This is a genomic window from Mesorhizobium sp. WSM4837, from assembly GCF_055811435.1.
On record NZ_JBVVQE010000026.1, the window covers coordinates 1 to 94,484 of the forward strand.

The window sequence follows — 94,484 nt, forward strand, 5'->3', positions numbered from 1 at the left end:
GCATCAAGGGCTGTGGGGGGGGGGGGGGGGGGGGGGGGGGGGGGGGCGCGCGCCCCCCCCCCCCCCGCGGGGGGGGGGGGGGGCCCGCCGGGGGGGGGGGGGGGGCCCCCGCCGCAGAAGGCACTGCCAGAGCGTCGAGCACGGCCGCCCGGACCCCACCCGGCCGGGCTTTGCCCGGCCACCCTCCCCTCAAGGGGGACGGAAACCCGCGCGCGGCCACCATAAACATCTGCTGCGTCGGCGACGACGACCAGTCGATCTATGGCTGGCGCGGGGCCGAAGTCGACAACATCCTGCGCTTCGACAAGGATTTCCCCGGCGCCACGATCATCCGGCTGGAGCGCAACTACCGCTCCACCGCGCACATCCTCGGCACCGCCTCCCACCTCATCGCCCACAATGAAAGCCGCTTCGGCAAGACGCTGTTCACCGAAAAGATCGCCGAGGACGACGAGAAGGTCCATGTTCATGCCGCCTGGGATTCCGAGGAAGAGGCCCGCGCCGTCGGCGAAACCATCGAGGCCTACCAGCGGCAGAAGCACAATCTCAACGACATGGCCATTCTTGTCCGCGCGTCCTTCCAGATGCGCGAGTTCGAGGACCGCTTCGTCACCCTCGGCCTCAACTATCGCGTCATTGGCGGCCCGCGCTTCTACGAGCGTCTCGAAATCCGCGATGCGCTGGCCTTCTTCCGCGTCGTCGCGCAAGGCGCCGACGACCTCGCCTTCGAGCGCATCGTCAACGTGCCGAAGCGCGGGTTGGGCGAAACCACCATCCGCCAGATCCACGACACCGCCAGGGCGCTCCGCATCCCGATGCTGGAGGCTGCGGAAAAACTCGCTGAGAGCGACGAGCTGAAGCCGAAGCCGCGCGCCGCGCTGCGCGAAGTCGCCGCAAATTTCGAGCGCTGGCAGAAGGCGCTGGAGACCACGCCGCATACCGAGCTCGCCGAGACCATCCTGGAGGAGAGCGGCTACACCGACATGTGGAAGAACGACCGCTCGGCGGAAGCTCCCGGCCGGCTGGAAAACCTCAAGGAACTGATCCGCTCCATGGAGGAGTACGAATCGCTGCGCTCGTTCCTCGAACATGTCGCGCTGGTGATGGAGGCAGAGAAAAGCGAGTCCCTCGACGCCGTCAACATCATGACGCTGCATTCGGCCAAGGGCCTCGAATTCGAGACGGTTTTTCTGCCCGGCTGGGAGGAAGGTCTTTTTCCACACCAGCGCGCGCTCGACGAGGGCGGCCGCTCCGGGCTGGAGGAAGAACGGCGGCTGGCCTATGTCGGGCTGACCCGCGCCAAGAAGAACCTGCATTTATGGTTCGTCTCCAACCGCCGCATCCACGGCCTGTGGCAATCGACCATCGCGTCGCGCTTCCTCTATGAATTGCCGGAAGCCCATGTCGAGGTCGCTGAGAGCGGCAACTCCTATGGCGGTTATGGCAATGCCTACGGCGGCGGCTCCTTCGCCTCCGGACGGGGCGGCCAAGGGGCAGGAAGGCAGAACCCCTATGGCGCTTCGCGCTTCGACAATGTTGGCGGCAATACCGGCGGCACCGAGAAATCCGGTGCCTTCTCCAGCACCTATGCGACGCCGGGCTGGCAGCGCGCGCAACAGAACCGCACTGAGGCGACCGACCGCAACTGGGGCTCGCGTTCCGGCCACCAGGTCGAGCGCATCGGCTATGGCGAAACCGACAGTGGCTATGGTGCCGGCCGCACCTCGATCAAGGGCCGCACCATCGACGGCGAGCTGGTCGCCAAATCCGTCGCCGACACGCCATCCCCCTTCAATGTCGGCGACCGCGTCTTCCACCAGAAATTCGGCAACGGCAACATTGCCGCCATCGACGGCAACAAGCTGACCATCGACTTCGACAAGGCCGGCCAGAAACGCGTGCTGGACGGGTTTGTCACCGGGGTGTGAGCGTCCCCCTCACCGATACCGCGCCTGGTTCCATTTGTGGCCGAGCAGCGACAGGATGATGATCAGCCCGTTGAAGAACTGGACATAGAAGCCGCTCAGGCCTGCCGCGACGACGCCGGTCTGGATGAATGACACGGTGACGGCGCCGATGGCGCCGCCGACCACGGTGCCGACGCCGCCCCAGGTCGGCGTGCCGCCAACGAACACCGATGCCAGCACCGGCAGCAAATAGCCGTCGCCAGCCGTCGGCCACCAAGTGAAGTTGATCATCACCGAGAAGGTGCCGGCGATCGCCGCCCCGATGCCGACGAAGACGAATACTTTCACCCGCACGCGCTTGACGTCGATGCCCATCTGCTGGGCGCTGTCGGGATTGTCGCCGACCACCTTCACCTGCGCGCCGAAACGATGCCTGTTGTAGAGCAGCGCCGACAGCACGACAAAGCCGATGGCCCAGAAGATCTGCACCGGGATGCCGTAAAGCTGGCTGGAGAAGATCTTGTAGGCCCAGCTGTCGGCAAGGCTGGTCAGCGCCGTCGACCTGCCTTCGTTGATGATCTGGATCAGGCCGCGCAGCAGGAAGTTCATGCCGAGCGTGGCGATCAGCGACGACAGCCCGCCATAGACGACCAGCGACCCGACAAGGAAGCCGAGCAACGTGCCCGTTGCAATGGCGGCGGCAATACCGAGAAACGGGTCGTAGCCGGCCTGCACGACCAGCGCGAACACCCATGAGGCAAAACCCATCGTCGCCGGAAACGACAGGTCGATCTCGCCGCAGGTGACGACGAAGACCAGCGGCACCACCACGAACAGCGCAACCGGCAGCGTGGTGAGCACGGAACTGTAGAGATACCAGGTGGTGAAGACGGTCGGGTTGGCGATCATGAACACCGTCATCATCACCACGAACACCGCAAGCGTGCCAAGTGCGGCGCGGTTGTCGAGGATGAAGCCGCGCATCCAGTGATCGGATGGGTGTTTCCACTCTTTCCGGGGATTGCCGGGACGGGAGATGCCTGCGGACGGCTCTTGCAGATCGGGCTCCATCGTCTTGCTCATCGTGCTCTCTGCTCCGGGTCGCCGGCGTCGTGCAGTCCCGGCAATCCACCCGGATGCGCGACGTCTTCCATGAAGTTGATGAGGTCTTCGGCCGACTTGACCTGGCTGCGGTCGGCGGTGAGCGCCACCTTGCCGCGGTCCAGCACGACGAAACGATCGGCGATGTCGAAGACGTGGTGGATGTTGTGGCCGATGAACAGGATCGACCGTCCGCTCGCCCGCACCTGGCGCACGAAATGGAAGACCTTGGCGGTCTCGGTCAGCGACAGCGCCGTCGTCGGCTCGTCGAGGATGATCAGGTCGGCCTGCTTGTAGATTGCCCGGGCGATCGCCACGCCCTGGCGTTCGCCGCCGGAAAGCTGGCCGACGATCGATTGCGGCGTGAACACTTTCGAGGTGAAGCCGATCTCGCGCATCAGCCGGCTCGCCTCCTCGATTTCCTTGTTGACCTTCAGCCAGCCGAGAAAGCCGGTGAGTTCGCGGCCCATGAAGATGTTGCGCACGATCGTCTGCTGCACGGCCAGCGCCCGGTCCTGGAATACCGTCTCGATGCCGGCGTCGCGCGAGCGCGCGGCGCTCCAGCCGGTCACCGGCTGGCCGCGGATGAGGATCTCGCCGCTGGTCGGTTTGACCACGCCGGAGAGGATCTTGATCAGCGTCGACTTGCCGGCGCCGTTGTCGCCGATCAGGCCGACCACCTCGCCGCGGTCGACGCTGAGATTGACCCCACCCAGCGCATAGACCTGACCGTAGGACTTGCTGATGTCGCGCAGCTCTATAAGGCGTTCTGCCATGGCGATCCTCACTTGGTTCCGGCTGCGGTCGGAAGACCGGCAGCCGTGTCAAAAGGTCAGCGCAGCGCCTGCTTGGCGAGTTCGGCGACGATCTCGTAATTGTCAGGCGTGACGAAGCCGGCGCCGGTGTCGACATTCGTTGGCGCCAGGCCCAGCACCACCTGCTGGCAGAGGCTGAGGATCGGCAGATAACCCTGCAGGAACGGCTGCTGGTCGGCCGTCAGTTGGACCCAGCCGCCCTTGAAGCCCTCGACGATCTGCGGGCTGGTGTCGAAGCCGAAATTGAAGATATCGCCAGCCTTCCTGCCCGCCGCCTGCATGTAGGTCGGGACGTTGCCCAGCATCTGTCCGCCGGGATAGCCAACCGCCTTGACATCGGGATTGTTTAGGAGTGCTGCGGTAATCACCGGAATGGCCAGATTAGGGTCGGAAGCCCATTCGCCGCTCGGCGGCGAGGAGAGCTGGATGACCTCGACGCCCGCCTCTTTCAGGGCGGCGACCGTGCCGCGCTCGCGCGCGCCGCGGCTCTCGTTCTCGAACGGGCCGATCATGATCGCCTTGTCGCCGGCCTTGAGCCCGGCCAGCTTGAACGCCTCGGCGCCGAGCGCGCGGCCCTGCTCTTCCTGCTGGGCGCCGACATAGCCGCCGCCGAACGCTGCCGTGACCTTCGGCACCGGCACGTTCTGGTACATCATCCTGATGCCGTCCTTGTGCGCCTGTTCGGCCAGCGGCATGATCGAAGCATCGCCCGGGTGGCCCATCATGGCGATGCCGCCGGGCTTGACCGCGACGGCCTCGCGCAATTGCTGCACCATCTTCTCGACATCCCACTGGGAGAAGATGTAGTCGACCTTTGGCCCAAGATCGGCCTCGGCCTGCTTGGCGCCATTGTAGACGATGGTGCCGAAGGCGTCGCCCTCGGCGCCGCCGACGAAGAAGCGGATGTGGACGTCCTTGCACCACTGGGCATCGAGCGCCTGGGCAGGCAAGGTGGAGATTGCGGCGGCGAGCGCCGTGGCGGCCGCCATGACGGTCGAGCGCAGAACTGTCCTTCTCATCGTGATGCTCATGCACTTATCCTCCCTTTGTTCCCTCGCAAGCCGAGGGGTCTTCGACGAATGCTTCGGCTTCTCGCCGCAATGCTTCGCTGGCCGGCTCCCTGTTTGATGCATGTCGTTGTCGCAAAACCGCTGCACACCCTTGGGTCAGGCCCGAGGGCATGCTTTTGCGCGACATGCATTAGCCTCACGCCGGGTTCGGCAGATACGTCGCGCCTCCCCGGCATTGCTTGAGGTAGTCCAGCGCCCGAACTTGCCCTGTAATCTCAAGGTCGCCGCGATAGACCGGGTCGTGCCAGCCTTCGATGTCGATGGCGCCCCTGTATCCGGCCAGCCGCAATTCGCTGATCACCCGCGTCCAGTCGCTGTCGCCGAAGCCAGGCGTGCGCATTTGCACGAACGGCAGCCGGCCGAACACGCCATGCTCGCGGATCACGTCCCAGCGCACCGTCGCGTCCTTGCCGTGGACATGGAAAATGCGCGGCGCCCATTTGCGGATCTGCGGGATCGGATCGATCAGGTAGACGAGCTGGTGGCAGGGCTCCCATTCCAGGCCGAGATTGTCATCGGGCAATTCATTGAACATCAGCTCCCAGGCGTCCGGATTATGGGCGATGTTCCAGTCTCCATCGGCCCAGTTGCCGTCCATCGCGCAATTCTCGAAGGCGATGCGCACGCCCTTGTCGGCGGCGCGCCGGGCCAGTGGTCCCCAGACCTCGCGGAAGCGCGGCAGGCTGTCGGGCAGCGGCTTGCCGCGGAGGCGGCCGGTGAAGCCGCTGACCATCGCGGTGCCGAACAGATGCGCATGGTCGATGGCCGTTTCCCAGGCATCAAGCACGCCGCGATCGACATCGCCGCATTCCAGCGGATTGCCGAAGACGCCGAGCGAGGAGACGACGACGTCGGCGTCGCCGATCGCCTCGCGGATCTGGCCGGCCAGCCGTGGAATATCCTTGCCGCCCAGCGTCTGCCAGAAGAAGGGCTGGATGCTTTCGAAGCCGAGCGGCAGGATCGCCTTGATATAGGCGGCCGGGTCATCGAGATTGGCCCGCACCATGGTGCCGATCCTGATGTCGAGAAGCGGGTTTGGCATCGTCACCCTTCCTGTGCGATCGCGACCCGGCGCCCGGTTTCGGCGCTTTCGATCGCGGCAAAGACCATGGCCAGGCTCTTGATGTTGTCGGCGCCGCGCGTCTCCGGCTCGCTGCCGGTTTCGACGGCGCGAACAAAATCCTGGATGATGCCGAGATGGCCGCCGATGCGGTCATTGGGATCGAGCGGCGGCACGGCGAGCGGCTCTGTGCGATCGAACAGGCCTTCACGGATAGGCCGCGCGACTTCCGCCCTCAGCCCATCCTCACCGTCCCAGACCAGGCTGCCGTGCTCGGCGACGATGCGCCATGTGCTCTCCCAACTGGTGCGGAACCCGTCGGCGCACCAGGAGCCGGCATAGGTGAACAGCTTGCCGCGGCCGAGCTCGAAGATTGCGGTGGCCGACGATCCCTGCCGGTACCAGGAATTGACCGGCTCCCATTCCTGGCAGTAGACGCTGGCCGGCGCGCCGCCGACCATGTAGCGGGCGGCGTCGAAAGTATGGATCGCCATGTCGAGCAGCAGGACATGGCGCATCTCCTCGCGAAACCCGCCGAAATGCGGCGCGACGAAGAATTCGGCGTGGATGCTGGTTGGCGCACCGATGGCGCCGGAATCGAGAAAACGCCTGATGCGCCTGACGTTGGCGACATAGCGGCGGTTCTGGACGACGGCGTGCACGCGCCTGGCGCGTCGGGCTGCCTTGACGATGGCGCGCGCGTTCTCCGGGCTGTCAGCCAGCGGCTTCTCCGTCAGGAGGTGACAGTGATGCGCAAAGGCCGAAAGCGCGACATCGCGCCGAGCCGCCGGAACCACGACGTCGAACACAGCGTCGGGCTTGGTCTGGTCGAGCACGGCGTCAAGATTGGTCCCGGCAATGGCGCCGGCAAGCTCGTATTCGCGCGCCCTTGCCTTCGCCCTGTCGGCGTCGAGGTCGACAAGGCCGACAATAGCCAACCCGTCGATCTGCCTCGCCGCATCGAGCCAGTGCTTGCTCATCGCTCCGCAGCCGACCAGGACGACATTCATCATCCAGCGCTCCTCCTCCGCTCGGCCCCTCCAGACCGATCGTCACGGCATTCACGGCATGACCGTAAACGTTTTTCCGTAAACGTTTACGAGAACACACCGGAAGGCGTAGAATGTCAATTGGCCGCTCGCGAAAATCACCTAGATCACCTTGGCCTGAAGAGCGGCCGATGATAGCCAGGCAAGGGGGAGAACTGTCCTTTGGCGTCCAGCATCCACGACCTTGCGCGTCACCTGAACATTTCGATCGGCACCGTGTCGCGCGCGCTCAACGGCCGTGCCGACGTCAATGCCGACACCCGCCAGCGCGTGCTCGATGCGGCGGCAAAGCTGAACTATTCGCCGAACCAGTCCGGCCGCAGCCTGCGTCGCGGCGCCACCCACTCGATCGCCTTCATGCTGCAGCCGCACCCGGGCGACCAGCAATATGGCGAGCCGTTCTTCATTCCATTCCTGACCGGGCTGCAGGCGAAACTCGCCGAAAGCGGGCTCGATCTGATCGTGGTGATGGGCGCGCCGGGCGACTACCAGCAGGAGCGCCTGCGCCGGGTGGTCGAGACGCGCCGGGCCGACGCCGTGGTGCTGGCCTATACGCGTCGCGAGGACGAGCGCATCGATTACCTGACCAGGGTCGGATTCCCGTTCGCGACGCTCGGCCGCAGCCGCTCCGGCGGCAAGACCTATCCGTCGCTCGACCTCGATTTCGAAAAAGCCGGGGCCGACGCGGTCGACCGCCTGGTGGCGCGCGGCCATCGCCGCATCGCCGCCATTCGCCCGTCCCTCAACCTCAATTTCGGCTATCTGTTCCTGGCCGGCTATCGCAAGGCCTTGCGGCGGCACGGCATCGAGGTCGACCCCGGGCTGATCGCGAAAGGCTTCATCAATGAAGCCGGCGGCGACGCGGTGACGCCGCAGGTCATGCGCTCCAAGGACCCGCCGACCGCCATCATCTTCAACAATGACGCGATGGCACTCGGCGGCTGCAAGGCGCTGGCCGAGATGGGCATCAAGCCGGGCCACGACATTGCGGTGATCGTCATCGTCGACACGCCGCTCTGCCGCTATTTTTCACCGGCACTGACCGCCTTCCGCCCTCGCCTGGAGCCGATGGGACGGCGGCTTGCCGAAATGTTGCTGGCGTCGATCCCGGCCTTCGCCGGCCCCGAAGGCGCGCGGATCATCCGTGAGGTCTGGCCGCTGGAACTGATCGCGCGCGACAGCGATTGATGATGGCCAGCCTTCCCTCCAGCCACGTCGATCGCCTAGGATGAGTCAGGCGCAGCAGGGGAGAATCCATGGGCAAGGGACGGGTCGAGGCATTTTCCGATGGCGTCATGGCCATCATCATTACCATCATGGTGCTGGAATTGAAGGTGCCGCATAGCGCGGATTTTTCCGCGCTGGCACCGCTATGGCCCACCTTTCTCAGCTACGTGCTGTCCTTCATCTATGTCGGCATCTACTGGAACAATCTGCACAACATGTTCCACACCGTGCAGCGGGTCGATGGCCGCGTGCTGTGGGCGAATTTGCATCTGCTGTTCTGGCTGTCGCTGATGCCCGTGACCACGGCCTTCATGGGTGAAAACCATTTCGCGCCGGTGCCTGTGGCCGTTTACGGTGTTGTCCTGGCGCTTTGCGCGGCCGCCTACTTCATTCTGGTCGTCCTCCTGCACCGGCTGCATGGCAACGACACTGCCTTCGCCAGAGCGGCAGGCACCGATCGCAAGGAAAAGATCTCGGTGGTCCTCTACATCGCCGCCATTCCACTGACGTCAGTCAATCAATGGATCAGCGTCGCGCTCTATGTGCTGGTTGCCATGATCTGGTTCGTGCCGGACAAGCGTTTCGAAAGGCAGATCGAAAAATAGGTCCGCCCTATCCCCGCATCGCCTTCAGCTTTTCCGCCACCGAGGCCGCAAGGTCGGCATAGCGCTCCTCCAGCCGCTCGGCCGCCTTGATCACCGAAAAATCATGGCCGAATTTTTCCAGCGCCATGCGCAGCTTCTCGACGAACTCCGCCTGCTTTTCGAGCGCCGAAAACAGCGTTCTCACTTGCGCTTCGCTGATGTCGGGATTGGCAAGCATTTGCGGCACCTCACGGCTCATCTGGTCGCCGGTGGCGGTCTGTTCTTTCAGGATCTCGATCCAGTCGGTCAATCGGTAATCTCCTTCTTACCGCGGACAGCATGCGCAGCGCCTGCCGATGTGGTCAACCCAAGGACGCCCAAACGGGCTTGCGCGAGCCTGTCGCCGCGTTAAGTTCGGCGCAACCTGAACGAGGACACGATCGATGACCACCGACGCCGAAATCCAGAGCGCTTTGCCTGCCCTTGGCTCCGGCAACGTTGCCGTCATCACCGGCGGCGCCAGCGGCATCGGCCTTGCCGCGGCCAGGCGGCTGGCGGCAATGGGCCTGAAAATCGTGCTTGCCGACATCGGCGGCGCGCGGCTCGACGAGGCTGCCGGCGCCGTTGCAACGATTGCCGGCGACAGCGCGGTACTCGCGGTCGCCACCGACGTCTCGAAAGCCGACGAAGTCGACCGGCTGGCCGAAAAGGCATTCGATGCCTTCGGCGGCGTGTCGCTGTTGATGAACAATGCCGGCGTCGGCAACAATCCCGGCAAACCCTGGGAGAACCGCGACGCCTGGAAGCGGCTGCTGGACATCAATTTCTGGGGCGTCGTCCATGGCGTCGAGGCCTTCGTGCCACGCATGCTGGCTGCAGGAAAACCGGGCCTGATCGTCAACACCGGCTCCAAGCAAGGCATCACCACGCCGCCCGGCAACCTTGCCTACAACGTCTCCAAATCGGGCGTGAAGAGCTTTACCGAAGGCTTGGCGCATGCGCTGCGCAACGAGCCCGGCGGAAAGATTGCTGCGCATCTGCTCATTCCGGGGTTCACTTTTACCGGCCTGACCGAGGGTGCAACCGAAAAGCCCGCCGGCGCCTGGACCGGCGAGCAGGTGATCGACTTCATGCTGGCCGCGCTGGTGCGTGGCGACTTCTACATCCTGTGCCCCGACAACGAGGCGACGCGGCCTATGGACGAAAAGCGCATGGCCTGGGCGATCGGCGACATCATCGAAAATCGCCCTGCTCTGTCGCGCTGGCACCCGGACCACAAGGACGCTTTCGCGGCGTTCATGGAAAGCTGACGCTCACGCCGCATGCGTCTTCGAGCCGCGCTTTTGTGCAGTGGCTTTCATGCCCGCCGTATCATGCCGTTTCGCCGCCTGTTCACATTTTTTGCGAATCTCCTCGACCTCGGATTCGGTCAGGTGCTCGATGCCGATAAAGGTATTGTGAGCTTTGCCGACCCGGATCAACTCGTCGAGTTTCGTTTGAATCGCCGTGCCGTCGCGGTTCTGGGTGTTCTGGATGAGGAACACCATCAGGAAGGTGACGATCGTCGTGCCGGTGTTGATGATGAGCTGCCATGTATCGGAAAACCCGAACATCGGTCCGCTTGCCCCCCACGCAACAATGATCAGGAAACAGACGGCGAATGTCGACGGCAGACCGGCTAGATGCGCCACATAATTGGCGATCCTGGTGAAAAGCTTCTCTATCATGGCAGGAGAAACAACCAGCATCCGCTCCTGGTTCCCTCCTTTCACCGACGCAGCCGTTCACAGACCCGCAAGGATCAAGGGATTTCGCGCTCCCAGCGGTCGAGGAAGGCCTCGATGGAAAGCGCCTGCATGTCGGGAATGGCCCTGGCGAGTTTTTCGACCGACCAGTCCCACCAGCCGAGGCTTTCAATCCGCGCAGCGGTTTTCTCGGCAAAACGCTGGCGCAGCGGGTTGGCCGGAACGCCGGCGACGATCGCATAGGCAGGTACATCGCGCGTCACCACCGCATTGGCGCCGATGATCGCGCCATTGCCGATGGTCACATCGGGCATGATCACCGCGCCATGGCCGATCCAGACGTCGTGGCCGATGGTGACGGACGTCGCCCGCCGCCGCTCGCGGAACGCCGCGTCGACGCCGAGCCAGCGAAAATACTCGTTTGGCCGATAGCTGACCTTGTGCTGGGTCAACCGCTCGATCGGGTGCTCGAGCGCGTTGATACGGCTGTTGGCGGCGATCGAGCAGAACTTGCCTGTTGTCGTGTAGATCGCCTCGGCGTGGCGCTCGAAATAGGAGAAGTCACCGACTATGACTTCGCGCAAGATGACCCGCTCGCCGATCGAAGCGTAGCGCCCAAGCTTGCATGCCTTCAATTCCGCGGTCGGATGGATGCGCGGCTTGGGGTCTTTCAGGACAAGATTTTCGGGACGGTCCATGCCGGCGGCTTTACGCCCGAGCGATTGGTCCCGCAAGCGGGAGCAATCGTCCGTCACCTGTTTCCAGAGCCTATTTCGGCTTGCCGTTGGTCCACACCACGTTCTGGCCATAGAGCGGGACCGTGGTGACCGACATTTTCGCAGAACCGTCCTGCACCTGGCGCGAATGCGACAGATAGATCAGGGTCTCGTTGGCTTTATCGTAGATGCGGTTCACCACCTGTTTCTTCCAGATCAGACTGATGCCTTGCTTGAACACCTCCTCGCCGGCATCGCTCATGTCGATGTCGCCGATTGTGATCGGCCCGGTTTGGCGGCAGGCGATCGAGGAATCGGATGGGTCCTCGAACCAGTTGCCCTTTTGCAGGCGATCGATCACGCCACGGTCGAAATAGGAGACGTGGCAGGTCACGCCTTCGACCTTCGGGTCCTTGATCGCCTCGACGATGATGTCGTTGCCTAGCCAGTCGACGCCGACCTTGCCGACCTCCTGGGCGACAGCCGCACCAGCGCCGACGACAAGGCACGCGGCCAAAGCGCCGCCGATCAGTTTTCGCCCAATCAGTCCCTGCCCAATCAGTCGTTGCAACAAAGCCTCCTGCGGTTCGAGTTTTGCCGACCTCAGGTGGGACGGGCGGCGGCACTTTGCAAGCGGATCATTTTTTAAGGGAAAGCCGGTTGCGGCAACGCGACATCTTTGCGCGAGCGAGATCAAACCGTTAAGAGTGTTCGCCCAACAAGCTCCAAAGGCGCCGATACGGCGCCGATGAAAATCGCGACGGACAGCCATTTGATGATGCGTTCAATACTGGTCGGCATTCTCATCCTGATGGCGGCGGGCATCGGCTGGCTCACCTTCGAGTGGTACCGTGGGCATTATGGCGGCGAGCCGTTCGGCGCGCCGTTCACGCTGGTCGACCAGAAGGGCGCTCCGATCACCGAGGCGGCCTTTCGCGGCCACCCCAGCGTCGTCTTCTTCGGCTTCACCCACTGCCCGGAAGTCTGCCCGACCACGCTGTTCGAACTGGCCGGCTGGCTGAAGACGATGGGTGATGATGGCAAGAACCTGCGCGCCTATTTCGTGACGGTCGACCCGGAGCGCGACACGCCCGAAATCATGAACGCCTATATCAGCAACTTCTCCGACCGCATCCTCGGCATCACCGGCGACCCGGACAAGGTCCGCGCCATGGCCAAATCCTTCGGCATCTATTCGAAAAAGGTCGATACCGGCGACGGCGACTACACGATGGACCACACCGCTTCGGTGCTGCTGCTCAACGCCAGGGGCGATTTCGCCGGCACCATCGCTTATGGCGAAAGCCCCGACACCGCCATCGCCAAGCTCAAGCGGCTGGCGGCGGCAGGCTAGTGCATGATCCCGAACCGAAGCTCCGCACCAGCGAACAGTGGGAACCGGATTTCGGATAAGATCATGCGCACAAAGAAAATCGTTTGATGACCCAAACGCGGCTTTATTTCAGCACTGGAAAGATCGAGGCCGACCGTATCTTCGCGGCGTTCGAAGCGGCATTCGAAGATGAGGGCCTGCCGATTGGCTTGGTCGAAGTCGACGAGGACCGCGACATCCACGAAGTGTCACTCTATGCCGACGGCGATGTCGATGCCGTCGAGGCGCGCTTGAAGGAGATCCTTGCCGGGCTGGCCCTGTCGAGGCCGATTGCGCGCGAGCCCGTGCCTGATATCGACTGGGTGACGCGTTCGCTGGAGGGACTGAAGCCGGTGCGCGCCGGCCGTTTCTTCGTCCACGGCGCGCATGACCGCAGGAAGCGCCACAGCGGCGAGCTCGCCATCGAGATCGAAGCGGGCCTCGCCTTTGGAACCGGCCATCACGGCACCACCGCCGGCTGCCTCGAAATTCTGGAACAGGTCGTGCGGCGCGAACGCCCGCGCAACGCGCTCGACCTCGGCACCGGCAGCGCGGTGCTGGCCATCGCGCTGGCCAAGCTCGCCCATATTCCGGTGCTGGCGACCGACATCGATCCGGTCGCCACAAAAGTCGCCGCCGCCAACGCGCGGCTCAATCACGTCAAGGCGCTGGTGGAGACGGTGACGGCGCCGGGCTTCCACCATCCGATTTTTGCCGCGCGCGGCCCTTTTGGCCTCATCGTCGCCAATATACTGGCGCGGCCGCTGATGCGGCTGGCGCCCGAAATGGCCAGGCATGTCGGTTTGGGCGGCTCGATCGTGCTGTCGGGCATCCTCGACCGGCAGCGCGACGCGGTGATCTCCGCCTATGTCGGCCAGCAGTTCCGCCATGTCAGGACGTTGCATCGCGAAGGCTGGGTGACGATCCACCTCAAGCGGTGACGCGCAGCGCCTTCAATTGCACGCCGCAAATTCGCTCAGACATAGCGCGACCTTGCCGCCTTCTTCAGTTCTTCGCGATCGTAGCCGTTCGCTTTCAGCGTTTCGTCGTCAAAGCCAAGCAGAACGCCGCTCACATAGCGGCTCGCTTCGCGCTGGCGCGCTTCGATGAGAGCGTTCACGGCGCTTCTGAAAAATCCGCGTCTGGCTGAAATCGTGGACATGATGGTCTCCTTTGCAGGGCAGTAAGACTCGTTCCTCCACGCCAAAAAAGGTAAGCTCTGCTGACCTTTTTTTAAATCGCTGATTCTGCATGGCGTCCATGCGCAAAAGCGATGCTGGACCGAACAGGGCAATCACTGCAGGCAAAAGAGGGCCTCCCAGCTCACGTAGAATGACCACCGTCGATGTCGGCGCTGCCCCTCATTGCCCTGCCGGGCATTTCTCCCCGTATAGTGACGGGGAGAAAAACGCCTTCGCGAACGATTTCGCCAATCTCCAGGTTGCGGAAAGGATGCCGAGGTTGCGGTCAGCCCCTTCTCCCCGTCACTATACGGGGAGAAGATGCCGGCAGGCAGATGAGGGCAGCGCAGACCTGAAGCGATTGCCCTGCTGGAGCGCCTGGCGTAGCAAAAGTCGATTCCGATTTCCGGGGTCATGCGCTACGGTCGCGCCAAAGCATCGGGCCCAAAAGTGGAAACCGGTTTGGGAAAACCCGATGCTCAAACAAAAGGCTAGATGTGAGCGGCGGCACGGTTCGACTTGAAAGTCCGCCGCTCACATCCAGCATCCGAGGAGAGGCCATGATGTTCCAGACCTTTGATTCCGCAGGCGACCCCGCCGTCGGCAAGCCACGTGTGGCGTTGCTGCGTCAATGGCTGGCGGCCAACGGGCTGGATGGCTTCATCGTGCCTCGTGCCGACGAGCATCAGGGCGAATATGTCGCCGACCGCTCGGCGCGGCTGAAATGGCTGACCGGCTTCAGCGGCTCGGCCGGCGCCGCCATCGTGCTCGGCGACCGTGCCATCATGTTCGTCGACGGCCGCTACACGCTGCAGGTGCGCCACGAGGTCGATCTCGACATCTTTTCGATCGAAAGCCTGGTCGACAATCCGCCCGCCGCCTGGATCAAGGACAATCTCGGCAAGGGCGTGCGGCTTGGCTTCGACCCGTGGCTGCAGACGATCGGCGACGTGAAAGCGCTGAAAGCGTCGGCCGAAAAATCGGGAGCGACATTGGTGCCGCTCGAGAGGAATCCGATCGACGCCATTTGGGAGAACCAGCCCGAACCGCCGCTGGCGCCGGTCGAGCTTCATCCTATCGGCTTTGCCGGCGAATTGGCCAAGGACAAGCTGGCGCGGCTGGCCGAGTCGATCGGCAAGGATGGCGCCACCCATGCCGTGCTGACCGACCCGTCCTCCATCGCCTGGGCCTTCGACATCCGCGGCGGCGATGTGCCGCACACGCCGCTGGCGCTCGGCTTCGCCGTGCTCGCCGCCGATCGATCGCACCTGCTTTTCATGGACCAGCGTAAGTTTTCACGCACCGTCGCGGCCTATCTGACGCAGCTCGCCGAATTGCACGAACCCGGTGAATTCGAAGCTGCTATCGCAGCCCTGGCCAAGGGCGGCGCGAAGATCGCGCTGGATCCGGTGCTGGCGGCGGAGAGACTGAGAATGCTGGTCGAGGACAATGGCGGCACCGTCATCACCGCACCCGACCCTGCCCGCATTCCGCGCGCGACGAAAAACCAGGCCGAGATCAGCGGCGCCCGTGCCGCGCACCGCCGCGATGGCGCCGCCGTTGCCAAGCTGCTTTGCTGGCTCGACCGCCAGGAACCGGGCAAGCTCGACGAGATCGCGGTCGTCACCAAGCTCGAGGAGTGCCGCCGCAGCACCGGCGAGGAAACACAGATGCCGCTGCGCGACGTGTCCTTCGACACCATCGCCGGCGCCGGCCCGAACGGCGCCATCATGCACTACCGCGTTTCCCGCGCCACCAGCCGAAAGCTTCAGTCTGGCGAACTGTTCCTGCTCGATTCGGGCGGGCAGTATCAGGACGGCACCACCGACATCACCCGCACCGTACCGATCGGCACACCGACCGAGGAAATGCGCGAACGCTTCACGCTGGTGCTGAAGGGCATGATCGGCATTTCCATGCTGCGCTTTCCCCCGGGCACGCGCGGCTCCGAGATCGACGCCGTGGCGCGCCTTGCCCTGTGGAAACACGGTTGCGATTTCGCCCATGGCACCGGCCATGGCGTCGGCTCCTATCTGGCCGTGCACGAGGGCCCGCAGCGCATCGCCAGGACCGGCACCGAAAAGCTGCTGGCAGGCATGATCGTCTCCAACGAGCCGGGCTACTACAAGGAGGGTTCTTACGGCATTCGCATCGAGAATCTCATACTGGTGACGCCGGCCGAGCCGATAGAGGGCGGCGACATCGCTGTGCATGGCTTCGAGACGCTGACGCTGGCGCCGATCGACACCAGGCTGGTGCGATCCGACCTGTTGACGCGCGACGAGCTGCATTGGCTCGACACATACCACCAGCGCGTGCTGGCCGAGATCGGACCGATGCTCGATGGCGAGACGCTGGCCTGGCTGGAAAAGGCAACCGCACCGCTGCCGCACGACCAGAAGTCCTGATTTTTCGGAAAGGCGGTGGGTCAGCTAGGGACCCAGGATGCCGGTCCGCAGGCAATGGCCTGCGGCCTTATCGCTGCCTTCTAACCTCCAAGGGTCGCCGACGGATTTCGCCGCGAAACTCGTTGAAGACACATGGCGGGTGCAGGATGACGGTCGTCTCGGCACAAGGTCTGGCGTGGTGGAACGAGAAGGCAGAGCGTGGGCGAAACCGACGAGCGGCTGCTGGCGCTGATCGCTCAGAACAATGCGGCTGCGGTGGAAGCCATGGTCGAGCGCAAGCTGCCGCGGCTGATCCGTCTCGCCACGCGAATGCTGGGCGACCGCGGCGAGGCCGAGGATGTCGCGCAGGAGACGTTCTTGCGCATCTGGCGGGCGGCTCCGGGCTGGCGCGCCGGCGAGGCGAAGTTCGACACCTGGCTGCATCGCGTCGCACTCAATCTCTGCTACGACCGGCTGCGCAGGCGGCGGGAGACGCCGGTGGCGGAACTTCCCGATCGCCCCGACGAACGCCCGGGCGTGGAAGCGGATATGCTCGCGGCCGACGATCAGCACCAGGTGCGGCGCGCGCTGGCCGAGCTGCCGGAGCGCCAGCGCGAGGCGATCGTGCTGCAGTATTATCAGGAGCTTTCGAACGGCGATGCGGCAGAGGTCATGGGCATCAGCATCGAGGCATTGGAAAGCCTGTTGTCGCGGGCGCGGCGGCAGCTCGCCCTATGAGCGCAAGCACGGTTGGCTGAACCGGCTGGTCGGCATGCTGCCGAAGTCTCGCGGCGAAGCAATCGCTTTTGCACCGACCATCCCGCTGGCGCTGCGAGGCCAGGCAGACGTCACCTCCTATGCGCCGTCCGCCCTGCCAGAGGCGCCGGACGACCTGATGACGCGCGTCGGCAAGCTCTATGACGCCGACGAACAGCTGCATGCGCTGTCGAGCAGCGCGATGGAGACACGGGCGTTGGGCGCGGTGAACGCGCAGCGCAAGGACGCAGCGAGCGTCGGCCGCACCGCCGCGGGCTTCCTCGCCAAGGCCGGCGGACCGCGCGTTGCCATGATCGAAACCAGCGGCTGGGACACCCATAGCGGCCAGCAAGCCAGGCTGGCCAACCAGCTCAGAGCGCTCGACGCGCTCATCGATGGGTTGCACGTTGGCCTCAGCGATATCTGGAAGGATACGACCGTGCTGGTCGCCACCGAGTTCGGCCGCACTGTCGCCGTCAACGGCACTGGCGGCACCGACCACGGTACGGCATCGGCTGCGATGATCGCTGGCGGAGCGGTGAATGGCGGGCGGGTGCTGGCCGACTGGCCGGGACTGTCTACCGGTGCACTCTACCAAGGACGCGACCTCGCCCCGACGCTCGACCTCGACGCGCTGATTGCGGTGACATCAGCCGAAACGTTTGATCTCGATCCGCAAGAGACGATGCACAGGCTCTTTGCAGGAGGTCGATTCGATCCCGCGATCTCCAACATCGTGCGGAAATAGGACTGGCGTACTCAGCCGGTCCGGTTACCCGACGAACTGCCGGGCCAGCACCAGCACGACGGCGCCGGCCAAAAACATCGCCATAAGCCCGCTGCGCAGCGAGACCAGCCCGGCGACGATCAATGCCGCCCATTCCGCCGGCCCGCCGCCAAGTGCTGCCGGCGCCACCAGCGTCGTCAGCACTGCGGCAGGCACAGCGTTCAGCCCGGCCTCGACGCGCGGATGGATGTTTTCGAAGCGCGAGATCACCAGATGGCCGCCGATGCGGGTCAGATAGGTCGCGATCGCGCCGGCGGTGATGATCCACAAGGTCGTGCTCATGGCCGCGCCTCCACGCCGCTGTGGCGCGGCGGCAGGATGACCGCGAGCAGCACGCCGGCCACGGCGCCAATCGAGACGTGCCAGGGCGAGCCCACCGTCTTGTAGGCGATGATGGAGGCAGCAGCACTGGCGACGACCACCGGCAGCCACAGTGGCCGTTTGCGAAAGCCCATGACCAGTCCGAGGAAATAGATCGGCAGCAGAAAATCGATGCCCAGCGCATGGGTATCGGGAATAAGCCTGCCGAATACCGCGCCAAGCGCGCTTTCGGTCACCCAGAACACATAGACCGGCAGGCCAAGCCCCATATACCAGGCGAAGCCGACCGTCTCGCCAGCCTCCGCCTTGCGCTCGGCCACGGCGAACTGCGGATCGGTGAGCAGGAAATAGCCGACCGCCTGCTGCACCGGCGGCCAGTGCGCGATGCGCCGGCCGATGCCCGCGGAGTAAAGCACATGGCGGAAATTCACGGCGAAGATCGACAGCACGATCAGCCATGGCGCGACATGCTGCCCGAACAATTCGATGCCGACCATCTGGCTGGCGCCGCCGAAAACCATGGCGCTCATCAGCAAGGCTTCAAGCACCGAAAATCCGTTGTCTACGGCGAGCGCCCCGAACAGCAGTCCAAACGGCGCCGCCGCCACCACGACGGGCATGCTGAGCCGCACGCCTTGCCAGAAATCGCTTTTTGCGCGGTTTTCGGAGATTGCTTCCGCCGACATCAGCCACTCCTCGGAGCACCGCTCGTCCTTTTGGACGATCAAAGGACGCTCTAACACTTTGAATCCACGCGTCGGGCCATCCGAAAATCGATCCCGATTTTCGGGCCGATGCGGGGGAAAGCTGGTATGTAGGGAGCGCTGTCAGCCTTGTCACACCAATTCGCTTGAGCCGACGATCAGCGGAAGTGATCCTCGTCGCAGGTTCAGGCGTGCGCGTTTCGGCCAGTGCTCAGTCCACCGGGACCTTGGCTTCGATCGCCCTGCCCCAGTCGAGCAACGGCTTGGCCCGCAAGGCGAAATCGACCAGCTCGTCGACCAGCGCCGGCCAGTGGATTCCCGCAGGGTCGACTTCGTGCCGGACGGCGAAATGCCGGTTGCGGATGGCCGCCGCGAGATCGGCCGCCGTGACATGCTCGAAGCCGCGTGGCGCGCGCTTCATGCAGCCTTCCGCATCGAGTTCGAGGCGGTTTTGCTTCAGCGCCTCGATCAGCGCCCGGAATTCACCCGGCCGCGCCGCGATGGCCTGGCGCATCGCCAGCAGCAGCGCCGGCCCCGGCTGCCACCAGGCAACGCCGGCAAAGCAGCGCTCAAGCCCGATATGGATGAAGAACACGCCCTGTTCCATCTTGGTGCCATCAGGCGAGAGGATTGCCGACAGATGCCGGTTGTAGGGCCGCTTGTCCTTGGCGAAGCGCACGTCGCGATTGATCCGGAACAGCGACTTCTTGCGATCGCCGCGCAAGCCCAGCCCCGCTGCCGCGAAGCGCTCGGAGAGCGTTTCGACCAGATCGCCGAAGGGGTCGCGCAGCTCGCTTTCGAAGAGGTCGCGGTTTTCCAGAAACCACTCCCGGCTCTGGTGAAAATCGAGCGCCTTGAGGAAGGGAATTGCCTTTTGGCCGAAACCGGTGAACGCGCCTTCCATCACGCCTTGCCGATCCGCGCCAACCAAGCGTCTTCGTCGATCACCTCGATGTCGAGTTCGGTGGCAAGCTTGAGCTTGGAGCCAGCACCTGGGCCGGCAACGACGAGATCGGTCTTCTTCGACACCGAGCCGGCGACCTTGGCGCCGAGCTTTTCGGCCATTGCCTTGGCCTCGTCGCGCGACATCTTTTCCAGCGCGCCGGTGAAGACCACCGTCTTGCCGGAGACCGGCGACGACACGCCACCGACCGGCTCCTCGTCGAGCACTGTTACTTCCGCCAGCAATGCATCGAGCGCCTGCCGGTTATGGTCTTCAGCGAAGAAATCGACCACCGCCTCGGCAACGATCGAGCCGATGCCGTTGATGCCGTTCAACTCCTGCCAGGCAGCGTTGCCAGGGTCACCCTTGCCGGCCGGCATGACGGCGCTTTGCCCGGTTTCGCGGAAAGCGGCAAAGGAAAGGAAATGGCGGGCCAGCCGCTTGGCATTGGTCTCGCCGATGTGGCGGATGCCGAGCGCATAGAGGAATCGCGAGAACTCGACCTGCCGCCGATCGTCGATTGCCGCGAACAGCTTGCGTACCGAGGTCGCGCCGAAACCGTCAACGTTCTCGAGCTTGGTCAGCGATGCTGCCTGCCGCTTCTTCAGCGTAAAAATGTCGGCCGGTGAATAGATGCGTAGTGACGGATCCTCGGCGTGGAAGAAGAATTCGATCTGCTTCTCACCGAGCCCCTCGATATCGAAAGCACCCCGAGAGACGAAATGGCGCAGACGCTCCACCGCCTGCGCGGGGCAGATCAATCCGCCAGTGCAGCGCCTGACTGCTTCCCCCTCCTCGCGCACGGCGTGGCTGCCGCAGGCCGGGCAAAGCACTGGGAAGGCATATTGCACACTGTCGGGCGGCCGCTTTTCCATGACCACGTCGATGACCTGCGGAATGACATCGCCAGCACGCTGGATGCTCACCGTGTCGCCGATGCGAATGTCGCGGCCTTCGCGGATCGGCTGGCCGTTGTTGCCGATGCCCTTGATGTAGTCCTCATTGTGCAGTGTCGCGTTGGTCACCACGACGCCGCCGACCGTCACCGGCACCAGCCGCGCCACCGGCGTCAGCGCGCCGGTGCGGCCGACCTGGATGTCGATGCCGGTCAGGATCGTCGTCGCCTTCTCGGCCGGGAATTTGTGAGCGATCGCCCAGCGCGGCGAACGCGAGACGAAGCCCAGCCGCTGCTGCAGCTCGAGGCTGTTCACCTTGTAGACGACACCGTCGATGTCGTAGCCGAGCGTCGCCCGGTTGGATTCGATCAGCCGGTATTGCTCGAGCAATCCCTCGACGCTGTCGAACAGCTTCATCAGCGGATTGATCCTGAAGCCAAAGCGCTCGAACGCCGCCACCATGCCCATCTGCGTGTCGGCGGGCATGGCGCTCACCTCACCCCAGGTATAGGCGAAAAACCGCAGCGGCCGGCTGGCTGTGATCGAGGTATCGAGTTGGCGCAAGGAGCCTGCCGCCGAGTTGCGCGGATTGGCAAAAACCTGCTTTCCGGCCTCGGCATTGCGGCGATTGAGCTCGGCAAAGTCGGTGAGGCGCATATAGACCTCGCCCCGCACTTCCAGCACATCGGGAAAATCGCCTGAGAGCACGTTGGGAATCTCGGCGATGGTGCGGGCGTTGGCCGTCACATCCTCGCCGACCTGGCCGTTGCCACGCGTTGCCGCCGTCACCAGCCGTCCGGCCTCGTAGCGCAGCGACAGCGACAGGCCGTCGATCTTAGGCTCGGCAGTCATCGCCAGCGGCGCGTCGGCGCTGAGCCTGAGGAAACGGCGGATGCGGCCGACGAAATCGATCACGTCCGCATCGGCGAAAGCGTTGTCGAGCGACAGCATCGGAATGGCATGGACGATCTTGCGGAATTTCTCCGACACCGCCGCGCCGACTTTGCGTGACGGCGAATCCTCGCGCACAAGGGCAGGAAACCGCTGCTCGATGGCAAGGTTGCGCCGCCGCAGCGCATCGTAGGCCGCGTCCGAAATCGTCGGCGCGTCCTCGGCATGGTAACGCTGGTCGTGGGCGGCGAGTTCCTCGGCCAACCGCTTCAGCACGCTGGCTGCTTCACTTTCGCTGAGTGAATCGACTGGTTTTTCGGGCATGCACGGCTCCTCGACGCTGACCCGGAACGATTTCCTGGGCCATGCGCGAAATCAAATTGCTACAGCGTCCTTGCGCGTTCGAAGGACGCGCGGCGCGCCACAATAGATCAGGATTTTGAGAAAATCATTGCTGAACAGCAGGATGGAGCCACATCCTGACTCGATCCACAACGCCGAGCATGAGGTCCGCTAATGCATGTCGCGCAAAAGCATGCCCTCGGGCTTGAACCGAGCGTGCGCAGCGGTTTTGCGATAACGACATGCATAAAAACAAGAACCTAAAGCGCGTCGCATGAATCCGTTCAAATGCGACGCGCTTTAGGCCGCGGTGTTCTCTCGCAGCAGCCGCTCGGCCGCTGCGCGCGCCTCGTCGGTGATGGTCGCCCCGGCAAGCATCCGCGCGATCTCTTCCTGGCGCGCCGCCCAGTCCATCTCGGCGATGCCGGTGGCGACGCGATCGGCGCCGCCGGATTTGGAGATCAGGAAATGCGTCGCCGCGCGTGCCGCCACTTGCGGCGCGTGCGTGACCGAAAGCACCTGCACGCGCTTCGACAGCCGTGCCAGCCTTTGGCCGATGGCGTCCGCCACCGCGCCGCCAACCCCGGTGTCGATTTCATCGAAGACCAAGGTCGGCGCCGAGCCGCGGTCGGCCAGCGCCACCTTCAGCGCCAGCAGGAACCGCGAAAGTTCGCCTCCGGAGGCGACTTTCATCATCGGGCCCGGTCTTGTGCCGGGATTGGTGCGCACCCAGAACTCGACCTGATCGATGCCGTCTTCCATGCGGCTCTCGGCCTCGCTTGCCATCTCGACGATGAAGGCTGCCCGTTCGAGCTTCAGCGCCGGCAGTTCGGCCATCACCGCCCTGGTCAACCCGACCGCCGCCGCATGGCGAAGCGACGAAAGCTGGGCAGCGGAAATGTCATAGGTCTCGCACGCGGCGGCGGCCTGCTTCTGCAGCCCGTGCAGGCGCTCCTCGCCGGCGTCGAGATCGGCGAGATCGGCGGCCATCGTATCGCGCAATTGCGCCAGATCGTCGACCGCCACACTGTGCTTGCGTGAGGCGGCGCGCAGCGAAAACAGCCGCTCCTCGGCCTGTTCCAGCCGCCGCGGATCGTACTCGGTGGCGCGAAGTGCCGCTTCCACGCCCGATTGCGCTGCGTCGAGCGACAGCATCGCCTCATCGAGCGATTTGACCACGTCGTCGAGCAGGCCGGGCGCCTCGGTCACCTTGCGCTGCAGCCGTCGCAACAGGCTGGCGAGTTGCGGCAGGGGCGAAGACGGGCCCGAGAGCACATCTTGCGCATCGTGGATTTCCGAGGCGATCTTTTCCGCCCGCATCATCGAGGCGCGCAACTCGGCGAGGTCGGCTTCCTCGCCTGGCTGGGGATCGAGCTTCGTCAATTCGGCGACCGCGGCGCGCAGATAGTCGGCCTCGCGGGCCGCCGCTTCCACCTTGGCACGATGCCGCGAAAGTTCCAGTTCGCAGGCCCGCCAGTACCGCCATGCCTCGCCGGTCGCCCGCACAGCGCCGAGATGACCGCCAAAACTGTCGAGCAATTCGCGATGGGCACCGGGATCGACCAAGGCACGCTCGTCATGCTGGCCGTGGATCTCGACCAGCGCGTGACCGACATCGCGCATCAGTGTCACGCTGGAAGGCTGGTCGTTGACGAAGACGCGGGTACGGCCATCCGCCGTCTGCACGCGGCGCAGGATGATGTCGCCATCGTCCTCGATAGCGTTGTCGGCAAGCAGCATGCGGGCAGGATGGTTGCGCGGCACGTCGAACACGGCGATGACTTGGCCCTGTGCTGCGCCATGCCGCACCAGCGAGGCGTCACCGCGGGCGCCAAGCGCCAGCGACAGCGCGTCGAGCAGGATGGATTTTCCAGCGCCGGTTTCGCCGGTCAGCACCGAGAGACCGGACGAGAAGTCGATGTCCAGCTTCTCGATCAGAACGATATCGCGGATCGACAGTCTGGAAAGCATGGTGACGCGCCGCTCAGGCGCCGGTGATCAGCTTCCCGGCCTTGGCGATCCACGAGCCCGCATTCTCGCGCGGCTCGAGCCCACCAGTCTGCAGGAGCTTGTAGGAATCCTTGTACCACACGCTGTCGGGATAGTTGGTGCCGAGCACAGCAGCGGCAGTCTGCGCTTCCGATGTCAGCCCCATCGCGTAGTAGGTTTCGGTAAGACGCGCGAGCGCTTCCTCGACATGGCGCGTGTTGGAATAGGTCTCCACCACGACGCGGAACCGCTTGACGGCGGCGATGTATTCACGGCGCTCGAGATAATAGCGGCCGATCTGCATCTCCTTGCCGGCGAGTTGGTCGTTGGCGAAGCGGATCTTTTCCTTGGCGTCGTCGACATATTCGGAATCGGGCCAGCGCGTCACCAGATCCTGCATCGTTTGCACGGTCTGACGCGCTTCCTTCTGATCCTGGGTGACATCCCTGATTTGCCGGTAATAGCTCAGCCCGATGATATACTGGGCATAGGCAGCGTCGTCGGTCGACGGATAGAGCGTGAGATAGCGCTTGGCCGAACCGATCGCCTCGGTATAGTTGCCTTGGCGATAGTCGGCAAAGGCGCCCATCACCATCGATTTGCGGGCGTATTCGGAATAGGGATGCTGGCGGTCGACCGCACCGAATTTGCGGCTCGCCTCCTGCAGGCGCCCGGCATTCAGATTGGCGAGGCCCTGATTGTAGAGAACGTCTGCCGGCTCGGTCTGCTCGACATAGGTCGACAGGTCGACATCCTTTTCGGACGACATGCAGGCCGACAGGAACAGCGATGGAACAACCACCGAAAGCGCCAGGAAAACAGCCCGATGCGGCGCTTTCGATTGACCAATTCGCTTGAAGAACATGATTGGATTCCGCCCTTTCGGCGTCATTTCAGTCGACATCTCGCCCTGGGGCAGCAGGCATAACCATAATCGCCGTGCCCGGCAACGCTATCTCCGGCCATTCGCACATTTTTGTGGCAGCTTGGCGCAACCCGCACACTTGCGTGATTTCGCCGGCCGATGGTGCATTCATGCAACACAGGCCGGCGGCCATAAAACCCGAAAAACGTTAAGAATCAGATCATCCAGGGCGCGTAGACAGGTGCATAGACGGCGCTCTTTTCGACGGTGCGACCGCGCTCGCGGCGTGTCGTCTCGACGATCTCGAACGCCGAACGGTCCGACAAAAGGCGGCGCAGCGCTGCCGCATTCAGCCTGTGGCCGCCGCGATAGGAACGGAAGCAGCCAATGAACCGGGCGCCGGCCAGCGCCAGATCGCCCATGGCATCCATCGTCTTGTGGCGCACGAATTCGTTGGGATAGCGCAAGCCTCCGATGTTGATCACGCGGTTGTCGTCACCGATCACCAGGGAGTTTTCCAGCGAGGAGCCGAGCGCATAGCCGGCTGCCCACAGCCGCTCGACGTCCTTCATGAAACCAAAGGTGCGCGCCCGCGCGATATCGCGGCGAAAAATGTCGGCGTTCATGTCGGATGCAAACAGCTGACGGCCGATCGCCGGGCTTTCGAAATCGATCTCGATTTCGAAGCGCGTGCCGTCATAGGGCCTGAACTCCGCCCAGGAGGCACCGTTCTCGATGCGAACCGGCTTCACCACCCTGATGTAGCGGCGCTTGACCGGCAGCGTATCGATACCCGCCTGGTCGATGGCCTCGACGAACGCCATGGCGCTGCCGTCGAGGATCGGAACCTCACGGCCGTCGATCTCGATGACGACATTGTCGATGCCGAGCCCGAAAACCGTGGCCATCAGATGTTCGACTGTGGCGATGTGCTCGCCTGCCGGATCGCCGAGCATGGTGCACAGATCGGTGGCGCCGACCTCGGAAACCAGCGCGCGGAACTCCCGGACTTCGCTTCCATTCGAAAGCTGGAACACGACACCCGTATCAGCGTCTGCCGGCAGGAAATGAACGGTAACGGAATTGCCGCTGTGAACACCGGTGCCGGTCAGCGTCGCACGCGATCTAAGTGTCGTCTGATAGTCGTGCAAAACAAACCCCATAGCCCATACTGCCTACGTCCGCTTCATAAGCCCAAGGGCGCGGCTCTTTGATCGGCAGGCAGGGCCACTTCCCCGAATCCCAGCAAACCGAAATTGATTGCGGCGAAGATAGTGGTCCGGCAGGAAGTCTCCAAATCACGGTTTCTTACTTTCTGTAACCGCGATCCGAACCGGATACGGTCTCATAACTCCTTGTTTTACAGGCGCTTTTAGCGTTAACAGGCAAACAATTTCTTGTCTGCCTGTTAATAACTGTTACGGTCCGTTAACAGGTTAGTTGGCCTGGCGGCGCAGGAATGCCGGAATCTCCAGCTGATCGTCTTCCTGGACGGCCCTGCTCTGCGGCGTCAGCCGGCCCTGGTCGTCCAACTGGCCGCGGCGTGGCGCGTAAAGCTGCGGATCCTGGCTGGCAAGGCGGCGCACTTCGGGTGCCGCCTGGCGCAGTTTCGGCTCGCGCGGCTGCGCCGGCTGCAGCCGTGCAGGCTCTTCTTCGCGACGGGTAAGGCCGTTGGTCAGGCGCTTGAGCAGTCCCATCGGTCCGCTGTTCTCGTGGTCGGCCGGACGGCTTTTGGCTTCCACCTCGGCTTTCACCACCGGCGGAAAGTCCTCGACGCGCGGCATGCGCTGGGGCGCTGCCGGCTGAAGCACTTCACGCTGCGGCGCGGGCTGCATCGTTTGCTGAACCATTGGCTGCAGCATCGGCTGCGGCTGGGCCGGCGGCGCCTGGAAGATCTTGCTCTGCGGGCGGAAATCTTCTGCCTGGGAGGCCGGCGCGGGACGCGCCATCGCCGCCGCATTCGCCTCGGCGAGCTGGATTGCCTCGGCGACCGGATCGGCGGCGCGCGGCTCGTAGCCTCCCTGCTGGACAGGCGCCGGACGGCTTTCCGTGACCGGAGCGGCCGGACGGCTGACCGGCTTTGGCGGAGCCGTGCGGATGGCGATCGGCGCGGCAGCGATTTCTGCCGCCGATTTGTCGATGCCGGTAGCAACCACCGAGACGCGGATGACGCCTTCGAGATCCTCGTCGAAGGTCGCACCCAGGATGATGTTGGCTTCCTGGTCGACCTCCTCGCGAATTCGGGTCGCCGCCTCGTCGACTTCGAACAGGGTCAGGTCGCGGCCGCCGGTGATCGAGATCAACAACCCCTTGGCGCCCTTCATCGAGGTCTCGTCGAGCAGCGGATTGGCGATCGCGGCTTCGGCGGCGGCCATGGCGCGCCCCTCGCCGGAAGCTTCGCCCGTCCCCATCATCGCCTTGCCCATCTCGCGCATGACCGAGCGGACGTCGGCGAAGTCGAGGTTGATCAGCCCTTCCTTGACCATCAGGTCGGTGATGCAGGCGACGCCGGAATAGAGCACCTGGTCGGCCATGGCGAAAGCGTCGGCAAAGGTCGTCTTGTCATTGGCCAGCCGGAACAAGTTCTGGTTGGGGATGACGATGAGGGTATCGACGCATTTCTGCAATTCCTCGATGCCCAGATCCGCCGTCTTCATGCGGCGCTGGCCTTCGAAATGGAACGGCTTGGTGACGACGCCGACGGTGAGAATCCCCTTCTCGCGCGCCGCACGTGCAACGACCGGCGCGGCCCCCGTGCCGGTGCCGCCGCCCATGCCGGCAGTGACGAAGCACATATGGGTGTTGGAGAGATGATCGACGATCTCGTCGATGCATTCCTCCGCCGCGGCGCGTCCGACTTCCGGCTGCGACCCCGCACCCAGGCCCTCGGTGACATGCGCGCCGAGCTGGATCAGGCGATCCGCCTTGGACATGGTCAGCGCCTGCGCATCGGTATTGGCCACCACGAACTCGACGCCGCGCAAGCCGGCGGTGATCATGTTGTTGACGGCATTGCCGCCGCCGCCGCCGACACCGAACACGGTGATACGCGGCTTCAGCTCGGTGATGTCCGGCTTTTGCAGATTGATGGTCATTGTCTCCGTCCTTTGCCTTTCCCGCCGCTTCGCCGCTGCGGCCGCCTATGGGGCTGTCCCCGTCAATTTAAAAACTGTCTCTCAACCACTGACTCATTCGATGCAGTTTTCCGCCTGTTCCGGTCATCCTGAGACCAGAAATTCCTTTCGCCGGATGGCTCTCGAAATTCGCCATCTGCGGGTAGATCAGAAGCCCGACTGGCGTCGAGAAAGCCGGCCCCTTGGCCGCCTCCGGCAGGCCCGCTACACCGAGCGGACGGCCGATGCGCACATTGCGTCCGAGAATGCGGCGCGCTGCCTCGGGCAGGCCGGAAAGCTGGCTGGCGCCGCCGGTCAGCACGACGCGCTTGCCGGCCGCGTTGCCGTAGCCGGACCTGTTCAGCCGGTCGCGCAACAGTTCGAGCGTTTCGTCGATGCGCGCCCGGATGATGCGCGTCATCACCGAACGCGGGATCTGAAGCGGCACCTCGCCGTCCTCGCCGATCGGCTGTATCGAGACCAGGTCGCGGTCGTCGGCACTGCCGGGCAGCGCCGAGCCATGCATCACTTTCAGCCTCTCGGCGGCATCGAGCGAGGTTGACAGGCCCTTGGCCATGTCCAGCGTAACGTGGTTGCCGCCGATGGCGATGGCGTCGCCATGAACGAACTTGCCTTCCGAAAACATCGAGATCGTCGTGGTGCCGCCGCCCATGTCGATGCAGGCTGCGCCCATCTCGAGTTCGTCGTCGACCAGTGCGGCAAGACCGCTGGCATAGGGCGTCGCCACCATGCGCTCGACCGACAGGTGCGAACGGTTGATGCAAAGCTCCAGATTGCGCAACGGTGCCGCGTCACCCGTCAGCACGTGCATGTCGACGCCGAGCTGGTCGCCGACCATGCCGCGCGGATCACGCACGCCGCGCTCGGCGTCCAGCGAAAAGCCGACGGGAAGCGAATGGATCACTTCTCGCTCGGCCCGCAGCGCCTGCTTGGCGCCGGCGGCAAGCACGCGCTTGATGTCGGCCTCGTCCGCCTCATGGCCGCCAAGGTTGATGGTTGCCGAGAAGCTTTCGCTCTTCAGCCGGCCGGCCGTCATGTTGACGATCAGCGAATCGACGGTCAGCCCGGCCATGCGCTCGGCGGCATCGACGGCAAGGCGGATGGCGTGCTCGGCCCTGTCGAGATCGATGACGACACCCGATTTCACGCCTTGCGATTTCTGGTGGCCGATGCCGATAACCTGTATGCGATGCGAGCGCCCGCGCAGCAGCATGCCGTCCTCGCGCGGCTTGAGCTTGGCCACCACGCAGCAGACCTTGCTCGAGCCGACATCCAGCACCGTCATGATGCCGGACCGGCGCGACGAGGTATCGCTGTTGCCGCCAAGCCAGCTCATATCTTCGTCTCCGGCTTGCGCTTCGGCATTTTCGGCTTTTCATTGAGCGCGGCCTGACGCTGCGTCGCCGCCTCCGGCGTCAACTGGACGACGAGGCGATCGGAAAGGCGCATGTCGACGGCGGCGATATCGCGCGTCAAAAGCCCGTTCTCTCGGTCCATCCTGAGCAGATCGGCGATCGCCTGGTCCTCGCCATCCTCGGGGAGCTTGACCGTGATGCCGTTTTCCAGCTTCAGATCCCAACGTCGTTCGCCGATGCGGATGTAGCCTTTGATCCGTGCGGCAAGCTCTGGGTATTTCTTGATCCTGGCCAGGAAATCCGGCGCCTTGGCCGGGGCGCCGGTGCCGACGATCAGCGGCAGCAGCGACTGCTTGCCGCCGGAGAATGGCGCGATCACGGCGCCGGAGCGCTCGATGACCGAAAGCTCGCTGCCCTGCTGCCAGAGCGCGAAGGGCTCACGCTCCTCGATGCGCACCTCCAGCGTGTGCGGATAGACCTTGCGCACCGCCGCAACCTCGACCCAGGGCAGCGTGGCGATGCGTTCCCGCGCGGCTTCGGCATCGAAGCCGATCAGCGACGTCCAGCCATCGAGCTGCATCCTGTCGAGAATATCGATCTCGGAGGTTGCGCGGTTGCCGACGACCTTGATCTGGTCGACGGCAAAGCCCGTGCGCGCGGTGATGCCCTGGACGATAGCGTCGACATGCCCGCCGAGATAGGCGCCATAGGCACTGCCCGATACGAGCAGCGCCGCCGACAGCACGGCTGCGGAAAACGGCGGCACCTCGAAGTCGTCCTCGCCCAGACGCGCCAGCATGCGCGCCGGCCGGCGAAGCAGGCGCGGCAGCACGAAATGGTCGAACGACAACGCCACGCCGAACAGCGTCGGCCCGGTCGCGCCCTTCCCCTTGCCCTGTCCCCACCTCAACGCAGACACGAAGCGTCCTCCACCATCCAACTCAACAAATCGCCGAACGAGTGTCCCGCCTGCGCGGCGATCTCAGGCACCAAGGATGTCGGCGTCATGCCGGGCTGAGTGTTGACCTCGAGCCAGACAATTTCGCCGTTCTCGGAGTGTCGATCATCATAACGGAAGTCCGACCGGGAAACGCCCCGGCAGCCGATGGCTTGGTGAGCCCTGAGCGTCAGTGTCTGTATTTTTTGGTAAATATTCGGTGAAATTTTTGCAGGGCATTCGTGTTTTGATCCGCCCGCGACGTATTTTGAATCATAGTCGTAGAAGGAATGGCCGGTCGGGATGATCTCGCAGACGCCGAGCGCCACATCGCTCATCACCGCGCAGGTCAACTCCCGCCCGTGCACATAGCGCTCCGCCATGACGGTATCGCCATACTTCCAGTCGGACGAACCGATGACCTGCGGCGGATGCGACTGCCCTTCGTGCACGATGACGACACCGAAGCTCGACCCCTCATTGACCGGCTTGACGACGTAAGGCGGCTTCATCGGGTGCTTGTTCTGGATGGCGAAGCGATTGACCACCTTCGATTCGGCGACCGGAATGCCGACAGACTTGGCGATCTTCTTGGCTTGCTCCTTGTTCATGGCAAGCGCCGAGGCGAGCACGCCGGAATGGGTGTAGGGGATGGCAAGATATTCGAGGATGCCCTGGATGGTGCCGTCCTCGCCGAAAGGACCATGCAGCGCATTGAAGGCAACATCAGGCTTGAGCTCGGCCAGCACCGATCCAACATCGCGCGAGACGTCGACGCGAGTGACCTGGTAGCCTTCCGTCTCGAGCGCATCGGCACAGGCTTTCCCCGAAGACAAGGACACGGGCCGCTCGGACGAGAATCCACCCAGAAGGACGGCCACGTGCTTGCTTTTCATTTCCCGTCATTCCCTATCACGGCGGGCCCTTTCACTGCGGGTCTGCATCTCACACGCCCCGGAAAGGGCCATACACTCAAACGCTCGGAGCACTCCCTGCTCTGACGATTTCTGCAACATCGAGTCCCCAAGCCTCCCGGCAGGCAGCCCCTGACGGAAAAACGCTGGTGACGCGTCGAAACGACTCAAATCAGGAAACGCTTCAGGGCAGAGAATCAGAGAGTTGAATCGCTGGCAAGTCCTTACGATTCCGCGAGATTCACTTTCCGCAAAAACGGCCGCGAAAACTGTGTTGTTGAGTCCTTACAGCAACTGTCCGAGGAATTCCTGGACCTCGTGCCCTGGCCGGAATTTGCCGATGCGCTTGATTTCCCAATGCAGCCGGATGCCCGACCGTTCGAGCACGCGCGCGCGCACTGTCTCGCCAAGATATTCAAGGTCGTAGCCGGTGGCGGTTCCCGTGTTGATCATGAAGTTGCAATGCATCGGCGACATCTGCGCACCGCCGATCATCAGCCCCCGACAGCCCGCTCTGTCAATCTCCTTCCAGGCCGAGGTGCCCTCCGGATTCTTGAAGGTCGAGCCGCCGGTCTTTTCGCGGATCGGCTGCACGGTCTCGCGATGATGCTGGACGGCGTCCATTGCCGCCTTGATCGCGGCCTTGTCTGCCAAAACGCCTTCGAACACCGCTGATGTGAAGATCAGCCCGGCAGGTGCTGCCGAATGGCGATAGGCGTAGCCCATATCGGCGTTGCTCAGCGTATGCACATTGCCCTTGCGGTCGAGCGCCCGCACCTCGACAACACGCTCGCGCGTCTCGACGCCATTGGCGCCGGCATTCATCCTCAGCGCACCGCCGATGGCGCCCGGAATGCCGTGGTAGAACTCAAAGCCGCCTATGCCAGCCTGATAGGCGACAGCGGCAAGGCGTTTGTCGGGCGTCGCCGCACCCGCCTTGATTGTGGTTGGCGCAGTCACTTCGGCTTCGCCAAAGCCCTTGGCCGAAAGCCGGATGACGAAGCCCGCAATACCGCCGTCACGCACAAGCAGGTTCGAGCCGATACCGACGGTGGTCAGCGGTATCTCTTCGGGCACTGCCCCCAGGAACGCAGCGAGATCGTCTTCGTCGGCCGGCTGGAACAGCGCGTCGGCCAGCCCGCCGGCGCGGAACCAGGTGATCTTGTCCATCTCGGCATTGGGCGTGATGCGGCCGCGCAGGCCGGCAAGCCGGCCGCCAAGCTTGTCGATCAATGCCTGGCCACGCATCATGAGGCAGTACCGCCGAGGTCCCTGGGCAGCGCGTAGGCCCATTGCGTGATGTTGCCGGCACCGAGGAAGACGATGAAATCGCCTGGTTTGGCCAGGTCGCGGATAACCGGCGCAATCGCCGTGGGGCCTTCGATGTAGCGCGCGTCGCGATGGCCGCCGGAGCGGATGCGCGACACCAATGCCTCGGACGTCACCCCGTCGATCGGCTCTTCGCCTGCCGCATAGACCGGCGCCACCATCACCGTGTCGGCATCGTTGAAGCAGACGGAAAACTCGTCGAACAGGTCGTGAAGCCGGGTGAAGCGGTGTGGCTGGGCAATCGCGATGACGCGGCCCTTGGTGGCATCGCGCGCCGCCTTGAGAACCGCCGTGATCTCGACCGGATGGTGGCCGTAATCATCGAACACATCGACGCCGTTCCACGAACCGGTACGGGTGAAGCGCCGCTTGACGCCGGCGAAGGACGACAGGCCCTTCCTGATCGCCTCGGCCGAAAGGCCGAGCTCATGCGCGACGGCGATCGCCGCCGTCGCATTGGCGACGTTGTGACGGCCGGGCATCGGCAGGCGCAGGCCTGATATCGTCGACTGGCCGCCGGTCTTGCGGTCGCGGATCACCACGTCGAATTCCGAGGTCGGGCCATCCATGCGGTGATTGATGAAACGCACGTCGGCCTGTGCGTTCTCGCCATAGGTGATGACGCGCCGGTCCTCGATGCGGCTGACCAGCGCCTGCACCTCCGGATGGTCGGTGCACATGACGCCGAAGCCGTAGAACGGCACGTTTTCGACGAACTGGCGAAAGGCCTCGCGCACCTTGTCGAAGGAGCCGTAATGGTCGAGATGTTCGGGATCGATGTTGGTGACGACGGCAATCTCGGCCGGCAGCTTCAGGAACGTGCCGTCGCTCTCATCGGCCTCCACCACCATCCATTCGCCATCGCCCATGCGGGCGTTGGTGCCGTAGGCATTGATGATGCCGCCATTGATCACGGTCGGATCGAGCCCGCCGGCCTCGAGCAGCGTCGCCACCATCGAGGTCGTCGTCGTCTTGCCATGCGTGCCGCCGATGGCCACCGCCTGCCGGAAGCGCATCAGTTCCGCCAGCATCTCGGCGCGACGGACGATGGGAAGCAGTTTCTCGCGTGCCGCCTTCAGCTCCGGATTGGATTTCTTGATCGCCGTCGAGACGACGACCACTTCGGCATCGCCGATATTGTCGGCATGGTGACCGACGAAGCACTCGATGCCCTTGTCGCGCAGCCGCTGCACATTGGCGCTGTCGGCCTGGTCGGACCCTTGCACCTGGTAGCCGAGATTATGCAGCACCTCGGCGATGCCGCTCATGCCGATACCGCCGATGCCGATGAAATGCACGAGGCCGATCGTCTGCGGCATCTTCATACGTGCGTCTCCTTCCTGAATTCCGATACGCTTTTCTTCGACGCAATAGCCTCTGTCAGATCGGCGAGCAACCGTGCCGCGTCCGGTTTTCCGGCCGATTTCGCCGCCGCTGCCATCGTGGTCAGCCGCTCCGGATCGTCCATCAGCGCTCCGACGAGCGCGGCTATGCGCTCGGACGAAAGCGTCGATTGCGGATGCACTTCGGCGCCGCCTGCCGCGGCCAATGCCGCGGCATTGGCCGCCTGGTCGTGGTCGAGCGCATGCGGATAGGGCACCAGCAGCGCCGGCCGGCCGATCACCGCGATTTCCGATACGGTCGATGCGCCGGACCGCGACATCACCAGATGCGCCGCAGCCATGCGCGCCGCCATGTCGGTGAAGAAGGGCGACACCTCAGCCTCGACGCCAAGGGCGGCATAGGCCGCCTTCACCCGCTCGACATCGTCGGCACGCGCCTGCTGGGTGATATCAAGCCGCCCGCGTTGTGCATCGGAAAGCTGTCGAACCGCCGCCGGCACCGCATCGGAAAAGAACTGTGCGCCCTGGCTGCCGCCGAACACCAGGAAGCGGAACCGCTGCTCCCCGGTCGACGCCGCATAGGGCGTCTTTGCCGCCTCCAGCACTTGCGGCCTGACCGGATTGCCGGTCGTCACCGTCTTGGCGCCTGCAGCGGTTGAATCTTCTGGCAAAAACCCGCCGGCGATGGCATCGACACGGCCGGCGAGCGCCCGGTTGGCGCGCCCCATCACCGCGTTCTGCTCGTGGATCAGCGTCGGCACCTTGCGCCGCGTCGCCGCATAGAGCGGCGGTAGCGTCGGATAGCCGCCGAAACCGACCACCACGGCTGGCTTGACCCGACCGATCACGGCCGATGCCTGCCGCACGCCGCCCCAGATCTTCCAGAAGGCGGCGAGCACGGCGAAAGGATTTTTCGAGCCGATGGTCGCCGACTGGATCGGATGGATACCCGCGGCCGGGAACTGGCCGGCAAAACGCTCGGCACGATCATCGGCGGCCAGATGCACCGTCCAGCCGCGCCTGATCAGCTCGTGCGCCAGCGCCTCGGCCGGGAAGAGATGCCCGCCCGTGCCGCCGGCCGCCAAAAGGATCGCGCCCCTCGACATTTCACTCCGCCGGCATGGCGCGCTGCGACGGCGCGAAGCCCAACTGCTTGCGCTTTTCCGGCCGCTTGCGCGTCAGCGCCAGCACCATGCCCATCGAGATGGCGATGGCGATCTGCGAAGAGCCGCCATAGGAGATGAACGGCAAGGTCATGCCCTTGGCCGGCATCAGCTGCAGATTGACGGCCATGTTGATGACCGACTGCAGACCGAAGACCGTGACCAGGCCGCCGACCGCATAGCGTGTGAAATCGTCCTGCTCCTTGAGCGCGGTGCCGAGGCCGCGCAGCACGATGAAGGCGAAGATGATCATGATGAAGAAGCACATGATCAGTCCGAACTCCTCGCCGGCCACCGAGTAGACGAAATCGGCATGGCTGTCGGGTATCACCCGCTTGACGGTGCCCTCGCCCGGACCGACGCCGAACCAGCCGCCATTGATCAGCGCATCGCGGCCCATGTCCACCTGGAACGTGTCGCCCTCGCCGGTCATGAAGCGATCGATGCGGCCGGCGACATGCGGGAACACGGTATAGGCGGCAAACACGCCGCCGATGCCGACAGCGCCCAGCGCGATGATCCACAGCCATGGCAGTCCGGCCATGAAGAACATCACCCCCCAGGTGCCGAGCACCAGCATGGTCTGGCCGAAATCGGGCTGCGCCACCAGCAGCGAGATGACGAGGGCCAGCAGCAGCATGGCGAACAGATTGCCTGGAATGTCGGGCTGGCGCTTGTGTTCGGCAAACAGCCAGGCGCAGATGACGACGAAGGCAGGCTTCAGGAATTCCGACGGCTGCAGCGACACCCCGGCGAGCGACACCCAGCGACGCGCGCCCTTCACCTCGACGCCGATGTAGAGCACCGCCAACATCAGCACCAGCGTGATGCACAGCATCGCCAGGGCCATGCGCCTGATCTGCCGCGATTCCAGGAAGGAGACGGCCAGCATCACGCCAAGTGCGGGAATGGTGAAGATGATCTGCCTCGTGGCGAAGTGGAAACTGTCCAGGCCGATGCGCTGGGCCACCGCCGGGCTTGCCGCGAAGGACAGCACGATGCCGAGCCCCATCAGCGACAGGAACGCAGCCAGGAACCAGCGATCGATCGTCCACCACCAAGTGGCAACCGGGCTTTTGTCGAGACGGCTTTGCATTATCGTGCCCCTCCGATGAGCTTCACGCCATCAATAGTGCTCGCAGCTTGCCTGAAGGCTTCGCCGCGCACTTCGAAATTCTTGAACTGGTCGAAACTGGCGCAGGCCGGTGAAAGCAGCACCACCACCTCGCCGTTGCAGTCGTCCCTGGCCGCGTCGCTTGCCGCATGCTCGACAGCTGCCGCCAGAGTGCCGGAGATCTCGTAGGGCACCGCCTCGCCAAGCGTCGCCGAGAAGGCTGGTGCGGCCTCGCCGATCAGATAGGCCTTGGCGATGCGCGGAAAGAGGCCGCGCAACGGCTCGATGCCACCCTCTTTCGGCAACCCGCCGGCGATCCAGTAGATGCGCGAAAAGGAGGACAATGCGGGCGCAGCCGCATCGGCATTGGTCGCCTTGGAATCGTTGATGAACAGCACATGGCCCTTGCGGCCGACCTGCTCCATACGGTGCGCCAGCCCGGGAAAGCTCTCCAGCCCCGACTGGATCTCGCCCAGATCGAGCCCGACCTTGAGGCAGGCGGCGAGAGCGGCCAGCGCATTCTGCGCATTGTGCTGGCCGCGCAGCGAGCCGATGCCTTCGAGAAAGGCGACCCGGCTGTAACGGCCGTGCACCGCCTCCATCAGATCGGTGCCCTCGGCGAAATAGCCGTCGGTCAGCGGCAGGCGCTTCGAAATGCGAATGACGTGCCGGCCTGCCCGCTCCAGCCGGTCGGCGAGCTGGGCGCACCAGGAATCGTCGACGCCGACGATGGCCGTTTCGCTGCCGGCCGTCAGCCGCTCCTTGATCGCGGCGTAGTGCTGCATCGTCCCATGACGGTCGAGATGATCGGGCGTCAGGTTGAGCAGGACGCCGGCAGTCGGATTGATCGAGGGCGCCAGGTCTATCTGGTAGGACGAGCATTCCACGACATAATGCCGCCCCGGCTCCGGCGGATCGAGCGTCATCACCGCGCGGCCGATATTGCCGCCCATCTGCGTGTCGCATCCGGCCGATTTCAGGATATGCGCCGTCAGCGCCGTGGTCGTCGATTTGCCGTTGGTGCCGGTTATGGCGACGAAGGGTGCAGCCGGCGCCAGCAAGGTCCGCTGCCGGCAGAACAGCTCGATGTCGCCAATGATCTCGACGCCTGAAGCGCGCGCCAGTTCCACTGTCCAGTGCGGCTTCGGATGCGTCAGCGGCACGCCGGGCGACAGCACGAAGGCCGAGAATTTCGCCCAGTCGGCGCCACGCAGGTCGCCGGTCGCGATACCGACGGCCGCGGCATTGGCGACACTGCCGGGATTGTCGTCCCAGGCGAGCACCTCCGCCCCGCCCTCGATCAACGCGCGCGCAGTGGCGATCCCCGAGCCGCCGAGCCCGAAGAGTGAAACGCGCTTGCCTGCGAAGGATGCGGCGGGGATCAAGCGGCCTCCTATCGCAGCTTGAGGGTCGACAGGCCGACCAGCGCCAGGATGACGGCGATGATCCAGAAGCGGATCACCACCTGGCTTTCGGTCCAGCCGAGCTTTTCGAAATGATGGTGGATCGGCGCCATCAGGAATACCCGCTTGCCGGTCATCTTGAAGTAGCCGACCTGGATGATGACCGACAGGATCTCGACAACGAACAGGCCGCCGACGATGACCAGCACGATCTCGTGCTTGGTGGCAACCGCAACCGTGCCGATCAGGCCGCCAAGCGCCAGCGAGCCGGTATCGCCCATGAAGATCGCCGCCGGCGGTGCGTTGAACCACAGGAAGCCGAGGCCGGCGCCGATCACTGCGCCGAGGACCACCGCCAATTCACCGGTGCCGGGCACGAAATGGATCTGCAAATACTCGGCGAACACCGCATTGCCGGACAGGTAGGCGATGACGCCGAAGGACGCCGCCGCGATCATGATCGGCACGATCGCAAGGCCGTCGAGGCCATCGGTCAGGTTCACCGCGTTGCCGGCGCCGACGATGACGAAGCACGAGAACGGGATGAAGAACCAGCCGAGATTGATGAGGAACTCCTTGGCGAAGGGGAAGGTCAGAGACGACGAGAACGGCGCCTGGCCGTTGTGCATGATCACCCAGGCGGCGATGCCGGCGATGACGAATTCAAGCCCCAGCCGCGCCTTGCCGGAAAAGCCGAGATGCGATTGCTTCGTCACCTTGAGATAATCGTCGTAGAACCCGATCGAGCCGAAACCCAGGGTCACCAGCAGCACCACCCAGACATAGATGCTGGACAGGTTCGCCCATAGCAGCGACGAGCCGATGATGCCGCACAGGATCATCAGCCCGCCCATGGTCGGCGTGCCGGCTTTCTTGAAATGCGTCTGCGGCCCGTCGGCACGGATCGGCTGGCCCTTGCCCTGCCGCAGCCTCAGCGAATTGATGATGGCCGGGCCGAAGATGAAGACGATCAGCGCCGCGGTGATCAGCGCGCCGCCGGTGCGGAAGGTTATGTAGCGGAAGACGTTGAAGACGGAGATCTTGTCCGCGAATTCGACGAGCAGTGTGAACATGCGATTCGGTCCCCGGACCTGGCTCTAGGTCTGTTTGGCGGTTGCGGCTGCCGCCGGAAATTTGCTGAGCAGTGCGTCGACCAGTTTGGAAAATCCGATGCCTTTCGACGATTTGATCATCACCACGTCGCCCGGCTTCAGCGCCGACAGAAGCACCAGTTTCAGATCCTCTGCGCCGGCGCGATATTCTGTCTCGATCTCATCAGGCAGGATATCGGCCAGCGCCCGCATTTGCGGGCCGGCAAGAAACACCGTGCGCGTGTCGGTGCCGACGATGAGATCGGCAAGGGCAGCGTGCAGCTTCGCCGAATGGTCGCCGAGCTCGAGCATGTCGCCGAGCACCGCGATACGCCTGCCTTCGCCCGACACCGGCGTCGCGTTGAGCAGCGCCATCGCTGCGCTCATCGACGCCGGATTGGCGTTGTAGCTCTCGTCGATCAGCGTGATCGGACCTTTCGGGTGGCGCAGCACATGGCGCTTGCCGCGTCCGCGTTCGGCCGAAAGATCGGCCAGCGCCAGCGCCACCCTGGCTATTTCGGCGCCGACCAGGTGCGCGGCGCCCAGCACGGCCAGCACATTCTGCACCATGTGTCGGCCCGGCGCGCCGACCCTGGCGGTGATCTCCTGACCGCCGATCTTGGCAGTGATGACGGAATGATCGGCATGCAGCGCGCATGCCAGCAGCTTGAAGGTCGCACGGGCATTCTCGCCAAAGCCGTAGATGTGCTCGACGCCGGCGGCTCTCGCCATCTTGTCCAGAAGCTTCCAGCGCGGGTCGTCGCGGTTGAGAAGGACGGCGCCGTCCGGTTCCAGTCCTTCGAAAATCTCGGCCTTGGCCCTGGCGATCTCGTCCAGGTTGCGGAAGAAGCCGAGATGTGCCGCGGCGATCAGCGTGACGATGGCGACATGCGGCCGGACCATCCTGGCCAGTGGCCGGACCTCGTCAGGATGGTTCATGCCGATCTCGAACACGGCATAGTCGCAATCCACAGGCAGCCGCGCCAGCGTCAGCGGCACACCCCAGTGGTTGTTGAAAGACTGCGCCGATGCGTGCACCTTGCCGACTACGGACAGCACATGGCGCAGCGCTTCCTTGGTGGTGGTCTTGCCCGCCGAACCGGTCACCGCGATGATCTTGGCATTGGAGCGCGCGCGCGCGGCCAGCCCCAGCTTTTCCAGCGCGGCCAAGACGTCCTGCACGACGATCATCGGCGCCGTCAGCCGCCCGAGCGACGGCAACTTGCCCTCAGCGACGACCAGCACGCCGGCGCCGGCCTTGATGGCGGCGGTCGCGAAATCATGGCCGTCCATCGCCTCGCCCTTGATCGCGAAGAAAGCATCGCCCGGCTCAAGGCTGCGGCTGTCGATCGAGATGCCGCCGATACCCTCCGGCATCGGACCGAGCGGTCGTCCGCCCATGGCGGCGACGAGATCCTCTGACGTCCACAGGAAGCTCATGCGGCGTGCTCCTGGAGCGCGGCGCGGACTTCCTCATGGTCGGAAAAATGCAGCGTCTCGGCGCCGACGGTCTGGCCTTCCTCATGCCCCTTGCCGGCCACGATCAGCGTATCGCCGGCATGGAGCATGGCGACTGCCTCGTGGATCGCCTTGCGCCGGTCACCGATCTCGATGCCGCCGGGTGCAGCGGCAAGAATCGCGGCACGGATCGTTTCGGGCACTTCCGAGCGCGGATTGTCGTCGGTGACGATTACGACATCGGCGAGCCGCGTGGCGATCTCGCCCATGATCGGACGCTTGCCACGGTCGCGGTCGCCGCCGCAGCCGAACACGACGATGACGCGGCCGGTGGTGAACGGCCGCACCGAAGCCAACACGTTTTCCAGCGCGTCCGGCTTGTGCGCGTAATCGACATAGACCGGCGCACCGTTGGCAGCGGTGCCAACAAGGTCCAGCCGGCCCGGGGCGCCCTTCAATTTCTCCAACGCCATCAGGGCTTTGGCGGCAGGTGTTCCAGTAGAAATGGCGAGGCCCGCCGAAACCAGGGCATTGGCGATCTGGAAATCGCCGGCCAGCGGCAGGTCGATCTCGTGGAGAACGCCATCGACTTCCACCTCGGCACGCTGGCGGTGGCGCTCGTGCTCGACCCGCTTCAGTGTCAGGAACTCGCCGTGGCGGCCGACCGTCAGCACATCCAGTCCCGCGGCCCTTGCCGCCTGGATCGTCGGCTCCGACCAGGGATCGTCGGCAAAGATGACGGCCGGCGCGCCCTTCGGCAGCAGCGCGTCGAACAGGCGCAGCTTGGCGCGATGATAGTCCTCGACTGTCGGATGATAGTCCATATGATCGCGGCCGAGATTGGTGAACCCGCCGGCTGCGAGTTTCACGCCGTCAAGCCGGCGCTGATCGAGACCATGGCTGGAGGCCTCCATCGATGCGTGGGTGACGCCGGCATCCGCCAGTTCGCGCAGCAGCCTGTGCAGGTCGACCGGGTCGGGGGTGGTCAGCGAGCCGTACTCGTTGCGGCCCGGCGCCACCACGCCGGTCGTGCCGATCGAAGCAGCGGCAAAGCCTGACTGCTCCCAGATCTGCCTGGTGAAAGCCGCAACCGATGTCTTGCCGCTGGTGCCGGTCACCGCGACCATGGTTTGCGGCTGCCTGCCGAAGTAGCGGGCCGCACTCAGCGCCAGCGCCAGGCGCGGATCGTCGACGGCGAAAACCGGCACCGGCAGTCCGGTGACGGCGCCGCTGCCCTTGCCGGTCACGATCGCTGCGGCGCCGCGCTTGGCGGCATCGGCGGAATAGGCCGCGCCATCGGTCTTGGTGCCAGCGAGCGCGAAGAAGACCACGCCCGGTCCTACCTGGCGGGAATCCGAAGAAATCCCGGTAACCTCCGTATCGAAGGAAGCTGTCCCCTCGACAGGCAGGATACCGGCTAGGTCTTTCAGCTTCATCGAACCCCGTTCATAGCAACAAAATAGCGCGCAGTTGCCGGCGCGCCCTCAGAATCACTGATAGGAAACCAGCGTTGCGCCATTTTCATGGCTGAAATCTGGCTTCACGCCAAGCATGGAAGCCGAACGTCGGATAATGTTTGCAGCCATGACGCCAGCATTCGAGGCGGCCGTCGCACCCATGCCGGGTTTTTCCGGCTTCGGTTCGTCGGCGATGGTAAGCACGATGTATTGCGGATCATCCATCGGGAAAGCCGCGACGAAGGCGTTGAAGTTCTTGTCCTTTGAGTAGCGGCCGTTGACAACCTTCTCGGCCGTTCCCGTCTTGCCGCCGACGCGATAACCCGGAACCCTGGCGTTCCTGCCTGAGCCTTTCTCGGCGTTGAGTGCATAGAGATAGCGCATGTTCTCGGATGTCTTGTCGCTGACGACTTTCTTGGCCACCGACATCGCCTGTTCCTGCGCCCGTCTCAGGAATGTCGGCTGGATCAGATAGCCGCCGTTCATCAGCGCGGCACAGCCGACCGCCGTCTGCAGGGGCGTCGTCGACACACCGTGACCAAAGGCGATGGTGATCGAATGGACCTGTTTCCAGACTTTTGGCTCGGTCGGGCGGGCGACCTCAGGCAGTTCCGTCTGCATTCTCTCGAGGATACCCAGGCGATGCAGGAATTCGCGGTGCCCCTCGATGCCGACCGCTTCAGCTTCCTTGGCCGAACCGATGTTGGACGAATAGATGAACACTTCGGGCACCGACAGCACCCGGGACTTGCCATGAAAATCATGGATGGTCTGGCGGCCGATCCTGATCGGGCGCGTAGCGTCGAAACGGCTTTCCAGCGTCACTTTGCCGGAATCGAGCGCCATGGCGGTGGTAAAGCTCTTCAAGGTCGAGCCCATCTCGTAGAGCCCGGCCGACATGCGGTTCAAGCGGTCCTTGTCGTGCGCATTATAGGGGTTGTTCGGATCGAAATCCGGAACCGAGGCCATCGCGACCACTTCGCCGGTCTTGACGTTGAGAACGACGGCGCCCGCCGCGATTGCGCGGTATTTTTCCATGCCGGTGGCGACCTCATCACGCACGATATGCTGGACGCGCAGGTCGATCGAGAGCTGCACCGGCTTCAGATCCTTGGCCACCGCCAGGCCGGACGCCTGAAGATCGCTCAGCCCCTGTTCGTCGATGTATTTCTCCATGCCGGAGATGCCCTGGTTGTCGATGTTGGTGAGGCCGACAATGTAGGACGAGGTTTCGCCGGCCGGGTAGAAGCGGCGCTTTTCGGTGCGGAAGCCGATGCCCGGAATGCCGAGCTGCAGAATCTCCGATTGTTGCTTGGGCGTCAGTTGCCGCTGCAGCCAGACGAAGCCGGCGCCGCTCTTCAGCTTGTGATAGGTCTGCTCGTAGTCGATTTCGGGAAGCACCGTCGCCAGTTTTTCGATCGCCTCGTCGGCGTCGACAATGCGGCGCGGTTCGGCAAACAGCGACGCCGTCTTGATGTCGGTCGCCAGAACTTCGCCGTTGCGGTCGACGATGTCGGGCCGGGACGCCGTCACCCGGCTCTGCGGACCGCCGGACAAGTCGGGGTTCTGGAAACCGAGATAGACCAGCCGCCCGGTGATGGTCAGATAGATGCCGAAAAACACCGCCATCGTCATCACGACGCGGGTCCTGCCCTTGCCGCCGGTCGCCTTGCGGGCGCCTTCGACCACAATCGATCCGTCGTCACCGGACTTGGCGCGGCGCGTCAGCAGACTGGTGATCACTGGAAGTCTGGCGATCATTGGACGATGCCTCCGGTGACCACGGGGTCGTTGCCCATCGGTTCCTTGCTGGAACTGTCGGCCATGCCGCCCAGCCGCTCGGACGAAAGGTCCTCGATGGTGAGGGGTTTTGCCGGCAGATCGTCCAGCCCGATGATCTGGCGGGCGCTGACCGGCTCGAGCTCGAGTTGCGATTTATAGGTCTCGGCCAGCTTTTGCAGGCGCGACGGTTGGGTAAGCAGGCTCCAGTCCGCCTTGAGGAGATCGATCGTATCCTCCTCGTAGCGGATCTGCGCCTGGATCTTGTGCACCGCCGCCAATTGTTCCTCGGCCTCGCGCTTGGTCTTGAAGGTCAAGGCCGCGGCCGAAACCATGACGGCGATAAGGACTATGTCGCTGGTACGAAACACGTGCTCACCTCTCTCCCGGCCGCTCGGCACCGGGAAGTTTTGGATCAGGAAGTTTTGGAAGCCCGAAAATCGAAAAATCGCCGGCGCGCGCCGGCGCGTCGGTGCGGATCGCCGCGCGCAGCCTTGCCGAGCGCGCCCGCGGATTGGCCGATATCTCGGCCTCACCGGGCGTCACGCCGCTGCCCACCTTTTTGAAGGTGGCGCTGCGCGCCTGCGCCTCGGGCAGGTGCCGCGATCCGGTCGCCGCATCGGCGCGATCGGCGATGAAGCGCTTGACGATGCGGTCTTCCAGGGAATGGAACGTCACCACGGCCAGCCGTCCGCCCGGTTTCAGCACGCGTTCAGCCGCAAACAGCGCTTTGGCCAGTTCGCCGAGTTCGTCATTGACGAAAATGCGCAACGCCTGGAAGACGCGGGTCGCTGGATGGATCTTGTCCTTCGGCGCGCGGCCGATATGCGTCTCAATGGCGTCTGCAAGGTCGAGCGTGCGCTCGAACGGATGTTTTTCGCGACGGCTTTCAATCATGCGGGCGATGCGGCCGGCATGGCGCTCTTCGCCAAGAAACCCGAAGATGCGGGCAAGATCGCCCACCTTGAAAGAGTTGACGACATCGGCGGCGCTGAGGCCAGCCTGCGCCATGCGCATATCGAGCGGTCCGTCGGCACGGAACGAAAAACCGCGCTCCGCCTGATCGATCTGCATGGAGGAGATGCCGATGTCGAGCACGACGCCGTCAGCGCTTTCGACATGCTCGTCCAATGTCGAGAACGGCGCCTGAACAAGCCGGAGCCTGCCGCCCGATTGTTGCTCGAGAACACGACCGGCAGCAATCGCATCCGGATCGCGGTCGATCGCGACAACCGAGGCGCCGCTCGCCAGAATGGCTTTGGAGTAGCCGCCGGCGCCGAATGTGCCGTCGACGACCACCTCGCCCGTCTTGGGCGAAAGCGCCTCCAGCACTTCGGCAAGGAGGACCGGAATGTGACGGGCTGGTCCGCCAACGGCGTGAGGGTCATCGCCGTAGCCCGCCATCATTCCGGCCGCTCCCCAGGCTTCGTCCCCTGCCGAAGCTGCAAAAGCCGGGCGCGTGCTTCCGCCCCATAGGCGGTGAGCCGTCCAGGTTCCCAGATCTGAAAGAAATTGCCGCGGCCGACAAAAGCCACTTCCGCGGAAATGCCGGTATGCTCGCGGATGAAATCGGTCATCGAGATGCGGCCGTCCTGATCGAGCTTGAGAAAGGTTCCATCGCCATGGCAGAAGAACGACATGTCGTCCGAGGTCTGCAGGAAGGGGTCTTCCTGCGCGATGCGCTGCTCGTAGCGGTCGAGCAGGTCGAGCCCACCGACATCCATCGCCGGACGGTCCAGGCAGCGCAGCGCATAGAGTTCCGAATAACCGCGCTTCTGCACAACCGCACGGAAATGCGCTGGAACGGACACCCGCCCCTTCGCATCGATCCTGTTCACCGCGCTTGACAGAAACCGGTCCATTACGCGTTACGGCCGCTTGCGCCGCCGCACCCCTCTGCATCTTCCCGCCCGCGCCGCCGCAGCGCGGTCCCTGCCCAAAACTCACTTCGCTCCAAAAGGCAAAAACAGGCGAACGCGCAGCCGCCGCGGCTGCCCGATTGGCGTACGCTTCACCCTGACGCGGAACGAAGGCTTGAATATCTGAATGGGATATCATGGGGTACTATGGGCGTCAACGGGAATAGGCTTCACAAAACGCGCGCCACAACCGATGAGGGCAGCTTTGACGGCACTCCCGTGTTTATGCTCCATTAAGCCTAACGAAGCGTTTAGAGCGGTTTGGCCTAACCGGAGGCGGCTTGCCGCGGAGCGCCACCACGCATAGCGTCGGCCTGTCTTTTCTCGGTCAGAAACAGGTTCTTTTCTCGGTCAGAAGGTTGAAAATACATGTCCGAAACAGCCAAATCGCGCGCGGCCACCCTTGCCCATTTGCGTGGCGTCAAGCTCGCCAAGGGCGACCCGGTCTCGCTGCCGCTGACAATGACGACCACTTTCCATCTGCCCGGCAATCCGGCCGGCGTCAGCCAGTACGGGCGCTACGACAATCCGACATGGGAAGCGGTGGAAGACATGCTCGGCCACCTCGAGGACGCGCCGTCCGTAGCGTTCCCGTCGGGCATGGCCGCGATCGCGGCGGTCTTCTTCGCGCTGCTCAAGGCGGGCGATCGCATCCTGTTGCCGTCCGACGGTTACTACACGCCGCGCCTGCTTGCCGAGCGCTTCCTCAAACCTTTCGATGTCCCGTTCGACACACGACCGACCAAGTCCTTTGTGGACGGCGGTTTTTCCGGCTACCGGCTGGTGTTCGTCGAGACCCCATCCAATCCCGGGCTGGACATTTGCGACCTGGCCGGCGTGGCGCGCCTTGCGCACGAGGCCGGCGCGCTGGTCGTCGCCGACAACACCACGATGACGCCTTACGGTCAGCGCCCGCTCGACCTCGGCGCCGATATCGTCGTTGCTGCTGACACAAAAGCGCCCAATGGCCATTCCGACGCGCTGTTCGGCCATGTCGCCAGCCGTGACGCCGGCATCATCACCGCCATCCGCGAGTGGCGCAAACTGTCGGGCTCCATCCCCGGACCATTCGAAGCCTGGCTGGTCCATCGAGGCCTCGAGACACTGGAGGTCCGCTTCGACCGCATGTGCAAATCGGCCGAACTGATCGCCCGACGCCTGACAGATCATCGGGCCGTGAAATCCGTCCGCTTTCCTGGACTGGAGGATGATCCTTCACACAATCTGGCGACCACCCAGATGGAGCGTTTCGGCTTCCTTGTCGGCCTCGACCTGGGGAGTGAAGCCAGGGCCGAAGCGTTCATCGGCGCCTGCGCCCTGATCCAGCCGGCGACCTCCTTCGGCGGCGTCCACTCTTCGGCCGAACGGCGCGCCCGTTGGGGTGATGCGGTGCCGCCCGGCTTTGTTCGCCTGTCGGTCGGCTGCGAGCCGGTGGAAGCGCTTTGGCATGCGATCGAGGCGTCACTGGACGGCGTCGACGGTTGAGCGAACCGATCACGAAGCCAGATCGTCGGCTTCGATACTGCGCCGGCCATGCAGCACACGCAGGATCTCGACTGCATCCGCGCCGACACGGTACAAGGTGAGGTATTCGCCGACGACCAGATGGCGGATGCCGGGCGCAATGTCTTCGCGCGGTGCCCCCGAGAAAGGATGCAAGGTCAGCAAATCCCAACGCCTCTCCAGGATTTTCACGAGGCGGATCGCGGCATTAGGATTGTGTTCGGCAATGTAGTCGCCGATACGTTCGAGGTCGATTAATGCCTGAGGAAGCAGGCGGTATTTCACTCCTCAAGGCCTTTGGCCTCGGCCATTTTCAGATATTTGGCGCGCAGTCGTTCCATGATTGGCGGGCCGTCCAGCGCCGGCCCGCTGTCGATCCCCTCCTGCACCAGCTTGCGCAACTCCTCGAGCGTGTAGCCGTGCAAGTCACGGCGGTCCTTCCATTGCCTGAGCGCGTCGCGGATCACCTCACTCGCCGAAGCATATTCGCCGGCGGCGACCACATCGTCGACCGCCGCCGCCAATTCCGGCGAGAGCGTGATGCTGCGTTTGTCGACCTGACCCATGGTGCGCTCCTGATACCGCCCGTACTAATGCATGTCGCGCAAAAGTGTGCAGCGGTTCTGCGACATGCATAAACAACAACCTAAAGCGCGTCGCGAGAGGACGGTCGAACGCGACGCGCTTTAGGAAAGTACGATTTAATCGCACCAGTTTCAAGAAACGCTTGCTCCATGCACAGCCCAGTAAAAGCTGATTCAGTCAATGAAGCGCCTAAACCAGCAAGCGCGCCCGAAGACGCAACCTGCTGATATCAGGGAGTTTCCCCCTAGAATCTGGACGAAAACGTAGAATCTGGACGAAAATTGCCAGCTGGCCTGTAAGCCGGGTTCTGTATGGCCCTCGCCCCTTGCGGCGCGAGAACGTGGCGGCCATTCATCTTGGGCGCATGTTGCCATGCGCCTCACGCAACCTACCCGGGCGGTGAGCCGGAAACAGCCCTCGAGGGTTTCCCCTCGCACCGCCCCTATTCGGTCTTGCTCCCGGTGGGGTTTACCGTGCCGCTCCTGTTGCCAGTCGCGCGGTGGGCTCTTACCCCACCCTTTCACCCTTACCACGACGGATCGTGGCGGTTTGCTTTCTGTGGCACTTTCCCTAGGGTCGCCCCCGCCGGCCATTAACCGGCACCGTGTCTCCATGGAGCCCGGACTTTCCTCACCCGCAGCCTTTCGGCTTCGCGGGTGCGGCCACCCGGCCAGCTGGCAAGGCGTATAAAGGGATTCACATTCGAAAACGCAAACAAAAAAGCAGGTCCCGGTCTATTACGCCGGCGCTCCAAGCGCGGCCAGCTGCACTTTGACCTTGCCGCAATAGGCCGCGGAAATCGGGTTCATCCGCTTGGCGCCATGGCCGGCATTGTACTTCAGGATCGTGCCGCAGGTCGTGCCGTCGCCGAGGTTGCGCGCCATGGCGAGGTATTTCATGCCGTATTTGATGTTGGTCTCGGGATCGTGGAGACCCTTGATCGAGCCGCTGTAACCCATCATCCGCGCCGTCGACGGCTTGATCTGCATCAGGCCGATCTCACCGGCGCGGCCGACCTGGTTCGGCTGAAACCTGCTCTCGATCATGATGACGGCCTTGGCGAGCGAGACCGGCACACCATTGCTGGCCGCATGACGCTCGATGATCGTCGAATACTGGCCGCTATCGCCAGCGGCCGCCGGCTTCGGCGCCGCCGCCCGGTTTTGCCGGCCGATCGACGCCGTCGTCGCCTGGTCGATGCGGGTCCTGTTGCGCTTCACATGCCGCTTGGAGACTGCCTTCTTTGCAACGACTGGCTTCTTTGCAACGACTGCCTTCTTTGCAGAGACCTTTTCCGCCTTTGCGGATGCTGGCTTTTTCGCTTTCACCGCAGCAGCTTTTTTCGCCTTTGCGGAGGCTGTCCTTTTTTCCCCGGCATCTTGCCCGGCTTTCGGCGTGGCAGTCTTATCGGACGCGGTCATGAAACCCTGGTCGGCCCGCTGGCTCAAAGGCGCGCCATTGGCCGCACCGATGGCAAAAGTCATTACGCCGGCAGCAACAGCTGCCGTTAAAACGGTTAATTTCTGCATGGGATCCTGTTCTGTTTAAACCGCGCGAAGAACTTCACGCAGCTACGCCAATCAACGTCGGAACATTTGGGAGGCTGTAGGTCCGACAACTTGCACGGATCGCATTTGACGGTCGAATTGGCGGCAAAAAAGGCGGGGCAAGTCACTTTAAATGACAGGCTGTAACTTACAGCCAGGAAAAGACTACTTGGACGGAACTGCCCTCACCGAGCCAAGCAGCCGTTCCAGCGTGCGGATTGTCGATCCGTCGGCCACGCCATCCACTTTGCGTTGCCGGAAATGCCTCTGGAAAGCCTCGACCACGATTTCGGTTTGCCGGTCGAAAGCGCCTGATATCTCCACGCCATAACCGTAGAGCGCCAGCATCGACTGCAGCGCCTCGACCTCGGCAGACGCGTCGCCGGCCTTCAGCACCGCGCCGCGCCTGACGGGTGCCGCTTCGACAAGATGGCCGACACCGGCATCGAACAGGGCCTTCCAGGGGAATCTCTCGCCCGGGTCGATCTTGCGTCCCGGCGCCACGTCGGAATGGGCGAGCACCCGTTGAGCCGGGATGGAATGGCGCTGAACAATCCCCTCGCACAGGCCGATCAGGGCATCGATCTGCCGTTTCGGAAAATTTCGGTAGCCCAGCGAATGTCCCGGATTGACGATCTCGATGCCGACCGAACAGGAGTTGATGTCGCTTCGTCCGAACCAGGAACTCTTGCCGGCATGCCAGGCACGGTCGCTTTCCCGGACCATCTGGACGATGCGGCCGTCCTCATGGACGAGGTAGTGCGACGAAACCTCGCTGGCCGGATCGCACAGCCATGCTTCGGCGCCGGCGCCGGTCTCCATGCCGGTGTAGTGCAGCACGATCATGTCGACCGTCTCGCGTCGTGGACCGAAATTCGGCGATACCCTGACCTCGGCGCTCGGCTCGTCGGGCAGGAAGCCGCTCATGCGTGCCGCAGGCCCCGTTCGATCATCTCATAGGCCGCGTTGATCGCCGCTATCCTGCTGGTTGCGATCTTGATGAATTCCTGCGGCAGGCCGCGTGCGATCAGCCGGTCGGGATGGTTGTCCGAAACCAGCTTGCGGTAACGCTTCCTGACCTCCTCGAAGGTTTTTCCCCGCTCGATGCCGAGCACGACATACGGATCGGCCGCACCCAGATCGACGTGCCGGGCCAGAATGCTCTGGTAATGCGCCTCCTCGATCCGGAAGATCTCGGCGATGCGATGCAGGAACTGACCTTCGCGCTCGTGGACCAGCCCGTCGGCCTTGGCGATATGGAACAGCCCGTCGAGAATGTCCTCCAGCATCGCGCAGTTCGAATGGCCGGAGCCGCAAAGCTGCGCCATGCGCGCGGCATAGGTCTCGAAGCCGGCGATGTCGCGCTTGGCCAGATCGTAGAGCCGCGCCACATTGCGCGTCTGCTCCTTCGGCACTTCGAATATCTGCTGGAAGGCGCGCACCTCGTCCTGGGTGACGATGCCGTCGGCCTTGGCCATCTTGGCCGACAGCGCGATCATCGCCACCGAGAAGGCGACGCGCCGGCGCAGGTCGGGGTCGCCGGAGAAAACCGTGCGCACAGCCTCGACCACGTCGGCGACGCCGGACGAGGTTGAGGACGAAACGCGGGTGATGAAGTCGCCGAGGCGATCCCAAATCGACATGGGCACCTATTAGGGCTAACTGGCCGCCGCTATCAACCCCACCGCTATCAAGCTGAAGACAATGCCGCAGGGCCGGCCCAGCCGATTTCGCGGCCGCCTGAGCAGCTGGCGCAACCGTCGATATGGAAATTAGCCGGCAGCAGCGGCCATGGCGCGCGAAACTGCAAGCCTTCGTCACCTCGCCATTTCGGCCCCTTCTGCTGGGCCAAAAAGTGACAGGCGAAACCGAGCTTGCGGCGGCGGCCGCAAGAAGACTGTCCTGAAGTCAGAAGGCCGGCAGGATGCCGGCCTTCTTTCATCACATAAGAATTACTGCGCGGGCGCAGATGGCTGTGCCGGAGCCGGCTCGGCCGGCTTGGTCGCGTCGGGAGCCGGCTGCATCGGTTGTTCGTTCGCCGGCGGGTTGGTGCTCTGCGTGGTGGTGGCGTCCCCGCCCGTGCCGCTGTCGCTGCAAGCCGCAATGCCAAGCAGGGCAAGCGCCGAAACCGACGCAAGAATGAGTTTCTTCATGACATCTCTCCTCTAATCACGCCCCCGCTACCGGTGACGATCGAGGACAGAATGCACCGAATGCCCCATGGGTTTCATAACGTTGCATTTCCGTATGTAACATCATCTGCTTTTGCGTTGCCGGCGAAGCCATGGCGAATTAACACCAGACCATGGCGAATTAGCACATTTGAATCAATAAAATGCCCGGGAGAGCTGCCGTGACCGCCAAATGGGATTTCTGGATCGACCGCGGCGGCACCTTCACCGATGTCATCGGCCGGGACCCGCAAGGCGGGCTGCACCCGCGCAAGCTGCTATCCGAAAATCCCGAAGCCTATGCCGACGCCGCCATCCAGGGCATTCGCGATCTGCTCGGGCTAAAATCCGGCGCGCCGATCCCATCCGGCCTGATCGGCGACATCAAGATGGGCACCACCGTTGCCACCAACGCGCTTCTGGAGCGCAAGGGCGACCGTGTGCTGCTGCTCATCACCAGGGGATTTCGCGACGCGCTGAGGATCGCTTATCAGGCGCGGCCCGATATCTTCGCCAAGCAGATCATCCTTCCCGAACAGCTCAACGAGCGCGTCATCGAGGTCGATGAGCGCGTGCGCGCCGACGGCCGCGTCGAAAGGCTGCTCGACATCGCCGCCATGCGCCCGGCCATCGAACAAGCCAGGGCCGACGGCATCGACGCGGTGGCGATCGTGTTCATGCATGCCTGGAAATATCCCGACCACGAAAAGGCGGTTGCAAAAGTCTGCAGGAAACTGGGGTTTTCGCAGGTCTCGGTCAGTCATGAGGTCTCGCCGCTCATCAAGCTGGTCGGCCGCGGCGATACGACCGTGGTCGACGCCTATCTGTCGCCGATTCTGGCAAGGTATGTGCAGAAGGTGGCGCAAGAGCTGGGCGTCCTCTCCCCCCTCGAGGGGGAGATGTCGGCGAAGCCGACAGAGGGGGTCATCTTAGAAGGCACCGCCAGAGCGTCGAACCCAGTCGAGCCGACCCCACCCGGCGGCTTCGCCGCCACCCTCCCCTCAAGGGGGAGGGAATCCCCTCGCCTGATGTTCATGATGTCATCCGGCGGCCTTACCGCCGCCGATATGTTCCAGGGCAAGGACGCGTTGCTGTCCGGTCCGGCCGGCGGCGTCGTCGGCATGGTCGAGACAGCAAAGCTCGCCGGTTTCGACAAGGTCATCGGCTTCGACATGGGCGGCACCTCAACCGACGTCGCTCATTATGACGGCGACTATGAGCGCGCCTTCGACACGGAGGTTGCCGGCGTGCGCATCCGCGCGCCGATGATGCGCATTCACACCGTCGCCGCCGGCGGCGGCTCCATCCTGCACTACGAGGCCGGCCGTTTTCGCGCCGGGCCGGATTCGGCCGGCGCCAATCCCGGCCCGGCCGCCTACCGGCGCGGCGGCCCGCTGGCCGTCACCGACGCCAATGTCATGCTGGGCAAGCTGCACCCCGACTTCTTCCCGGCCATTTTTGGACCCGGCCAGGACGAGCCGCTCGACATGCAAACCGTGCGCGAGAAATTCGCCGCACTCGCCGCCGAAATCGGCGACGGCCGCACGCCGGAGGCGGTCGCCGAAGGGTTCGTCACCATCGCCGTCGAAAACATGGCCAACGCCATCAAGAAGATTTCCGTGCAGCGCGGCTACGACGTCACCGAGTATCTCCTGAATTGTTTTGGCGGCGCCGGCGGCCAGCACGCCTGCCTCGTTGCCGACGCACTCGGCATGGAGGCGGTGCTGATCCATCCCTTCTCCGGGCTGCTGTCGGCCTATGGCATTGGGTTGTCCTCGATTTTTTCGTCGCGCCAGCAGGCGCTGCTGAAACCGCTGACGGAAGTGTCCAGGCCGGCAATCGATGAACTCATCGCGACGCTGCGCAAAGCCGTCATCGACGAGCTTGCCGCGCAAGGCATTGCCGAGGGCGCCGTCGCCTCGAAACCGGTGCTGCAGATCCGCTACGACGGCACCGACACCGCGCTGCCGGTGAATTTCGAGCACGGTTCGATCGCACGGGCCAAGGCGGATTTCGAAGCCGCCCACAAGGCGCAGTTCGGCTTCGTCTATGACGACAAGCCGATGATCGTGGAATCGGTCGGCGTCGAAGGCATCGACAGCGGCGACGCCGGCCGCGAGGAAAGTGATTCAATCCTTGAAGACATCGCCGCAAGCCCTTCGGAAAATCGGCAAATCTTCATCGACGGCACCTGGCGAGACGCCGGCATTTTCCGCCGCGAGGCGCTCAAACCGGGGCACAAGCTTGGCGGCCCTGCCCTGGTCATCGAACCGAACCAGACCATCGTCGTCGAGCCGGGCTGGCAGGCCGAAATCACCGCCAGGAACCACGTGCTCCTGCGTCGCATCGAGAAAAAGCGCCGGCTGGCGGCGCTCGGCACCGAGGCCGATCCGGTCATGCTGGAGGTGTTCAACAACCTGTTCATGTCGATCGCCGAACAGATGGGCGTGACGCTGCAAAACACCGCCTATTCGGTCAACATCAAGGAACGGCTGGATTTCTCCTGTGCCGTCTTTGACCGCAATGGCGCGCTGGTCGCCAATGCGCCGCACATGCCGGTGCATCTCGGCTCCATGGACCGTTCGGTGGAAACCATCATTCGGCTGAACTCCGGCGACATCCACCCCGGCGACGTCTTTGCACTGAATGCGCCTTATAATGGCGGCACGCATCTGCCAGACATCACCGTGGTGACGCCGGTCTTTGAGGATGGGCGCCCAATCTCCCCCCATGTGGGGGAGATGTCGGCGAAGCCGACAGAGGGGGGCGCTGTCCCGCCAACGCCTCCAATTGGCGAGCCGGCATACCGCGAAGCTGAGCGCTCGACGTTGCCCCCCTCTGCCCTGCCCTCTTTGTCACCAATTGGCATCTCCCCCACAAGGGGGGAGATCGGCCAATCGCCAAAGATCCTCTTCTACGTCGCCTCGCGCGGCCATCATGCCGACATTGGCGGCACGGCGCCCGGCTCGATGACGCCGCTCGCCACCACCGTCGACGAGGAAGGCGTGCTGTTCGACAATTTCCGCATCGTCGATCGCGGCCGGTTCCGCGAGAAGGAGCTGGAGACGCTGCTCACCGACCACCCCTACCCGGCGCGCAATCCGCACCAGAACATCGCCGACCTCAAGGCGCAGATTGCCGCCAATGAAAAGGGCGTTGCCGAGTTGCGCGAGATGGTCGCGCATTTCGGCCTTGGCGTGGTCGAGGCCTATATGGGCCATGTCCAGGACAATGCCGCCGAAAGCGTGCGCCGCGTGCTGGAGCGGTTGCCCGACAGCTCCGTATACGAGTATCCGACCGACACCGGCCAAATCATCAAGGTGAAGATATCGGTCGACCGGCAAAAGCGCGAGGCGACCGTCGACTTCACTGGCACATCGTCGGTCATGAAGAACAACTTCAACGCCCCCGAGCCGGTCGCCCGCGCAGCCGTGCTCTATGCGTTCCGCGTCATGGTCGAGGACATGATCCCGATGAATGCCGGGTGTCTGAGACCGATCAACATCATCATTCCCGAAGGTTGCATGCTGAAGCCGACCTACCCGGCCGCGGTCGTCGCCGGCAATGTCGAGACCTCGCAGCATGTCACCAATGCGCTGTTCGGCGCCATGGGCGCGATGGCCAATGCGCAAGGCACGATGAACAACCTCACCTTCGGCAACAAGCAGTACCAGTATTACGAGACGATCTGCTCCGGCTCGCCGGCAGGCCGGATGAACAGCGGTCGCGGCTTTGCCGGCACCTCCGGCGTCCACACCCACATGACCAATTCGCGCCTGACCGACCCGGAAGTGCTGGAGTTGCGGTTCCCCGTCCTGCTCGAGGATTTCCACATCCGCGAAGGCTCCGGGGGCAAAGGCAAATGGAGTGCCGGCGACGGCACCGAGCGCATCATCCGTTTCCTCGAAAAGATGGAATGCGCGATCCTGTCCTCACATCGCAATCGCCCGCCGCGAGGCCTGGACGGCGGCGGCGATGGCGAGGTCGGCTCGACCAAGGTTCGCCGCAAGGATGGCCGCATCGAAGTCCTGAAGGCTTGCGACCAGACGGTGCTCGAGGCCGGTGAAGCCGTCATCGTGACGACGCCGACGCCGGGCGGATTTGGCAACGCCTGAACTCGCCTCAACAGACTGTCACCGGCCTGTCATCCACCTGCGCTACCCGCTTGCGCCAGAGCAAACGGGGAATCGCCTTGTCATGACGGATGTTTCCGGAGAACTGGTTTTTCGCCGCGGCAAGCAAGTTGGCAAGGCCGTCTACCAGAACCGCCCGCTGTCTAAGGCCGGCCTCTCCGAGCGGCTCTTCGCCTTGCTGTTTTCCGGCCTCGTCTATCCACAGATCTGGGAAGACCCCGACGTCGACATGGAGGCGATGCAGCTTGGCCAGGGCCACCGCGTCGTCACCATCGCCTCGGGTGGCTGTAACATCCTTGCCTATCTCACCCGGTCACCGGAACGGATCGACGCCGTCGATCTCAACGCCGCCCATATCGCGCTGAACCGCATGAAGCTCGAAGCGGTGCGCCATCTGCCGTCGCAGGGTGACCTGTTCCGTTTCTTCGGCGCTGCCGAGACCCGTCACAATTCGCAAGCCTACGACCGTTTCATCGCGCCGCATCTCGACCCGGTCAGCCGTCATTACTGGGAACATCGCAACTGGCGCCGGCGTCGCCGCATCGCCGTCTTCGACAGCAATTTTTACCAGACCGGGCTGCTCGGCCTGTTCATTGCCATGGGCCATCGCACCGCCAAATTCTTCGGCGTCGATCCGGCCGGCATCATGGAAGCCAAAAGCCTCGTCGACCAGCGCCGCTTCTTCGACGAGGAACTGGCGCCGGTTTTCGAAAAACCGCTGCTGAAATGGGCAACATCGCGAAAAGCCTCGCTGTTCGGCCTCGGCATTCCGCCGGCACAGTACGATTCGCTGATCACCTCGGGCGACGGCACCATGGCCAGCGTGCTGAAGGCCCGGCTGGAAAAGCTCGCCTGCGATTTTCCGCTGGAGAACAACTATTTCGCCTGGCAGGCTTTTGCCCGCCGCTACCCCAATCCCGGCGAGGCGGCGCTGCCTGCCTATCTCGAAAAACGCAACTACAAAACGATCCGCAACAATGTCGACCGCATCGCCATCCACCATGCCAATCTGATCGAGTTCCTTGCCGGCAAGGATGCCGGTTCGGTCGACCGCTTCGTCCTGCTCGACGCGCAGGACTGGATGACCGACGACCAGCTCAATGCGCTGTGGGCCGAGATCACCCGTACCGCGTCGACCGATGCCCGCGTCATCTTCCGCACCGCGGCCGAACCCAGCCTGTTGCCCGGCCGGGTCTCGAATTCGCTGCTCGACCAGTGGAGCTATGCGGAGGAGGCGTCGCGCGAATTCTCGGCCCGCGACCGTTCGGCCATCTATGGCGGCTTCCACCTTTATGTGAAGCAGGCCGCATGAGCGCGACCGAACTGCCGGCCAGGCACGGCGAACCGCCGGCCGGGCACGCCGAGCTGATGGACGGCGTCTACCGCTGGCAGCGCCACGTCTACGACCTGACCCGCAAATACTACCTGCTCGGCCGCGACCGGCTGATCGCGGGGCTGAATGTGCCCGCCGGCGGCACCGTGCTCGAGCTTGGCTGCGGCACCGGCCGCAACATCGTCCTCGCCGCCCGGCTTTATCCCGACGCCCGCTTCTTCGGTCTCGATATTTCAGCCGAAATGCTGGAAACGGCCACTGCTGCCATTGCCCGCGAAGGCGTCTCAGGCCGCGTCACGCTGGCGCGCGGCGACGCCACCGATTTCGACGCGAAGGTGCTATTTTCCGTCGAAAGTTTCGACCGCATTTTTGTCTCCTATTCGCTGTCGATGATCCCCGGCTGGGAGAAGACGATTTCGGCGGCACTTGCAGCCCTGTCACCCGGCGGTTCGCTGCACGTCGTCGATTTCGGCCAGCAGGAGGCCCTGCCCCGCTGGTTCCGCACGCTGCTGCGCGGCTGGCTGAGAAAATTCCACGTCGAGCCGCGCGAGGCACTGCGGGACATCCTGCAATCGGAATCTGCAAGGCGCGGCGCAACCCTTCGGTTTAGAACGCTTTATCGCGGTTACGCCTGGCTGGCCGTGATCAAGATCGCCAGCTAGTTCCGCAGCCCAGAGGATTTGCTCTTTGACTGAGCCCTGTGGAGGGTCGCTGCCGACCGGCCTGCAACCGCCAATCTCCAACGTCTGCGATTAGCCATAAGCCCCCGCGCCTTCGTCATCCTAGGTCAAGCAAGGAGCGAAGCGACACAGCGCAGAACCTGGGATCCATTCCGTGACATCAGCCGAAGAATGCAGCGGCTCAGAACGAAAACAGCAGTGATCCGTCGCGCCCCCCTCTGTCCTGCCGGACATCTCCCCCACTTGGGGGGAGATCAGATGTCGCGTCCGGCTTCGCCAATCTTCAACGTTGAAAGAAGGGTGAGGCGCGCGAGCTGCCAATCTCCCTCCTTGTGGGGGAGATGTCCGGCAGGACAGAGGGGGGCGCCTCGCTCCGCGATCGAAGGTTCTGCACCGCAGCAGCGCTCCAAGGTCACGGAATCCCAAGATCGGTCGCGTCGCTTCGCTCCTCGCCAGACGGGCGGGCGCGTGTTGATCGTGGAAGGCCTTTGGCGACAACTGCATAGACGCTGCGGCGAGCGATCGCCGCATTCCTCTAATGCAGCGCCTTCACCAGTGCTGCCAGCATAATCTGCGGCCGGTAGCCGAGCTTGGCCGGCGTCAGGCCGAGCCGCACCACCACAAGCTGCGCCGAGGGGATTATGGCGACCGTCTGCCCGTCATGGCCTTCCATCCAATAGCTATCCCTTGGCAGGCCCGCAGCGATACCGGCGCCGGGGCTCTCCTCGTCGCCCGGACCCTCGATCCACACCTGGCCCCTGCCGTAGACTTTCGAGGCGGGTGCGGCTTCCCGCATCCAGGCGACGAAGCCCGCAGGCAGGACCTCCTGGCCGTTCCAGACACCATCCTGCAGCAGGAACTGGCCGAAGCGCGCCCAGTCACGGGCGGTGGCGTAGAGATAGGACGATCCGACGAAGGTGCCGTGCTCGTCGGTCTCCAGTACCGCGCTCTGCATGCCGAGTGGGTCGAACAGTGCAATCCTTGGCCACGCCAGCGCCTTGTTCTTGTCGCCGATCGCATCCTGCCAAAGCCGCGACAGCATCGCTGCCGTGCCGCTTGAATAGGAAAATACCTTGCCCACCTCGCCGGTCAGCGGCTTGGATCCGGCAAAGCCCGCCATATCAGGCTCCAGATAGAGCATCCGCGTCACGTCGGTGACGTCGCCGTAATCCTCGTTGAACTCCAGCCCGCTCGACATCGCCATCATATCGGCGAGGCTGATGGCGGCGCGGCCGTCCGCTTTCCAGGGCCCGAACAGGCGCAGGTTCGTCATCACCATCTTGCCGTCCTTCACCACCGTGCCGACGATCGCGGCATTGACCGTCTTGGTCATCGACCAGCCAAGCAGCGGCGACTTTTGGGTAAAGCCTGCGCCATAACGCTCGGCGACGATGCGGCCGTTCTTGACCACCACCACCGCCCGCATACCGGCGCCGGTCATTGCAGGATCGTCGAGGATTTTCGCGATCTCGGGGTTTTGCGATGCTTCGACCTTGTCGCCCTCCGGCCAGAGCGCGGCGAGCGGCGGCGCCGGTGTCAGCGCCGGCCCGGCGACTGCTTTGGCCCGGGCGATGTCGCCGCCCGGAACCGCGGTGCAACCAAGCCCGTTCCGAACGACGGCGACGCTCTTGCCGAACACGCCGAACAGCCCGGCCGAAACCGTGCCCTGCTCCTTGTCGACGGACATCCTCATCAGCCGCAGCAGTGGATGGCCCGGCGCCTGCACGTCGACTGCGAGCACCTCATCGGCATCGCGTCCGGCGATGAAGACATTCGAGCAGACGATCTTGGCCGTATAACCCGAGCCGACTCGGATCAGTTCCGGCGGCGCGATGTAAAGCCAGGCGGCGAGTGCTGCGACCGCCAATACGGCCAGCCCGAGCAGCCACTTCACCAGCCTCAGAGCAATCTGCATTTTCCGATTCCCCCGGAAGCTCATCTATGCCATCGATTTGCCGTCATTGCTTCGGCAAAATCGCGGTTCTGGTCGAGCGCTGTCAACGGAATATCAACCATGATCAGCGATACACCAGGGATAGGAGAGCGGTCCTGTGGGGCGATCGCTTGGGGGCACGGTCGAGGGACCACCTGCAGCAACAACCCATCAGCGGCCGGCTGAAACCGGTTCAGGAGTAGCGATGCGCCGTTTCGCGGCTTTCATCTTGCTGACGCTGCTGGGCGCCTGCTCGACCGTCGACGATCTTGCGCCTCCCTCATCGGGCGCGCCGAGCGTTGCGGTGCGCGCACCCCGTTTTGACGACTCCGACCCGCATGAGTGGGACAGCGGCGCGCCGTGGAGCTATGCCGTCCATGGCACCGACGTCTCCAAATACCAGACCTCGGTCGATTGGCCGGCGGCCAGGGCAAGCGGCATTTCCTTCGTTTTCGTCAAGGCGACGGAAGGTGGCGATCGCTTCGACGCGTATTTCAACGAGCATTGGAGCCGCACGAAAGCCGCCGGAATTCCGCGCGCCGCCTATCATTTCTACTATTTCTGCACACCGGCCGCGACGCAGGCGCGCTGGTTCATCCAGAACGTGCCCAGAGACCGCTCGGCAATGCCGCCGGTTCTCGACATGGAATGGAACCCGCAATCGCCGACCTGCAAGCTGCGCCCCAATGCGGCCACGGTGCGCAGCGAGATGAGCACTTTCCTCGAAATCGTCGAAAAGCACTATGGCAAGAAGCCGATCATCTACACCTCGATCGATTTCTTCGACGACAACGGCCTGTCGGCCTTCCGCGGCTATCCCTACTGGCTGCGTTCGGTGGCCGGCCATCCGCGCAAAAGATACGGCAGCCACCCGTTCACCTTCTGGCAGTACACCGGAACCGGTATTGTGCCGGGCATCTCAGGGAAGGCCGATATCAACGTGTTCAACGGCTCGGAAGCCACCTGGAACAAATGGCTGCGGCAGAACACCCGTTGACAGCGGGCCTGCAGCCTGCTTTTCGACACAGCCAATGAAGGACGCCTGCAACCGCCGGTAATCTTCTCGGGAGGATGGCGATGCGATTGCGCTTGGAAATTCTCGCGGCGCTGTTTCTGGCCGCCACGTCGCCGGCGGTGGCACAGCAATGCGGCGGCGATTTCCAGGCCTGGAAGCAGGGCGTTGTGGCCGAGGCGAAGAACGCCGGCGTCGGCACTGCCGGACTTGAGGCACTGGAAACCGCCGCTCTCGATGGAAAGGTGCTGGCGCGAGATCGCGCCCAAGGCGTCTTTACCCAGACCTTCATCGAGTTTTCGAACCGCATGATATCGGCCTATCGGCTGAAGCAGGGCGCGGTCGTCTTAAAGGAATATGCCGACGTGTTTGCCCGCGCCGATCGCGAATTCGGCGTTCAGGCCCCGGTCATTGCCGCCTTCTGGGCGCTGGAAACCGATTTCGGCGCCGTGCAGGGCGATTTCCAAACGCTGAACGCGTTGGTCACGCTCTCTCACGACTGTCGTCGCCCGCAGCTCTTCCGGCCCCAGATCGTGCCATTGTTGACGCTGATCGATCGCGGCGTGGTCCCGGCCGACGTCACCGGCGCCTGGGCGGGCGAAATCGGCCAGACGCAGATGCTGCCTTCCGACTATCTCGGCCGAGGCGTCGACGGCGACGGCGACGAAGTGATCGACCTGCGCGGCAGCGCGCCTGATGTGATCATGACCACGGCCAACAAGATCACGTCGCGCGGCTGGAAACGCGACCAGCCCTGGATCGAGGAAGTCCGCGTGCCGGACGACTTGCCATGGGACCAGACCGGCCGCACCAACAAGCTGCCGCTGGCGCAATGGGCTCAGTGGGGTGTCACCAACCCGAACAGCACGCCGCTTGTCGACAACGGCCTGAAGGCAGGCCTCGCACTGCCTATGGGCCGCAAGGGGCCAGCCTTCCTGGTCTACGACAATTTCGACGTCTACCTCGAATGGAACCAGTCCTTCACCTATGCGCTGACCGCGGCAAATCTCGCCGCGCGGCTGGCGGGTGCGCCGCAATTGGACCCGCGCAATCCCGAACCCGGCCTCAACGGCGACCAGATGAGGGCATTGCAGACAAAGCTCGAGGCCAGAGGCTATGACGTAGGCACGGTCGACGGCATCCTGGGCACCAACACCCGCGAAGCGATCCGCAAGGAGCAGATGCGGCTAGGCCTGCCGGTCGACGGCTGGCCGACACCAGAGCTTTTGGCGAAGCTGTAGCAGGTTAGCGAGTAGTGAGTAGTGAATAGTGAATGGTAAATGGTGAATGGAACTAGGTGCTCACTACTGACTACTGACTTATTCACTATTCACTATTCACTATTCGCTATTCACTAATCCATCACCGCCTGGCAAACAGGAAGTCGATGAAGACTCGCAAGGCCGGCGGAACCTGCCGGGAGCTTGTATGATATAGGTAAAAGCCCGGAAATCTCGGCGACCAGGCTTCGAGAAAACGGATGAGCTTGCCGGTTTCGATCCACGGCCGAACCTGGTAATCCAGCATGTAAGCCACGCCGATCCCATCCAGGGCCGCCCTGATCATCAGTTCCGTGTCGTTGACCGTCAGACCGCCGTTCACGGCTATTTCCAAAGCGTGTTGGCCTCGCGCGAACTCCCATCGATAGACGTTGCCGCCACCGGGCCACTGGAAATTGATGCATTGGTGATGGTGCAGGTCGGCGGGATGACGGGGCATGGGGTGATCCTCGAGATAGCTGGGCGCCGCCACTGCGGCCATCTCCAGCTCCCCGCTGAGTTTCACCGCCACCATGTCCTTATGCAGCCGCTCACCAAGCCTGATTCCGGCATCGAATCGTCCCTCGACAATATCGGTCAGCATGTCGTCGACGATGATGGTGAGGGCAATATCGGGATAGGCGCGGCGGAAATCGCCGAGGATGGGCACGATGAAACGCATAGCGGCGATGCGTGGAACATTGATACGCAGCGAGCCTGCCGGTCGATCGCGTGATGCATGCGCGTCGGCGACAGCCCCTTCGAGTTCGCTGAATGCCGGAGCGAGGCGGGCAAACAGCGTTTCGCCTGCAGCGGTCGGCGACACGCTGCGGGTCGTGCGGTTGAGCAGCCGGACACCTACACGCTCCTCCAGCCCGCGTATCGTCTGGCTAAGCGCCGGCGGCGAAATTCTGAGCCTGGCCGCGGCGCGGACAAAGCTGCCTTCCTCGACGATCGTCGCGAACGCCCTCAGCTCGGAAAACTCGGTCCCTCGCATTATGTACCCCAGACTTAACAAGCCTGTTCGATTATAGGCTATTATCTGATCAATAGCATGCCCCTAACGTCCACATGGAACGCCGCCGCTCGATTTGGAACGGCCGTAGCCAGACGAGAAAGGGACAGCTATGTATCATTCGCTTGAAGGCAAAATCGCGCTCGTGACCGGCAGTTCGCGCGGCATCGGCCGCGCCATCGCCGAGGGGCTCGCGGCAAACGGCGCGGCCGTGGTCGTCAATTATGTCGGCAACGAGAAAGCCGCCCAGGAAGCCGTTGCCGCCATCCGCGAGAATGGCGGCAAGGCCGTCGCCATTCGCGCCGATATCTCCATTGTTTCCGACATTCGCCGGCTGTTCGATGAAACCGAGAAGCAGATGGCCGCGATTGATATCGTCGTCGCCAATGTCGGCGTCGCCGTCATAAAGCCGTTGGTCGAGGCCACCGAAGCCGACTTCGACCACGTCTTCGGCGCCAATGCCAAAGGCACCTTCTTCACGCTTCAGGAAGCGGCGCGGCGCGTGCGCGACGGTGGCCGTATCATCGCGGTTTCCACCGGTGGAACCAAGATGTTCTTCACCCAGACCGCCCTTTATCTCGGCAGCAAAGGAGCCGTCGAGCAGTTCGTCCGCGTCCTCTCGCGCGAACTCGGACCGCGATCCGTCACCGTGAATGCGCTTTCGCCAGGCTTTACCGACACTGACCTGCTGCCCGAGCGGGATCGCGCGATCGCCGCCGGGATGTCGCCCTTCGGCAGGATCGGAGCGCCGCGCGACATCGCCGATGTCGCGGTTTTCCTCGCTTCCGACGAGGCCCGTTGGCTGACCGGCGAGAACATCCAGGCCGGCGGCGGCGTTGCTTAGTGAATAGTGAATAGTGAGGTTGTGGTGGCAGTGGAATTAGGCAGTCACCGCTGATTACTGAATACTGACTACTGACTACTACGCACTATTCACTATTCACTATTCACTATTCACTATTCACTATACACTATTCACGAATCTGCCATCGTCTCCAGGCTGGCGAACCCTTGTGGCGCATCGCCCTCATCGAACGGCGTCGTCACCTCGACAAACGTGTCGGGATAGAAGCCGTTGAACCGTGTCCTCAGCGACAGCGAATAGGCGCCGATATGACCGATCTCGATCCAGTCGCCGGTATCGACCGTTTCCGGCAGCCAGAACGGCCGCGACAGGATGTCGACGGAATCGCAGGTCGCGCCGCACACCTTGAACGGCACGATGGTCTTCTCCTCGCCATTGCGCGAGCGGATCGCCGGGTCTGGAATGAAGCGCGCCGGCAGCGTGATCTTGCCGGTCCATGAATCCGACAGCGACGCCCAGATGCCGTCATTGATGTAGAGCCGCTTGCCCTTGCGCAGCAGCACGCGCACGATCAGCGACAGGCAGCGCGCCACGATCACCCGGCCCGGCTCCGCCACCAGCGGCATCTGGTCGAACTGGTATTCCTTGAGATCGCCCGACAGCCGCGACATGATCTGGCCGAGCGACGGCATCTCGATCTGCTTGCGGTTGGGATCATGGCCGTATTCGGCGGGAAAACCGCCACCGACGTCGAGGCCGGCGATGTCGAAGCTGACGCGGTTGCGCACCCAGTCGGCCGAGGCCAGCGCGCGCTCATAGGTGTCGGGATCCTCGATCTGGCTGCCGACATGAAAGCACAAGCCGACCTTGTAGCCCGTCCGGTTCAGCCGTTCGGCCAGTTCGACCGCATTGGCCGGTCCGGCGCCGAACTTCTTCGACAGTTCGTAGGCGGCCGATCCTTTCGTCTGGATGCGCACGAACACGGTGATCGCACCCGGATCGATATCGAGCGCCCGCACCACGCGGGTCAGCTTGGTGATCTCGCCCTCGTGGTCGAGCGAGATGACCCGGATGCCATATTTCTCCAGCGCCAGCTTGATGTCCGACTGTGCCTTGACCGGATGCATGTAGAGCATCTCGGCGTCCGGCGAGACCGCGCGCACGGCGGCGAACTCGCCGGGCGAGGCCACGTCGAAAGCGCCGACGCCGGCCTCGACCAGCGCCTTCAGCACGATCTGCTCGCCGTTGGTCTTGACCGCATAGGCGGTCTTGCCGGGAAACATGCCCATGAACTGCCTGGCGTCCGCCTTCAGCACCTGCGGGCGGAAGCAATAGATCGGATCGTCCGGGCGAAGCGCCAGCGCCGCTTCGCGCGCATTTTCGAATTGCTGCATGGACGAATCCCTTGGCTTAGACTGCGCACAATTAATCCAACCTATGCGGGAATGAAAACAATTCTGTGTCTCGCACCCCTGACGCTGCGGCGCTACGGCAGATGATGCAATGCTAGTCCACTGATCTGGTTTCGGGTGGCCCTTGCCATCGAACAGAATATGGCCTGAACAGACGCCTGATTGACTTGGCATTCAGAACCATCCGGGAGGATTCTCCATGGCGATCACAACCACGACGGCAATGCGCGGCCCCATGGTCTTGAAAGACTGGGCGCAGCTTCTGCTGCTCGGTGCGATCTGGGGTGGCTCGTTCTTCTTTGCCCGCATTGCGGTTGCCGAGATTCCGCCGCTGGTGCTGGTGCTGTTTCGCGTCGCCATCGCGGCGCTGGCGCTGCATCTCTATCTCGGCCTGCGCGGTCCGTCCTTCCGCATCGCCTTGCCGCATGCCGGCCTGTTCTTTCTGCTGGCGCTCGTCAACAACGTCATACCGTTCTCGCTGATCTTCGCCGGCCAGACCGAGCTTGGCGCCGGTGTCGCCTCGGTGCTCAATTCGACGACGCCGTTCTGGACGTTGATCCTCGCCAACGCGCTGACATCAGACGAAAAGCTCTCCTGGAACAAGCTTGCCGGGATCGCGCTCGGCATCGTCGGCACTGCGGTGATGATCGGTCCCGGCCTGCTTGCCGGGCTGGGCGGTCCGGTCTGGGCGAAATTTGCGCTGGTCGGCGCCTCGCTGTCCTATGCGGTGGCCCTGATGATCGCCCGCCGCTTCAAGGGTGTGCCGTCACCGGTCATCGCCACTGGACAATTGACCGCTTCGACCATCATCATGATCCCGATCGTGCTGCTTGGCCACGGCACTGCCAACCTGTTTTCGGCCTCGCCGCCGGTCTGGGCGGCGGTGTTGGCGCTGGCCCTGCTGTCCACCGCCTTCGCCTACATCCTCTATTTCAACCTCGTCGCCTCGGCCGGCGCCACCCACGCCTCGCTGGTCACGCTCATCGTGCCGGCCAGCGCGATCCTGCTCGGCTTTCTGTTCCTGGGCGAACGGCTCCAATTGTTCGAGCTCGGCGGCATGGCGCTGATCGCGATCGGCCTCGTCACCATCGACGGCCGCCTGTTCGGCCGACGCTGATGCATGTCGCCCAAAAGCACGCCCTCGGGCTTGAACCGAGGGTGCGTAGCGGTTTGCGATAACGACATGCATGACCAACAAGCTGAAGCGGGTCGCTTCCCAGGCCTGACACGCTTGAGGGTCCAATCGGACGCCCAAACGACGCTCCAACTCAACTTGTCGAATCTTCGTACCGACGCGAAAATCGATTCCGACTTTCAGCGGCGGTAGCGCTGCCATACCCATTCTTGCCCCAGCTCCGTCACATTTTGTACACAGGGCCGAAGCGGGATTTACCGAAGAGTTTCAATGCCTAACGGCAAATGGCCTGTCGCAAATTCCACAATGTCGTCGCATTGCAGCATAGTTTCCGCTTGCCTGTGGCAGAAATGCCCCTAGACTCGGGCCATAGCTCTTTAAGAGGAGGCTATGACATGGGACTCACGAGGCCAATCAACGCATTGATGATTTGTGCTGCATTTGCCTTCATCGGGGCGCTGATTATGGGCTTTCTTCCATAGACCCGCCAAGCAACGGAAGATCAGCACAAAATAGTCCAAGTCATTGAAAAGGCCGGGTTTTTACCCGGCCTTTTTGCATCCCGGATTTGACGGGGAGTTACGCCGCGGCGGACCCTGCGGCTTCAGCCTCGTGCGAGCGGATGCCGATCATGTGGCAGATGGCGAAGACCAGATCGGCGCGGTTCATGGTGTAGAAATGAAAATCGCCGACGCCGCGCTCGACAAGGTCCAGCACCTGCTCGGCCGCCACCGCGGCCGCCACCAGCGCATGTGTCTGCGGGTCCGTCTGCAGCCCGTCGAAGCGCTCGGCCATCCACGCCGGCACCAGCGCGCCGCAGCGCGCCGAGAAATTGGCGACCTGGGTAAAATTGTGGACTGGCAATATGCCCGGCACGATCGGTATGTAGATGCCGGCCCGCCGCGCCCGCTCGACATAGCGCTCGTAGAGGTCGTTGTCGAAGAAGAACTGGGTGATCGCTCGCGTCGCGCCATTGTCGACCTTGCGCTTCAGCATATCGATGTCAGTGGCGAAATCCGGGCTCTCCGGATGCTTTTCCGGATAGGCCGAGACCGAGATGTCGAAATCGCCGACACCTTTCAGCGCCCCCACCAGTTCGGCGCCATTGGCATAGCCGTCCGGATGCGGACGGTAGGCGGCGCCGACGCCCTCGGCCGGATCGCCGCGCAGGGCGACGAAGCGGGTGACACCCATGTCGGCGAATTCCTGGATGACTTCATCGACCTCGTGACGCGCCGCATCGACGCACGTCATGTGCGCCGCCGGCGTCAGCGTCGTTTCGTTGAGGATGCGCTTGACCGTGCGCGCCGTGCGCTCGCGGGTCGAGCCGCCGGCGCCATAGGTGACGGAGACGAATTTCGGCTTGAGCGGCTGTAGCCGGGTAACTGTGTCCCACAGCCTTGCTTCCATCTCGTCGCTCTTCGGCGGGAAGAACTCGAACGAAACCCTGATCTTGTCGCCAATGTCAGGGCGGCGGGAAAAGCGGAACTGGTTCATCAGGCGGTTTCCCCTATCGGAAAGGCATTGGCCGGTTGTGCGTGGTTGGAAGGATCGGCGATCAGCATGCGCTGGTCACGGCCGAGCCACAGTTTTACGGTGAGCCTGGGTTCATTGCCGGCGCGCGGCTCGAATTCCTGGCGCTCTTCGAGGTCGAGCCCGGCCTCGGAAAACCACTCGGTGATCTGCCGGTCGGCAAAGCCGAGCCGCACATGCGCGTGGGCGTCGCGCAAAAATTCCAGCGAATGCGGAGCGAAATCCACGATCACCAGCCGGCCTGCCGGACGCAGCAGCCTTGCTGCCTCGCGGATGGCGCGAGCAGGATCGTCAAGATAGTGCAGCACCTGGTGGATGGTGACGAGATCGAAGGCGTCGCGCTCGACCGGCGGCGCAAAAATGTCGCCCTGGCGCACCTGCGCATTCGAGATGCCGGCCTTGTCGAGATTGGCGCGCGCCACCGTCAGCATCTCGCGCGACATGTCGATGCCGATGCCGCGCCGGTAGAGCGGCGAAAAGATCTCGAGCAGCCGCCCGGTGCCGGTGCCAAGGTCGAGCATCGACTGGAACGGCCGCTTGCCGACGAGCTTGAGCAACGCTGCCTCCACGGCGCGGTCCGGCACATGCAGCGAGCGGATGTGATCCCAGCTTGCGGCATTTGCGGAGAAATATTCGGCGGCGCGATCCTGCCGCTTGCGCTTGACCGCCGCCAACCGCTCGAGGTCACGCTCGACCTGCGGATCGGCACCCCGGATACCGGAGACCAGCCTGAGCACGAAGTCCCGCGCCGCATCCGAATCCGACAGCCGGAAGAAGGCCCAGGAGCCCTCCTGATAGCGGCCGATCAGCCCCGCCTCCAGTAAAAGCTTCAGGTGGCGGGAGACGCGCGGCTGCGACTGGCCGAGGATTTCGGTGAGATCGGAAACGGTGAGGTCGCCGCGCGACAGCAACGCCAGGATGCGCAATCGGCTGGATTCGGCCGCCGCCTTCAATGTATCTACCATGGTGTCGAGCGCGACATGCATGCGAGCATTCTCTTTGAAAAGATATAAACATATGTTTATGTCGATTTTGAAAGGCTTGCAAGCGCTATGTCGCTCCCGGACAAGAAAATGGCGCATGCGTGGCGGATCGCGCACAGCCGGAAGCAGGATCGGGGCAAAACCATGTTCGAAACGCGCAGCGGCGAAAAGCTACTTGAAACTGATCCCGCCGATATGGCGCCGGACGGCCACGTCGTCTTCATCGGCCGCATCGCCTCGCCCTGGACCTCGCGGGAAACTTGCCCCAAGAACATGAAAGCCGCGCGCGAAACCGGACAGCCGGCGGTTCTCACCATCGACCTGCCCTATCGCGAGGGTCTGCTCGGGCTTGCACGCGCCAGTCACGTCATCATCCTGTCCTGGCTGCACCACGCCCCGCGGACCCTGATTGTTCAGAAACCCCGCCATGCGGCTGAACCGACGGGCGTTTTTTCGCTGCGCTCCCCGGCCCGGCCGAACCCGGTCGGGTTGCATATCGCCAGGCTCGTCGCCCTCAACATCGAAACGGGTCGTATCGATGTCGATGCCATCGACCTGCTCGACGGCACGCCGGTGATCGACATCAAGCCTTATTTCGCTTCGACCGATGCCTTTGCCGACGCGACCATTGCCGGACGGGACGAGCCCGGACAGGTCATACCCGGACAGGTCGGGCGATGAACGCGCCGACCGGTCGCCGCCGCGCCATCGCCAAGGCGCTGACAGCGCTTTTGCCGCTGGCGCCCTATGCCGACATGGAGAAGATCCGCGCCGACGCCGGCGCGGTGCATATGAAGAGCTTGCCGCCGAGCATTGCCGTATGGCTGGCGACAATAGCCCATATCCGTCATGTGCACACCGACTACGAGAAACTGCTGGCCGAAGGCTACGATCGCGACTCGGCGCGTTTCTTCGTCATGGAACAGACCAACAGGGTGCTGACCCGTTGGCGCGCCACCCGTCTGCTACAGGATGAGGACGAGGAATAACCAGATACCCCGATGGCTCATCCGCAACCCCGGCCTGTGTCTTGTGCCAACCGCCGCAGCGCTCTATCGCGTTCGACGAAGACGACCTGACGGAGGACGTGATGAGCAACTTGATCGATCCGCACGCCAAACCACTGCCCTCGCTCTCCGCCCATCATATAGACCCGCACTCCCATCCCGATGGTGTTGCCTTCCTGGACGGGCAGTATCTGCCGATGTCGCAAGCCAAGATCTCGGTGCTGGATTGGGGCTTCCTGCATTCCGACGCCACCTACGACACAGTGCATGTCTGGGACGGTCGTTTCTTCCGCCTCGATCTGCATCTCGATCGCTTCTTCGGCGGGCTGGACAAGCTGCGCATGACGGTCCCGTTCGACCGCGATGGCGTGGCCGAAATCCTCCACAATTGCGTGGCGCTGTCGGGTCATCGCGCCGCTTATGTCGAGATGCTGTGCACGCGCGGCGCCTCGCCGACCTTCAGCCGCGACCCGCGCGACGCCGTCAACCGCTTCATGGCGTTCGCCGTTCCCTTCGGCTCGGTCGCCAACGCCGAGCAATTGCAGCGCGGCCTGCATGTGGCGATCAGCGACAAAGTGCGTATCCCACCAGCCTCGATCGACCCGAAAATCAAGAACTACCACTGGCTCGACCTGGTGCGAGGCCTCTACGACGCCTATGACCGCGGCGCCGAGACCGCACTGCTCCTCGATTTCAACGGCAATGTCGCGGAAGGCCCCGGCTTCAACGTCTTTTGCGTGGATGACGGCAAACTGTCGACGCCGGCTGTCGGCGTGCTGCCAGGTATCACCCGCCGCACCGTCTTCGATCTCTGCGCGGAGGCAGGGCTTGCCGTTGCCGCGGCCGATGTCAGCGTCGCTGCGCTGCGTCAGTCCGATGAGGTCTTCATCACCTCGACCGCCGGCGGCATCATGCCGGTAACGATGATCGACGGTGTTCCGGTCGCGGACCGCAAGGTCGGTGCGATTACCAGGCGCCTCATGGCGATCTATTGGCAAAAGCACCGAGATCCGACCTGGTGCAGCCCGGTGCACTATCCCTGACCATCCCTGGCCTCAGGCCCGGTAAATCCACTGCTCGGGCACACGCACCGAAATCTCCTCGCCGGCCGTGATGCGTCCTGGTTTTTCCACCCAGGCGACAAGGCCGCGCAACCGCTTTGCCGTCTTCGGGAACAACAGCGCGCCGGCTTCACGGTCGGCCATTCCGGCATTTTCGGCGACCGATCGCCCGGCGATGCGGCAAGGTCCGTTCTGCGCGTCGACCTTGACGGTGACGCCTCCTTTAAAGAACAGCAGCGTGCCGGACGGCAGCATCGAGAGATGCGGCAGGCCTTCGATCAACAGATTGGCGCCGATCCACTCCGGCTTGATCTCGGCGATGGCCATCCGCCCTGCCACGATCGCCAGCTCGTCCGCGGCCACGATCGACAGCTGCCGCTCGTTGCGCATCTCGGTGCCGCGTGGATACCAGGGCTCGCGCCCGCCGGAGCGCCGCGTCGCGCCGGCGTGGAAATCGCCGTCGATGCCGTCGAAGCCAAGACGCAATTCATCCACCGCGCGTGTCTCGAAATGATCCGATGGCGCGACGTAAAGCGCGGCCACCCGCGCGACAAGTTTCCGCGCCGGGATGATTTCGACCGGGTTTACCGTCTCGGGGAAGAGGTCCAGCATAGGCTTCGCTCCGTGCGTGATGCCAAGCAATTAGCCGCAGTGAGTTCATCAGGTCCAGCCTAAAGCACTGATGCTCCAGTCAAGCAGGCTGATGCGATTACACCGGCGCCTTCCAATGCCGGTGCCGTTCGCGCCAATCAGAGCATGCGCAACAGCGCCCCGCCGATCGAATAGCCGGCGCCGAAGGCGCAGAGCAGGCCATAGTCGCCGGCGTTCATGTCGGCGTGGTTTTCCGACAAGGCGACGACCGCACCGGCGCCGGCGGTGTTGCCGAGGCGCTCCAGCACCATCGGCGCGCGGTCATGGTCGACCTCGTGGCCGAACGACAGCTTCAGGATCATGGCGTTCATACGTGCATTGGCCTGATGCAGCCAGAAGCGCCGGATCGCTTGCGGCGTCAGCCCATGCTCGGCCAGGAACTCGACGATGAATTTGTGCCCGGCGACGGTGACTTCCTTGAACACCTTGTTGCCGACCTGATTGATCAGGTTGCCTTCCAGGTTGATCATATACGGATCGTCCTGGGCGGTGCGCGTGTAGTAGCCGAGATTGGTGCGGATGTTGTTGGACATCTGCGTCCAGGTCCGGGTGTCGAGCACCTCGAAACGTCCCGGCCGCTTGTCGCCCTGGGCAAGCCCCTCGACGACCATCGAGACCGAAGCATCGCCGAAGATGAAATGCGTCTGCCGGTCGCGGAAGTTGAGATGGCCGGTGATGATTTCGGGCGTCGTCACCAGCACGCGCCTGTGTGCGCCCGCCCGCACCAGATTGACCGCGATATGCAACGCCGCCGCCGCCGACGAACAGCCAAGGCCCATGTCGAAGCCGGCGCCCCTCGTGCCCATCGCCTGCTGCATCTCGATGGCGATCGCCGGATAGGGCCGCTGGTGATGCGAGGCCGAGCAGATCACCAGGTCGATATCAGGTGGCTCCAGGCCGGCATGGTCGAGCGCTTTCCTGGCCGATGCGATGCCGAACTCGGCTTCCAGCGACAGTGCGTCGTCCGGCCGCGCCGGAATGCGCGGCGCCATGCGGGTCGGGTCGAGAATGCCTTCCCGCTCGATCACATGGCGCGTCTGCACGCCCGAAGCATGGACGATGAAGGCGCTGTCCGACTTCTGCAGCAGCGTCTCGCCCGAAGCCTGGCGGCGGACATTCTCCATCTCGACCCAGGCATTGAAGCTGTCGACCAATTCCTCATTGGTGATCGAAGGCTCGGGGATTTCAACGCCGATGCCGCTGATGATGACGCGATGCATTTTCAGTTCGTCCCCATGCGCAGGCGCTACGGCTTGATGTGGGCGCCGCGAGAGTTCGGCGCAACATTATTCGCATCAAGCTAGTTTAAGCCGGCTTAAATCAAGGGCCTGAGGCACAAGACCACAACCTTGCGTGGCTGAAATACGCGTTATGGCGAATCAAGCGCAGCCAGGCAGTGCGTCTCGGTGTGGCCAATCGTTTCTAGGCAGCGCGCCGCGCGACGATGAAAAGGCGCGGGAAACGCAGCAGCACCTTGCCGTTCGCCGTCTTCGGATAGGCTTCGGTTATCCCAGCGGTGTAGCGCGTGAGAAAAAACCGTCGCTCGTTCTCGTCGAGCGGATCGAGGAACGGCTTCAGCCCCGTCGACTTCAGCCACTCGACGATTGCCCCGGCATCGGCCAGCGGATGATTGTAGGCGGTGTGCCATATGTCGAGCCGGTCGGAGAACGGCGACAAAAGATCGTAGTAGAACGACACTGGCGGCAGCGGCCCGCGCGCAGCACCCTCGAGCTTTTCGGCAAATGGCATTTCGGCCGCCGTCTCGCGCATCAGCCGGTGCGAGGGCTCGCCCATATTGTCGGGCATCTGCACGGCAAGCGCGCCGCCGGGCGCCAAAAATCCCATCAGCCGCTGGAAGATCGCCGGATGCTCGGGCAGCCACTGGAACACCGCATTGGCGAAGATCACGTCGACCGGCTCTTCGGGCTGCCACGCTGCCGCATCCGCCAGTTCGAAGGCCACATCCGGCAGACGCGCCCTCGCCTTCTCGATCATGTCAGCCGAGGTGTCCAAACCGCTGACCTGCGCGCCCGGCCAGCGCTCAACCAGCAATTCGGTCGAGTTGCCCGGCCCGCAGCCGAGATCGACCACCCGGCGTGGCGCCGCCACCGGCACCTGCGCGACGAGATCGCGCGCCGGACGCGTGCGCTCGTCCTCGAATTTGAGATATTGGGCGGCGGACCAGTCTGCCATTTCAGCTCCTCAGATCATTTGAGAATTCGCCGCCCTAAAAACCCCTATCGCGTCAACCTCTTGTACGTCATGCGGTGCGGGTTGACGGCATCGGGGCCGAGCCGGCGGATCTTGTCCTGCTCGTAATCCTCGAAATTGCCCTCGAACCACTCGACATGGCTGTCGCCTTCGAAGGCAAGGATGTGCGTCGCCAGCCGGTCGAGGAACATGCGGTCGTGCGAGATGATGACGGCGCAGCCGGCGAAGTTTTCCAGCGCGTCTTCGAGCGCCGCCAGCGTTTCGGTATCGAGGTCGTTGGTCGGTTCGTCGAGCAGGAGCACATTGCCGCCGGTCTTCAGCATCTTGGCCAGATGGACGCGGTTGCGCTGGCCGCCGGACAGATTGCCGACCTTCTGCTGCTGATCGCCGCCGCGGAAATTGAACGAGGCGCAATAGGCTCGGGTGTTGGCCTCGAACTTGCCGAGCTTGACCACTTCGGCGCCGCCCGAGATTTCTTCCCAGACGGTCTTGGTCGGGTCGAGCGCATCGCGGCTCTGGTCGACGTAACCGAGCTTGACCGTCTCGCCGACGCGGATCGTGCCGGCATCCGGCTTTTCCTGGCCGGTGATCATGCGGAACAGCGTCGTCTTGCCGGCGCCGTTCGGGCCGATGACGCCGACGATGCCGCCGGGCGGCAACTTGAATTCGAGGTCGTCGATCAGCAGCGTGTCGCCAAAGCCCTTCGACAGGTCCTCGACCTCGATCACCACATTGCCGAGCCGCTCGCCATGCGGAATGACGATCTGGGTGTCGCTCGGACGCCGCTTGTCGGCCGCATCCAGCAGATCCTGGAACGCCTGGATGCGCGCTTTCGACTTGGTCTGCCGTGCCTTCGGGCTGGACTGGATCCACTCGCGCTCGCGGCCGATCGCCCGCTGGCGCGCATCGTCCTCGCGGCCCTCCTGCTTGAGCCGCTTGGCCTTGGCTTCGAGATATTTGGTGTAGTTGCCCTCATAGGGAATGCCGCGGCCGCGGTCGAGCTCGAGGATCCAGCCGGTGACATTGTCGAGGAAGTAGCGATCGTGGGTGATGATCATCACCGCGCCGGGATAGGCGCGCAGATGCTTTTCCAGCCACGCCGTCGTCTCGGCGTCGAGATGGTTGGTCGGCTCGTCGAGCAGCAGAAGGTCGGGCTGACGCAGCAGCAGTTGGCACAGTGCCACGCGGCGGCGCTCGCCGCCCGACAGCTTGGTGACGTCGGCTTCCTTGGGCGGGCAGCCCAGCGCTTCCATCGCCATCTCGACCTGCTGTTCGAGATCCCACAGGTTGAGCCGGTCCATCTCGTCCTGGAGCTTGGCCGACTCGTCGGCCGTCTCGTCGGAATAGTTCATCATCAATTCGTTGTAGCGTTCGATGATCGCGGTCTTGGCGGCGACGCCTTCCATGACGTTCTCGAACACGGTCTTGCTCGCATCGAGCGCCGGCTCCTGCGCCAGGTAACCGACGGTGGCGCCTTCGGCCAGCCACGCCTCGCCGCTCCACTCCTTGTCGATGCCGGCCATGATCTTGAGGATGGTCGACTTGCCGGCGCCGTTCGGCCCGAGGATGCCGATCTTGGCGTCCGGGTAGAAGGAGAGGTGGATATTCTCGAGCACCTTCTTGGTGCCGTAGGCCTTGTTGAGGCCGGCCATGTGATAGATGAACTGGCGTGCCACGCGCGCTTTCCCTGAAAAGTCGACTGGAATGTCGGATTGAATGGAAGTTGCGCGCTATGTAGGCGATGCCGCGCCGAACGGCAAACTGTTTTGGCATTTCGAACCGGCCTTCGGGCAAAGACGGGCTCGGCGTGTCACTGGAACTCGATCGGATCGACGATGCCTTTCGGACAGCCGGCATTGTTCGTCGGCACTGAGGCCAGCAACAGCTCACTGAGCGAAGAGTTCGGACCGATCGGGCCGGTCAGGCCGAGCGTCAGTTCGCCGATCAGCCGCCTGCCGCTCGAAGGATCCTTCACGCAGGAGACGCGAACCCGCTCGCCGGCGCCGGGACCAAAGGCACTGTCGAAGGCGGCGCGGATCTGGCCAGAGGTCAGATCCCGGCCAATGTTTTGCGTGAAAAGATCACGCACCGGTGAAGCATTCGCCGCGCGCGTCAAGTTCAGCGCATCGGAAAAATACGCCTGCTGGCTCTTGCCGTAACAGGTGCCATGCTTGATCCATTCATGCCTGTCGAGAGCGGATGCGGTGCCTGGCATCACCCGATCGAGCTCCGACCGCGTGTTCGGCTCAAGCTCGACCGGCGGCAGCTCCTGCCAGCGCGCCGGATTGTCGTTCGCCTTGTCGGCCGCTGCCACCTGGCAATAGAAATTCCCTTTCGGCTGCGGCCACAGCCCATGCAAGGTGAAATGCGTCGCCTCAAGACCGGCCGCGGTCTGCGCCTTGCATTCGGTCTTGCCGGGCCTGGTTTCGCAAAACGCCGGCTGCCAGCTCAGCGCGAGGACATATTCGGGCTTTCGCGAAGCCGGCTCAGCAGGCTTCTCCTGGTCGGCCGGCACAGGTGCTGCCGGTTCCGTGGACGCGCTGCCGCCCGAAACATGGCCGCAATCGACCTTCACCCAGCGGCGCTCCGGATCGGCCCCGGGCACGCGGATCAGATAGTGCGTGGGAGCATCCTTGTTGCCAGCCAGCAGCTCGTAGCTCTGTCCCGCATCGGTCGCGATATTGCCGGGGTTCCTGCCGCTCCTGATGGCCTGGGTGGCTGGACAGGTGGCGTCGGCGACGAAAGAGCCGCTCATCATGACCTCGGCCCGCGCAGCACCCGTCAGCGACGCGGCGGCAAGCGCCGATCCAAAAACAAGACCTGTCAGCGTACGCATGGGTACTCTCCGGTTGAATAATGCTGGGCAACAGACTGCCGCCCTCTCTCGGTAGCAAGTTCTCCATGTCAGAATTGCGATACCCGCGTTGCGACGCAAGAACAGCGCTGCGAAACACCGCCGACGGATTGACGCAAAACCGGCGTCGGCGCACACAAACGTTCGCAGGCGTAAAAGACGCGTTGGAGACGAATCGATAATGTCATTCAGCCAGCAGCGCGTGCTGCAATCGCCGACCGGTGCGGCGCTCAACCTTTACGTGAAACGCGCCGAGGGCCGCCCGCGGGCGGTCGTCCAGATCAATCACGGACTGGCCGAACATGCGGCGCGCTATGTCCGCTTCGCTACCTTTCTGGGCGAGTGCGGCTTCCATGTCTATGCCCATGACCATCGCGGCCATGGCGCAACCAAGGCGCCAGACGCTCCGCTCGGCACATTCGCCAAAGCGGATGGCGGCGCAAAGGTCATCGCCGATGTCGCCGCCGTGCATGACCTGATCGCCGGCGACCATACCGGCCTGCCGGTCATCGTCTTCGGCCATTCCATGGGCGGCCTCATCGCGCTGAATTTCATGCTTCATCATTCGAACCGGCTGCACGCCGCCGCCATCTGGAACGCCAATTTATCGGCCGGGCTCGCCGGCCGTGCCGCGCAAATCATCCTGGCCTGGGAACAATTCCGGCTCGGCTCCGACATGCCGTCGCGCATGCTGCCGAGACTGACGTTCCAGGCCTGGGGCAAGGCCATCTCCAATTCCCGGACGCCGTTCGACTGGCTGTCGCGCGACGCGGCCGAAGTCGACAAATACATCGCCGATCCGCTGTGCGGCTGGGATGCCTCGGTGTCGATGTGGCAAGACCTGTTCGGCTTTGTCTTCGAAGGTGCCGACGACGCCAATTTTTCCGGCGTCCGCAAGACCCTGCCGATCTGCCTAGTCGGCGGCGAAAAGGATCCCGCCACCGACGGCGGCAAGGCGGTCAGCCGTCTCGCCGGGCGCCTGCACAGGATGGGATTTTCGGATCTCGTTTCAAAGGTTTACGCCGAGACCCGCCACGAAAGCCTGAACGAGGTGAATCGAAACGTCATCATGGACGATTTCGCCGCATGGGCCGACAGTGTGCTGAAACGAGATGATCGACATTGACAAGTTCGGGTTTGGCCCAGTGCAAGAACCGTGACAGCATCACGCGGGATTGATACACGCTGCGTTTCCGATCAATCACGGTGATCCATGACCGAGCCTCCGCTGAAAGGCATCCGCGTAATCGAACTCGCCCGCATCCTGGCCGGGCCGTGGGCGGGGCAATTGCTTGCCGATCTCGGCGCCGACGTGATCAAGGTCGAGAGCCCTGATGGCGGCGACGATACCCGCAAATGGGGTCCGCCCTTCGTCATGAGCCATGACGGCGAAAACCTCTCGGCCGCCTACTACCATTCCTGCAATCGCGGCAAGCGCTCCATAGCCATCGATTTCTCGACGCCCGAAGGCGCCGAGACAGTGCGCCGGCTGGCTGCGACATCGGACGTGCTGATCGAAAACTTCAAGCTCGGCGGGCTGAAGAAATACGGCCTCGACCATGACAGCTTGCGCAAAATCAACCCGCGGTTGATCTATTGCTCGATCACCGGCTTCGGCCAGGACGGGCCCTATGCGCCACGCGCCGGCTATGACTTCATCATCCAGGGCATGGCCGGCATGATGTCGATCACCGGCGAGGCTGGCCGCGAGCCGCAAAAGGCCGGTGTCGCCATTTCGGACATTTTCACCGGCCTCTATTCGGTGATCGCCATCCAGGCCGCACTTCGCCATGCCGAGAAGACCGGCGAGGGCCAGCATATCGACATGGCGCTCTACGACAGCCAGATCTCGGCGCTCGGCAACCAGAACCTCAACTATCTGGTCTCGGGAAAATCGCCGGTGCAGATGGGCAACGCGCATATGAACATCGCGCCCTACGAAGTGGTGCCGGTGAAGGACGGCCACATCATCCTTGCCATCGGCAATGACGGCCAGTTCGCCAAATTCTGCGCGGCCGTCGGGTTGGACGAGCTACCATCGAACCCCGATTTCGCCACCAATCCCGCCCGCGTCGCCAGCCGGGCCAAGCTGCGCGAGCATATAATCGAGGCGCTGAAAACCTTCGATCGCGATCCGCTGCTGGCCAGGCTGGAGGCGGCAGGCGTGCCTGCCAGCCCGATCAACACGATCGGCGAGATGTTCGCCGACCCGCAGACCATCGCGCGCGGCATGCGGCTCGACCTCGACGACGGCCATGGCAATCTGTTGCCCTCGGTGCGCGCGCCGATGGTCATGTCGGGCACGCCGCTGTTCTATGAACGGCCCTCGCCGCGTCTCGGCGAACACACCGAAGAAATCCTTGCCGAACTGGAGAGGTCAGGAAAATGAAGACCGGCGGACAACTGATTGTCGATGCGCTCGAAGCCAACGGAACGGACCGTATCTATTGCGTGCCCGGCGAATCCTACCTTGCGGTGCTCGACGCGCTGCACGACTCGCCGATCCGCACCATCGTCTGCCGCCAGGAGGGCGGTGCTGCGATGATGGCCGACTGCCATGGCCGCCTGACCGGCAAGCCAGGCATCTGCTTCGTCACCCGCGGCCCCGGCGCCACCAACGCCTCGGCCGGCATCCACATCGCCATGCAGGATTCGGTGCCCGTCATCCTGTTCATCGGCCAGGTCGCCAGCCACGCCAAGCAGCGCGAGGCTTTTCAAGAGGTCGACTACGTCAGGTTCTTCGGCGACATCGCCAAATGGGTCGTCGAGATCGACGACGCCGCGCGCATCCCCGAATTCGTCACCCGCGCCTTCGCGGTGGCGACATCCGGCCGTCCCGGCCCGGTCGTCATCTCGCTGCCGGAAGACATGCTGACCAGCCTTGCCGAGGCGCCGGCCGCCCTGCCCCACACGCCGGTCGAAACGCGGCCGGGCGAGGCCGAGCTCGATGCTCTGGAAAAGCTTCTCAACAAGGCAAAGCGCCCCTTCGTCATCCTCGGCGGCACACGCTGGGATGCGGAGGCCGTCGCGCGGATGCGGACGATCGCCGAAGCCTGGTCGCTGCCGGTCGGCTGTTCCTTCCGCCGCCAGATGCTGTTCGATCATCTCCACCCCAACTATGCCGGCGATGTCGGCATCGGCATCAACCCGAAGCTGGCGACCGCCATCAAGCAGGCCGACCTCGTGCTGCTGATCGGCGGCCGCATGGGCGAGATGCCGTCCTCCGACTACACGCTGCTCAAAAGCCCCTACCCCGACCAGTCGCTGGTCCATGTCCATGCCGACGCCGGCGAGCTCGGCCGCGTCTACCGGCCGACGCTGGCGATCAACGCCTCGCCGTCCGCCTTCGTCGAAGCCTTTGCCGGGCGCAAGCCGGCCGCCACGCCGGTCTGGGCGGATGAAACACCGAAGCTGCACGCCGCCTATCTCGACTGGTCGACACCGCCCGAAAGCGGCCCCGGCGCCGTCCAGATGGGGCCGATCATGAACTATCTCGAAAAAATGCTGCCCGACGACGCCATCCTCACCAACGGCGCCGGCAACTACGCCACCTGGGTGCACCGCTTCCACCGTTCCCGCCGTTTTGCCACGCAGGCAGCACCGACCTCCGGCTCGATGGGCTACGGCACGCCGGCAGCGGTCGCCGCCAAGGAACTGTTTCCCGAGCGCGACGTGATCGCCTTCGCCGGCGACGGCTGCTTCCTGATGAACGGCCAGGAATTCGCCACCGCCGTGCAGTACGATCTGCCGATCATCGTCGTCGTCGTCAACAATGGCATCTACGGCACCATCCGCATGCACCAAGAACGCGAATATCCCGGCCGCGTCGTCGCCACCGACCTGAAGAATCCCGACTTCGCGGCGCTCGCCCGCGCCTATGGCGGCCATGGCGAAACCGTCGAGAAGACGGCCGACTTCGCGCCAGCCTTCGAACGCGCGCGCGCCAGCGGCAAGCCGTCGATCGTCGAGATCAGGCTCGACCCCGAGGCGATCACGCCGACCCGGACGATGACCCAGATACGGGACAGGACCTGAGCGGCAGAGGCATAGACCGAATTTCTTCGCGGCGCTGTGCCGCAAACTTCGACAGGCTAGTGCAGCGCTCCGCCGGGCCGACGTTGCGCTACATCGTCGCCGCCTTCTCGATCTGCCCGCGGATCTCGCCGTCCTTGTGGGCCGCCGTATGGATGTTGATGTAGTATTTGCCGGCCATCAGGTCGGCAGCCTGCGCGTCGGTCAGGATCGCCCCCCCGTTGAACGGGCTTTTCGGAGCGCCCTTGAACGGGACGACGACGTCGGCATTTTCACCCTTTGCTGCCGGACCGTGAATATGTCCGGCCGTCGCCGGTCCACTGAGACCTGAATACATCACGTTCCAGGTGAGCTGTTTCGTGTCGGTGTTGAAGCCGAGAGTGGCCTCGCCTTTGCCCTCCGTGGTGACGGCTGGATTCTGCTGAGCGCCATCGAGCGTCGCCTTCATCTTCATCATGTCGGCCAAGGCCGGTGAACCGCACAGGAAGGAAGCCGAAACGGCGAGCGCCGAAAGCATCGGCGAGAAGGATTGCATGCGCATGGAATTCTCCGTTGTGGCGATGACATCCGCTGAAGCAGGATGCACTGGAACAACGGTTGTGGCGAGCGGATGTTTCCACCGGTAACGGCTATTTTACATGCCAAAAAAGGGGTGGTCGCCCGTCCCCTTTTTTCGAATTGCGGACCCCAGAGGCCCCGGTTGATGGCCCTTTACTTGATGGCCTTGTCGGTGATGGCGGTCGTGTAGGCGCCGGTTGGCTCCTTGGTGATGATCTTCTGGTCGAGCAGCGCCTTGGCGGTGCGCGCGTAGGTCGCCGGGTCGAGCTTGCCGTCGGCATTGTCGAGCAGCTTGGCGACTTCGCCCATCATGCGCTTCTGGTGGTTCTCGTCTTGGCCGCCATTGTCCATGACGATGCCGGCCGCCTCGTCGGAATTGTCGACGGCGTATTTCCAGCCCTTCATCGAGGCGCGCACGAAACGCACCATCTTGTCCTCGAAGGCCGGATCCTTGAGCTTGTCCTCCAAGGCATAGAGACCGTCCTCAAGCAGGTCGTTGCCCATGGCCGAGTAGTTGAACACGATCAGCTCTTCCGGCTTGTAGCCGGCATCGATGAGCTGCCAGTATTCGTTGTAGGTCATGACCGAAATACAATCCGCCTGCTTCTGGATCAGCGGCTGCACGTCGAAACTCTGCTTCAGCACGGTGACGCCATCCGGGCCACCGTCGGTCTTCAGGCCGAGCTTGTTCATCCAGGCGTAGAACGGATACTCGTTGCCGAAGAACCAGACGCCGAGCGTATGGCCCTTGAAGTCGGCTTCGGTTTTGACCGGGCCGTCCTTCGGGCAGACCAGCTGCATGCCGGCCTTCTTGAACGGCTGGGCGATATTGACCAGCGGCACGCCCTTTTCGCGTGCGGCCAGCGCGCCGCCCATCCAGTCGACGATGACGTCGGCGCCGCCACCGGCGATCACCTGCTCGGGCGCGATATCGGGGCCGCCCGGCTTGATCTCGACGTCGAGGCCCTCGGCCTCATAAAAACCCTTGTCCTTGGCGACGTAGTAGCCGGCGAACTGGGCCTGCGTGACCCATTTCAGCTGCAGCGTCACCTTGTCTGCGGCCATCGCCTGGAACGCGGCAAGCGACATCGCGCCGGCCAGCATCGAAACAACAAGTCTTTTCATGCTTTTACCCTCTGGAGTTAAGTGTTTACCGTTTTAGGACCAGGACCTTCAATCCAACCCTGATTCCAAACCCGCCACCGCCCTATCCACCACGGACGGAGGGATGCCAAAACGTGACTGCTCTCTCGAAAAGAGCGACCACGCCATAAAAGACCGAACCCGCAAGTGCTGCAACTGCGATTTCGGCCCAGACCATGTCGATATTCATCCGTCCGACTTCGGTCGAAATCCGGAATCCCATGCCGACCACCGGCGTGCCGAAGAACTCCGCGACGATGGCGCCGATCAGCGCCAGCGTCGAATTGATCTTCAGCGCATTGAAGATGAAGGGCGCTGCCGCCGGCAGCCGCAGCTTGAACAGCGTCTGCCAGTAGCTCGACGCATAGGTGCGCATCAGGTCGCGTTCCATATGGCCGGAGGCGGCAAGCCCGGCGACCGTGTTCACCAGCATCGGGAAGAAGGTCATGATGATGACGACGGCGGCCTTCGACTGCCAGTCGAAGCCGAACCACATGACCATGATCGGCGCCACGCCGATGATCGGCAGCGCCGACACCATATTGCCGATCGGCAGCAAGCCGCGGCGCAGGAACGGCACGCGGTCGGCCGCGATGGCGGCAAGGAAGCCGGCGCCGCTGCCAACGACGTAGCCGAAGATCACCGCCTTGAAGATGGTCTGCCGCACGTCGGCGGCCAGCACCGGCAGCGAATTGGCGATGCGCACGCCGATGGCGCTTGGCGGCGGCAGCAGGATGAAAGGAATGCCGGCGCCGCGCGTCACCGCCTCCCAGATGATCAGGATCCAGGCGCCGAAGATCGCCGGGATGATCAGCCGCAAAGCGGTCGCCGCCCAGCGCAAGGCCGGGCGAAGCGCTGACAGCACCGTCACGCAGCGCCAGGCCAGAAGCCATGCCGCGGCGAGCAGCAGATAGAACGACGCGCGAGCGGTGCCTTCGTTGCCGGTTATGCCGGCGAGCAATAGCCACGCCGCGCCATGCGCCCCAAGGAAGAGCAACACCACCCCGACTGCCGGCGGGAAATTATCGGCCTCGATTGCCAGGAGCAGCAACAAAAAAATCAAAGCCGCGGTACCGACACCATAGCCGAGCGCCGCATCGACAAGCGGCCAAAGAAGCAGCGCGCCGGCAAGAAGGACAAGCGCGGCATACCCTTGCCACGAGCGGGGGGTGATCGACGAAAGGCTCAGGAGGGAACTCATGCCGGCCTCCCGCCCATGGCGCGGTCGACGAGGCGCCCGGCAATTCCGACCACCATCACCAGCAAGGCCGCCACCACCGAGCCGGCCACCAGCGCCGACCAGATGTCGATGGTCTGACTATAATAGGCGCCGGCGAGCAGCTTGGCGCCGATGCCGGCGACGGCACCGGTCGGCAACTCACCGACGATGGCGCCGACCAGGCTGGCGGCGACCGCCACCTTCATCGAGGTGAACAGGAACGGCACCGATGCCGGCACCCGCAATTTCCAGAAGGTCTGCGAGGGGCTGGCATTGTAGGTGTGCATCAGGTCGAGATGGGTGAGTTCGGGCGAACGCAGCCCCTTGACCATGCCGACCGCCACCGGGAAGAACGACAGATAGGTCGAGATCAGCGCCTTCGGGATCAGGCCGGTAACGCCGATCGCCGCCAGCACGACGATGATCATCGGCGCCACCGCGAGGATCGGAATGGTCTGCGAGGCGATGATCCACGGCATCAGGCTGCGGTCGAGCGTCGCCACATGGACGATGCCGACGGCAATCAGGATGCCGAGCGCCGTGCCGAAAGCGAAGCCGAGCAGCGTCGAGGACAGCGTCACCCAGGCATTGTAGACAAGGCTGCGATTGCTGGTGACCTGGCGCAGAAACGTGTTCTCGAAGAAATTCACGGCCACCTGATGCGGCGCCGGCAGCGTCGGCTTGGGCTGCGACATCGTCTTGCCGATGAACTCCACGATCCCCGGTGTCTCGCCGGCACGGCGGTCGAGATCGCGCTGGAACGGCGCGTTGAGGATGACGGCGAAAACATACCAGACGACCACCACGCCTGCGAGGATCGAGGTCACCGGAACGATCTTGTCGCGAAAGGAGTCCATCTAGCGGCCCTCGCCAGACGGCACACGCTCTGCGTGACGCGCTTTCGTCATCCTAGGGCGAAGCCGCCGCGAAGCGGCGGGCGTAGACCCTAGGATCCATTCCGTGACTTCGGCCGAATGGCCCAAGCGGTCCAGAATATCCGCCAACCAAGCCACCGCAGCCGACGTTCCCTCAAGACAGGGAGCGATGTTCCGCACCGTTGCGGAGCGGGGAGGTAACGGCATGGATCCTAGGGTCTGCGCCGCGGCGCTTCGCTCCTTGCTTCGCCCTAGGATGACGAAGGCGTGGTTGGCCGTGCTCTCGATGAACGCCGCTTCGCGGCGGCTCCGCCCTAGGATGACGAAGGCATGGGTGGGCCCGCTGGCCCCGTCGGGGAGAGGAGAGAGCCCATCCCGCTCAATCCTCATAGCTGTGCCCTGCCCTGAGCCCGTCACGCACCCGCGCCGCGATCGCCAAAAACTCCGGCGTCTCGCGAATGTCGAGCGGCCGCTTCTTCGGCAGCGTCGATTCGATGACATCGCTGACGCGGCCCGGGCGCGGCGACATGACTATGATCCGCGTCGACAGGTAGACCGCCTCGGGAATGGAATGGGTGACGAAGCAGATGGTCTTGTTGGTCCGATCCCAAAGCTCCAGCAGTTGTTCGTTGAGGTGGTCGCGCACGATCTCGTCCAGCGCGCCGAACGGCTCGTCCATCAACAGAAGATCGGCATCGAAGGCTAGCGCCCGCGCGATCGAGGCACGCTGCTGCATGCCGCCGGAAAGCTGCCACGGGTATTTCTGCTCGAAGCCGGACAGGTTGACGAGATCAAGCGTGCGCTTGATGCGCGCCGCCTGCTCTGCCCTCGACAGGCCCATGATCTCCAGGGGCAGCGCCACATTGCGCTCGATCGTGCGCCACGGATAAAGTGCGGCCGCCTGGAAGACATAGCCATAGGCGCGGTTTTCGCGCGCCTGCTCCGGCGTCACGCCATTGACGGAGATGCTTCCCGATGTCGGTTTCTCGAGATCGGCGATGACCCGCAGCAAGGTCGTCTTGCCGCAGCCGGACGGCCCGATGAAGGAGACGAATTCGCCCTTGCCGATGGTCAGGTCGACATTCGACAGCGCCTGCACCGGACCGTCGCTGGTCTGGAAGGTCAGGCCGAGCTTGCTTGCCGAAACGACGGCTGGCGACTGTCCGGTCATAGGCCGCAGCCTGGCTTTTCGCACCGCCGCCGCGCCGGCCGCACTCCCGTTGCTTTTGCCAAAATGCTGCTTTCCACTTATCTTGTCCCACTCGATCGAGAGTTTGCCCGATGTCGTCCAAACCCACCTGCCATCTTATCCGCCCCGAAGGCTCTTATGAAGGCAAGCAGGGATTGAGTTATTTCACCGGCATCGCCGCCGAGACGGTCGGCTCTACCGGCATCTGCATGCACCTGCTCACCATGCCGCCCGGTGCCCGCGCCAAGGCGCATATGCACGAAAGCCATGAGACGGCGATCTATGTGCTCTCCGGCGAGGTCCATACCTGGTATGGCGACCGGCTCGAGCAGCAGACCGTGGCCAAGGCCGGCGACCTCTTCTACATTCCCGCCGGCGTGCCGCATCTGCCGGCCAATCTGAGCGACAGCCCGGCCTCGGCGGTCATCGCCCGCACCGATCCCAACGAACAGGAAAGCGTCGTGCTGCTGCCGCAACTGGATGGGCTGGTCGCCTGAGGTCGGCTTCAGTGCAATCGCTTCAGGTTTGCGCTGCCCCTGAGGGGCGGCGCCGACTTCGACAAACCCGCGCAAGCTCACACCCCGGTCGCCGGAATGCCTGATCGTTCCACCTTGCGCGGCGCGGAAATTTCCTTCCAGGTCGACAGCGCCCGATTGACCGCGGCATTCGGCTCGCGGCCGACGAACTCGCCATGGCCGGGCTTCGCCTTGACCTCGTTCTCCTGGATCGACAGTTCGCCGCGCGAAAAGACGAAGCGCGGCAGGCCGGTCACCTCGAAACCTTCGAAGACGTTGTAGTCGATCACCGATTGCTGCTTCTTGGAGGTGATCGTCTTCTTGCGCTTCGGGTCCCAGACGAGGATGTCGGCGTCGGCGCCTTCGACGATGGCGCCCTTCTTCGGATACATGTTGAGGATTTTGGCGATATTGGTCGAGATCACCGCGACAAACTCGTTCATCGTCAGCCGGCCGGTGTTGACCCCGGTGGTCCACAGCACCGGCAAGCGGTCCTCGAGCCCGCCGGTGCCGTTCGGGATCTTGGTGAAATCGCCGACACCGTTGCGCTTCTGGCTGGTGGTAAAGGCGCAATGGTCGGTCGCCACCACTTGCAGCGATCCGGCCTGCAGGCCGGCCCACAGCGAATCCTGGTGCAGTTTGTTGCGGAACGGCGGGCTCATGACGCGGCGCGCCGCATGGTCCCAGTCCTTGTTGAAATATTCGCTCTCGTCGAGCGTCAGATGCTGGATCAGCGGCTCGCCGAACACCCGCATGCCCTTCTGCCGCGCCCGGCGAATGGCTTCATGGGCCTGCTCGCAGGAGACATGCACGACATAGAGCGGCACGCCGGCCATGTCGGCGATCATGATGGCGCGGTTGGTCGCCTCGCCTTCCACTTCCGGCGGCCGCGAGTAAGCGTGCCCTTCGGGGCCGTTGTTGCCGGCGGCCAGCAGCTTCTGCGACAGTGCGGCGACCACGTCGCCATTCTCGGCATGGACCAGCGGCAGCGCGCCAAGGTCGGCGCAGCGCTGGAACGACGAATACATCTCGTCGTCGTCGACCATCAGCGCGCCCTTGTAGGCCATGAAGTGCTTGAACGAGGTGATGCCCTTGTCGACGACGGTGGCCATCTCGTCGAACACCTGCTTGCCCCACCAGGTGATCGCCATGTGGAAAGAATAGTCGCAAGACGCTTTCGAGGTCTTGTTGTCCCACATCTGCAGGGCCTCGAGCAGCGACTGCTGCGGCGCCGGCAGACAGAAATCGACAACCATGGTGGTGCCGCCGGCAAGCGCGGCGCGGGTGCCGCTCTCGAAATCGTCGGCCGAATAGGTGCCCATGAACGGCATTTCGAGATGGGTGTGCGGATCGATGCCGCCCGGCATCACATAGCAGCCGCTGGCGTCGAACTCGTGGTCGCCATGCAGGTCCGGCCCGATGGCGATGATCTTGCCGTGCTTGAACAGCACGTCGGCCTTCCAGCTTCGATCGGCGGTGACGATGGTGCCGTTCCTGATGACTTTGGTCATTTTCTTGTTCCCTTGTTTTTCTCGCGCTTCTTGGTGAGCGGCCTGCTTGATTAGATCGGTTCGGGATCGAGCCCTGAACGGCCTCTACATGACTCCAACTTCCCGCAATATCTCCTCGACGCAACCGTCGAAAGAATTTGCCAGGTCTCCTGTCGAAAACCGCAGCACACGATAGCCCTGTCGGCCAAACCATGCATCGCGTATTCGATCCTTGTCCATCTGCTCCGGCGTGAAGTGATGCTCTCCATCGACCTCGATGACGAGGTTCTTCTCATGTAACACGAAGTCCGCAATGTAAGGTCCGATCGGCGCCTGCTTCCTGGCATGCAGGCCGTAGAGGCGACGGAACTCTTTCAATTCAGACCAGAGCTTGCGTTCACCATCCGTCATGTTCCGGCGCAGTGCCCTGGCACGCTTTATGGCGGCTGGATCGATCGCGCTCGGTGCCAAGACGAGTACCCCCACCCTCAATCCCTCCCCACAAGGGGGAGGGAGGCTTTTCGTCGCACTACCACAGCTGAACCCATCAAAGCTTTCGCCACAGGAAGAGGAGCCGGCATTGCCAGTCCCCCTCCCCCCTGTGGGGAGGGGTTAGGGGTGGGGGTACAGCGCCGACGTCTCACTCCACAATCACCGCCGTCTCCACCACTGCGTGGAACAGCACGTCGGCGCCGGCCGCCGCCCATTCCTTGGTGATCTCCTCGGCCTCGTTGTGGCTGAGCCCGTCGACGCAAGGGCACATCACCATTGCCGTCGGCGCGACGCGGTTGATCCAGCAGGCGTCGTGGCCGGCGCCGGAGACGATGTTGCGATGCGTGTAACCCAGGCGCTCGGCTGCATCCCGCACAGCCTTGATGCAGCCCGGATCGAAAGTCACCGGATCGAAATGGCCGACCTGGTCGATTTGATATTGGATGTCGAGCGCTTCGCAGATCGTGTCGATGCCTTCGCGAATACGCCCGTCCATGGCGTCGAGCACTTCCTTTTCCGGCGAGCGGATGTCGATGGTGAACATGGTGCGGCCGGCAATGATGTTGCGCGAGTTCGGATAGACTTCCATGTGGCCGACCGCGCCGACGGCGTCGGGCTGGTAGTCCATGGCGATCTCGTGCACCAGCTCGATCACCCGCGCCATGCCGAGCCCGGCATTGCGGCGCTTGGGCATCGGCGTCGAGCCGGTATGCGCCTCCTTGCCGGTCAGCGTCACCTGCAGCCATTTCAATCCCTGGCCATGGGTGACGACGCCGATGTCGATGCCCTCGTCCTCGAGGATCGGGCCCTGCTCGATATGCAGCTCGAAGAAGGCGTGGATCTTGCGCTCACCGACTTTCTCGCTGCCTTTCCAGCCGATGCGTTCGAGCTCCTCGCCGAATTTCTTGCCGTCCTTGTCGACATGTTCGTAGACGTCGGCCTGGTCGAGGACGCCGGCGAACACGCCGGATGCCATCATCGCCGGCGCAAAGCGCGCGCCTTCCTCGTTCGTCCAGTTGGTGACGACGATCGGATGTTTTGTCTTGATGCCGAGTTCGTTGAGCGAGCGCACGATCTCCAGGCCGCCGAGCACGCCAAGCACGCCGTCATACTTGCCGCCGGTCGGCTGGGTGTCGAGATGGCTGCCGACATAGACCGGCGGCAGATCGGGCTCGGTGCCCTCGCGGCGGGCAAACATCGTGCCCATCTCGTCGAGGCCCATTTCAAGTCCCGCCGCCTCGCACCAGCGCTTGAACAGCTGCCGCCCCTCGCCGTCCGCGTCGGTCAACGTCTGGCGATTGTTGCCGCCGGCAACGCCGGGGCCGATCTTCGCCATCTCCATTATCGAATCCCACAAACGGTCTGAATTGATTCGCAGATTCTCGCCCGGAGCGGCCATTTCTAAAACCTCATCGATTGCGCAGCGTCCCCCAGGGAAAGCTGCGCCGCGTTTCTCAATCCACCGCCCTCAGCACTTCACGCACATGGTCGATCAATTCGTTGATCTGGCCCTTGGTGATGATCAGCGGCGGCGACAGCGCGATGATGTCGCCGGTGGTGCGGATCAGCGCGCCGCGCTCGAACGCTTTCACAAAAGCCGAGAAGGCACGCTTGGTCGGACTGCCGGGGATGGGCGCCAACTCGATCGCACCGATCAGGCCGATGTTTCTGATGTCGATGACGTTCGGCTCGCCCTTCAGCGAATGCAGCGCGTCTTCCCAATACGGCGCCAGTTCCTGGCCGCGGGTGAGCAGGCCCTCTTCCTTATAGGTATCGAGCGTGCCCAGCGCCGCCGCACAGGCGATCGGATTGCCCGAATAGGTGTAGCCGTGGAAGAACTCGATCATATGCTCGGGGCCGGTCATGAAGGCGTCGTGGATTTCCTTCTTGACGAACACCGCGCCCATCGGGATGACGCCGTTGGAGACGCCCTTGGCGGTGGTCATGATGTCGGGCGTGACGCCGAAATAGTCGGCGGCAAACGGCGTGCCGAGACGGCCGAAGCCGGTGATGACCTCGTCGAAGATCAAAAGGATGCCATGCCTGGTGCAAATCTCGCGCAGCCTCTCGAGATAGCCCTTCGGCGGCAGGATGACGCCGGTGGAACCCGCCACCGGCTCGACGATAACGGCCGCGATGGTCGAGGCGTCGTGCAGCGCGACGATGCGCTCCAACTCGTTGGCCAGTTCCGCGCCATGCTCGGGCACGCCCTTGGTGAACGAATTCTTCTCCGGCAGGTGGGTGTGCGGCATGTGGTCGACGCCGCCGAGCAGCGTGCCGAACATCTTGCGGTTGGTGACGATGCCGCCGACCGAGATGCCGCCGAAATTGACGCCGTGATAGCCGCGCTCGCGGCCGATCAGGCGGGTGCGCGAGCCCTCGCCTCTGGCGCGGTGATAGGCGATCGCCATCTTCAACGCGGTCTCGACCGATTCCGATCCGGAATTGGTGAAGAACACGTGGTCCATGCCCTCCGGCGCCAGGTCGACCAAACGGTTCGCCAATTCGAAGACGATCGGGTGACCCATCTGGAACGCCGGCGCATAGTCGAGCTCGGCGGCCTGGCTCTGGATCGCATCGGTGATCTTCGGCCGGCAGTGGCCGGCATTGACGCACCACAGGCCGGCAGTGCCGTCTAAAACCGTGCGACCGTCGCTCGTCGTGTAATGCATGTCCTTGGCGGACACCATCATGCGCGGCGCCTGCTTGAACTGCCGGTTTGCCGTGAACGGCATCCAGAATGCGCTGAGATCGTTCGGCGTGACTTTCAGCCGGTTGGACATGACCAAGACTTCCCCTTGTAACCTGTTTCGGTGCGGCTAACGCTTGGTCTTCCCGACACTTGGTCTCTGCTGCGTTTTCGTGCTACGCAAATTTTGACCGATTGGACAAACGTTAGCACCGCCCTGTCGGCGGTCAAGGGATTACTAGCGGAAATGCGGCAGCTGAGGCGCGCTCCACAGGCCGGAGAAAAACTGGTCCAGAGAATTGGTCCAGATCGCTCTCCAACCCAGGATATGCCGCAGTGACGGCCGACATGGAAATTCCCGCTCCTCGCCGTACCCGCATCCAGCAGGAAAAGCGCGAGCTGATCCTGGAGGCGGCGCTCGAGGTGTTCTCGACCAACGGCTTTCGCGGCTCGACCATCGACCAGATCGCCGAAGCCGCCGGCATGTCGAAGCCGAACCTGCTCTACTATTTCCGCCGCAAGGAGGACATCCACGAGACGCTGATGCAGCGGCTTCTCGACACCTGGCTGGCGCCGCTGCGCGAACTCGACGACATCGGCGATCCCTTGACCGAATTGCGCAGCTATATCAGGCGCAAACTCGAAATGGCGCGCGACTTCCCCAGGGAAAGCCGACTGTTCGCCAACGAGATCCTGCAGGGCGCGCCGCGCATCATGCCGATGCTGGAAGGCGAGCTGAAGACGCTTGTCGACGAGAAGGCCGCCGTCATCAAGGGCTGGATGCGCGCCGGCAAGATCGCGCCCACCGACCCCTGGCACCTGATCTTCTCGATCTGGGCGACGACGCAGCACTATGCCGATTTCGACGTTCAGGTCCGCGCCGTGCTCGGCCCCGACCGCGGCGGCGACGGCCGCTTCGAGGATGCTGCAAGGTTTCTCGAGCAATTGTTCATCGACGGGCTGAAGCCGAAGAACTGACGCTTCAGCAATAGGGTTTGACGGATTGAGACCGTTTGCCAGAGGCTGCGGCGGCTGCCTCCGCGAGGCGGCCACCGAACCTTCAAAGCGGCTGCGCCGCCAGCGCCAGGAAACCTCCAGTCAGCGCCACGTTGCCGACAAAGCCGTTGATGCGCGACGCGCGCTCGGGCCCCTGATGATCCCAGAAATTGTGGAACATCGGCGTGGCCACCATCAGGAACAGCACCAGGCACAGAGCCGCGGCAGCGGTCCAGACACCTGATATCACCAGCGCTCCGGATACGATTTGCAGGACGATCCCCAGCCACAGCATCAGCCGCGCCTGCGGCACGCCTCGCGTCGTCATCAACTGGGTCAGGAAGCCTGCATTCTGGATGTTGCGCAGGCCGGCAAAGACAAAGGCGCCGCCAAGCAGCAGGCGTGCGGCAACCAGAATCTCATTCTCAAAATTCGACAACATGGGTCTTGATCCCAAAGCAAAAAGAGACGCGCGGGGCGTTAAGGCCGCGCATCCAGTTTCCTCTGCTCAGGCGGCCTTGGCCGCCGCTACCGGATGAATGGCGTGGAAGGGAACGCAGAGGCGGTTCCAGGTGTTGATCATGCCGATCGCTACGGACAGCTTGACAAGTTCCTCTTCCGAGAAGTGTCCAAGCGTTTTTGCATAGAGATCATCCGGCACGCCGCTGTCGGCGATCTTCGTCACCACGTCGGTCCAGGCGAAGGCAGCACGTTCGCGCTCGGAAAACAGCGGCGATTCCTTCCAGGCGGAGACGAGATAGAGCCGCTGCTCGGTCTCGCCATCTCGGCGCGCCTCGCGGCTATGCATCTCGACGCAATACGAACAGCCATTGATCTGCGACGCCCGCAGCTTGACCAGATGCAGCAGGCTTGCCTCGAGCCCGCACTCGTCGACCGCCTTGTTGAGCGCCGATACCGCTTTCATGATTTCCGGCGCCGCGCCGAAGAATTGCAGCCTCTGTTTCATTCTCTTACCCTTCACGCTTGCTTGGTTGAACTGGATTTCTGCGGTCGTTGATGGCGCTCGACAAAGGCGCAGTTGGCGGCGACTGAACGGGGATCGGCGTCGCTCATATAGTCGGCAACGATGTCGGACAGCCGGGCCTCGGCAAGAGCAACGCGATAGGCGCGCTCGGCCTTCAGCATCGCGACGCTGATGCCGCAAGGTTTGACATAGGCGGAGGCATCGAGCCTGGCCGGCCCGCGCTGACGGATTTCGCCGCAGCGGAAGGCCGGTTCGCGTCCTTCCACGGCGAGCACGATGTCGAGCAGCGTTATGCGCTCCGCCGGCCGCGCCAGCCGGAAACCGCCCGATGGCCCGGGCACCGATTCCAGGATGCCCGACGCCGTCAGCGCGTTGAGATGCTTGAGCAGATAGCTCGGCGACAGGCCGAACGCTTCCGCCATGGCAGCACCCGGCATGGTCGCCGCGCCTTCCACGCCGGCAAGCATGGCGGCGCAGTGGATGGCCGCTTCAACGCCCTCGCCCAGCTTCATTTTTCTGAGTCCCAATTCATGGATATATCTTATCGTGGATAATTTTTATCCGCAATAGGAAATTAAGAGTCTCGACTATGGATGGCTGCGCTGACGGCGATTTCATCCGATCGATGGCGCCGCCCCTCATTGCCCTGCCGGGCATTTCTCCCCGTAAACGGGGAGAAAGACGCCGGCATCGACGTTTTCGCCAATCTCCAGCGTTGCAGAATAGAGAGCCAAGGCCGCGGTCAGCGGGCTTCTCCCCGTCCACGGGGAGAAGGTGCCGGCAGGCGGATGAGGGGCAGCGCCAACCTCGAGGATTCAACCGCTTCGACCGGGAAGAAACTTACTCCGCGGCCACCTTGGCCATCGGGTTGTTCGGATGCGTCGTCCAGTTGGCGTAGACCGGCGACACCGGTCTGCCGGTGCGCTGGTCGATGACGCCGGCCGCCAGCGGCTCCATGGTGATGCAGTTCTCGACAGGACAGACATTGACGCAGAGGTTGCAGCCGACGCATTCGGCCTCGATCACCTCGAAACGTCTGACGCCGTCGACGATTGCGGTGATCGCCTGGTGCGAGGTGTCCTCGCAGGCGATGTGGCAGCGGCCGCACTTGATGCAGGCCTCCTGGTCGATATGCGCCTTGGCGACGTAATTGAGGTTGAGGTATTGCCAGTCGGTGACGTTAGGCGTGGCGCGGCCGACGATGTCGTCGAGCGAGGCATGGCCCTTCTCGTCCATCCAGTTTTCCAGGCCGGCGATCATCTCCTGCACGATCTTGAAGCCATAAGTCATCGCCGCCGTGCACACCTGCACATTGCCGGCGCCGAGCGCCATGAATTCGGCAGCGTCGCGCCAGGTGGTGATGCCGCCGATGCCGGAGATCGGCAGCCCGTGCGTTTCCGGATCGCGGGCGATCTCGGCGACCATGTTCATGGCGATCGGCTTCACCGCCGGACCGCAATAGCCGCCATGCGAACCCTTGCCGTCGATCGTCGGCTCCGGTGCGAAACTATCGAGATTGACGCCGGTGATCGAATTGATGGTGTTGATCAGCGACACCGCGTCGGTGCCGCCGGCAAGGGCGGCACGCGCCGGCTTGCGTATATCGGTGATGTTCGGCGTCAGCTTGGTGATGACAGGCATGCGGGTGTTGGCCTTGCACCAGCGCACCACCATTTCGATGTATTCCGGCACCTGGCCGACGGCGGCACCCATGCCGCGTTCCGACATGCCGTGCGGGCAGCCGAAATTGAGCTCGATGCCGTCGGCCCCGGTCTCCTCGACCACCGGCAGGATCGCCTTCCACGCATGCTCCTCGCAAGGCACCATCAGCGAGACGACGATGGCGCGGTCGGGCCAGTCCATCTTGACCTGCTTGATCTCGCGCAGATTGGTCTGCAAGTCGCGGTCGGTGATCAGTTCGATGTTGTTCAAGCCGAGCAGGCGGCGATCGGCGCCCCAGATCGCGCCATAGCGCGGGCCGTTGACATTGACCACCGGCGGCCCCTCTTCGCCGAGCGTCTTCCAGACAACGCCGCCCCAGCCCGCCCTAAAGGCGCGGATGACATTGTAGGCCTTGTCGGTCGGCGGCGCCGAGGCCAGCCAGAACGGATTCGGAGATTTGATGCCGACGAAATTGTTTCTGATATCTGCCATGCTCATGCCCTCCCGTTCGAGGTCAGTGCCCGGTGGATCGATTCGGCCGCGGGGGGGGGGGCGGCGGGGGGCGCGGCGGGGGGGGGGGGGGGCCCGCGGGGGACCCCCCCCCCCCCCCCCCCGGGGGGGGGGGGGGGGGGCCCCCGCCGGGGGGGGGGGGGGGGGGGGGGCGCCCCGGGGCGCGGGGGGGCGGCCGCCCCCCCCCCCCGCGGGGGGCGGG

89 protein-coding genes and 1 other RNA gene are annotated in these 94,484 nt (G+C 63.6%); 26 read left to right on the plus strand and 64 right to left on the minus strand.

Going from position 1 to position 94,484, the window contains the following annotated elements; all coding sequences use genetic code 11:
• Positions 1-1,928: ATP-dependent helicase (locus AC0L3D_RS16945; protein ID WP_473645136.1), on the plus strand; the 1,928-nt coding region annotated here is incomplete at its 5' end.
• 9 nt (positions 1,929-1,937) lie between these two features.
• Here AC0L3D_RS16945 and AC0L3D_RS16950 read toward each other — a convergent pair.
• From AC0L3D_RS16950 to AC0L3D_RS16970, 5 genes are all read right to left on the minus strand, one after another.
• Entirely contained in the window at positions 1,938-2,990 is a 1,053-nt protein-coding gene (locus AC0L3D_RS16950; protein ID WP_128167121.1) for an ABC transporter permease, read from the minus strand.
• Positions 2,987-3,784 (minus strand): ATP-binding cassette domain-containing protein, encoded by a 798-nt coding sequence (locus AC0L3D_RS16955; RefSeq protein WP_077383235.1) that lies wholly within the window; start codon positions 3,782-3,784, stop codon positions 2,987-2,989. Before AC0L3D_RS16955 ends, AC0L3D_RS16950 begins: the two co-directional genes overlap by 4 nt.
• 56 nt (positions 3,785-3,840) lie before the next feature.
• Positions 3,841-4,854, minus strand: coding sequence for a substrate-binding domain-containing protein (locus tag AC0L3D_RS16960; protein ID WP_473645138.1), 1,014 nt, complete (start codon positions 4,852-4,854; stop codon positions 3,841-3,843).
• Between the two features lie 175 nt (positions 4,855-5,029).
• Entirely contained in the window at positions 5,030-5,935 is a 906-nt protein-coding gene (locus AC0L3D_RS16965) for a sugar phosphate isomerase/epimerase family protein (protein WP_473645140.1), read from the minus strand.
• 2 nt (positions 5,936-5,937) lie between these two features.
• Entirely contained in the window at positions 5,938-6,966 is a 1,029-nt protein-coding gene (locus AC0L3D_RS16970) for a Gfo/Idh/MocA family protein (RefSeq protein ID WP_473645142.1), read from the minus strand.
• A 198-nt stretch (positions 6,967-7,164) separates the two neighbouring features.
• Here AC0L3D_RS16970 and AC0L3D_RS16975 point away from each other — a divergent pair, with 198 nt between their 5' ends.
• Together AC0L3D_RS16975 and AC0L3D_RS16980 are read left to right on the plus strand one after the other, a co-directional pair.
• Positions 7,165-8,190, plus strand: coding sequence for a LacI family DNA-binding transcriptional regulator (locus tag AC0L3D_RS16975; protein ID WP_128167132.1), 1,026 nt, complete (start codon positions 7,165-7,167; stop codon positions 8,188-8,190).
• A gap of 68 nt (positions 8,191-8,258) precedes the next feature.
• On the plus strand, positions 8,259-8,834 hold the full coding sequence (locus tag AC0L3D_RS16980) for a TMEM175 family protein (protein WP_287173475.1): 576 nt from the start codon (positions 8,259-8,261) through the stop codon (positions 8,832-8,834).
• Between the two features lie 7 nt (positions 8,835-8,841).
• Here AC0L3D_RS16980 and AC0L3D_RS16985 read toward each other — a convergent pair whose 3' ends face one another.
• The gene (locus AC0L3D_RS16985) at positions 8,842-9,123 is read right to left on the minus strand and encodes a hypothetical protein (RefSeq protein WP_128167136.1); all 282 of its coding nucleotides are present in this window, start codon (positions 9,121-9,123) and stop codon (positions 8,842-8,844) included.
• A gap of 133 nt (positions 9,124-9,256) precedes the next feature.
• On the opposite strand from AC0L3D_RS16985, the gene AC0L3D_RS16990 reads away from it, so the two are divergent.
• Positions 9,257-10,123: an SDR family NAD(P)-dependent oxidoreductase gene (locus AC0L3D_RS16990; RefSeq protein ID WP_287173478.1), complete on the plus strand. Its 867-nt coding sequence runs from the start codon at positions 9,257-9,259 to the stop codon at positions 10,121-10,123.
• 3 nt (positions 10,124-10,126) lie between these two features.
• Here AC0L3D_RS16990 and AC0L3D_RS16995 read toward each other — a convergent pair whose 3' ends face one another.
• The 3 genes from AC0L3D_RS16995 to AC0L3D_RS17005 all read right to left on the minus strand — a co-directional run bounded on the left by AC0L3D_RS16995 (position 10,127) and on the right by AC0L3D_RS17005 (position 11,845).
• A complete protein-coding gene (locus tag AC0L3D_RS16995) occupies positions 10,127-10,540 on the minus strand; it encodes a low affinity iron permease family protein (RefSeq protein ID WP_473645144.1) in 414 nt (137 codons plus the stop codon).
• A 74-nt stretch (positions 10,541-10,614) separates the two neighbouring features.
• The gene (locus tag AC0L3D_RS17000) at positions 10,615-11,256 is read right to left on the minus strand and encodes an LbetaH domain-containing protein (protein WP_473628191.1); all 642 of its coding nucleotides are present in this window, start codon (positions 11,254-11,256) and stop codon (positions 10,615-10,617) included.
• 70 nt (positions 11,257-11,326) lie between these two features.
• Positions 11,327-11,845: a CreA family protein gene (locus AC0L3D_RS17005; RefSeq protein WP_473628192.1), complete on the minus strand. Its 519-nt coding sequence runs from the start codon at positions 11,843-11,845 to the stop codon at positions 11,327-11,329.
• Between the two features lie 204 nt (positions 11,846-12,049).
• Between AC0L3D_RS17005 and AC0L3D_RS17010 the strand changes: the two genes are divergently transcribed.
• Both AC0L3D_RS17010 and AC0L3D_RS17015 read left to right on the plus strand, forming a co-directional pair.
• Positions 12,050-12,628: an SCO family protein gene (locus tag AC0L3D_RS17010; RefSeq protein WP_473628193.1), complete on the plus strand. Its 579-nt coding sequence runs from the start codon at positions 12,050-12,052 to the stop codon at positions 12,626-12,628.
• An 86-nt stretch (positions 12,629-12,714) separates the two neighbouring features.
• Positions 12,715-13,587: a 50S ribosomal protein L11 methyltransferase gene (locus AC0L3D_RS17015; RefSeq protein ID WP_473628195.1), complete on the plus strand. Its 873-nt coding sequence runs from the start codon at positions 12,715-12,717 to the stop codon at positions 13,585-13,587.
• A 35-nt stretch (positions 13,588-13,622) separates the two neighbouring features.
• Here AC0L3D_RS17015 and AC0L3D_RS17020 read toward each other — a convergent pair whose 3' ends face one another.
• A complete protein-coding gene (locus AC0L3D_RS17020) occupies positions 13,623-13,808 on the minus strand; it encodes a hypothetical protein (RefSeq protein WP_029351430.1) in 186 nt (61 codons plus the stop codon).
• 579 nt (positions 13,809-14,387) lie between these two features.
• On the opposite strand from AC0L3D_RS17020, the gene AC0L3D_RS17025 reads away from it, so the two are divergent.
• From AC0L3D_RS17025 to AC0L3D_RS17035, 3 genes are all read left to right on the plus strand, one after another.
• Entirely contained in the window at positions 14,388-16,235 is a 1,848-nt protein-coding gene (locus tag AC0L3D_RS17025) for an aminopeptidase P family protein (protein ID WP_473628196.1), read from the plus strand.
• A 198-nt stretch (positions 16,236-16,433) separates the two neighbouring features.
• Positions 16,434-16,952 (plus strand): RNA polymerase sigma factor, encoded by a 519-nt coding sequence (locus tag AC0L3D_RS17030; RefSeq protein WP_473628198.1) that lies wholly within the window; start codon positions 16,434-16,436, stop codon positions 16,950-16,952.
• A 34-nt stretch (positions 16,953-16,986) separates the two neighbouring features.
• Positions 16,987-17,718: a DUF1501 domain-containing protein gene (locus AC0L3D_RS17035; protein WP_473628199.1), complete on the plus strand. Its 732-nt coding sequence runs from the start codon at positions 16,987-16,989 to the stop codon at positions 17,716-17,718.
• Positions 17,719-17,742: 24 nt separating this feature from the next.
• Here AC0L3D_RS17035 and AC0L3D_RS17040 read toward each other — a convergent pair whose 3' ends face one another.
• The 23 genes from AC0L3D_RS17040 to mraZ all read right to left on the minus strand — a co-directional run bounded on the left by AC0L3D_RS17040 (position 17,743) and on the right by mraZ (position 45,047).
• A complete protein-coding gene (locus tag AC0L3D_RS17040; RefSeq protein WP_473628201.1) occupies positions 17,743-18,039 on the minus strand; it encodes an AzlD family protein in 297 nt (98 codons plus the stop codon).
• On the minus strand, positions 18,036-18,764 hold the full coding sequence (locus AC0L3D_RS17045; RefSeq protein ID WP_128167158.1) for an AzlC family ABC transporter permease: 729 nt from the start codon (positions 18,762-18,764) through the stop codon (positions 18,036-18,038). The genes AC0L3D_RS17040 and AC0L3D_RS17045 overlap by 4 nt, the downstream gene beginning before the upstream one ends.
• Before the next feature lie 229 nt (positions 18,765-18,993).
• Complete coding sequence (locus AC0L3D_RS17050; protein WP_473628243.1) at positions 18,994-19,686, minus strand: DUF2461 domain-containing protein; 693 nt, start codon at positions 19,684-19,686, stop codon at positions 18,994-18,996.
• On the minus strand, positions 19,686-21,836 hold the full coding sequence (gene ligA, locus AC0L3D_RS17055; protein WP_473628203.1) for an NAD-dependent DNA ligase LigA: 2,151 nt from the start codon (positions 21,834-21,836) through the stop codon (positions 19,686-19,688). The genes AC0L3D_RS17050 and ligA overlap by 1 nt, the downstream gene beginning before the upstream one ends.
• A gap of 318 nt (positions 21,837-22,154) precedes the next feature.
• Positions 22,155-23,825, minus strand: a complete 1,671-nt coding sequence (gene recN, locus AC0L3D_RS17060; protein ID WP_473628204.1) for a DNA repair protein RecN — start codon at positions 23,823-23,825, stop codon at positions 22,155-22,157.
• A gap of 13 nt (positions 23,826-23,838) precedes the next feature.
• A complete protein-coding gene (locus tag AC0L3D_RS17065; RefSeq protein WP_128174186.1) occupies positions 23,839-24,708 on the minus strand; it encodes an outer membrane protein assembly factor BamD in 870 nt (289 codons plus the stop codon).
• A 215-nt stretch (positions 24,709-24,923) separates the two neighbouring features.
• Entirely contained in the window at positions 24,924-25,871 is a 948-nt protein-coding gene (gene lpxC, locus AC0L3D_RS17070; protein WP_128246414.1) for a UDP-3-O-acyl-N-acetylglucosamine deacetylase, read from the minus strand.
• Between the two features lie 273 nt (positions 25,872-26,144).
• A complete protein-coding gene (gene ftsZ, locus AC0L3D_RS17075) occupies positions 26,145-27,803 on the minus strand; it encodes a cell division protein FtsZ (protein ID WP_023798745.1) in 1,659 nt (552 codons plus the stop codon).
• A 67-nt stretch (positions 27,804-27,870) separates the two neighbouring features.
• Entirely contained in the window at positions 27,871-29,178 is a 1,308-nt protein-coding gene (ftsA, locus tag AC0L3D_RS17080) for a cell division protein FtsA (RefSeq protein WP_473479900.1), read from the minus strand.
• Positions 29,175-30,116: a cell division protein FtsQ/DivIB gene (locus tag AC0L3D_RS17085; RefSeq protein ID WP_473628205.1), complete on the minus strand. Its 942-nt coding sequence runs from the start codon at positions 30,114-30,116 to the stop codon at positions 29,175-29,177. Before AC0L3D_RS17085 ends, ftsA begins: the two co-directional genes overlap by 4 nt.
• Positions 30,104-31,030 (minus strand): D-alanine--D-alanine ligase, encoded by a 927-nt coding sequence (locus AC0L3D_RS17090; protein ID WP_473628207.1) that lies wholly within the window; start codon positions 31,028-31,030, stop codon positions 30,104-30,106. Before AC0L3D_RS17090 ends, AC0L3D_RS17085 begins: the two co-directional genes overlap by 13 nt.
• Positions 31,031-31,333: 303 nt before the next feature.
• Positions 31,334-32,299 (minus strand): UDP-N-acetylmuramate dehydrogenase, encoded by a 966-nt coding sequence (murB, locus tag AC0L3D_RS17095; protein ID WP_287259792.1) that lies wholly within the window; start codon positions 32,297-32,299, stop codon positions 31,334-31,336.
• Positions 32,296-33,702, minus strand: coding sequence for a UDP-N-acetylmuramate--L-alanine ligase (murC, locus tag AC0L3D_RS17100; protein ID WP_473628208.1), 1,407 nt, complete (start codon positions 33,700-33,702; stop codon positions 32,296-32,298). The genes murB and murC overlap by 4 nt, the downstream gene beginning before the upstream one ends.
• Entirely contained in the window at positions 33,699-34,826 is a 1,128-nt protein-coding gene (gene murG / locus AC0L3D_RS17105) for an undecaprenyldiphospho-muramoylpentapeptide beta-N-acetylglucosaminyltransferase (protein WP_473479908.1), read from the minus strand. The genes murC and murG overlap by 4 nt, the downstream gene beginning before the upstream one ends.
• 1 nt (position 34,827) lies before the next feature.
• Positions 34,828-35,979 (minus strand): putative lipid II flippase FtsW, encoded by a 1,152-nt coding sequence (ftsW, locus tag AC0L3D_RS17110; protein WP_023798738.1) that lies wholly within the window; start codon positions 35,977-35,979, stop codon positions 34,828-34,830.
• Entirely contained in the window at positions 35,979-37,382 is a 1,404-nt protein-coding gene (gene murD, locus AC0L3D_RS17115) for a UDP-N-acetylmuramoyl-L-alanine--D-glutamate ligase (protein WP_473479910.1), read from the minus strand. Before murD ends, ftsW begins: the two co-directional genes overlap by 1 nt.
• A gap of 8 nt (positions 37,383-37,390) precedes the next feature.
• Complete coding sequence (gene mraY, locus AC0L3D_RS17120) at positions 37,391-38,473, minus strand: phospho-N-acetylmuramoyl-pentapeptide-transferase (RefSeq protein ID WP_023798736.1); 1,083 nt, start codon at positions 38,471-38,473, stop codon at positions 37,391-37,393.
• A 24-nt stretch (positions 38,474-38,497) separates the two neighbouring features.
• Positions 38,498-39,931, minus strand: a complete 1,434-nt coding sequence (locus AC0L3D_RS17125) for a UDP-N-acetylmuramoylalanyl-D-glutamyl-2,6-diaminopimelate--D-alanyl-D-alanine ligase (protein ID WP_473628210.1) — start codon at positions 39,929-39,931, stop codon at positions 38,498-38,500.
• Positions 39,928-41,385 (minus strand): UDP-N-acetylmuramoyl-L-alanyl-D-glutamate--2,6-diaminopimelate ligase, encoded by a 1,458-nt coding sequence (locus AC0L3D_RS17130; RefSeq protein ID WP_023798734.1) that lies wholly within the window; start codon positions 41,383-41,385, stop codon positions 39,928-39,930. The genes AC0L3D_RS17125 and AC0L3D_RS17130 overlap by 4 nt, the downstream gene beginning before the upstream one ends.
• A 54-nt stretch (positions 41,386-41,439) precedes the next feature.
• Positions 41,440-43,167, minus strand: a complete 1,728-nt coding sequence (locus AC0L3D_RS17135; protein WP_287259780.1) for a peptidoglycan D,D-transpeptidase FtsI family protein — start codon at positions 43,165-43,167, stop codon at positions 41,440-41,442.
• Positions 43,164-43,556 carry a cell division protein FtsL gene (gene ftsL, locus AC0L3D_RS17140; protein WP_023798732.1) on the minus strand — a complete coding sequence of 131 codons (393 nt, stop codon included), beginning with the start codon at positions 43,554-43,556 and terminating at the stop codon, positions 43,164-43,166. The genes AC0L3D_RS17135 and ftsL overlap by 4 nt, the downstream gene beginning before the upstream one ends.
• A 4-nt stretch (positions 43,557-43,560) precedes the next feature.
• Positions 43,561-44,592: a 16S rRNA (cytosine(1402)-N(4))-methyltransferase RsmH gene (gene rsmH / locus AC0L3D_RS17145; RefSeq protein ID WP_023798731.1), complete on the minus strand. Its 1,032-nt coding sequence runs from the start codon at positions 44,590-44,592 to the stop codon at positions 43,561-43,563.
• Positions 44,589-45,047, minus strand: a complete 459-nt coding sequence (gene mraZ, locus AC0L3D_RS17150) for a division/cell wall cluster transcriptional repressor MraZ (RefSeq protein ID WP_023798730.1) — start codon at positions 45,045-45,047, stop codon at positions 44,589-44,591. Before mraZ ends, rsmH begins: the two co-directional genes overlap by 4 nt.
• Positions 45,048-45,473: 426 nt before the next feature.
• On the opposite strand from mraZ, the gene AC0L3D_RS17155 reads away from it, so the two are divergent.
• Entirely contained in the window at positions 45,474-46,589 is a 1,116-nt protein-coding gene (locus AC0L3D_RS17155) for a cystathionine gamma-lyase (protein ID WP_128167173.1), read from the plus strand.
• A 9-nt stretch (positions 46,590-46,598) separates the two neighbouring features.
• Here the strand turns inward: AC0L3D_RS17155 and AC0L3D_RS17160 are convergent, their stop codons facing one another.
• The 4 genes from AC0L3D_RS17160 to AC0L3D_RS17175 form a co-directional block, all read right to left on the minus strand.
• Positions 46,599-46,892, minus strand: coding sequence for a type II toxin-antitoxin system RelE/ParE family toxin (locus AC0L3D_RS17160; RefSeq protein WP_287259775.1), 294 nt, complete (start codon positions 46,890-46,892; stop codon positions 46,599-46,601).
• Complete coding sequence (locus tag AC0L3D_RS17165) at positions 46,889-47,173, minus strand: type II toxin-antitoxin system ParD family antitoxin (protein WP_091594133.1); 285 nt, start codon at positions 47,171-47,173, stop codon at positions 46,889-46,891. Before AC0L3D_RS17165 ends, AC0L3D_RS17160 begins: the two co-directional genes overlap by 4 nt.
• A gap of 299 nt (positions 47,174-47,472) precedes the next feature.
• An RNA gene (gene rnpB, locus AC0L3D_RS17170) (RNase P RNA component class A) lies at positions 47,473-47,870 on the minus strand.
• 59 nt (positions 47,871-47,929) lie between these two features.
• A complete protein-coding gene (locus tag AC0L3D_RS17175; protein WP_473628212.1) occupies positions 47,930-48,412 on the minus strand; it encodes a lytic transglycosylase domain-containing protein in 483 nt (160 codons plus the stop codon).
• Between the two features lie 7 nt (positions 48,413-48,419).
• On the opposite strand from AC0L3D_RS17175, the gene AC0L3D_RS17180 reads away from it, so the two are divergent.
• Positions 48,420-48,740 (plus strand): hypothetical protein, encoded by a 321-nt coding sequence (locus AC0L3D_RS17180; protein WP_287301815.1) that lies wholly within the window; start codon positions 48,420-48,422, stop codon positions 48,738-48,740.
• Between the two features lie 164 nt (positions 48,741-48,904).
• On the opposite strand, the gene AC0L3D_RS17185 is transcribed toward AC0L3D_RS17180, so the two are convergent.
• From AC0L3D_RS17185 to AC0L3D_RS17195, 3 genes are all read right to left on the minus strand, one after another.
• Positions 48,905-49,666, minus strand: a complete 762-nt coding sequence (locus tag AC0L3D_RS17185; RefSeq protein ID WP_287259771.1) for an N-acetylmuramoyl-L-alanine amidase — start codon at positions 49,664-49,666, stop codon at positions 48,905-48,907.
• Positions 49,663-50,382: a J domain-containing protein gene (locus AC0L3D_RS17190; protein WP_023798724.1), complete on the minus strand. Its 720-nt coding sequence runs from the start codon at positions 50,380-50,382 to the stop codon at positions 49,663-49,665. Before AC0L3D_RS17190 ends, AC0L3D_RS17185 begins: the two co-directional genes overlap by 4 nt.
• Positions 50,383-50,691: 309 nt before the next feature.
• Positions 50,692-50,892: a hypothetical protein gene (locus AC0L3D_RS17195; protein WP_192365384.1), complete on the minus strand. Its 201-nt coding sequence runs from the start codon at positions 50,890-50,892 to the stop codon at positions 50,692-50,694.
• Positions 50,893-51,092: 200 nt separating this feature from the next.
• On the opposite strand from AC0L3D_RS17195, the gene AC0L3D_RS17200 reads away from it, so the two are divergent.
• The 3 genes from AC0L3D_RS17200 (at position 51,093) to AC0L3D_RS17210 (ending at position 57,038) form a co-directional block, all read left to right on the plus strand.
• Positions 51,093-55,025: a hydantoinase B/oxoprolinase family protein gene (locus AC0L3D_RS17200; RefSeq protein ID WP_287259767.1), complete on the plus strand. Its 3,933-nt coding sequence runs from the start codon at positions 51,093-51,095 to the stop codon at positions 55,023-55,025.
• Between the two features lie 82 nt (positions 55,026-55,107).
• A complete protein-coding gene (locus AC0L3D_RS17205) occupies positions 55,108-56,355 on the plus strand; it encodes a BtaA family protein (RefSeq protein WP_287259766.1) in 1,248 nt (415 codons plus the stop codon).
• The gene (locus AC0L3D_RS17210) at positions 56,352-57,038 is read left to right on the plus strand and encodes a class I SAM-dependent methyltransferase (protein WP_287259765.1); all 687 of its coding nucleotides are present in this window, start codon (positions 56,352-56,354) and stop codon (positions 57,036-57,038) included. The genes AC0L3D_RS17205 and AC0L3D_RS17210 overlap by 4 nt, the downstream gene beginning before the upstream one ends.
• A gap of 553 nt (positions 57,039-57,591) precedes the next feature.
• On the opposite strand, the gene AC0L3D_RS17215 is transcribed toward AC0L3D_RS17210, so the two are convergent.
• Positions 57,592-58,971 (minus strand): serine hydrolase domain-containing protein, encoded by a 1,380-nt coding sequence (locus tag AC0L3D_RS17215; RefSeq protein ID WP_287259763.1) that lies wholly within the window; start codon positions 58,969-58,971, stop codon positions 57,592-57,594.
• Between the two features lie 223 nt (positions 58,972-59,194).
• Here AC0L3D_RS17215 and AC0L3D_RS17220 point away from each other — a divergent pair, with 223 nt between their 5' ends.
• Together AC0L3D_RS17220 and AC0L3D_RS17225 are read left to right on the plus strand one after the other, a co-directional pair.
• Positions 59,195-59,986, plus strand: coding sequence for a glycoside hydrolase family 25 protein (locus AC0L3D_RS17220; RefSeq protein ID WP_023798718.1), 792 nt, complete (start codon positions 59,195-59,197; stop codon positions 59,984-59,986).
• 80 nt (positions 59,987-60,066) lie between these two features.
• On the plus strand, positions 60,067-61,242 hold the full coding sequence (locus AC0L3D_RS17225) for a lytic murein transglycosylase (protein WP_473645146.1): 1,176 nt from the start codon (positions 60,067-60,069) through the stop codon (positions 61,240-61,242).
• Positions 61,243-61,363: 121 nt separating this feature from the next.
• On the opposite strand, the gene AC0L3D_RS17230 is transcribed toward AC0L3D_RS17225, so the two are convergent.
• Positions 61,364-62,257: a LysR family transcriptional regulator gene (locus AC0L3D_RS17230; protein ID WP_287259761.1), complete on the minus strand. Its 894-nt coding sequence runs from the start codon at positions 62,255-62,257 to the stop codon at positions 61,364-61,366.
• 130 nt (positions 62,258-62,387) lie between these two features.
• Between AC0L3D_RS17230 and AC0L3D_RS17235 the strand changes: the two genes are divergently transcribed.
• A complete protein-coding gene (locus tag AC0L3D_RS17235) occupies positions 62,388-63,119 on the plus strand; it encodes an SDR family oxidoreductase (protein ID WP_287259760.1) in 732 nt (243 codons plus the stop codon).
• A gap of 131 nt (positions 63,120-63,250) precedes the next feature.
• On the opposite strand, the gene AC0L3D_RS17240 is transcribed toward AC0L3D_RS17235, so the two are convergent.
• Positions 63,251-64,474, minus strand: coding sequence for an alanine racemase (locus tag AC0L3D_RS17240; RefSeq protein ID WP_473645148.1), 1,224 nt, complete (start codon positions 64,472-64,474; stop codon positions 63,251-63,253).
• A 217-nt stretch (positions 64,475-64,691) separates the two neighbouring features.
• Between AC0L3D_RS17240 and AC0L3D_RS17245 the strand changes: the two genes are divergently transcribed.
• Entirely contained in the window at positions 64,692-65,609 is a 918-nt protein-coding gene (locus tag AC0L3D_RS17245; protein ID WP_473479932.1) for a DMT family transporter, read from the plus strand.
• A 597-nt stretch (positions 65,610-66,206) separates the two neighbouring features.
• Here AC0L3D_RS17245 and metF read toward each other — a convergent pair.
• Positions 66,207-67,124 (minus strand): methylenetetrahydrofolate reductase [NAD(P)H], encoded by a 918-nt coding sequence (metF, locus tag AC0L3D_RS17250; protein WP_128174212.1) that lies wholly within the window; start codon positions 67,122-67,124, stop codon positions 66,207-66,209.
• A complete protein-coding gene (locus AC0L3D_RS17255) occupies positions 67,124-68,146 on the minus strand; it encodes an ArsR/SmtB family transcription factor (RefSeq protein ID WP_473628218.1) in 1,023 nt (340 codons plus the stop codon). Before AC0L3D_RS17255 ends, metF begins: the two co-directional genes overlap by 1 nt.
• 141 nt (positions 68,147-68,287) lie before the next feature.
• Here AC0L3D_RS17255 and tsaA point away from each other — a divergent pair, with 141 nt between their 5' ends.
• The 3 genes from tsaA to AC0L3D_RS17270 all read left to right on the plus strand — a co-directional run bounded on the left by tsaA (position 68,288) and on the right by AC0L3D_RS17270 (position 70,193).
• The gene (gene tsaA / locus AC0L3D_RS17260; RefSeq protein WP_287259757.1) at positions 68,288-68,824 is read left to right on the plus strand and encodes a tRNA (N6-threonylcarbamoyladenosine(37)-N6)-methyltransferase TrmO; all 537 of its coding nucleotides are present in this window, start codon (positions 68,288-68,290) and stop codon (positions 68,822-68,824) included.
• On the plus strand, positions 68,821-69,132 hold the full coding sequence (locus AC0L3D_RS17265) for a DUF2293 domain-containing protein (protein ID WP_128167195.1): 312 nt from the start codon (positions 68,821-68,823) through the stop codon (positions 69,130-69,132). The genes tsaA and AC0L3D_RS17265 overlap by 4 nt, the downstream gene beginning before the upstream one ends.
• A gap of 101 nt (positions 69,133-69,233) precedes the next feature.
• Positions 69,234-70,193 carry an aminotransferase class IV gene (locus AC0L3D_RS17270; protein ID WP_473645150.1) on the plus strand — a complete coding sequence of 320 codons (960 nt, stop codon included), beginning with the start codon at positions 69,234-69,236 and terminating at the stop codon, positions 70,191-70,193.
• Between the two features lie 12 nt (positions 70,194-70,205).
• Here AC0L3D_RS17270 and AC0L3D_RS17275 read toward each other — a convergent pair whose 3' ends face one another.
• The 5 genes from AC0L3D_RS17275 to AC0L3D_RS17295 form a co-directional block, all read right to left on the minus strand.
• Positions 70,206-70,823: an MOSC domain-containing protein gene (locus AC0L3D_RS17275; RefSeq protein ID WP_287259754.1), complete on the minus strand. Its 618-nt coding sequence runs from the start codon at positions 70,821-70,823 to the stop codon at positions 70,206-70,208.
• A gap of 137 nt (positions 70,824-70,960) precedes the next feature.
• Positions 70,961-72,082 carry a beta-ketoacyl-ACP synthase III gene (locus tag AC0L3D_RS17280; RefSeq protein WP_128167198.1) on the minus strand — a complete coding sequence of 374 codons (1,122 nt, stop codon included), beginning with the start codon at positions 72,080-72,082 and terminating at the stop codon, positions 70,961-70,963.
• Between the two features lie 202 nt (positions 72,083-72,284).
• Complete coding sequence (gene tam / locus AC0L3D_RS17285) at positions 72,285-73,055, minus strand: trans-aconitate 2-methyltransferase (protein WP_287259753.1); 771 nt, start codon at positions 73,053-73,055, stop codon at positions 72,285-72,287.
• A 44-nt stretch (positions 73,056-73,099) separates the two neighbouring features.
• Positions 73,100-74,749, minus strand: a complete 1,650-nt coding sequence (gene ettA, locus AC0L3D_RS17290) for an energy-dependent translational throttle protein EttA (RefSeq protein ID WP_027153822.1) — start codon at positions 74,747-74,749, stop codon at positions 73,100-73,102.
• A gap of 134 nt (positions 74,750-74,883) precedes the next feature.
• Positions 74,884-75,909: a ribonuclease T2 family protein gene (locus tag AC0L3D_RS17295; protein ID WP_473645152.1), complete on the minus strand. Its 1,026-nt coding sequence runs from the start codon at positions 75,907-75,909 to the stop codon at positions 74,884-74,886.
• A gap of 199 nt (positions 75,910-76,108) precedes the next feature.
• On the opposite strand from AC0L3D_RS17295, the gene AC0L3D_RS17300 reads away from it, so the two are divergent.
• The 3 genes from AC0L3D_RS17300 (at position 76,109) to AC0L3D_RS17310 (ending at position 79,962) form a co-directional block, all read left to right on the plus strand.
• Complete coding sequence (locus AC0L3D_RS17300; RefSeq protein WP_473645154.1) at positions 76,109-77,053, plus strand: alpha/beta fold hydrolase; 945 nt, start codon at positions 76,109-76,111, stop codon at positions 77,051-77,053.
• 87 nt (positions 77,054-77,140) lie between these two features.
• The gene (locus AC0L3D_RS17305) at positions 77,141-78,316 is read left to right on the plus strand and encodes a CaiB/BaiF CoA transferase family protein (RefSeq protein ID WP_473645156.1); all 1,176 of its coding nucleotides are present in this window, start codon (positions 77,141-77,143) and stop codon (positions 78,314-78,316) included.
• Positions 78,313-79,962 (plus strand): thiamine pyrophosphate-binding protein, encoded by a 1,650-nt coding sequence (locus AC0L3D_RS17310; RefSeq protein WP_473645158.1) that lies wholly within the window; start codon positions 78,313-78,315, stop codon positions 79,960-79,962. Before AC0L3D_RS17305 ends, AC0L3D_RS17310 begins: the two co-directional genes overlap by 4 nt.
• Positions 79,963-80,050: 88 nt before the next feature.
• Here AC0L3D_RS17310 and AC0L3D_RS17315 read toward each other — a convergent pair whose 3' ends face one another.
• The 5 genes from AC0L3D_RS17315 to AC0L3D_RS17335 all read right to left on the minus strand — a co-directional run bounded on the left by AC0L3D_RS17315 (position 80,051) and on the right by AC0L3D_RS17335 (position 84,925).
• A complete protein-coding gene (locus tag AC0L3D_RS17315) occupies positions 80,051-80,500 on the minus strand; it encodes a CHRD domain-containing protein (RefSeq protein ID WP_473645160.1) in 450 nt (149 codons plus the stop codon).
• A gap of 170 nt (positions 80,501-80,670) precedes the next feature.
• Positions 80,671-81,642 (minus strand): ABC transporter substrate-binding protein, encoded by a 972-nt coding sequence (locus tag AC0L3D_RS17320; RefSeq protein ID WP_473645161.1) that lies wholly within the window; start codon positions 81,640-81,642, stop codon positions 80,671-80,673.
• Between the two features lie 82 nt (positions 81,643-81,724).
• Positions 81,725-82,861 (minus strand): ABC transporter permease, encoded by a 1,137-nt coding sequence (locus tag AC0L3D_RS17325; RefSeq protein ID WP_473645162.1) that lies wholly within the window; start codon positions 82,859-82,861, stop codon positions 81,725-81,727.
• Positions 82,858-83,736, minus strand: a complete 879-nt coding sequence (locus AC0L3D_RS17330; protein ID WP_473645164.1) for an ABC transporter permease — start codon at positions 83,734-83,736, stop codon at positions 82,858-82,860. The genes AC0L3D_RS17325 and AC0L3D_RS17330 overlap by 4 nt, the downstream gene beginning before the upstream one ends.
• A gap of 397 nt (positions 83,737-84,133) precedes the next feature.
• On the minus strand, positions 84,134-84,925 hold the full coding sequence (locus AC0L3D_RS17335) for an ABC transporter ATP-binding protein (RefSeq protein WP_473645166.1): 792 nt from the start codon (positions 84,923-84,925) through the stop codon (positions 84,134-84,136).
• A gap of 110 nt (positions 84,926-85,035) precedes the next feature.
• Between AC0L3D_RS17335 and AC0L3D_RS17340 the strand changes: the two genes are divergently transcribed.
• Positions 85,036-85,440, plus strand: coding sequence for a cupin domain-containing protein (locus tag AC0L3D_RS17340; protein ID WP_027153830.1), 405 nt, complete (start codon positions 85,036-85,038; stop codon positions 85,438-85,440).
• Between the two features lie 77 nt (positions 85,441-85,517).
• Here the strand turns inward: AC0L3D_RS17340 and hydA are convergent, their stop codons facing one another.
• The 4 genes from hydA to aptA all read right to left on the minus strand — a co-directional run bounded on the left by hydA (position 85,518) and on the right by aptA (position 90,223).
• Positions 85,518-86,969 (minus strand): dihydropyrimidinase, encoded by a 1,452-nt coding sequence (gene hydA, locus AC0L3D_RS17345; protein ID WP_473645167.1) that lies wholly within the window; start codon positions 86,967-86,969, stop codon positions 85,518-85,520.
• A gap of 84 nt (positions 86,970-87,053) precedes the next feature.
• Positions 87,054-87,419: an endonuclease domain-containing protein gene (locus tag AC0L3D_RS17350; RefSeq protein ID WP_473645169.1), complete on the minus strand. Its 366-nt coding sequence runs from the start codon at positions 87,417-87,419 to the stop codon at positions 87,054-87,056.
• Positions 87,420-87,588: 169 nt separating this feature from the next.
• Positions 87,589-88,839 (minus strand): Zn-dependent hydrolase, encoded by a 1,251-nt coding sequence (locus AC0L3D_RS17355; RefSeq protein WP_473628232.1) that lies wholly within the window; start codon positions 88,837-88,839, stop codon positions 87,589-87,591.
• Between the two features lie 55 nt (positions 88,840-88,894).
• A complete protein-coding gene (gene aptA, locus AC0L3D_RS17360) occupies positions 88,895-90,223 on the minus strand; it encodes an omega-aminotransferase AptA (RefSeq protein WP_473628234.1) in 1,329 nt (442 codons plus the stop codon).
• Between the two features lie 254 nt (positions 90,224-90,477).
• On the opposite strand from aptA, the gene AC0L3D_RS17365 reads away from it, so the two are divergent.
• Complete coding sequence (locus AC0L3D_RS17365) at positions 90,478-91,107, plus strand: TetR family transcriptional regulator C-terminal domain-containing protein (RefSeq protein WP_287068273.1); 630 nt, start codon at positions 90,478-90,480, stop codon at positions 91,105-91,107.
• Positions 91,108-91,189: 82 nt separating this feature from the next.
• On the opposite strand, the gene AC0L3D_RS17370 is transcribed toward AC0L3D_RS17365, so the two are convergent.
• The 5 genes from AC0L3D_RS17370 to AC0L3D_RS17390 all read right to left on the minus strand — a co-directional run.
• Positions 91,190-91,567, minus strand: a complete 378-nt coding sequence (locus AC0L3D_RS17370) for a DoxX family protein (protein WP_287228200.1) — start codon at positions 91,565-91,567, stop codon at positions 91,190-91,192.
• A 66-nt stretch (positions 91,568-91,633) separates the two neighbouring features.
• A complete protein-coding gene (locus AC0L3D_RS17375) occupies positions 91,634-92,092 on the minus strand; it encodes a carboxymuconolactone decarboxylase family protein (RefSeq protein WP_236385727.1) in 459 nt (152 codons plus the stop codon).
• 11 nt (positions 92,093-92,103) lie between these two features.
• Positions 92,104-92,622, minus strand: a complete 519-nt coding sequence (locus AC0L3D_RS17380; RefSeq protein ID WP_473645171.1) for an RrF2 family transcriptional regulator — start codon at positions 92,620-92,622, stop codon at positions 92,104-92,106.
• 328 nt (positions 92,623-92,950) lie between these two features.
• Positions 92,951-94,264 (minus strand): NAD-dependent dihydropyrimidine dehydrogenase subunit PreA, encoded by a 1,314-nt coding sequence (preA, locus tag AC0L3D_RS17385; RefSeq protein ID WP_287306297.1) that lies wholly within the window; start codon positions 94,262-94,264, stop codon positions 92,951-92,953.
• Between the two features lie 2 nt (positions 94,265-94,266).
• The coding region (locus tag AC0L3D_RS17390) for a hypothetical protein (protein WP_473645173.1) at positions 94,267-94,484 on the minus strand (218 nt) is incomplete at its 5' end.

Coding starts and splice junctions, on each gene's coding strand:
- AC0L3D_RS16990 (WP_287173478.1), top strand. CDS start 9,257: ATGACCACCGACGCCGAAATCCAGAGCGCTTTGCCTGCCCTTGGCTCC.
- tsaA (WP_287259757.1), top strand. CDS start 68,288: ATGTTCGAAACGCGCAGCGGCGAAAAGCTACTTGAAACTGATCCCGCC.
- AC0L3D_RS17335 (WP_473645166.1), bottom strand. CDS start 84,925: ATGACCGGACAGTCGCCAGCCGTCGTTTCGGCAAGCAAGCTCGGCCTG.
- AC0L3D_RS17020 (WP_029351430.1), bottom strand. CDS start 13,808: ATGTCCACGATTTCAGCCAGACGCGGATTTTTCAGAAGCGCCGTGAAC.
- AC0L3D_RS17000 (WP_473628191.1), bottom strand. CDS start 11,256: ATGGACCGTCCCGAAAATCTTGTCCTGAAAGACCCCAAGCCGCGCATC.
- AC0L3D_RS17125 (WP_473628210.1), bottom strand. CDS start 39,931: ATGAGCTTCCTGTGGACGTCAGAGGATCTCGTCGCCGCCATGGGCGGA.
- ftsW (WP_023798738.1), bottom strand. CDS start 35,979: ATGCAAAGCCGTCTCGACAAAAGCCCGGTTGCCACTTGGTGGTGGACG.
- AC0L3D_RS17185 (WP_287259771.1), bottom strand. CDS start 49,666: ATGAGCGGCTTCCTGCCCGACGAGCCGAGCGCCGAGGTCAGGGTATCG.
- AC0L3D_RS17270 (WP_473645150.1), top strand. CDS start 69,234: ATGAGCAACTTGATCGATCCGCACGCCAAACCACTGCCCTCGCTCTCC.
- AC0L3D_RS17130 (WP_023798734.1), bottom strand. CDS start 41,385: ATGAAGCTGAAAGACCTAGCCGGTATCCTGCCTGTCGAGGGGACAGCT.
- AC0L3D_RS17205 (WP_287259766.1), top strand. CDS start 55,108: ATGACGGATGTTTCCGGAGAACTGGTTTTTCGCCGCGGCAAGCAAGTT.
- AC0L3D_RS17065 (WP_128174186.1), bottom strand. CDS start 24,708: ATGTTCTTCAAGCGAATTGGTCAATCGAAAGCGCCGCATCGGGCTGTT.
- AC0L3D_RS17240 (WP_473645148.1), bottom strand. CDS start 64,474: ATGCAGCAATTCGAAAATGCGCGCGAAGCGGCGCTGGCGCTTCGCCCG.
- AC0L3D_RS16960 (WP_473645138.1), bottom strand. CDS start 4,854: ATGAGCATCACGATGAGAAGGACAGTTCTGCGCTCGACCGTCATGGCG.
- ftsZ (WP_023798745.1), bottom strand. CDS start 27,803: ATGACCATCAATCTGCAAAAGCCGGACATCACCGAGCTGAAGCCGCGT.
- AC0L3D_RS17375 (WP_236385727.1), bottom strand. CDS start 92,092: ATGAAACAGAGGCTGCAATTCTTCGGCGCGGCGCCGGAAATCATGAAA.
- AC0L3D_RS16970 (WP_473645142.1), bottom strand. CDS start 6,966: ATGATGAATGTCGTCCTGGTCGGCTGCGGAGCGATGAGCAAGCACTGG.
- AC0L3D_RS17295 (WP_473645152.1), bottom strand. CDS start 75,909: ATGCGTACGCTGACAGGTCTTGTTTTTGGATCGGCGCTTGCCGCCGCG.
- AC0L3D_RS17275 (WP_287259754.1), bottom strand. CDS start 70,823: ATGCTGGACCTCTTCCCCGAGACGGTAAACCCGGTCGAAATCATCCCG.
- AC0L3D_RS17365 (WP_287068273.1), top strand. CDS start 90,478: ATGGAAATTCCCGCTCCTCGCCGTACCCGCATCCAGCAGGAAAAGCGC.
- AC0L3D_RS17340 (WP_027153830.1), top strand. CDS start 85,036: ATGTCGTCCAAACCCACCTGCCATCTTATCCGCCCCGAAGGCTCTTAT.
- AC0L3D_RS16965 (WP_473645140.1), bottom strand. CDS start 5,935: ATGCCAAACCCGCTTCTCGACATCAGGATCGGCACCATGGTGCGGGCC.
- metF (WP_128174212.1), bottom strand. CDS start 67,124: ATGAACCAGTTCCGCTTTTCCCGCCGCCCTGACATTGGCGACAAGATC.
- AC0L3D_RS17310 (WP_473645158.1), top strand. CDS start 78,313: ATGAAGACCGGCGGACAACTGATTGTCGATGCGCTCGAAGCCAACGGA.
- ftsA (WP_473479900.1), bottom strand. CDS start 29,178: ATGAGCTGGCTTGGCGGCAACAGCGATACCTCGTCGCGCCGGTCCGGC.
- mraZ (WP_023798730.1), bottom strand. CDS start 45,047: ATGGACCGGTTTCTGTCAAGCGCGGTGAACAGGATCGATGCGAAGGGG.
- AC0L3D_RS17015 (WP_473628195.1), top strand. CDS start 12,715: ATGACCCAAACGCGGCTTTATTTCAGCACTGGAAAGATCGAGGCCGAC.
- preA (WP_287306297.1), bottom strand. CDS start 94,264: ATGGCAGATATCAGAAACAATTTCGTCGGCATCAAATCTCCGAATCCG.
- rsmH (WP_023798731.1), bottom strand. CDS start 44,592: ATGATGGCGGGCTACGGCGATGACCCTCACGCCGTTGGCGGACCAGCC.
- AC0L3D_RS16995 (WP_473645144.1), bottom strand. CDS start 10,540: ATGATAGAGAAGCTTTTCACCAGGATCGCCAATTATGTGGCGCATCTA.
- AC0L3D_RS17040 (WP_473628201.1), bottom strand. CDS start 18,039: ATGAGCACGACCTTGTGGATCATCACCGCCGGCGCGATCGCGACCTAT.
- hydA (WP_473645167.1), bottom strand. CDS start 86,969: ATGACCAAAGTCATCAGGAACGGCACCATCGTCACCGCCGATCGAAGC.
- AC0L3D_RS17235 (WP_287259760.1), top strand. CDS start 62,388: ATGTATCATTCGCTTGAAGGCAAAATCGCGCTCGTGACCGGCAGTTCG.
- tam (WP_287259753.1), bottom strand. CDS start 73,055: ATGGCAGACTGGTCCGCCGCCCAATATCTCAAATTCGAGGACGAGCGC.
- AC0L3D_RS17325 (WP_473645162.1), bottom strand. CDS start 82,861: ATGAGTTCCCTCCTGAGCCTTTCGTCGATCACCCCCCGCTCGTGGCAA.
- AC0L3D_RS17225 (WP_473645146.1), top strand. CDS start 60,067: ATGCGATTGCGCTTGGAAATTCTCGCGGCGCTGTTTCTGGCCGCCACG.
- AC0L3D_RS17210 (WP_287259765.1), top strand. CDS start 56,352: ATGAGCGCGACCGAACTGCCGGCCAGGCACGGCGAACCGCCGGCCGGG.
- ligA (WP_473628203.1), bottom strand. CDS start 21,836: ATGCCCGAAAAACCAGTCGATTCACTCAGCGAAAGTGAAGCAGCCAGC.
- AC0L3D_RS17255 (WP_473628218.1), bottom strand. CDS start 68,146: ATGCATGTCGCGCTCGACACCATGGTAGATACATTGAAGGCGGCGGCC.
- AC0L3D_RS16950 (WP_128167121.1), bottom strand. CDS start 2,990: ATGAGCAAGACGATGGAGCCCGATCTGCAAGAGCCGTCCGCAGGCATC.
- AC0L3D_RS17245 (WP_473479932.1), top strand. CDS start 64,692: ATGGCGATCACAACCACGACGGCAATGCGCGGCCCCATGGTCTTGAAA.
- AC0L3D_RS17165 (WP_091594133.1), bottom strand. CDS start 47,173: ATGGGTCAGGTCGACAAACGCAGCATCACGCTCTCGCCGGAATTGGCG.
- AC0L3D_RS17355 (WP_473628232.1), bottom strand. CDS start 88,839: ATGGCCGCTCCGGGCGAGAATCTGCGAATCAATTCAGACCGTTTGTGG.
- AC0L3D_RS17380 (WP_473645171.1), bottom strand. CDS start 92,622: ATGAAGCTGGGCGAGGGCGTTGAAGCGGCCATCCACTGCGCCGCCATG.
- aptA (WP_473628234.1), bottom strand. CDS start 90,223: ATGTCCAACCGGCTGAAAGTCACGCCGAACGATCTCAGCGCATTCTGG.
- murB (WP_287259792.1), bottom strand. CDS start 32,299: ATGATGCGTGGCCAGGCATTGATCGACAAGCTTGGCGGCCGGCTTGCC.
- AC0L3D_RS17045 (WP_128167158.1), bottom strand. CDS start 18,764: ATGTCGGCGGAAGCAATCTCCGAAAACCGCGCAAAAAGCGATTTCTGG.
- AC0L3D_RS17230 (WP_287259761.1), bottom strand. CDS start 62,257: ATGCGAGGGACCGAGTTTTCCGAGCTGAGGGCGTTCGCGACGATCGTC.
- mraY (WP_023798736.1), bottom strand. CDS start 38,473: ATGTTCACACTGCTCGTCGAATTCGCGGACAAGATCTCCGTCTTCAAC.
- AC0L3D_RS17195 (WP_192365384.1), bottom strand. CDS start 50,892: ATGAAGAAACTCATTCTTGCGTCGGTTTCGGCGCTTGCCCTGCTTGGC.
- murG (WP_473479908.1), bottom strand. CDS start 34,826: ATGTCGAGGGGCGCGATCCTTTTGGCGGCCGGCGGCACGGGCGGGCAT.
- AC0L3D_RS17135 (WP_287259780.1), bottom strand. CDS start 43,167: ATGATCGCCAGACTTCCAGTGATCACCAGTCTGCTGACGCGCCGCGCC.
- AC0L3D_RS16955 (WP_077383235.1), bottom strand. CDS start 3,784: ATGGCAGAACGCCTTATAGAGCTGCGCGACATCAGCAAGTCCTACGGT.
- AC0L3D_RS17315 (WP_473645160.1), bottom strand. CDS start 80,500: ATGCGCATGCAATCCTTCTCGCCGATGCTTTCGGCGCTCGCCGTTTCG.
- recN (WP_473628204.1), bottom strand. CDS start 23,825: ATGCTTTCCAGACTGTCGATCCGCGATATCGTTCTGATCGAGAAGCTG.
- AC0L3D_RS17265 (WP_128167195.1), top strand. CDS start 68,821: ATGAACGCGCCGACCGGTCGCCGCCGCGCCATCGCCAAGGCGCTGACA.
- AC0L3D_RS17050 (WP_473628243.1), bottom strand. CDS start 19,686: ATGGAAGGCGCGTTCACCGGTTTCGGCCAAAAGGCAATTCCCTTCCTC.
- AC0L3D_RS17010 (WP_473628193.1), top strand. CDS start 12,050: ATGATGCGTTCAATACTGGTCGGCATTCTCATCCTGATGGCGGCGGGC.
- AC0L3D_RS17320 (WP_473645161.1), bottom strand. CDS start 81,642: ATGAAAAGACTTGTTGTTTCGATGCTGGCCGGCGCGATGTCGCTTGCC.
- AC0L3D_RS17305 (WP_473645156.1), top strand. CDS start 77,141: ATGACCGAGCCTCCGCTGAAAGGCATCCGCGTAATCGAACTCGCCCGC.
- murC (WP_473628208.1), bottom strand. CDS start 33,702: ATGAAGATGCCGCAGACGATCGGCCTCGTGCATTTCATCGGCATCGGC.
- AC0L3D_RS17090 (WP_473628207.1), bottom strand. CDS start 31,030: ATGAAAAGCAAGCACGTGGCCGTCCTTCTGGGTGGATTCTCGTCCGAG.
- AC0L3D_RS17155 (WP_128167173.1), top strand. CDS start 45,474: ATGTCCGAAACAGCCAAATCGCGCGCGGCCACCCTTGCCCATTTGCGT.
- AC0L3D_RS17330 (WP_473645164.1), bottom strand. CDS start 83,736: ATGGACTCCTTTCGCGACAAGATCGTTCCGGTGACCTCGATCCTCGCA.
- AC0L3D_RS17035 (WP_473628199.1), top strand. CDS start 16,987: ATGCTGCCGAAGTCTCGCGGCGAAGCAATCGCTTTTGCACCGACCATC.
- AC0L3D_RS17370 (WP_287228200.1), bottom strand. CDS start 91,567: ATGTTGTCGAATTTTGAGAATGAGATTCTGGTTGCCGCACGCCTGCTG.
- AC0L3D_RS17280 (WP_128167198.1), bottom strand. CDS start 72,082: ATGCATCGCGTCATCATCAGCGGCATCGGCGTTGAAATCCCCGAGCCT.
- AC0L3D_RS16980 (WP_287173475.1), top strand. CDS start 8,259: ATGGGCAAGGGACGGGTCGAGGCATTTTCCGATGGCGTCATGGCCATC.
- AC0L3D_RS17190 (WP_023798724.1), bottom strand. CDS start 50,382: ATGTCGATTTGGGATCGCCTCGGCGACTTCATCACCCGCGTTTCGTCC.
- AC0L3D_RS17220 (WP_023798718.1), top strand. CDS start 59,195: ATGCGCCGTTTCGCGGCTTTCATCTTGCTGACGCTGCTGGGCGCCTGC.
- lpxC (WP_128246414.1), bottom strand. CDS start 25,871: ATGGGGTTTGTTTTGCACGACTATCAGACGACACTTAGATCGCGTGCG.
- AC0L3D_RS17215 (WP_287259763.1), bottom strand. CDS start 58,971: ATGCAGATTGCTCTGAGGCTGGTGAAGTGGCTGCTCGGGCTGGCCGTA.
- AC0L3D_RS17025 (WP_473628196.1), top strand. CDS start 14,388: ATGATGTTCCAGACCTTTGATTCCGCAGGCGACCCCGCCGTCGGCAAG.
- AC0L3D_RS17300 (WP_473645154.1), top strand. CDS start 76,109: ATGTCATTCAGCCAGCAGCGCGTGCTGCAATCGCCGACCGGTGCGGCG.